The organism is Pseudomonas sp. B20(2017) (assembly GCF_002113125.1).
In the GTDB taxonomy this organism is placed as follows: domain Bacteria; phylum Pseudomonadota; class Gammaproteobacteria; order Pseudomonadales; family Pseudomonadaceae; genus Aquipseudomonas.
Genome location: NZ_NEJP01000003.1, coordinates 346029 through 433752, shown reverse-complemented (window position 1 = coordinate 433752; position 87724 = coordinate 346029). Strand labels below are relative to the sequence as shown.

Here is an 87724-nt window from a genome sequence, read left to right as displayed (position 1 = left end):
GGGGTGGAGAGGTTGGGGGAGGGGGTGGAGATGCCTAGGTTGGTTAGGCCGTGAATGTGAAGGTCGAAGGTAGTTATTTTGTTCTGTCAGGTGGCATAGGATCTTTTGAACTATTGATACACGCACATCCGTACGTGCAAGGAAATAGTGGTTGAGGGCGCTTCTGGCCAGAAGCTGTAATTGATGAACTACAGTTCCCCACTCCAAAACGATTTGTTCTGAAATCGTCTTTCAATTTTTTAAGTCAGGGGGGCGGCTGCTGAGGGGAAACGACACTAGAAGGCAAACTAGTGGTGGAACCTGAAGCGGCAAGTGGAGAAGAAGGAGGAGCGGTAGCTATGTTTATTACGGGCGCAGGAATAGTAGTCGAGGCCATGGCAGGGCTGATCTTTTCGATCAATTCCAACCCAATATTTACACCAAGCGCTCGTAATCGATCGCACGCGGCTATGAGGCTTACCTTGCTGAAAAACGGTATGCCGATGGTTCCGTCGGCATATTTAGATCGCATGATGCCGTAAATTACTGTGTATTCAGAGCGGACGATATTTTTCACCCTGTTGTCAGGTAGTGTGGAGATAAAATTTACTCCGCGAGGCTTTTTTCTTAGTTCTGAGCGTAGCTTTTTCCGAAATTCCGCGTCGGAGACGAATGCTTCTGAACTAACCACTCCTTGTGACCAGAGATGGCTGATTGGTCCAGATGAACCACCGTCCTTTAAATGAATAAAATACTTTTCGTTGGAGTAAAAGTCGCATGGTTCGAGATTTGCGTGGGTCACGTTCTTGGGATTTAACTTTGACCGATCAAGTTTTATTAGGTCGTGGCGGTTTGATTCGATATGAGCGATGAGTTGCTCTTCATTGCTGCAATGTGTCGAGCCAATAATCGAGTAGCGTTTGATGGCGGCGAAGTGATCATCGACTTTGTCCTTAAAAAGTTTCGAGATTCGATACCATGTTCCAGCGAAGAGTACGTAGTGAATCGGCTTGCCACCGTCAGGATTTAGTGAGGCTTCCCAATTGAAACAGTCGTAAGTTTTCCAGGAAGTGTCGAAAGCACTTGTTTTTTGGCTGGTTGACTTGATGCGGTGTTGTTGCTTTATTTCTTCAATGGAGTGATTACAGTTTAGCCTTTCTAATTCTTGAGTGTACTCTGTAATTGATAGTTTATTGAATTCTCTTTTTCGACTTCCAAAGCCATTGAAGTGAAGGGCGTTTCCCTCAACATAGTCGAGAATTTCCGGAGGAGACATGTGAAGAGTACTATCCGTTGCGCCTCTGCGAATACGCTGGATTTCTTCGAATAAAGCATCGTCAAGTTTTACTAGGGTGCTTGGCGAATCTACTATCCTGACATTGTCAAACCATTCGTAATCCTTTCGATACGCCTTTGATTCGTACATTGAGAGAATAACTTCGCACTTATCATGGAACTCGTTGGGTTGGAGGCTATCCACAAGATGGAGCATGTCTTTACCAGCAACGAATTTGCCAAATTCGCGATCTGAAGGTTTGCCTCCTGCGACCCTGGCCAAGTCACGCACAGTATTGATGCCGAACTCACTGATATCCGAAAAATCGCTCGCTTGGACCCTTTTTTGAAACGTGACAGCGTCTGGAGTCGCAGTATCTAAAGTCAGAAGTGAGCCACGAGGTACGGCGTTTAGGGCAACTTTCAACCCAAACTGATGCACAAACACGTCATCACCAAGCGCTATGTGGGCGTAGCCGAAAGTGAGTGCGAACCACCGTGATCTCACCTTCAGGAATAGCACTGCTCCAGCTCCACTCGCACTGAGATTTTCTGGAAGATCATTGGCGTAGGCCGCAAGAATAGCGAGCCATTCGGGTGACTTGTTATAGAGTTGTCCAGAGTAGAGTACCCCTTCGCCATTACCCAACCATTCAGACGCTGAAAGCTGTTTTTCGCCTCCAGGGGCATACTGATCTCGAAATGAGTCTTCAGGATAGCGACCTTTCTTCAGCAGGCGCACGCTCAGAGAACCCACATTACGCGGCATCCCATCCATACCGTCCTCCATACAGTTACGTTTTCCGTAAGGCTCAGGTTAAAGGTATAGCGCATCAATCTAATAAAATCTGTGCCGAGTATTGCTTGAATGTAGATCTCGTGGCTGCGGTGAGTAGGGTGGCTCGATCAGAGGTTGGCGCCCACCTGTTTTGGCTGAAAGCAGGCACCCACGAACGACTACTTATGTTAAGCGTTTATCCGATGTGTCAAAAAAATGAGCCATTCTGGCGGGGCGAAGGAAGTTTGATCGTCCTCATCACCCGATGAGATATAGACTCATGCGCTGATCAATCACCAATAATCGCGGACGGATCTTGCCCCCGGCACCCTTGCCTAGCCCCATATAACAGTTATGCTTCCATTGTGCTATCAATCAGGCTGGCAGGTCCGCTAGGATTGACCGTAATAGAACGGATTCCGACGAATCTGTACCCCCGGTGAGAAGCATCCATTTTCTCCAGCTCTCTGACGTAATTAAAGGACTATGCGGAATTGATCAACTTTCATACCGAACTCCCCGCTGATAAGGACCTTTTTCCCGGCGGTAGCCACGACAAGGTGGCGACAGCGATGCACAGCTACATTATGGCTCCCAATTCCTCTCAGGTGATCGGTCTGGACGGAGAGTTCGGCTCTGGTAAAAGTTCCATATTGACGATGCTTGGGTCAAAGTTGAAGGCTTCCGATGATAGCTATCGTGTTTGGTTGTTTGATTGCGAACAAAATTATCAAGGCTCCACCAAAAGCAATTTCATCGAACTTTTTACCGAGCAGTTGCTGAAAGATGTAGGAACCGGCAGTGTTGAGGCCGAATCTCTGGCCAAAAGTCGAGATGTCGCTCTCGGGCGTGAATTCGAATACACCAAAATTACTACGAGCCATGCGAGTGCTTGGGCGCTAGCACTGCTCGCTAGCTTGTTTTTTTCCACCAGCGCATTTAAAGAGCTTTTCAAACTTGCCAAGCCTTCTGCCGAGACTCTTGTAAAGCCTGTGGTTGAGGTTTCAAGCATATTGATATCGGTAAACTGGGTCGCCTTGTTAAGTCCCGTTTTGGTTTTGTTATTTGCGTGGCTATTCAATCGAAATAAGAAAGTGGGTAAGGCAAACAAGAAATGGAGTTTGCTCAGTCTATTCAGAGGCTCAAGCGAGGACACGATCAATGAAAAAATAGAAACCGCTAAGGAAGTTACTCCGCTTGATTTGAAGCGAACCTTGTCTAATCAACTCACTCTAGTAACTGCTCAGCATTATGTTGTCATCCTGGATAATCTCGATAGATTGCCAAAAGATAACCTTCGTAGCGTATGGAGCGACTTGGAAATCTTTACATCGGTGGCGTCCGCTGAAAATCTGACCGTGGTCGTGCCATTTTGCTCGAATAAGGTTGCCGCCTATCTCGGTGCCGATGCGGATCGCAAGTACGATTCGCGGGACTTTATTGCCAAGAAATTCCCTGTTGTATTCCGAGCCCCGCCTGTAATCACTTCAGGATGGAAGGACGGTTTTAAGAGATTATGGGAGCACACCTTTCAGGATGTGGACGCCCAGTTATCAGAACAGTGTGCGCAGTTGCTTCATCGGCACAGTCCTATGGCCAATGGATTGGTCACTCCTAGGCTGCAGAAGAAGTACATAAACGATATTGCCACTACCGCTTTGGTGGTGGGCGAGCAGATAAATTTAGTATGCATTGCGGCACATATTCTGCTTTGTAGGTACAGCGAAGTTCCCATGGAGGAAATTCTCAGACGAGACGGGATTTCTCAAACGTTTAAAACTGCGAATGAGGTCGATGATGCGACCGCGGCAAAGTATGCTCAGACGCAATCTTTATTAGAAGGATTGTGCGGCGAAGGGATGGAAGAGGGCTGGCAGATACAGCTGCTTCAGATCCACTTCCTGACGACTAGCAAAATTGCGATTGCTGAGCTGATCGATGAGCCTTTGCTGAATGCCATTGAGTCGGGCGATGAAAACAAGTTGTACTCGTTGACCTCGCTCTTTGGTTTTGCCGATGCTTTCAAGCGCTACTTAGCCACCATCCCGACATTGTCAGTTCTACTTCCAGTTGTCAGTGCAGCGCATGCCAAACACGGAGGAGAATGGGCGGCAGATCTCATGAAGTTGCTCAACGCCGAGCGCCTACAAGTGCAGCCAAAACCGAGCAGGGGCAATGCAGCCTTCTATCAGTGCGTTGAGAAATGTATCGAGTTGGGTCTTGATCGCGGGTTGATCTCTACGCATGGGAAGAGTCTTTCAGACTCGATCAATCTACGCATAGGTGAGCCGTATGAAGAGGCGGAATTTGCTGTGCTCAAGGCAGACCTTGTCGAGTACGATTTATACCTGAATGGGGTCGGTGAGACATTCGACGGGATGCTTCTAGATCGAGTCGAATGCGTTATGCATCTGTTGCCGGCCATCGAAGAGATGAAGGTCATTCGGGTCATTGACTTCGAGCCCAGTGAAAAGGCCTATCCGAATGCAAATTTGCAATTGGTGAGTACCGATGATCATGCGCTTATAGCCTCGCCGTTGGACAGCGATCAAGTAGTCCCTGCGCTCGTTTGGGCCTATAAGCATCGCAGTGTGACTGAAGGGGTCGTTGGCGGGATCAGCGCTGCTGAAGTAGCGGAGATCGCAAAACTTTGCGATGGCGGATCGGTAAATGCAGCAGTGGTTTGTTTGGCACTTGCAGAGACGATCGATTCTACCGTGCTGTCGACTTTAGCATCGCTGCTGGCTAGCGACCCTACAGACACCGTCCGTGCAGTCGGGGCAATCGTGTACATGCGAGAATCCGACCCTGCGACACTCGCGTCGATTCCAGTTCTGGATCAAGTCTTTGTCTCCGAGCTGTTCTGGGCACTCGGGAATGCGGCATTGAAATGCACAGATATCTTACCGCTGGTAACCAGCGAAGTAGCCAGTGCCATTGCGCCGTACATTGCCAAACTCATCAAAAAGAAAAAACTTTCGCGGCTGCCGATACCTTGGATGATGAAAAACTTCACTGCGTTGACCGATGCGGTTGGGCCTGAGGGAGTAAGTGTAGATGAGGTCCTGTCGTGGTTCGAAAGCTGGGATCTGCGTACAGAGCAGGGTTTGAAACAGCTCCACGAAGTGGATTTAAACTTACTGGGTCTCGCGCTAGCGACTGAAAGCGTACACTTCAAGAATTTCAAAACGTTTGCCTTCAAGGTGGTTGATGCTCCGAATCGAACAGAGGAACAGTGGTGCGCAATAATCGTGCAGGCACTCCCTCAAATGACCAAAATTTTTCAGGCGATTAAAGCCCAAGGCATGAATCTTTCAGGAGCCTCTACTATCGCCGACAGTGTTGTGGCTTCACTCAGTCAATATGTTGGTGGTGCAGCAAAGTTTGAGCTGGATAGCGCTACGGTTTCTCTTCTACAAGCGATGATCGAGGTCCTAGATCCGCAGTTGAAACATGTTGTCGGTGCACGCCTGCGTTCGCTCTTCTACTCCGATCCACAGCAAATTGATCGCCTAATTGCTGTGCTTCAAAACTTTGCTTCGCTCATTCAGGACATCCAACCTATTAATTCCGACGAAGCATCTCGGTTGATCAGGTTGTTGGACTCAGTGGGCAGGACCTCGGCGTCAACGGATAAGGTGGCGCTGTTCTTGGACACCAAAGCCGATCAAATTGGAGCCTATCGATATTCCAAGGATCTTCGCGAGGCCATGGTCTCGGTGGTAGCCAAGCTGAAAAACCAAGCCCCTAGGTTGTACAAGAAATTTGCATCCAAAAAGTGGTTTGCGTCCTTGTTCAAATCCAGTGTTAACGAGGAGACGACGGGCGAGGTATAAGGCATCGGCTGTCGAGTCCGGGCCTTTAGCCGATTTCAGAAACGAGTGAAAAAGGGGACAAGTATGGAAAAGGGGACTGATTTTTTCCGATTTATTACCAAAAAAATGGATATGAGAATCATCTGGCCAGCCTCCCCACCTCATGGATGTGCCGCTGTAAGGTCTCGATAAACGCCGGCGTTTAAAAAGACATCTCCAGACACTCTCTCAGGCTACATATCCTTGCGCCGTTGCCTACAGCTACGCCAGAATCCGCCGGCTTGTGCGCTTTGTACCTGGTCTTTATCGTCTACGTGTCGCTGGCAACCCAGCGACCGGGTTTAGCGACCCGACCAGGTATAAGTTCAACGACGCTCCCGTTTGTCGCAGATTTTTGCATGACGATATGGTGGCTGTGCGTGGGAGACCTTCGGGTCTGCCGGGTCTTATACCTCTCGGTTCGCTAACCCGCGTACAGCTGCCACCCTTACTTGTTTAGCGACAGGTGTTGGTGGTTCCACCAGGTATAAAAATGGAGCTTCACCATGATCAAACCAACACCCAACCCGCCCGAAACCGACTCGGTTTCCCCCTACGAATCCATCGATTCCAGAAAACTCCACGAAGCCGCCGACCGCGCGCTCGACCATTACCTCTGTCCGCCCGGCTCCACGCCGCCCCCACGCAGAACCCGCGGGATGTATGCCGTGACAGCGGACAACAAAAACGAAGAACTGCTGATTGATGCCAGTGAAACACTCGCTTCGGCCCAAACCATTGCCCAAAACATCGCCAGTCTGGTGCCGGCTTCGCAGCGTCGGGCGTTGGTGGGCATTGCGCAGTTGATCATGCTCGGGGAGTTGGCGGTGAATCGGGCGTTGGATAATTTGCAAATACCGGGGTGAGGCAGACCTCGGGATGATCTGCTGAGTAAACGGGTGTCAATTCTGGCGCCTTCTCGAGCAAGCCCGCTCCCGGGGAAAAGGGGACTGAATTATTTCATTCAGTCCCCTATGTTTCTTAACCCGCGTCGCCGCTATCTGGCTCTGAAGGCGCATCCGGACATTCATCAGCCCATCGCGTTACCGCCACGTCTTTGAGCTGCTCACCCATGGTGTCAACGCGCAAGCAGGCGCCTTTCTTTGAATAGAACAGGATGCAGCGCGAGCTATCAAAAGAGCAGGTATCGAGTTCCAGGAAGTTGTGAGCGGCCAGCTCGCGCTCCACACCACTGTATTCATAGCCATCGCTGGTGTGCATCCGGGTTGGCTTCCATCCCTGTCTGATCAACCTGGATCTAGCGGACATCAAGGGCTCATCGACGGCGATGCCTACTGGCCCGTGCTTGACGTTTGTCGCTTGCGAGCCGCCGGCAAATGCAGAGCTTGTACCCGTGCAATACCTTGCGAGGAGCAGGAGGGTCGTGGTCTTCATTTGATCGTTCCAAAAAAAGAACAGATTTCTGTCCCCTTTGATTTCTGGCTTCAATCCTTTTCAGGGCATTTGAAGTTCCAGGAATAAATCTTCATGTCTTTGACCTCTTCGCCGACAGTTCCTACACCTAAGCAATCTCCGTTCTTGATGTAGTTGAAGCTGCAGTAACGGACGCCTTCCGTGCAAGACTCGATTTCACTGAAGCCTTCTCTTTGGATGACGCTTTCAACTCCGAACTCACCTGAGTAGGTCGGATTCGGCTTCCAGCCATTTTTGATCAAAGCTTTTTGGGCTTTCGAAAATGGCATTCCTTCTTTGATAGGGAGGTCTGCTGCGCTAGAAAATAAGCTGACGCAACCTAGAAGGCTGATGGTTAATATTTTTAGTTTCATTTAACAGTACCGCCAAAGCCTTTATATATTTTTTCTACTTCGTCGTAGTCGGTATAAGTTTGGTCAGAGGGTTATCCATTGATTGGACGATTTGCCAAGCCCGGACCCATAGGCAACGCTTCCCCTTTCTATTCAATCACCTCAGCGTTTCCGCCTCTCTCTGAGGTTTTATTTCGATTCTTATCAATAAATGAGGATCTACTGCTTCGTTAGATCATCCGCAGCATCATGAACGCTCATTATTTGGGCGTAGTGGGGGCGCTGCTTTATCCAGCAATCGCAAAGCAGGCAATAGTTGGCAATGATAGAAAGTGTATCTAGCGCTTCCTTGTAGTCGGGTCTCGGGTTTTTATCGTATTCCTCCATAAGTGCTTGGAAATCAAAATTTTTGGCGAAATCAATATTGTTGGGGTTGGAGGTGAAGATCCAGTCCAGAATATCTATTTGATGCTGTGCATTTCTCCTGAACTCAAGATGGCTAGAAATCCAGGTGCGAGTTTCGATTTCACTAGGGGAGGGAGGCAGAGACTTTGCAAGTTCTTCTAACGTGCTCATTAAAATTTGCAGCTGATTCGATGCTTCATCTGCTGCATTAATATGCTCCTTTACAATTTCACAGGTTTTAATAAAGACCTTTACCTGCTTGTCAGCTGCCGGGCCGTCCTCATGAAGGAACGTGGCCTTGGCTTTTGGCTCGAGAAAATATTGGCGCCATGAAGCGCTGAGATGTTCGATGGAAATGTCGGTCTTGTAGGACATGGTCATCCTCAGGGTAACGGGGGTCAAACCACCATCCGTGAAACTGACCTTGTCTGTAAGGTCCGCGATTTGCGCAGTTAACTTATGAAATATGCGGCTAAAATCAAACGCCTGCTTAATAGAAGCAGCGACATAGTTATCCAGTTGGTGAGTCGAATATGCTAGGGAATGACTTATCTCATCAGTGTAATGGCTCAGTCCAATTTCGACTTCAGATAGGGGCCGTTGAATCCACTCCGGGTTTGACGTGACAAAGTTATGGATATCCGTTGGGAGAGTTTTACGGCACAACTTTTCTGAGCAGCGCAGATTGCAGTCCTGGTATACCTGCGCGACGAACTGTGAACACACGATTCCTTTGTTATCTGAAAATGTCGGTTCATTCCCTATTAAGGCAACTAGTTTGTACTTCTGGCCATAGTAGTAATGTGCTCGTGAAACCAGCTCTTGAGTCGCCAGCGGGTGAGCGGTTCTATGCCTGACCAACAACGAATTGGCGACGTCGTAGGAATGGCTTACCTCATCCCATTGACGCAGGGTTATGCCAATGCCTGGCGTTGCATCCATTATCATGTTCTGCCCGGTAACAATGGCGACATGTGAATAGTTCGATTTTTGTAACCGTATGATTGATTGAATCACCATATTCGGCTTGGTAAACAGGCTCTTTCCTCTCAATAGCAGGATGTCACCAGGTTGAGGGAGGTTGTGATCAAAATCCATGAGGTTCGTACTGATCCAAAAGGTGTCGATAGGACACGGAAAACGGAGGCCTGCATACTTTCAGAAAACTGGCTCTCAGGAAATCGATTAGACAGGCAAATCGCCATTGGTCTTAGTCCTGCGGTCTGCTCAACAACGTCTCAACCCTCGCCAACGCCGGAGTTTCCTGGCTGCGATCAAACACCTGCACACCAACCTTGAGCAAGCGGCCGTTTTCAGCTGCCGAGATGATCTGCTCGCAGCGCAGTATCAACCGCCCCTGATCGCAATCCTGCGTTTTCATGCCCAGCGGCAACTTGCGTTCCAGCCGCAACTCCGCCATCCGACTCTGCGCCGCAATCATCGCAATCGAACGATCCCGCAAAACCCCGCTGCTCTGCGTCATCAACCCCGCCACACGCACAGCGGCGGACATGGCCACGGCGATGATCGCCAGCGCGACGAGTACTTCAATCAGGGTGAATCCGGCTTGCGGGGAGGGGGTGCGCATCGGGGGCTCGGGCAGTCGGGCAGCCCTTGACGCTAACCCCCGTGCTTGACGGCTTGACGACGAAAACACCCGAGGATTTTCAACATCCCTGACATATCTTCTTGCAACACTGCGCGTCGAATCGAATCAAGCCAGGGAATGACGAGATGGATATCGCGCAATTCAAACAGCCCAATCGACCGAGCCGGATGCCCCGTGGGCAGCAGGGTTTCACGCTGATCGAGATCATGGTGGTGGTGGTGATTCTCGGGATTCTGGCGGCGATGGTGGTGCCCAAGGTGCTCGACCGGCCGGATCAGGCGCGGGCGACGGCGGCGAAGCAGGACATTGGCGGGTTGATGCAGGCGCTGAAGCTGTATCGCCTCGATCACGGCACTTACCCGAGCCAGAGCCAGGGTCTGAAGGTGCTGGTGGAGCGGCCGGCCGATGCGAAGAACAGCAACTGGCGTTCGTACCTGGAGCGCCTGCCGAATGACCCGTGGGGTCGTCCTTATCAGTACCTCAATCCCGGTGCCAACGGCGAGATCGACATCTTTTCCCTCGGCGCCGACGGCCAGCCTGACGGCGACGGTGTGAATGCCGACATCGGTTCCTGGCAGTTGTAAGGCCGGTCATGAACAGCCAATCGCACCAGCAGGGGATGGCGATCATCAGTGCGCTGCTGATCGCGGCGGTGGTCGCGGTGATTGCCGCCGGCATGCTGACCCGCCAGAGTGTTTCGACCCGGGCGCTGGAAGCCGAACAACTGCGTGTGCAGGGCCGTTGGGTGTTGCACGGCGGGTTGGAGATCAGCCGGCAATTGTTGTGGGACGCGCGGCAGCGTGATCCGTTGACCCGACTCGATCAACCCTGGGCGCAGCACTTGAACATCCAGGGTTTCGAGGGGCGGCTGGAGGACGAGCAGGGCAAGTTCAACCTGCGCAATCTGGTGGCCAACGAGCGGATCGATGACGCGCAGGTGCAGGCGTTCGAGCGCTTGTGCGAGTTGATTGGTGTGAGCAGCGGCTTGAGTCGGCGCATCAGTCAGCGGGTGATCGGCTCTTATCCGCACTTGTTGAATGCCCAAGGGGTGGACAAGCCTGTGGCGAAAAACACCTTCGACAGTGGGCGCGCGACGTCGCCGTCCGCGTCGCGCAAACCGCAATCGCCGACCTTGCCGATGCTGCGCACGCTTGATGATTTGCGCAGTGTCGACGGGGTTAACGATGCGCTGTTGGCGAAACTCGCGCCGTACCTGACGGTGATTCCGGCGACCACTTGGCTCAACGGCAACACGGCCACTGCGCCGGTGCTGGCGGCTTATGTGCCGGGGCTGTCGCTGGAGCGGGCGCAGGCGTTGATCAATGAGCGTGACGCCGGGCGCTGGTTCATCAATCGCGGGGATTTCGTCAATCGCCTGCGACTGCCGCAACTGGAGATCACCAGCGTCAAGGTCGGCATCACCAGCGACTGGTTTCGGCTGCGCGGGCAGGCGCGGCGCGATCAGCGGCGGGTCAGCCTCGATGCGTTGTTGCATCGCAGTCAGGACCGTTTGCCGCAAGTGATCTGGTCGCGGGTGGGCGTATGAGCCAGTTGCGCGTGAGTTTGCCGCCGCTGGCGGAGCTGAGTCTCGACAGTGAAGTGGATTGTGCGTGGCTGGATCGTCAGGGGCAGGTCACACGCCAGGAGCGCGTGCGACTTGGCGCGCTGCCGAAGCAACCGCTGGTGTGCTTTCTGCACCCGTCGGACAGCCTGTTGGCGAGCATTGATCTGCCGCCGTTGCCCGCGAACAAAACCGCTGCGGCTGTGCAATGCGCAGCGCAGGCGTTGATGCTGGGTGACAGCGCCGAGATGCACATCGCCCACAGCACTCGCAATGAAAGCGGCCAGGTGCAGATTGCCTGGGTAGCACGCAAGGATTTGCAGCACCTCGGGCAATTCGGTTTGAACCTCAAAGGCCTGTACCCGGCGGCTTACAGTTTGCCGGTAATGGCCGGCGGCGTCGGCTGCCTGCACGACGAGCATCTGTTGCTGCGCCACGGCCCGAATGCGGCGCAGGTGCAGCCGATGATCGACGAAACGCGGCTGCTGGAAACCGGCCTGCCGGCGCACTGGATCGGTGACGGCGCACCGGAAGCGGTGCAATCAACATTGCCCGACACACAGCGCAATGCCGGCCCGTTGCCGAACTGGGGCTTGCACGGCGGCCTCCAGCAACCGGGCACCGAACATCGCGGTTGGGGCAGGGCGCTCGGTTGCTGTGCGCTGGCACTGGCAGTGTGGGTGATCGGCTTGAACCTGTACGCCGCCCGCGAGGCCGCGCAGGGCCAGCAGCTCAAGGCGCAGATGGCGCAGCGGGTGAAGCAGGCGTTCCCCGAGTTGCCGGTGATCCTCAATCCGCTGCAACAGGCGCGTCAGCAAATCGCGGCGCGCCAGCAGGGCGCGGTGGATGCGCCGGGTCAAGATTTCACACGGCTGGTGTCGCAGGCCGGCAGTGGCATGCCGTCCATGGCGGGGACGGTGCAGCGGCTGGAGTTTGTCGACGGCGCGTTGCAATTGAGCCTGCTGCCCGAGGCCCGGCGTTCGGGCAATGACAAGGACTGGCAAGGCACGCTGGCCCAGGCCGGTATCAGCATCAGCCCGAATGACGACGGTTGGGTCCTGCGCCCGGCCGGCGAGGCGGCCGCCGCCACTGACACCGACGACAGCAGCGGAGCCGAAGATGAATAGCCCATCGCTTGCGAAATACCGCGCTGGTTGGCAGCGCTTCAATGCTCAGTTGCAGGCCCGTTGGCAGCCGTTGGCGCTGCGAGAAAAACGCATGGTCGGCGGGATGGCGGCGCTGTTGCTGGGGCTGTTTGTGTGGGTGGCGCTGGTTCAGCCGCCGCTGAAGAAGATCGCCGCCTCGCAAGTCGAAACGCCAAAGCTGCGCGCCCAGGCCGAAGCGCTGGAAGTGCTGCTGCGCGAGGTCAGCGTGCGCCCGGAAGGGCAAAACCTGGAGCAGTCGCTGCAGCAGACCTTGCAAGCCAGCGGACTGGGTGGCCATTACCAATTGGCAGCCGCGGCCGCCGGCTGGCAGTTGACCTTCGACGCCGCACCGGCCGACGCCGTGCTCGACTGGCTGCTGAGCCAACCCCGGAATTTTTCACTGCAAGTGGTCGAGGCCCGTCTGCAACGCGCAGACGACGCCGCGACCGATGACACCGCCGGCACTCTGTCGGGCACCGTACGCATGGATCAGGCGCTGGGCGCTAAGGAAGCTTCATGAAGGGGTCAGGGTCCAAACGCATGGCGTTGCCGATGCTGTTGATGGCATTGAGCGCGTGCAGCAACACCACGCCACCGAATCAACCGCCGCTGCTGGTGGACAGCGAACTCGGCCGGCCGCTGGCCAACACCCAGCGCAGCGGCGACGCGGTGCTCGACCGCGAGCGTGCGCAGGCTCAGGTAAAACCGTCGCCGAAGCAATTGCACAACATCACCGAACGCGCTCGCAGTGGCGGTTCGGCGCGGGGCACGACGTTGCCGGCCAATCCGTTGGGCGATCAACCGGTGACGCTGAATTTTGTCGACGCGGATATTCAAGCGGTGGTGCGGGCGTTGTCTCGTTCCACCGGCCAGCAGTTTCTGGTCGATCCTCGGGTCAAGGGCAACCTGACGCTGGTGTCTGAAGGCCAGGTGCCGGCGCATCAGGCTTACGACATGTTGCTGGCGGCGCTGCGCATGCAGGGTTTCAGCGTGGTGGACGTGGGCGGCGTGGCGCAAGTGGTGCCGGAGGCTGACGCCAAACTACTCGGCGGGCCGATTTACAGCGCCGACAAACCGGCCGGCAACGGCATGCTCACTCGCACGTTCCGCCTGCAATACGAGAACGCGGTGAACCTGATCCCGGTGCTGCGCCCGATCGTGTCGCCGAACAACCCGATCAACGCCTATCCGGGTAACAACACCATCGTCGTCACCGATTACGCCGAGAACCTGACGCGGGTCGCGCAGCTGATTGAGGACATCGACACCCCGAGTGCCATCGACACCGACGTGGTGCAGATCCAGAACGGCATTGCCGCCGACATCGCGCCGATGGTCGCTGACCTGCTCGACGCGCCGGGCAATGATCCAACCCAGAAAATCGCAGTGATCGGCGACTCGCGCTCCAACACCATCATCATCCGCGCCGGCAGCCCCGAGCGCACGGAGCTGGCGCGCAACCTGATCTACAAACTCGACAACGCCCAGAGCAATCCGAGCAACCTGCACGTGGTGTATCTGCGCAACGCTCAGGCCGGCAAACTGGCGCAAGCGCTGCGCGGATTGCTGACCGGCGAGAGCGACAGCGGCACCAGCGACAATGCGCGCTCGGTGCTTAGCAACATGGGCAGCTCCACCAATTCAGGCGGCGGGCAGAACGGCCAGAGCGGCACGCAAACCAACGGCTCCACTTCGACCACCAACAGCGGCAGCACCGGCGGCAGCTACGCCCAGGGCAGCAGCACTGGCAGTGGCAGCAGCAACGCGCAAAGCAGCGAGCAGAATGTGGCCTTCAGCGCCGGCGGCGTGACCATTCAGGCGGACGCGACCACCAACACCCTGCTGATTTCCGCGCCGGAGCCGCTGTACCGCAACCTGCGCGAAGTCATCGACCTGCTCGACCAGCGCCGCGCGCAAGTGGTGATCGAAAGCCTGATCGTCGAAGTCGGCGAGGACGACGCCAGCGAATTCGGCGTGCAATGGCAGACCGGCAACCTCGGCGGCAAAGGCGTGATCGGCGGCGCCAACCTCGGCGGTTCGGGGATCAACGTCAACGGCAAGACCAGCCTCGATGTGCTGCCACAAGGCCTGAACCTCGGCTACGTTAACGGCACCGTCGACATCCCCGGCATCGGCAAGATCCTCGATTTGAAAGTGCTGGCCCGCGCGCTGAAGAGCAAGGGCGGCACCAACGTGCTGTCGACGCCGAACCTGCTGACCCTGGACAACGAAGCCGCGAGTATTTTCGTCGGCCAGACCATTCCGTTTGTCAGCGGCAGTTACGTCACCGGCGGCGGGGGCACCAGCAACAACCCGTTCCAGACCGTGACCCGTGAAGAGGTGGGTTTGAAGCTCAACGTGCGGCCGCAGATTTCCGAGGGCGGTACGGTGAAGCTCGACATTTATCAGGAAGTCAGCAGCATCGACGAACGCGCTTCGGCGGCAGCCAATTCGGCGGGAATCGTCACCAGCAAACGCGCGCTCGACACCAGCATCCTGCTCGACGACGGGCAGATCATGGTGCTCGGCGGTCTGCTGCAGGATGGCTACAGCCAGAGCAATGACGCGGTGCCATGGTTGTCGAGTATTCCGGGGCTGGGCGCGCTGTTTCGTAACGAACGCCGCTCGATCACCAAGACCAACCTGATGGTGTTTCTGCGCCCGTACATCATTCGCGACAGCGCGGCGGGGCGCAGCATCACGCTGAACCGCTACGACTTCATGCGCCGTGCACAGGGCGGTCTGCAACCGGAACGCAGCTGGGCGATGCCGGACATGCAGGCGCCGCAATTGCCGGCCACTGCCCAAGGCGTGCCGGCCCCGGTGTCCGGCCCGCGCGCGACCATCAAAGCGGTGCCGCTGCAATGAGCGCATTGCCTTACGCCTGGGCCAAGGCGCAGCGGATTCTGCTGCGCGACGGCGTGCTGACGGTGTGCCCGTCGACGCCGGGCTGGTCGATCAGCGAGGTGCGCCGGCAGTTCGGCGCGGCGAAGCTTGAGCGGGTGCGCGATGACGAACTCGACGGCCTGCTCGCTGCTGCTTACGCCGATACCGGGAGCGCGGCGGCGGTGGTCGGTGCGGCGGAAAACGAAGTCGACCTCGACCGCCTGATGCAGGACATGCCGGAAATCACCGACCTGCTCGACACCCAGGACGGCGCGCCGGTGATCCGCATGATCAACGCCTTGCTCACGCAAGCGGCGCGGGACGAGGCCAGCGACATTCACATCGAACCGTTCGAAACCCATTCGGTGGTGCGCTACCGGGTCGACGGCACGCTGCGCGATGTGGTCTCGCCGCGCAAGGCGCTGCACGGCGCGCTGGTGTCGCGGATCAAGATCATGGCGCAGCTCGACATCGCCGAAAAACGCTTGCCGCAGGACGGTCGTATTGCGTTGCGCGTCGCGGGGCGGCCGATTGATATTCGTGTTTCCACCGTGCCCACCGGCCATGGCGAGCGGGTGGTGATGCGTCTGCTCGACAAACAAGTCGGGCGCCTGCATCTGGAAACCCTGGGCATGGACGCGCAGGTGCTGGCGAAACTCGATCACCTGATCCGGCAGCCCCACGGCATTGTGCTGGTCACCGGCCCGACCGGTAGCGGCAAGACGACGAGTTTGTATGCGGCGCTGGCGCGACTGGATGCGAGCACCAGCAACATCCTCACCGTGGAAGACCCGGTGGAATACGACTTGCCGGGCATCAGCCAGATTCAGGTCAACGCCAAGATCGACATGACCTTCGCCCTCGCGCTGCGGGCGATTCTGCGGCAAGACCCGGACATCATCATGATCGGCGAGATCCGCGACCTCGAAACCGCGCAGATCGCGGTGCAGGCTTCGCTGACCGGTCACCTTGTACTCGCAACGTTGCACACCAACGACGCGGTGTCGGCGGTTAACCGCTTGATCGACATGGGCGTCGAGCCGTTTCTGCTGGCGTCGTCGATGTTGGGAGTTTTGGCCCAGCGCCTGGTGCGGCGGCTGTGCAATCAGTGCAAACAGGAAGACCCGGCCACCCCCGGCACCTGGCGCCCGATCGGTTGTGCGGCGTGCAATCACACCGGTTACAGCGGCCGGACCGGCATTCACGAATTGTTCTGCATCGATGACGACATCCGCACCCTGATTCACCAAGGGGCAGGGGAGCAGGCGTTGCGTGCAGCGGCGAGCAAGGCCGGGATGTTCAGCCTGCGCGAGGACGGCGAACGCTGGATTCGCTGCGGAGCCACGGCGCCGGAAGAAATCCTTCGTGTGACACGGGACGCCTGATGAATCGCTATCGTTTTGAAGCCGCCGATGCCAGCGGCAAGATCGAATCCGGGCATCTGGAGGCGGACAGTCAGGGTGCCGCATTTGGTGTGCTGCGCGGTCGAGGTTTGACGGCGTTGTCGGTGGAGAAGGAAAGCAACGTCTCCCAGCACGGCGGCGGTGGAATGTTCAGCGCCAGGCTGTCGGACAACGATCTGGCCTGGGCCACGCGGCAACTGTCGAGCCTGCTCGGCGCCAGTCTGCCGCTGGAAGCTGCACTGAGCGCCACGGTCGAACAGGCCGAGAAAAAACACATCGCTCACACCCTCAGCGCCGTTCGCGCCGACGTGCGCAGCGGCATGCGCCTGGCCGAAGCGCTGGCGGCGCGGCCACGGGACTTTCCGGAGATTTACCGGGCGCTGATCGCGGCGGGCGAAGAGTCCGGGGATCTGGCGCAGGTGATGGAACGGCTGGCGGATTACATCGAAGAACGCAACAACCTGCGGGGCAAGATTCTCACTGCGTTCATCTATCCGGGCGTGGTCGGGCTGGTGTCGATCGGCATTGTGATTTTCCTGCTGAGTTATGTGGTGCCGCAGGTAGTCAGCGCGTTTTCCCAGGCGCGGCAGGATCTGCCGGGGCTGACGCTGGCGATGCTCAATGCCAGTGATTTCATTCGTGCCTGGGGCTGGTTGTGCGCCGGGGTCATGGCTGGCGCGTTCTGGAGCTGGCGCCTGTATCTGCGCAACCCGGCGGCGCGGTTGAGTTGGCATCATCGGGTGCTGAAGTTGCCGCTGATCGGGCGTTTCGTACTGGGACTGAACACTGCACGGTTCGCTTCGACGCTGGCGATTCTCGGCGGCGCCGGGGTGCCGTTGTTGCGGGCACTGGAGGCGGCACGACAGACCTTGTCGAATGACCGTTTGAGCCTGAGCGTCAATGAAGCCACCGCCAAGGTGCGCGAGGGCGTCAACCTGGCGGCAGCGCTGAAAGTGGAAAACGTGTTCCCGCCGGTGCTGATTCACCTGATCGCCAGCGGCGAGAAAACCGGTGCGCTGCCACCGATGCTTGAACGCGCTGCGCAAACCTTGTCCCGCGATATCGAGCGCCGGGCGATGGGCATGACTGCGCTGCTTGAGCCGCTGATGATCGTAGTGATGGGCGGGGTGGTGTTGGTGATCGTGATGGCGGTGCTGTTGCCGATCATTGAGATCAATCAGTTGGTGCAGTAGGGGGTGTGTCTGTTGGTTTGATGTTGTCTGTGCTGGCCTCTTCGCGAGCAAGCTCGCTCCCACAGTTTTTGCGAGCGCCACAAAACAGTGTGGGAGCGAGCTTGCTCGCGAAGAGGCCGGTCAGAGCAATAAATAATTCAGGTTTTTTTCAGCGGCCTCAGCATCACCCGACCCTCATTCCCCCCATCCTCGGGTTCTCCTTTCTGTCATCTGCAACGGCCCTTCAAGGGCTGTGGCCGATTCCCCCGAAATGCCCGCTGCAGACACTCCGCATAACCCTCAGAACACCCGAGAAAATCCCTCGAAAATCACCTCGCACCTCCCGAGCTTTTTTCCTTTATCTGTCACCGGAAACTGCGAATTTCTCAGTGCGACTTAACCACGGACCCCGCTTGCGAAGGTCGGCGGTGAGTCTTCCCAGTGTCATGCAAGACCCCTGAAAACCTGTGTTCACACCCAACGTTGAAAAGGAGATTCTTCATGTTCAAGCGCACTCTGATCGCAGCTTCCCTGACCGTCGCTGCCCTGGCTTCCGCCCAGGCCATGGCTGCCAACGTAACCGGTGGTGGCGCGACTCTGCCTGCCGCTCTGTACAAAGGCTCTAGCAACAGCATCCTGCCAGCCAACTTCAGCTACCTGGGTACCGGTAGCGGCACCGGCAAGACCGCTTTCCTGACCAACAACTCGGCACTGTTCAACACCACCGGTTCGGTTCACTTCGCCGGTAGCGACTCGATCCTCAGCGCTTCGGAAATCAGCACCTACAACACCAACTTCGGTGCTTCGTACGGCCCGCTGATCCAACTGCCTTCGGTGGCCACTTCGGTTGCCATTCCGTACAAAAAATCCGGTCAGACCGCTCTTAACCTGACCAGCGCTCAGCTGTGCGACGTGTTCTCCGGCACTGCCAAGACCTGGGGTCAACTGCTGGGCAACTCCGATGCCACCCCGGTTCGTGTGGTTTATCGCACCACTTCCAGCGGCACCTCGGAAATCCTCACCCGTCACCTGAACAACGTCTGCTCGACCAAGTTCTCGGTCAACTCGACCTTCGCCAACTCGCTGCTGCCAGCCGGCACCACATTGCCATCGAGCTTCGTCGGTGTTGCCAACACGGCTGACGTCGCTGTTGCGGTGAACGCGGTTGACGGTTCCATCGGTTATGTCGGTCCGGACGGCGTGAACGCCAGCAGCAACGCCGTGGTGTCCCGCGTCAACGGCGTGCAGCCGACCCCGGCCAACGTGACTACCGCGCTGTCTTCGGTTGCACTGCCAACCACTCCGTCGAACCCTGCCCAGTGGGCACCGGTTGTCGCCAACCCATCCAGCGGTTACCCGATCGCTGCCTACACCAACCTGATCTTCGGCCAGTGCTACAAGGATGCAACCGTGGCCGCTGACATCAAATCCTTCCTGACCACTCACTACAGCGTGCCGGGCAACGCTGCAGCGACCATCAACCACGGCTTCAGCGTTGTTCCGACCAACTGGAAAAACGCCGTCACCGCCAACTTCATCACCAACACCAGCGGCAACAATCTGGACATCAACAACGCCAGCGTGTGCAACGCCATCGGTCGTCCTTTGTAAGCTTCGCGTTAGTCCGCAACACGAATGGCAGCCCTTCGGGGCTGCCATTTTTTTTGCTCGTCACGGATGGCCGGGGCGGGCAGTTACACCTCATTCATGAAGTTTGTGTGACATCGGTTCGGTCGCGTCCCTCGCCAACCGCCTATGTCGTAAGAGCAGGTTGTCGCCGACCTGCGGCAATCAAAAGGACTCGTAGTGATGCTTGCTCGCCCATCCCGTCGCCGTACCCGCGTTCAGTCGTTAAAACGTGATGCCATAGACCCGGCGCTGTGGCTGCTCAAGCCATTGGCCCAGGCCGTGGCGTTGTGTCTGGTGGCAGGCGGTGCGCAGGCGCAGACGGCGTTCAGTTCGAATTGGTTCGCCGCCAAGGGCGCTGCGCAGCAAGCGGCGGCGGCCCGCCCGAGCAGCGGTGGTTTGCCGGGCATGACCCCGCCGCTGGCGCAGCAGCAACGGGCCAACCAACAGCTACAGCGTTCGATACAGACCTTGAACAACACGGTCGCGGCGATTGCCGCGCAACAGGCTGCGCAGGCGGCCGGGCGCGCAGCGGCGCTGGGTTCGGTGCAGGTGGTGCCGGACGGTCTGGGCGCCGGCGGTCTGCAGGTCGATAACAGCCTTGCGCAAGGCTGGCAGAACGCCAAAGGCCCTCAGCAGACCCAGGCCGACGGCAAGACCAACGTGCGCATCGAGCAGACCGCCGACAAGGCGATTCTCAATTGGGAAACCTTCAACGTCGGGCGCAACACCACTGTGGAATTCGCCCAGCAGGCCAATTGGGCGGTGCTCAACCGGGTCAACGATCCGGCCGCGCGCCCGAGCCAGATCCAGGGCCAGATCAAGGGCGACGGCACGGTGATGCTGATCAACCGCAACGGCATCGTGTTCAGCGGCAGCAGCCAGGTCAACGTGCGCAACCTGGTGGCCGCCGCGGCGAACATCACCGACATTCAGTTCCGTGACCGCGGACTGTATTTTGACAGCAGTGGCAGCCAGCCGACCTTCACCGACGCTGCCGGCAAGGTGCTGGTCGAGCGCGGCGCATCGATCCAGACCGCCGGCCCCGCGACGTCCACCGATGCCGGCGGCTATGCGCTATTGCTCGGCAGCGAAGTGCAGAACGACGGCAGCATCAGCACCGCCAAGGGCCAGACCGTGCTCGGTGCCGGTGACCGCTTCTACATCCGCAAAGGCTCGGGCACCGAAGGCAACGGGTTTTCCACGACCTTCGGCAGCGAAGTGATTCCTGGCTTCAAAAGTGGCAGCAGTGCCGGCAAGGTCAGCAACAACGGCTTGATCCAGGCCGCCACCGGCGACATCACCCTGACCGGCCACGAAGTCGTGCAGAACGGCGTGCTGCTGGCCAGTACTTCGGTGGCCACGCGCGGTACCCTTCACCTGCTCAACCCGGCGACCGATACCAGCGGCAGTGTCACGCTGGGGCAGGGCAGTGCCACGGCGATCATGCTCGACAGCAGTGATCTGACCGCACTCGACAGCCAACAAAAAGCCGCGCTGACCGGCGTCGGCCCCAACAACAAGGTGCGCAGCGACCAGTCGCGCATCGAGATTCAGAGCGGTGGCAGTGTCGAGTTCCAGAATGGCTCGATCACCCTCGCCACCGGCGGCCAGGTGGCCGTGGCGGCAGGGCGGCGCAGTCTGGTGCGCGACGGGGCGCTGATCGATGTGTCCGGGGCCATCGGCGTGAAAGTCGCGATGGAAGCCAACAACATCAAAATCAACGTCCAGGGCAATGAGCAGCGCGACGCGTCGGTCAACCGCGAAAAAGGTGCGCTCAACAGCAATGACGTGTGGGTCGATGTGCGTGAGCTGGTGTATGTGCCGGCGGGCACCAACGGCTATGCGACGGATCGCTGGTACACCGCCGGTGGCTTGCTTGAGGTCGGCGGCTATCTCGGCACTCAGGGCCACAGCATCGGCGAATGGATGGCCCAGGGGGGCGCGGTGAGTTTTGCCGGCAACGATGTGGTCACCGAGAAAGGCTCGTTGATCAATCTGTCTGGCGGCACGCTCGATGTGCAGAGCGGCGAGATCCGCCAGAGCTGGCTGCGTGGCGCCGACGGGCGCTTGTACGAAGTCTCGCGGGCACCGGGGGACATGCTCTACAGCGGCCTGTACAAAGGTTATGAGGACAGCAGCGAACGCTGGGGCCAGACCCGTTATTACTACAGCTCGTTGATTGCCCCGCGATCGCGCCAGGAGTCCGGCTACACCGTGGGCCGCGATGCCGGGCAACTGGTGATCGGCACGACCAATGCGGTGCTCGACGGGCAGTTGCTCGGCGAGGTGTATCAGGGTGAGCGCCAGACCCAGGCGCCGCGCGCGCCTCTGGACGGTTATGCACAGAGCCAGACCGCGCTGGCGCGTCGGGCCCAACTGATCGTCGGCAGCTATGATCCGGCCTATGTGGCGGCGGCCGGCGGCTTGCTGTACGGGCTGAATCCTTTGCTCGATCAGGTGCAGATCGGTGGCGAACAGAAGCTCGCGGGCGCTGACCGGGATCTGCTGACGGCAGTCTCCGACGCGCGCAAGGGCAAACTGTTCCTCGACGCCGGGCAGCTGAACGGCTTCAGGCTCGGGGCGTTGAAGGTCGCGGCCAAGGATCGCATTACTCTGGACGCCGCGTTGCAGGTCGATGCCGGTGGCGAGATCACCCTGTACGGGCCGGATGTCCAGGTCAATGCCGACCTGAGTGCCCGTGGCGGCAGTATTCGTCTGGGCAACGTGCTCAATCAGTTGCAGACCAGCAGCGTCACCGACACCCGAATCACCCCGGCCGCTGGCCATCCGGAACGGGTCACTGTGGCCCAGGGCGTGCAACTCGATACTCGCGGGCTGTGGACCAATCAACGCACCAACTCCGACGACGCGGCCAGTCTGGCCTGGCTGGACGGAGGGTCGATTTCGATCCGCAGCAGCGGCGATATCGATGTCCAGAGCGGCAGCCTGCTCGATGTGTCTTCCGGCGCGGCGATCCTGGCCAACGGCAAGACCCGTGGCGCCAAGGGCGGCAGCGTCACGCTGGAGTCGGCAGCCAACAGTGCCGCCGGCACTTCGCAACTCACCTTGGATGGCGAGCTGCGCGGTTACGGCGTGACAGGCGGCGGTACGTTGTTGGTGCAAGCCAACAAGGTGATGATCGGCGCGGCTGATGAAGCGCGGGCGAAGTCGACGCTGCAACTGGCGCCGAGCCTGTTCAGTAAAGGTTTTTCGGCCTACAGCGTGATTGGCTTGAATGGCCTCGAAGTGGCCCGTGAAACGCAGATTGATGTGACCACGCCGGTCTACCGTTTTACCGACGATGCTGCGAACCAGGTCAGTGGCGGCGATCCGCGCACGGCGCTGGAGTTATGGACACCGACGTTATTCCAAGAGAACCCGACCAAAGCGCTGTTGACCCAACGTGCCGGCGCCAGCCTGTCGCTGCAGGCCGGTCCAAGCCTCGTGGGGCTGATCGATCCCGGCAACGCCACGCTGACCCTCGGCACGGGTTCACGCCTGAGCGTCGATCCCGGGCAACGTATCAACCTGCGCGGGGCAGGGCAGATCACTGTTGACGGTACGCTGCAGGCCTGGGGCGGCACAATTGATATCCGCCAGCAGCAGTTCGGCAGCATTGACCCGGCTCAGAGCCAGCAGGAAGCGCCGATACAGGCGCACAACCGCTCAATCTGGATCGGTGAGCACGCGGTGCTCGATGTGGCGGGGCGCGCCGCCACGGCGGTCGATGCCTTGGGTAGGGTGTACGGCCAGGTCGGCAAGGGCGGCAGCATCATCATTGGCGGTGAAATCGATTCGAAGAAAGCCACGGCAACTTCGGCCGACGCTTATGTGATCGTGCGCCAGGGCGCGCGGCTTGACGCTTCGGGCACCCAGGCGGTGCTGGACATTGCCGGGCAGGGCCCGACCACGGTTGCCACCGACGGCGGGCGTATTTCCCTGAGTTCCTACAACGGCCTGTTCATCGACGGCGACCTGCGTGCCGCAGCCGGTGGTGCCGGCGCTGGCGGCGGGCGGCTGGACATCGCCCTGGAAACGCCGCTGTACCGCCTCAACACCGCCAGCAACGAGGTCCGTCGACCACGGGAAATCATCATCGGCCAGGGTGCCGGCAAGACCACCCTGGCGGCCGGCCTTGAGCCAGGCGAAGCCGCGCCCATGCTGACTTACGGCAGTGCCCGGCTGAGCGCCGATGCCTTGATGGCCGGCGGCTTCGATCATCTGGGGCTGCTGAGCAATGGCCTGGTTTCGTTCGATGGCGACGTCAACCTGCATCTGAATCAGAGCCTGAGCCTGTATGCCGGCGCGATTTCCCTGGCCGAAGGTTCGAGCGGTAATGCACAGATCAATCTGTCTGCGCCTTACCTGCGGTTGCTGGGTCCGGGCGCGTATTACGACTCCAGCGCCTTTATCCGGCCTCGGGTCATGCACGCGCCGACGCCCGATATCTCGGCGGCGCAGTTCACCGCCAGCGCCAACCTGCTGGATATCGGTAACAGCCTGTCGTTCGGCACCAAGGGCAATATCCTGCAACTCAATGCGCCGGTCCTTGAGGTCGGTCGCCGCAGCTTCGCCGACGTCACGCTGGCCAGTCAGGGCGACCTGCGGTTCATCGGCTCTACCACGCAAACCTATGCCGACCTGTGGACGGCGGGTGACTTGAATCTTGGCGCCGCGCAGATTTATCCAGTGAGCGGGATCCACGCCCGGGTGCGCGCCGGCTTCCAGCAGCAGACCGATCCGGGCGACGGCACCTTGCGCATTTTCGCTCAGGGCGGCGCGCCGACGGCATTGCCTTACTCGGTGTTCGGCGAGTTGATCCTCGCCGCCAGCCACATTGAGCAAGGCGGGGTGGTGCGGGCACCGCTCGGCCTGATCACTCTGGGTGAGAGCAGCAAGTCGGTGCAGACCCGCGAGGTTGCGTTGTTGCCCGGCAGTCTCACGTCAGTCAGCGCCGCCGGACTGGTCATGCCTTACGGCGGCACGACTGACGGCATCGACTACCGCTATAACGGCAGTCCGGTGCTGTTGAGGGGCATCGTCGGCGCCACGACCGGGGTGGCCGTGCAGTCGCAGTATCTGGATGTCGCGCAAGGCGCGGTGATTGACCTGTCGGGCGGGGGCGATTTGCGCGGCGCCGGTTTCATCTCCGGGCGTGGCGGCTCCACCGATGCCCGCTACAACCCGCTGGTGCGCAATGCCGCTGACGGCACGTTCAGCCTGCCGGGCCTTGCGAGCAATCCGGTCTACGCAATCTTGCCGGGCAATCAGAGTGTCTATGCCCCGTTGGTCGCCGAGGCTGGCGCGGTCGATCCGCACATCGGTCAACAGGTCACGATCGGTGCGGGCGTGCCGGGTTTGCCAGCCGGCACCTATACCTTGCTGCCTTCGACGTTTGCCTTGCTGCCTGGGGCGTTCCGGGTCGAGGTCAACGGCCAGGCGGCGCCGGCGGCCATGGGTGGCGCGCTGCAAATGCGCAATGGTTCATGGGCCAGCAGCGGTCGGATGTCGATTGCCAATACCGGTGTGCGTGACAGTCTGCCGAGCACGCTGACGCTGACGTCAGCCGATGTACTGCGCCGCTATTCGCAATACAACGAAACGAGCTACAGCCAGTTCATCACCAGCGACGCGGTGCGGCGGGGAGTACCACGCGCACTGGCACCGATGGATGGCAAAACCCTCGAGCTGAACCTGCAACATGGTGAAGAACATGCCATTGCCCTGGATTTCAACGGCCAGGTGCTGTTCAAGCCCGCCGAGGGCGGCGTGACGGGCACGGCCGTTGTGCGCGATCCGTCTTCGGGCATTCTCGAAGTGCTGGGCGCCGGCCATGAGCCGACGCCGGGTTTTCGTGGTGTCTCACTTTACGCCGACAGCCTCAATCGGCTGAATGCCGGACGTCTGGCCATCGGCGCTGCGCCGACCGTGGACTACGGCGCCGGCGGTAATATCGTGACCTTCACCAGTGGCGGCTCGGGCAACGACATCTTCTTGCGTGAGGGGGCGATCCTCTCGGCGCCGGAAGTGCTGCTGCGCACCCATAACATCGGTGGCGGCATCACCGTCGAGGCGGGGGCAGGGATCAACACTCTGGGGCGCGGCGAGGTCTCGTTCGACTCCACCGACGGCTTTGTCTATCAGCCGGGACAGGCCAGTCTGTTGCTGGTTTCCAATGGCTGGAACAATGTGCTGGCACCAGAGAAAGCCGTCGACCGTACCGGTGCCGGCAGTATCCATATCGGCACTTGCACGCTGGCGCCGTGCAGCAACCCGGCGATCCTGTATTCCAACGGCAGTATCAGCGCCGCCACCGACAACCACTTTGAACTCGATGAGGCGGTGCGTTTCGGCACCCGCCATCTGACCCTGGCGGTCGGCGCGGTCAATGTCGGCAATACACAGGCCCTGAGCGATGCGGCGGGCCGGGTGCCAGTCGGTCTGACCCTGAGCCAGAACGTGCTCAACCGTTTGCTGCAGGGCGACACCCGGTTCGGGGCACCCGCCCTGGAGTCGCTGAACCTGACCGCTCGCGACTCGTTCAACTTCTTTGGCACCACCACACTCGACACGCTGGATCCGCAAACCGGCCAGAGCAAACTGCAGAATCTGATCCTGACGACCCCGGCGATCTACGGCCAGGGCGGCAGCGACGACGTAGCCACCTTGCGTACTGCCAACCTGATCTGGAACGGTGCCACCCAGGCGCCGGGAGCATTGGTCAGCGGTGGCGCGGGCACCGGACGCGGCACCCTGCAGATCGAGGCGCAGCGCATCGAATTCGGCTACGGGCCGAATCCGCAGCCCAGCGGCCTGGATCAGAATGACCGTCTGGCGCTGGGTTTTGCCAACGTCAACCTCAGCGCCAGCGAGCACATCACCGCCAACCACAAGGGCCGTCTTGCGGTGTATCAGGAGCAGGGCGTGTACGACCCGGTGAAGGGTTACGCCTACAGCGGCGGCAACCTCACGCTGCGCACGCCGTTGCTGACCGGTGAAGCCGCCTCGGTCAACGCACTCAAGGCGGGCAATAACCTGACCCTGACCGGCAGCGCTACCGGCGCGGCAGCCGATGCGCTGGGCGCGGAACTGACCCTTGATGCCCGCAATGTCGTCCTCGACAGCCGGATCGCGCTGGCCAGCGGCAAACTGGTGGTCAAGGCCGAGAACGACCTGAGCCTGACCGGCAATTCCCGGCTGGATCTGGCGGGGCGTACCTTGCCGTTCAACGACGTCAACAAATACAGCTGGGGCGGCGACGTGTCGCTCTTCAGCAACAGCGGCAATATCCGTCAGGCGGCCGGCTCGCGCATCGACCTGTCGGCGCAGAACAATCAGGCCGGCAATCTCAGCGCAGTGGCGCTGGCGGCGGGCGCCGGGGTGGTCGATCTGCAAGGCCGGATCCTCGGCGCCAGCAGCGGTCATTACGATGCCGGCGGCACTTGGGTGCCGTACAAGGCCGGGGGCGTGGAGATTCGTGCGCAGCAACTGGGTGGTGATCTGAATCAACAATTCGCCGCACTCAACCAGCGCCTGAACGACGGCCAGGTGTTCGGCAGCCGCAGTTTCCAGTTCAAACAGGGCGATCTGTTGATCGGCGATGGCCTGCGCGCCGGCGAGGTCAATGTCTCGCTCGACAATGGTCACCTGAGCGTGGCCGGCACCATCGACGCCAGTGGCGAGCGGGTCGGCAGCATTCGTCTGTCCGGCAAAAACGGTTTGACCCTGGGCGGCAGTTCGGTGCTCGACGCTCACGGTCGTGTGCTGCGGGTCGACAGCTACGGCAAGATCATCGATGCGCCGAACCGGGCGATGGTCGAGCTCGATTCCGGGGCCGGGGTGCTGACGCTGGCCTCCGGCGCGAGGATCGATCTGCGCCACGGCACCGATGCCGCGTTGGGCAGTCTGCCCGGACAAAACGATGGTCGCGCACGGGGCACCCTGGAGCTGAACGCGCCGCGTCTGGGCGCCGGTGATATTGCGATCGATACAAATGGCGCACTGAGTATTCAAGGCGCGCGCTCCATTGGCCTCAACGCCGTGCGCCGCTACACGGATGCCCGCGACGGCGTTGATCCGGCAGCGAGCGGCCGGCCGTATCAGGTGATCGATCAGGCGCTGTTCGATCGGATTCATGGCGACAGCGACGCCTTCATCAACGCGGCACTGGGCAACAGTGACCTGCTGCAACGCAAACTGGCGGGGTTGAACAACGCGACCTACCGCGATGCCTTCCATCTGCGCCCGGGCGTGGAAATCGCCAGCAAGACCGCCGACGGCGATCTGCTGGTCGAAGGCGATATCGACCTGTCGCGCTATCGCTACGCGAGCCTCAACCCGCACACGCAGAAAACTGCGTTGTATGGCTCCGGTGAGTCGGCAAGTCTGGTGATGCGTGCCGGCGGCAACCTCGATATCTACGGCAGTATCAACGACGGTTTCGCGCCGCCGCCGGAAACCGTGGATGACGCCGGCTGGAAACTGCTGCCGGGCGTGCAGCCGTTCGGTGGCGATCTGATCGTGCCGGGCAGCGGCGTGACGCTGGCCGAGGGGACGCTGTTCCCGAGCGGCACGACCTTGAACTACGACTTGCCGATCCAGGCGGCCACCTTCGCCAGCGGCACGTTGTTGCCAACCCAGGCGGTGCTGGCCGGTGAATACACCTTGAATGCCGGCAGCGTATTGTCCGCCGCCATCCACGATTCGGCGGGCAATTTGCTGTACGCCGCCGGTACGCTGCTCACACAGAACGTGACCTTGCCGATCGGCAGTCGCCTGGGCGCCGGAACCCGTCTGGAGACTGCCACCGCGCTGCAGGCCATGAGCTGGCCCAAAGGCGTGCCGCTGCCGGGCACGCTCGGTGCGGATAACGTGATTGTAGGGGTCAAGTTGAGCAGTGCGCTGGCGCTGCTGCGCGGTTCGCTGATCCCCTCGATGACGGACGTGGTGCTGGCCGACGGTACGGCTTTCATTGAACTGCGCGGTTACACCAACACCACTCAGCAGGGTCGTAACTGGGCCGTGGCGAGCATGTTGCCGGCGGGCAGTACGTCGTGGTCGATGCGTCTGGTGGCCGGCTCCGATCTGGATGCCGCTGACAGCCGTGCGCTGAAACCGCTGACCAGCGACGGCAACCTGCGCCTGGCCGATACCCACTACGGCTTGAAAGTGACCGAGAAAAAACTCGACACGACCTGGGTCGACGGCAACCCGATGGGTTATCCGGAAGGCACGGTGGTCAGCGATGATGAACTGTATCTGTGTGACGTGTTCCCCGGCGCCTGCCTGGCGCCGGCCAAATTCCTCTGGGCTGAGGGCAACATTGCCGGGATGCCGGCGGGCACTCCGGTGCTCGACGCCGACCTGTGGTGGTGTGATGCGGACCCGTTTTCCTGTGCGCCGAACAAGGGCGGGATCAGCACCACGACCCACTCGCAGATGTTCAGCGTGTTGCGCACCGGCACCGGCGATCTCGACCTGTTGGCAGCCGGCAACCTGAGCATGGATTCGGCATTCGGGGTCTACACCGCCGGCACCCAATCGAACGACGTCGATCCGCGCTACAACCTGCGCCGTGGCACCTTGACCGACAACGGTTCGGTGCTGGGGAGCCAGGGCGCCGATTACGAAAAATGGGTCAATGGCGGTAGCGACAGCCTGTATCAGGCCTGGTATCCGCAGGGAGGCGGCAACCTGACGATCAATGCCGGCGGCTCGGTGTCCGGCGACGCCGTGGGTCGTCGAGGCCTCAACCCCCTGGCCAAGCTTCGCGAGCAAGTTGCCAGCGTCTCGGTGGGCAACTGGCTCTGGCGCCAGGGCACCGGCAACAGTGATGTGCCGGCCGCCTGGTGGATCAACTTTGGCAGCTATGCAACCCAACCCCTGCCGGATCAAGGCACCGACAGCGGCCCTTATCTGGTCGGCTTCACCGGTTTTGGTGCGTTGGGCGGCGGCAACGTCAGCCTGCGCGCCGGCGGCGACGGCGGCATGCTTCGGCCATTGGGCGACAGCGGGTTGAACCCGCGCAGCCAGGGCTTGATCGTCGCGGTCGGCAGCACCGGACGGGTTGGCAGCGACGGCAGCCTGCAATTGACCGGCGGTGGCGACATGGACATCCGCATCGGTGGCTCGCTCAACCCGTCGCTGCAAGCGAGCGTCGGGCGCAGTGGCAACGCCTCACCGAACCATGACTTGCAGGGCGCCTTGATCAACCTGCGCGGCGCGGCGCAGTTGTCGGGCGGGGCGCTCGGCGCAATCAATCTGCAATACGGTGCGGCACCGGCGTTGCAGGATGCGCGCGAAACCCGGGCCTTCGATCCGTTCACCTCGACCCTGGGCATTGCCTCCGGTGGTCTGGTCTTGATCCCCGGTGACTCTGGCATGCGTCTGAGCACGCGTGGCGATCTGGTGCTCGGTGGCGCGGCGGACCCGGGGCGCGTGCGTCTGCAAAACAGCACGCCGTTCACCGATGCCGCTGGCGTCGTGCATGGCGGTGGCGGGCTGGCGGGCTTCTCGCTGTGGACCGATCACACCGCTATCGATCTGTTTTCAGCCGGGGGCAATCTGACCCCAAGCACCCAATTGGCCGAGACCAGCACGGCAGGGCCGTTGACGAATCGCAACAGCTCGCCGAGTGACTTGCGCTTTGTCTATCCGTCAATCTTGCGTGCCGTGGCCGCTCAGGGTTCGATCTATGCCGGCACGTCAGCGGCGTCTGTCACCAGCGCGTTTCCTGCTGCACCGGCTTATTCGCTGGTGCTGGCACCTTCAGCCGCTGGCCAACTGGAAATGCTCGCCGGCGACTCGATTTACGCCGGCGGCTATGCCATCGATCAGTCCGGCGCAAGCCGGGCAGCCATCGCCACGCCGTTCGCGCCGGCGTTCAGCGGTTATGCACAATACGGCAGCAGCAAGTCGCTCCTGAGCAATTACAGCGTTGATGGCGTGGCACCGAGTCAGAACCTGCGTTATCCGTTGTTTGCGTTCGGCGCCGACACGTATTCGGGCACCAGCGGTGTGCAGGCACCGGCACGTTTTTACGCATTGACCGGCGATCTGGTCGGCGTACGCAGCGGTGAAACCTTGCGCTTCAGCAACTCACTGCGCACCTGGTATGTCGCGGCTGCCCCGGTGTGGATGCTGGCCGGGCGCGATATCGTCGCGGCCGGCACCGACCTCGGCAAACCGACTGCTGCGCCGTCGGAACTGGGCTGGAGCTCCGATACCATTGCCTCTTCGGGCAACCTGTTTGTCCATAACGGTGCGCGTGATGTTTCGCGGGTCTCGGCGGGGCGCGACATTCTCTACAGCAGCTTCGACATTGCCGGTCCCGGCCTGCTCGACGTCAATGCCGGGCGCAATATCCTTATGGAAGATCGCGCGAGCATCACCAGCCTCGGGCCGATTGTGCAGGGCGATGGTCGGACCGGTGCCAGCGTGGTGTTGCAGGCTGGCATCGGTGCACAAGGTGCGGATTACGGACGTTTCATCGCCCGCTATCTGAACCGGGACAATCTCGCTGACGCGAATCTGTCCCTTGCCGCACAACCGGGCAAAGTGGTGAAAAACTACCTCGACGAGTTGCAGAGCTGGCTGACCCTCGGCTACGGCTTCAGCGGCAACGCCGAACAGGCGCAAACCTTCTTCGCCGCGTTGCCAAGTGTTGAGCAAGCGATCTTCGCCCGTCAGGTGTACTTCGCCGAATTGCGTGCCGGTGGCCTGGAATACAACGATGTCGATGGTCCACGCAAAGGCAGTTACTTGCGCGGTCGTAATGCTATCGCTGCGCTTTTTCCGACCACCGATGTGGCCGGCAACCCGATCCGTTATGACGGCGACATCACTCTTTACGGAGGCGCCGGGGTCAAGACGCTGTTCGGCGGCGATATCCAGATGCTCACACCCGGCGGTGGCCAGGTGTTCGGCATCGAAGGCGCGGCGCCGCCCTCGACGGCGGGGATCATCACCCAGGGTTCGGGCAACATTCAGCTCTATTCCCAAGGCAGCATTCTGCTGGGGCAGAGCCGGATCATGACCACCTTCGGTGGTTCGATTCTCGGCTGGTCCGCCGAGGGCGACATCAACGCCGGTCGTGGCTCGAAAACCACCGTGGTCTACACCCCGCCGAAACGCGTGTACGACACCTGGGGCAACGTGACGCTGTCGCCATCGGTGCCGAGCACCGGTGCCGGTATCGCTACGCTCAACCCGATTGCCGAAGTGGCGCCGGGGGACATCGACCTGATCGCGCCGCTAGGCACCATCGATGCGGGCGAGGCGGGGATTCGCGTCTCGGGCAACGTCAACATCGCCGCGCTGACGGTGGTCAACGCCGCCAACATTTCGGTGCAGGGCAAGGCGACCGGCGTGCCGGTGGTCTCGGCGGTCAACACCGGGGCGATCACCTCCGCCAGTTCCGCTGCTTCGTCGGCCACCCAGGCGGCGGAAGACGTCGCCCGTCAGCAGCAAGCCGCGACGCGCCAGAACCAGGCCTCGGTGTTCACTGTGCAGGTACTCAGCTTCGGCAACGAACAACTGGCCCCGACCCGCGACGGCGCCAGCCGCACACCGACACCGGGCTACAACCCCAACAGCCCGGTGCAGGTGCTGGGTGCCGGGGCGCTGGATGAACAGGCGAAACAGCAGCTGACCGAAGAGGAGCGGGGGCAGCTGACGTTGTAAAGGACTCTCGTGTAGTACGCTTCGGGCGGCCGTTTGGCCGCCCTTTTTTTATGGTGATGAGGTTCGTGGGTATTGTCGTCGGGTGTGGACTAACGTCAGTATTTTGATGCGCCCGTTCACTCGATAGACCAGCAGATAGTTTGGATTGACCACCATTTCCCGAGTGCCTGGCGCTCGACCGGATCGGTAACCGTAGGGAATTGATGAAAGCCTTTGCGTTGCTACACCCACCTTGTGCTGCAGAGCCGTTGAAGCGTTTGAGTTGTATTGTTCAATGTAATCGATAATGTCAGCCAGATCGTCCAGAGCTTGATCGCTCCATTCAAGCGGCAGCGCGTCGATTCTTGCGTCTCTCTTCTAATAGCTGATCGAGCCGCACCATGGCTTCCTTGTGGGGAATGCCCGGGCGAGGGTCATCCAGTACAGCCTGCACCTTAGCGCGAAACCAGCGATCGTAGCTCTCGGCCTCTTCTTCGGATTCGAAGTCAGAGTAATACGGGGAAAGTAATAAGCTCATAGTGATCTCCGTGATCAATCTCGGCAGTTTAAGGGGGAATGGCCCATTGTCGTCACTGGCAGACGATGAACCCCATCAGCTCTCGAAGAACTATGGGATAACGAAGCCCAGTATCTGCAAGCCCCCCCGTTAAATCTGCCGGACGTTTCCCTCCGTTGTCCGGCAATCTCGACCGCCGCTGTAGGCCTATTCCCACCCTCTGTTTTTCAGGTTCTCAGCCTACAAATCCGCGCACGCTTTCCTACAAATGCACTCAGAACGCATACGGAATACTCACCTTCGCCCACAGCATTTCCCCCTCGGGCCGGTTCTCCACGTCGAATTCCTTGGCCCAGCGAATCTCGGCGCTGGCGTACTTGAGGAAGGTGAAGTGCAGCGCCGGGCCGATGGCGAAGACCTTGCCGCGCACCCCGTCGTTCACGTCCTCGCCGGCGAACTGCACGGTGTGGCCGAACTGTTTGTCGTCGGTGGTCTGCTTGAGGTAGTAGCCGTTGATGCCGAGCATCAGGTCGTCGGTGATCTTGTAGCTGGCCGAGTAATCGAAGTGGAAGATCTGCCCGGACTTGTAGTCGGTGTCCTTGTTCTTCTCGTTGAAGCTGTAGGTGGTCTTCATCGAGACTTCGGTCTTGTCCGTCGGCAGCCAGGTGAAGGAGAACAATGGCTTGTAGGTGTAGAAGTTGTTGCTGGTGTTGGCCAGCCGGTCGACGCTGTACTCGCCGGTGGGCACGGTGATTTCCACGGCGGCGCCGAGAGTCAGGTTCTTGCCCATGTCCCACAGGATGATTGGCGCGATGGTGGTATCGCCCATGCCTTCGCGAGTGTCGCTCAGGCCGAACACCGACACTTCCTGCTTGAGCCAGGGCTGGGCGATGTAACCGGCCAGGCGCCCGCCGAAGATCCGCACCGGGCTCAGGTAGTCGAGACGCGGGATGACGGCGGTGGATTCGATTTCGACATTCGGCACCTTGCCGCCGAACGAGCTGATGTTGAGCTTCCGCGCCTTGTAGTGGTTGTAGTAGAGGTTGAAGGCGACCATGTTCTCCGGAAGGCTGTCGACTTCCATCGGCAGCATGAAGAAGCCGTCGGTGCCGGGGCCGATGTTGTCGACGCCGGCTTCGGTGGCCAGCGCCGGCAGGGTCGCGGCGCAGCCGAGCAGGCTCAGCGCCAGTCGCACAGGGAATGTCGCGCGGTTCGGGGTCATGTCCGTCCTCATCATTATTGTGTTTGGGCGCAACGCCGGCACGCAGGGCGCCCGGCCACTATAGAAATAAGCCCTTGGCGCACGACAGGGCAGGGTATTGGCGGACACGTAAGGGGGCTTCTGCGGACAGCCCGCCAACCCTGTGCTAACTTCCTTCGACATAACCGGTTACAAAAATAACAATTCAGCGTGATCCGGAATGTCAGCCTCCATGAACGTAAAAATCCAAGACCCGACCTTCGAACTGGCGCTGGTATCGCCATTTCTCCTGCAAACCCTGGCCGAAGTCGTCGCCGGCAAGGGCATTGAACCGCAGAGCCTGTGCCGTGGCCTGGGTTTTGATTTCGAAGACTTGCAGGATCCGGCGCAGCGGATTTCCTATCGCCAGGCCGTAGCGATGATCCAGCGTGCGCTTAAAGCGTTGCCCAATCAGGGGCTGGGTCTGTGGGTCGGTGCGCAAAACGTGCTCGGCACGTTGGGGCTGCTCGGGCATGTGCTGTCGCTGTGCAAGACCTTGCGCGACGCGTTCGAAATCGGGGTCCGGCATCAGCACACGTCCGGCGGGATCGTGGTTTCCAGTGTCGATGTGGTGGGCGATCAGGTGTACGTCGACGTCGAATGCCGGCTGCCATTCGCCGAAGTGCAGGTTTTTGCCGTTGAAGAGTTTTTCGCCAGCCTGCTGGTCTACGGCCGGGCGCTGGTGGGCGAGACGTTCAAGCCGATTGCGGTGGAGTTCATGCACGCCGCGCCGGATTACGTTGATGAATACCGGCGGCTGCTGGGGCCTGAGGTGCGCTTCGGGTGCCTGCACAACCGCATGCTGATCGACGTGCAATGGCTGGATGTGAACCTGCCCAACCATCATTCGCTGGCGCTGCGTCAGGCGGTCAAGTTGCTGGAACTGGAAGCAGCACAGGTTCACCAGAAACTCGATCTGATTCAGGCCGTGGAGCGGGCGATTGCCCGGGACCTGAGCCGGGGCAGCCACATCGAAAAGATTGCTGGTGACTTGAACATGAGCAGCCGGACTTTGCGTCGGCGGTTGACTGAACATTCGCTGACGTTTGAGGCGCTGCTGGAGCAGGTGCGGCAGGCGCGAACCATGAGTTTGCTGGCCAATCCTGAGATGCCGATCGAGCGGATTACCGAGGAAGTCGGTTACAGCGACGTGCGCAGTTTTCGCCGGGCGTTCAAGCGCTGGACCGGCAAGAGCCCGAGTGCGTGGCGCAGCGAGTGCGTCATCTGATCCCACACAAATCCTCCGGCTACAGTTAAACTCCGCGCTCTTTCCAAGGAGTCGACATGAGTTACTACCAGCCGGGCATCCTCGCCACCCCAGTTCCGCCGCAAGCACGTCACCTGTTTTTCGCCCTCGAATCGGTTGAAGCGCTGCCGCAGGCGATCGACAACCTGCTGAACCTGGTGGACGGCAAGTCGGCGGTAGTCGGTTTCGGTGAATCCCTGGCCAAGGCCCTGAATGTGAACATCGACGGCCTGCGCAGCTTCCCGGCGCTGACCGGTGTCGGCGTGGAAAACCCGTCGACCCAGCACGCCCTGTGGGTCTGGCTGCACGGCGTCGACCGTGGCGAGCTGCTCAACCGCAGCACCGCACTTGAGGCCGCGCTGGCCCCGGCGCTGCGTCTGGTGCAGATGCAGGAAGCCTTCCGCCACAAGGACGGCCATGACCTCACCGGTTATGAAGACGGCACTGAAAACCCGCATGACGAAGCCGCTATCGCCGCCGCACTGCAAAGTGAAGGCGCGGACGGTCTGGTCGGTTGCAGCTTCGCCGCGATCCAGCAATGGCAGCACGACCTCAAGGGTTTCCATGCGCTGTCCGCCGAAGACAAGGACAACATCATGGGTCGTCGCCTGAGCGACAACGAAGAGATCGACGACGCCCCGGTGTCCGCCCACGTCAAGCGCACCGCCCAGGAAAGCTTCGCCCCGGAAGCGTTCGTCGTGCGTCGTTCGATGCCGTGGATCGAAGGCGATCGCGCCGGCCTGATGTTCCTCGCGTTCGGTTTCTCCCTCGATGCCTTCGAAGCGCAACTGCGCCGCATGAGCGGTCTGGAAGACGGCATCACCGACGGTCTGTACCGCATCAGCCGGCCGATCACCGGCGGCTACTACTGGTGCCCGCCGCTGCAAAACGGGCACCTCGATCTGCGCGCACTGCGCATCGGCTGAGGCACAAGAATGAACGTGGTGCGCTGGGGCATGATCGGTTGCGGCAGCGTCGCTGAACGCAAGAGCGGGCCGGCCTTCTACAAGGCGCCCGGCTCGGCGTTGGTGGCGGTGATGGGCCGACGCCTCGAAGCGGTGACCGATTACGCCGCGCGCCACCGCATCGCCCGGACGTACACCGACGTCGATGCCTTGATCAACGACCCCGAGGTGGACGCGGTGTACATCGCCACGCCACCCGACAGTCACCACGCCTACAGCCTGAAAGTCGCCGCCGCCGGCAAGCATTGCTGCGTGGAAAAACCCATGGCCCTCAACGCCGGGCAAAGCCGCGAGATGCAGCAAGTGTTTGCCGATGCCGGTTTGCACTTGTTCGTCTCCTATTACCGGCGTTCGCTGCCGCGCTTCCAGCAGGTTCGGCAATGGCTGGAGCAGGGGCGCATCGGCGAAGTGCGGCATTTGAGCTGGACGCTGACCAAGGCGCCATCGCCCAAGGATCTGGACGGCAGCGCCAACTGGCGCACCGATCCGGCGGTGGCCGGTGGCGGGTATTTCGCGGATCTGGCCAGCCATGGGTTTGATCTGTTCCAGTACCTGCTCGGCGACATCGTTGAAGTCGCCGGCTTCACCGCGCGTCAGGCCGGGTTGTATGCGGCGGAGGATGCGGTCAGCGCCAGTTGGCGATTCGCCTCGGGCGCGTTGGGCATGGGCTGCTGGAGTTTTGTCGCGGACCGGCGTGAGGATCGGGTCGAGATCATCGGCAGCCAAGGGCGGATCGGGTTTTCGGTGTTCGACGAGCATCCGGTCGAGCTGCACGCCGATGAGGGTATCAGCCTGGAAATCCCCCATCACGAGCATATCCAGTGGCATCACGTGTTGGGCATGAACGCGCAGATTCGCGGTGAGTCCAGGCACCCGGCAATCGCCGCCGAAGCCCTGAAGACCGATTGGGTCATGGATCAGATCCTCAAACGAACCTGACCAAAATCCCCTGTGGGAGCGAGCTTGCTCGCGATAGCGTCCTGTCAGTCAATAACTTTGGTGACTGATACACCTCTATCGCGAGCAAGCTCGCTCCCACAGGGGATGGTGTTGCGCATCTAACCTTATGCTCATTCGGTATTTCTCAAGCTTGTCATAACGTCTCTAAGATCACGTCATAACTCGTTATAACAAGTGATCCCGTGATGACCGATAACGTTCTTTCCCTTGGCAGCGTTCCTCTGCACACCCAACTGCGCGACGTGCTGCGCGCCAGGATTCTCGACGGCGAATACCCGCAAGACAGCCAGATGCCATCCGAAAGTGAGCTCGGCACGCTGTTCAAGGTCAGCCGCATCACCGTGCGCCAGGCCTTGGGCGATCTGCAGAAAGAAGGGCTGATCTTCAAGATCCACGGCAAAGGCACCTTCGTCGCCAAACCCAAGACCTTTCAAAACGTCAGCACACTGCAAGGCCTCGCTGAGTCGATGACCGGCCGTGGCTACGAGGTAATCAACCGCCTGCGCAGCTTCAAATTCATCGCCGCCGACAAACTGGTCGCCGAGCGTTTGCAGATTGCCGAAGGCGAAATCGTCGCGCAGATCAAACGCGTACGGCTGATCAACCGTGAGCCGATTTCGCTGGAAATCACCTACCTGCCCAAAGCCGTCGGCGAACGATTGGAGAAGGCTGATCTGGTGACCCGCGACATCTTCCTGATCCTCGAAAACGACTGCGGCATCGCCCTCGGCCACGCCGATCTGGCCATCGACGCGGTGCTGGCCGACAGCGACCTGACCCAGGCGCTGAACGTCGAAGCTGGCTCGCCGATCATGCGCATCGAACGTCTGACCCATGACGCCAACGGCCAGCCGCTGGACTTCGAACACCTTTACTACCGTGGCGATGCGTTCCAGTACCGCCTGCGGATCGACCGGCAAAAAGGGGCCTGAACATGACCCGCAATACTCTCGAACAGGAATACGACATCGTCGTGATCGGCGGCGGCACCGCTGGCCCGATGGCCGCAATCAAAGCCAAGGAAAAGAACAAAGAGCTGCGCGTGCTGCTGGTCGACAAGGCCAACGTCAAACGCAGCGGCGCGATCAGCATGGGCATGGACGGCCTGAACAACGCGATCATTCCCGGCCATTCGACGCCGGAGCAGTACACCAAGGAAATCACCATCGCCAACGACGGCATCGTTAATCAGGCGGCGGTCTATGCCTACGCGACGCACAGTTTCGAAACCATCGAGCAGCTCGACCGCTGGGGCGTGAAGTTCGAGAAGGACGAAACCGGCGATTACGCGGTGAAGAAAGTCCACCACATGGGCGCCTACGTGCTGCCGATGCCGGAAGGGCACGACATCAAGAAAGTCCTGTATCGCCAGTTGAAGCGCGCACGGGTGAGCATCACCAACCGACTGGTCTGCACGCGTTTGCTGACCGACGAGGAGGGCGCCGTCAACGGTGTGATGGGGTTCGACTGCCGCACCGCCGACTTCCATGTGATCAAGGCCAAGGCAGTGATTCTTGCTTGCGGCGCGGCCGGGCGACTGGGTCTGCCGTCCTCGGGTTACCTGATGGGCACCTACGAAAACCCGACCAACGCCGGCGACGGTTACGCCATGGCGTATCACGCCGGGGCCGAACTGGCGAACCTCGAGTGCTTCCAGATCAACCCGCTGATCAAGGATTACAACGGCCCGGCCTGCGCCTACGTCACCGGCCCGCTCGGTGGCTACACCGCCAACAACAAGGGCGAACGCTTCATCGAGTGCGACTACTGGAGCGGGCAGATGATGTGGGAGTTCCACCAGGAACTGGAAAGCGGTAACGGCCCGGTGTTCCTCAAACTCGATCACCTGGCCGAGGAAACCATCCAGAACATCGAGGAAATCCTGCACAGCAACGAACGCCCGAGTCGCGGCCAGTTCCACGCCAATCGCGGCACCGATTACCGCACGCAAATGGTCGAGATGCACATCTCGGAAATCGGCTTTTGCAGCGGCCATTCGGCGTCCGGCGTATGGGTCAACGAGCGTGCCGAAACGTCGGTGAAAGGTTTGTACTCGGCCGGCGACATGGCTGCCGTGCCGCACAACTACATGCTCGGCGCGTTCACCTACGGCTGGTTCGCAGGTAATAACGCGGCGGAATTTGTCGCCGGGCGCGAGTTCTCTGCGCTGGATGCCGAGCAGATCGAGAAGGAAAAGGCCCGGGTCTACGCTCCGCTGGATCGCGAACACGGTCTGCCGCCGGCGCAGGTCGAGTACAAGCTGCGGCGCTTCGTCAACGACTACCTGCAACCGCCGAAAGTGACGAAGAAGATGGAAATCGGCCTGCAACGCTTCAGCGACATCGAACGCGATCTCAACGAAATGAAGGCCAACAACGCCCACGAGCTGATGCGCGCCATGGAAACCAGCGTGATCCGCGACTGCGCCGAAATGGCCGCGCGCGCCTCGCTGTTCCGCGCCGAAAGCCGCTGGGGTCTGTACCACTACCGCGTCGATCACCCGCAACGGGACGACCGCGAGTGGTTCTGCCACTGCCACCTGAAGAAGGGTGAAGACGGGCGCATGACCAGTTTCAAGAAAGCCGTCGAGCCTTACATCATCCCCCTCGATGCCGAGGAAATGCAGGCCTACGACCGCTTGCGGGTCGGCGCTTTCGCCGCTTGATGCATCACTAGAGAGAGTCCGGACCATGGCCTATCAAGCCCAGGAAATCTTCTTCCGCTCCAACGCCCCCGTCACCGTGGACGAGGACAAATGCATCGCCGAAAAGGGCTGCACCGTGTGCGTCGACGTCTGCCCGATGGACTTGCTGGCGATCAACCCGGCCACGCAAAAGGCCTACATGGCGTTCGACGAATGCTGGTACTGCATGCCTTGCGAAAAGGACTGCCCGACTGGTGCCGTCAAAGTCGAAATTCCATATTTACTGCGTTGACCGATAGTCCGCTTTCGCGAGCAAGCTCGCTCCCACAGTGGATAGAAGCCAGCCGCAAATAATGAGTAAACCGACGATCATGTGGGAGCGAGCTTGCTCGCGAAGATGCCCGCACAGACAGTCCCAAAGCCATCCGTAAACCCCGGACGCTGGATTCACCAAACACCCCTCGTTTCCCACCGCGCCCTGATCGCGGCGGAGACGAACATCCTGGAAATGATTCGAGGGGATTCAACCATGTTGCGTGCAGCAATCGCCGGTCTGGTACTGGCATCGTTCACCTTGTCGGCCTCGGCCGAAACCATCCGCATTGCCATCGGCACCCAGGACACCACCATCAACTGCGCCGCCGGCGGTCTGTTGATTCGCGAGCTGGGCCTGCTCGACAAATACCTGCCTCACGACGGCGCCTATAAAGATGCCAAGTACGACGTGCAGTGGAAGAACTTCACCAGCGGCGCACCGCTGACCAATGAAATGGTCGCCAGCAAACTCGACTTCGGCGCCATGGCCGATTTCCCCGGTGCGTTCAACGGTGTGGCATTTGAAACCGCCGGCAAACACAGCCTGTTCATCAGCGTGCTGTCGGGCAGCATCAAGGGCAGCGGCAACGGGATCGTGGTGCCGAGCGCGTCGGGCGTGCAGTCGTTGAGCGAACTCAAGGGCAAGACCATTTCGGTACCGTTCGCGTCCACCGCCCACGGCATGTTGCTGCGCGCCGTGGCAGAGCAGGGCTGGGATCCGCTGAAGGATGTGAACATCATCGCGCAGCCGCCAGAGGTCGCAGGTTCGGCGTTGCAGGCCGGCAAGATCGACGCCCACGCCGACTTCGTACCGTTCGCCGAACTGTTCCCGAGCCGTGGCTTCGCCCGCAAGATCTACGACGGCGCCCAGGCCAATGCGCCGACTTTCCACGGTGCGCTGGTCGATCAGGCCTACGCCAAAAAGTACCCGGAAATTGTCGTCGCTTACCTGCGCGCAAGCATCGAAGCCAACCAACTGCTGGCCGCCGAACCGGAGAAATACAGCGAGCTGATCGCCAAGGTCACCGGCGTCGATGCCGAGGTCAATTACCTGTTCCACGGCCCGCTCGGTGTACAGACCCGTGACCTGAGCTGGAAACCTGAATACCGCCAGGCTGTCGGCACGGCCATCGACACGCTGAAGCTGCTGAAGAAGGCCGATCGCGGGCTCGATCTGAATACCTTTATCGACGATCAGTACATCCGTGCAGCGTTCAAGGCCTCGAATCTGGACTACACCGCGCAACTGGCCAACTACGCGCAGACGCCATTGAAGTCTGTCGATGCGGTGACCGGGAAAGCGATTTCGGACTTCAGTCACGTCGCGGAAATCTGGGTGCGGGGTGAGGACAAGGTTCGGCGGTACGCCTCGGCTGAAGAGGCGTTCACCGCGTTGGCCGGCCTGAAGTCGGAAGGCAAGAACATCCGGGCGGTGTATGCCCAGGCGAGTGACAGCGGGATCAAGTTGCTGGCGGAGCAGGCGTGGTTTGCCAGTGATGCGAAGGGACGCCTCAGTGCGTTTTTGTTGAAGGGGCAGGCGCAGCAATACGCTTCGGCCCAAGGCGGCAAAGTCTTCGACTTCACCGATGCAACCGCGCAGGCCGTGGCCAGTCGTTAACCCGATAACAACTCGGTCAACTGTGGGAGCGAGCTTGCTCGCGAAGGCGTCCGGTCAGCCGGTGCAACTGTGCCTGACCTATCCGAATCGCGAGCAAGCTCGCTCCCACATAGAGTCGGGGTGAGAGGAATTATTGTGTTCAGACCCTATCGACGCTGGATCCCCCGAGCCGCCTCACTGCTGCTCTGCCTGCTCTTCTGGCAACTCGCCGCGAGCCACCACTGGAACCTCGGCCTCGTTACCTTCGCCAACGTCCCGACCCCGCTGGCCGTCATCGAAGCCGCCCTCGGCCTCGGTGACTCCGGCAAGCTCCTCCAGCACCTGACCGCCAGCCTCGGTCGGATCTTCGCCGGCTACCTCGCCGCACTGGTGATCGGTATCGCCCTGGGCCTGGCCATCGGCCGTTCAAAGTGGGCCGAAGACCTGCTGCTGCCACCACTGGAAGTGCTGCGCCCAATCCCCGCCGTCGCCTGGATTCCACTGGCAATCCTGATGTTCCCGTCGTCGGAGCTGTCGATGGTCTTCATCACCTTCACCGGCGCGCTGTTCCCGATCCTGCTCAACACCGTACACGGCGTCGAAGGCGTCGACCCGCGCCTGATTGCCTCAGCCAAAAGCCTCGGGGCCGGGCGCCGGGCGATCCTGCTGGAAGTGATCCTGCCGGGCGCCGCACCGAGCATCATCACGGGACTTGCGATCGGCATGGGCACCTCGTGGTTCTGTCTGGTGACTGCCGAAATGATCTCCGGTCAGTTCGGCATCGGTTACTACACCTGGGAGTCCTACACCATTCAGAACTACGCCGACATCGTGGTCGGCATGTTGCTGATCGGCGTGTTGGGCATGGGCAGCAGCCTGCTGATCAAACGCCTGGGCGGGCTGTTCACGCCCTGGCACCGACCACGAGGAAAAGCCTGATGAGCGTGATGCAAACCCCGGAAGGGCGGATCGACATCCACCAGTTGTCCATTGTCCTTGGCGAAGGCCGGCAAGCGTTCGAAGCGGTGCAGGGGCTGGATTGCCAGGTCGAGCCCGGCCAGTTCGTGTGCATTCTTGGCCCGTCCGGTTGCGGTAAATCGACCTTGCTCGGCGCGCTGGCCGGGCATCTGCAGCCCCATGGCGGGCAGTTGAAAGTCGATGGCGCCGAAGTGTCCGGCCCGTCACCGCAGCGCGGCATGGTGTTCCAGCATCACACCTTGTTCCCGTGGCGCACGGTGCGCGACAACGTTGCCTTCGGCCTGAAGATGCGCGGCATCGGCAAGGCCGAGCGCCATCGCGCCGCCGACGACATCCTCAAACTGGTCGGCCTCGAAGGCTTCGCCGAGCGCTGGCCCGATCAACTTTCCGGCGGCATGCAGCAACGGGTGGAAATTGCCCGGGTGCTGGTCAATCGCCCACGGTTATTGCTGATGGATGAACCCTTTGGCGCACTGGACGCGCTGACCCGCCTGAACATGCAGGAACTGCTGCTGGATATCTGGACGCGGATTCGCACCACCGTGGTGTTCGTCACCCATGACATCGACGAAGCGCTGTTCCTCGCCGATCGCTTGCTGGTGATGAGCGCACGGCCGGGGCGGATCATCGAAGACCTGCGTCTGGATTTCCACCGGCCACGTACCACCGGACTGGTGACCAGCCACGAGTTTTCGCGCCTCAAGCGCCATTGTCTCGACCTGCTGCGCCACGACAACGACCGACCGCTGCCGCGCCTCAATCCGCTCGGTTTGCCTCCTGAAAACGCCTTGCCGAGATTTGCCCTGTGACCTCATTTTTTGCTGTGACCGATAACGACGACATTCTCGCCCTGCAACCGCGCCTGACCGCCGAAGACGCCGGTGTGCGGCGGATTGCCCTGATCGATCTGGCCGACCTCGAAGAGCCGGACGGTCTGCTCTGGCTGGTCGAGCGCCTGGCTGAAGACCCCGCCGAAGAAGTGCGTGCCGAAGCGGCGCGTCTGTTGGAAGCCTGGGAAGACGAACCGGTGGTAGAAGCGCTGTGCCAGGCGCTGACCGATCCGTCGCCGGCGGTGCAAGCCGCAGCGGCGCAGAGCCTGAGCCTGCTCAAGACTGAAGCGGCGGGCAGGGTGATTCTGCCGTGGACCGCCCATGCCGAAACCGGCGTGCGGATTGCCGCGTTCCGGGCCTTGCGCGAGTTGCGTTTCCCCGGCGCTGCGCCGGCCGCGACTCAGGCGCTGAACGATGCCGACGCCAGTGTCCGCCGCGAAGCCGTCGGCGTGCTCGGCTGGCTCAAGCAACTCGACGCATTGCCGGCACTGTCCCGCTTGGCGAGTGATGACCCGGACACCGAAGTGCGCCGCGCCGCCACCGGTGCTTTGGGCCTGGCCAGTGATGCCGAGGTGCTGCCCGCGTTGCGTCAGGCCCTGCAGGATCAGGCCTGGCAAGTGCGCGAAGAAGCCGCGACCACCCTCGGCAAGGTCGGCCACACCGACGCGGGCCCGGCGCTGATCGAAGCCTTGGCCGACGACTATTGGCAAGTGCGCCTGCGTGCGACCCGCAGCCTCGGGCGCCTCAAGTACGTCGCAGCCCTCGACGCCCTGATCGACACCCTCGGTCATCGCATCAGCAACCTGCGCAAGGAAGCCGCGCTGGCCCTCGGCGAATTGAATGATCGCGGGGCAGTGGCGGCGTTGCAGGCCGCGCAGGACGACGGCGATCCGGAGGTGCGCAAAGCCGTGCGGATCGCCTTGAGTCAGCTGCAATGAATCCGCTGTCGGTCGGTAATTCTCAAACTGAACACCGGTTACGGCTGAGCTGGCCGGATGGCCGCGAGCAGTTGCTCGACCATGCCGAACTGCGCCGCCAATGCCCGTGCTCGCAGTGCCGGGCGTTTCGCCTGCGGGGCTCGCCGCCAATGGTTGACCCGCGTGTGCGGGTCATCGAATTGAACGCTCAGGGCTACGGCCTGCAACTGGTGTTCAGTGATGGCCACCAGCGCGGGATTTACCCGTGGCAATACCTGGCGCAGCTCACCTCCTGAATTCGCCACAAAACCAAAAGTGGGAGCCAGCTTGCTGGCGAATAGCGGTGTGACAATCAAGATCGATATTGACTGACAGATTGCTATCGCCAGCAGGCCCACAGTGGCTTGTGATATCTGGTGGGCTATTGCGAGGCCGTCATGGAAGGCCGGCAGCCATGGAAAATATCCAGCCCCGGCTGATACAGCGACGTCCTGACTTCGAACAACCCGAGCACTGAATGGAACAGGTTGTCGTGGCTCAGATCCGGCTGGCCGCTTTTGCCTTGCAGGCAACCACGGTCGATGCCGAGTTGCGAGAGGGTGTTGTTGCCGAACCACATCACCATCGGCACATGGGTCTGCGCTTCCGGCGCCAGCGCATAAGGCGCGGCGTGCAGGTACAGGCCATTTTCTCCAAGCGATTCGCCATGGTCGGACACGTACAGCATCGACGTATCGAGGTGATCCTGATTGCGCTTGAGCAGCTCGATCACCTTGGCCAGGAAATGGTCGGTGTAGAGGATCGTGTTGTCGTAGACGTTGACCAGTTCGTCACGGCTGCAACTGCCTAGCTGGTTGGTGTGGCAGATCGGTTTGAAGTGCTCCATGTCCTTCGGATAGCGCTCGTAGTATTCCGGGCCGTGGCTGCCGTCGGCGTGCAGGACGATGATCGCGTTGCCCTTGAGGCTGTCGATGTAGCCTTGCAGGTCGGCCAGTAGTGCTTCGTCGAGGCAGTTGTTGCCGTCGCAGAACGGCCCCGGCTGGTTCTTCGCGATGTCGCGGTTCGGCACGCGCAGGCAGGTGCCTTTGCAGTCGCTGTTGTTGTCCAGCCACAGCACCTGCACGCCGGCTCGTTGCAGGATGTCCAGCAGGCCTTCGTAGGTTTTGCCTTTCTTGTCGCTGTAGTCCTCGCGCGGGAACATCGAGAACATGCACGGCACCGACACCGCCGTCGAGGTGCCGCAGGAATGCACGTTGGTAAAGTTGAGGATGTCGAGTTTGCTCAGCTCGGGGTTGGTCTCGCGTTCATAACCGTTGAGCGAGAAATGGTCGGCCCGGGCGGTTTCACCGACCACGAACACCATCAGTGATTTCTTCTCGCGACTGGCCGCTTTGGCGCTCATCACCGCGTCCTCGCCGATGGCTTGCACCACGAAATGCTTTTTGATCCCCAGCCGCTGCTTGGTGTATTTGCTGATCGCGTAGATGTAGTTGGTCGGGTTGATGAAGTGGGTGAGCTTGTCTTCCTCGCGAAAGATCGGCGCGTAGGTCGAATAGAACGCGCCCACCGAAGCGCCGATCACCAACACGCAAGCCGCGATCACCAGCACCTTGTTCAGCAAGCCCCGAAAGAACGGCCGATACACCACCGGCCAGCGCCAGATCAGCACGGCCGGCAACACGCCGAGCAACAGCACGTAAGCCAGCAGTTTGCCGCTGAACAGTGCCGTGGCTTCCCCGGGATTGGTTTCGAACACGTTCTGGATCATCACCGTGTCGATGGTGATTCCGTATTCGTTCATGAAATACGCCGCGCAGGACGAGAGCAGGGCCACCAGCGTCAGCGCCGGTTTCAGCGTCCAGCGAAACGACACCAGGGTCAGCAGCAGCGTGATCGCCGCCCAGAGAAACAGCCCGAAGGATGCGAAAAACGCCAGTTTGTGCGCGCCTTGCAGGGTGATCAGCGTTCCCAGCGCCTTCCAGGTCGCCAGGTTGTACAGCGCCACCAGTGCCAGCGAAAACAGCAGGACCAGGCGGGTCGGAGTGATGGACGGTAAACGCAGTCCTTTGCCCAAAGCCATTTCGATACTTTCCTCTACGTCAGTCGAAACCCATGCGGTTACGGGCGTAACTGTAGAAGGGCATTGGTAAAAATTCCGTAAACATCCGGTAACAAAATCACGGTAAGTGCAAAAAAATGTGGGCGCCAGCAGGCCAGCTCCCACGGGAAATTTGCGGCGGGTCAGAAGGACTTGCTGACGCTGGCGACGACTGTCGCCGTGCACACGTCCTTGAAGCCCCAACTGCTCAGGCACTGGCTCTGCGAGAGATCGGTGTCGATGTAGCTCAGACCCAGCACCACGCCGGCCAGGTTGTGGGTCAGTTTGACTTCCCACTCCCGATAGGACTCTTCGCTGTGACCGGACGCCGAATACATATGCGGGTCCTTGAAGTCCATGTTGCCGTAGCGCAGCTTTAGCCCGGAATTCAACGGCAATTCGGTTTCATAGCCGATGTAGCTGTAGAGCGAACTCTGTTTGCTGTCGATGCCCGGCGCGTCACTGGAGTAATACGCCGCGAGTTTCACGCCGTAAGCGCTGAGTATCGAGTACACCTCGCTTTGGTTGAACTGGCTCTCTTTGGGATACGCGTACTTGATGTAGCCCAGATCCAGGCTCACAGCCTCGGTCGCCTGCCACAGCCAGCCGGCGTAGTAATCGACTTCCTGACGGGTTTTCAGGCCGCCGCCGAAATCGACATTCGAACTCCACGCGCCGAGGTACAGGCCGCTGCTGTGGGCCAGGGTCAGACCGGCCTGCACCGCCGAATCGTTCTGTGTCTGGGAGATGCCGCGGGTGCGGTAGTCGCTGGCCAGGGTCAGGTCGACCAGCACCGCGAAATCATCGTTCAGGGGAATCGCGTGGCTGCTCAAAGGCAGCAGGCTCAAAGAAGTGAGGGCGAGCAGGGGCAAGGCTTTCATGTGAAGTCCCGTTGTTGTGGTTGTTATGGGGCAGAAAGAGAAAACTTGTGGGAGCGAGCTTGCTCGCGATAGCGGTGTATCAGTCGACATCATTTTTAATGGTCATACCGCTATCGCGAGCAAGCTCGCTCCCACAGGGGAATAGTTGTTGTCATTGGGCGGCGGTATAGACCTGACGGCCGGCGAACCAGGTTTGCAGCACCTGGGTGTCATGCAGGGCTTTGTCGTCGACGCTGAACACGTCGCGATCGAGCACGATGAAATCGGCCTGTTTGCCGGGGCTCAGCGAGCCGATCTGTTGTTCCAGGCCGATGGTCCGCGCGGCGTTGGCGGTGTAGGCGTAGAACATGGTTTCGCGGTCCAGGCGTTCGTCGGCGTTAAGCACGCCCAACGGCCCGGTGCGGGTGATGGCCTGGGCCATGGCGTTCCACGGGTTTGGCGAAGACACCGGCCAGTCGCTGGCGCCGGCAATCGTCGCGCCCTGTTTGAGCAGCGAATGCGCCGGGTATTGATAGCGGAAAGCGAGGGCGCTGACGTAAGGCTTGATCATGTCGGTGGTGTAGTCGTCGGCGCTGGCCCACAGCAATTGCATCGAGGCAATCACGTTCAGCGGCTTGAAGCGGGCGAATTCCTTGGGATTGACCATTTGCAGGTGGGTGATCGAGTGCGTCACGCCGCTCTGCCGGTCCTTGCGTGCCTGGGCGATGCCGTTCAGTGATTCGCGCACCGCGCGGTCGCCGATGGCGTGGATGTGCACCAGCCAGCCGCGCTGGTCGATGGCGCTGACCAGTTCGCCGAAATGCTGTGGATCGATCAGCAGCTCGCCCTGTTTGTGCGAGTTGCTGTAGGGATCGATCATCGCCGCGCTCTGGGCCGGGTATTCGATCACACCGTCGGCGAAGATTTTTATGCCCGGCAGCGTCAGGTTGGGAATGCCCTGAAATTGCCGGCGAACCTTGTCGAGGGTGTCGAGATCGGCCGGAACGCTTTTCGGATTGGCCACCAGCAGCGCGGCGACGTGGGCGGTCATGCCGCCGCTGTCCGACAGGGCTTTATAAGCTGGCAACACGCCGACGGTTTTCTCGGTGGGCTTGAGCGCGAACACCGGCTCGCCCGGCGCGGCGTTGGCGGCGGGGTCCATCCACGCGGTGATGCCGAGGCTGTTGTTGAAACGCACCGCCGATTGCGCGGCCTTGAGCATATCGGCGGGGCTCGGCACCGGCATTTTCGAGGCGACGCGATCCCAACCGGCGTCGACCACAAAGCCGTTTGGCTCACCGTTGGGCAGTTTGCCGATGGTGTCTTTTTCCGCGTCCGGCAGGGTTTTCAACAGTGCGGTGTCGATGCCCGCCCGTTTGAGCATCACGTTGTTGGCCCATGCGGTGTGGTGATCGCTGCCGGTGAACACCACCGGCACGTCGGCCCATTCGCCGTTATTGAAGATTTTGCCCAGCGCTTCAGCCTTGGCCCAATACGCCGAACTCATGCCGGTCACGCTCAACACATCGCCATGCCGGGCCTTGCCGTCGTCACGCCAGCCGCGCAGGCGTTTTTCCAGTTCATCCAGACCGACCACGTCGTCTTCCATGTTCGCCGAGACCATTTCCAGCCCGCCGAAAATCGCGTGGGAATGGCTGTCGATCAGGCCGGGCATCATGGCCTTGCCTTGAAGGTCGATCACTTGGGTGTCGGGTTCGATCAAAGTTTTGATCTGCGCATCGCTGCCCACTTTCAGCACCTTGCCGTTCTCCACGGCCAGCGCCTGAACCTTCGGTTGAGCGCGGTCGGCGGTGAAAATCTTGCCATTGAGCAGCACCAGATCGGTGGCAGCCATGGCTTCCATCGAGGCAAAACTCACAGCGGCGATCAGCACATTTTTTGTGAAATGCGGTATGAATCTTTTCATTGAACATTTCCTTGTTATTGCGTCTGATGGCCAGATTAGTGGCTGCCAACGCCCGACAGAACGCCTCCCTCACGAAAAACGTTTTTGCCTGAATGGAAAAAGCATGGACAAGCTGGGTGCACTGAAAATGTTCGTCGTCACCGCGCAGCTCGGCAGTTTCAGCCGCGCTGCCGAGCAACTGGGCAAGACCCCGTCGGCCCTGACCAAGGCGGTCAATCATCTGGAATCCGAACTCGGCGCGCGGCTGTTCGAGCGCAGCACGCGGCGGATTCTGCTGACCGAAATCGGCCGGCTCTATCTGGAAACCGCACGCCAGGTGCTGCAACGGCTGGACGAGGCCAGCGAAGAAATCGAGCAGTTGCAGCACGGCCTGCGCGGCAGCCTGAAAATCACTGCGCCGCTGGCTTACGGGCGGGCGTTTCTCGATCAGGTGTGTGACGGCTTTTTGCAGCAATACCCGCAGATCAGCCTGCAAGTGGATTTGTGCGACGAATTTGTCAATCTGCTGGAAAGCGGCTACGACCTGGCGCTGCGCGAAGGGCACGATGACCTACCGGGACTGATTGCGCGGGTGGTCGGCAGCAATCGCCTGGCGCTGTGTGGCAGCCCCGAATACCTGGCGCGCAAGGGCTTGCCGGTGACGCCGCAAACCCTCGATCAGCATGAATGGCTGCTGTACCGGCATCCGTTGCTCAGCCGCGAATTCTGGTGGGCCGAGCGCGACGGCCAGCGTTTGAGCCTGGCGCAACCGGCGACACCGTTGTTGCGCAGTGACAATTACGATTTGCTGCTGGCCAGCGCTTTGGCCGGACGTGGCTTGCTGCACACGCCGCTGTGGAGCGCCGCGCCATATATCGCCGACGGGCGACTGGTGCGGGTCATGGCCGACTACGACATCGATCCGGACAGCTTCGGCCCGCATATCCTGGCGGTGTACCCGAGCCATCGGCGGGCGACGGCCAAGGTTGTGGCGTTTATCGACTACATCGCAGGCTTTCTCGCCGAACGCGGTTTGAGCTGACGGAGAGATCGTTCCCACGTCGAGGCGCCAAACCGTCCGCGTTGATCGTTCCCACGCTCCGCGTGGGAATGCCTCTAGGGACGCTCTGCGTCCAGTGACGCGGAGCGTCACGGGCTTCATTCCTGCACAGAGCGTGGGAACGATCAGTCATAGGGTTTGAGCTGACTGGCGGTGCTTGTCAGGAAAATCCCACAAGAGTACAAATGTACTCCATGACGACTCTGACTCCCCGCCGTACCGCCATCCTGACCTTTATCCGCGAACGCATCGCCGAACACGGTCAGCCCCCGAGCCTCGCTGAAATCAGCGAGGCTTTTGGTTTTGCCTCCCGCAGCGTGGCGCGCAAGCATGTGCTGGCGCTCACCGAAGCCGGGTTCATCGAGGTCAATCCGCATCAGGCCCGGGGCATTCGCCTGCTCGGGCAGCCGGCGCGACCGGAACTGCTCGAAGTCCCGGTGCTCGGCCGGGTCGCTGCCGGTGCCCCCATCGGCGCCGATGCCGACCTGCACAATCGGCTGATGCTCGACCCCGCGCTGTTCTCCCGCACGCCCGACTACATGCTGCGAGTGCAGGGCGACTCGATGATCGAGGACGGGATTCTCGACGGCGATCTGGTCGGCGTGCGGCGCAACCCCGAAGCGCTCAACGGCCAGATCGTGGTGGCGCGACTCGACGGCGAGGTCACCATCAAACGCTTCGAACGGATCGGCGATGAGGTTCGCCTGTTGCCGCGCAACCCGGCGTATCAGCCGATTGTGGTGCGTGACGATCAGGACCTGGCCATCGAAGGCGTGTTCTGCGGTCTGGTGAGGCAAGGCTGATGGGTGCCGTCGTTGCGCTGGATACGCTGTTCAATGGCGGCCAGGTCTGGAAGGGCCGGCCTGCGCCACCCACCGCCAGCCCGCAACCCACCGGGCACGCGGCGCTGGACGCCGCTTTGCCCAGTGGCGGCTGGCCGGAAGCGGCGTTGAGCGAAATCCTGCTGGCCGGGCCCGGTGTCGGCGAATTGCAACTGGTGTGGCCGACGTTGGCGCGGCTGTCGGCGGCGGGCGAGCGCATCGTGCTGGTGGCGCCGCCGTTTGTGCCATACCCGCAGGCCTGGGCCAATGCCGGGGTCGATTTGCGTCAGTTGTCGGTGATCCAGGCCAGCGAGCGCGATGCCTTGTGGGCAGCAGAACAATGCCTGCGCTCGGGCAGTTGCGGCGCGGTGCTGTGCTGGCCGCACAAGGTCGATGACCGCGCCTTGCGCCGTTTGCAGGTGGCGGCGGAAACCGGCCAGACCCTGGCGTTCGCGTGGCGCCCGTTGAGCGAAGCGGTCAACCCGTCGCCGGCCGCGCTGCGCATTGCCATCGATGCGCGCCCGGCGCAGTTGCGCGTGCTCAAGTGCCGGGGTGGTCTGGCGCGCAGCGCACCGATCGCCTTCGCCGTGGGGCATTGAGGTCGCCATGCGCTGGGTTTGCATTCTGTTCCCGCAATTGGCCCTCGACGCCGTGCTGCGTCAGCGCCCCGATCCCGAACAACCCCTGGCGTTGCTCAGCGGCCCGGCCCAGCGCCGGGTGCTGCAAGCGGTCAACCCGGCGGCGCGGGCGCTGGGCTTGCGTCCGGGGCAGTCGATGACCGCCGCGCAGGCCATGAGCAAAGGATTCGCCACCGTCGATTACGATTCGGCCGAGGTCGAGCACTGGCAGCAGTTTCTCGCCGCCTGGGCCTATCGTTTCAGCGCCCAGGTCAGCGTGCATTACCCGCGCACTGTGGTATTCGAGATCGAATCGAGCCTCGGGCTGTTCGGTTCCTGGGCGCAGTTCGAAGCACGGTTGCGCACGGAACTGTCCGAGCTGGGCTTTCGTCACCGCATCGTCGCCGCGCCCAACCCGGTAGCGGCGCGAATACTGGCCAACGCCTACGACGGATTGGTGGTGCCCGACGGTGAAGCCCTGCGCCACCACCTCGGGCAATTGCCGGTCGACCGCATCGGCCTTGAGCCGAGCGTGGCCACGGCGTTGTCGCGCATGGGCCTGCGCAACCTTCATCAGGTGCAGAACCTGCCGCGTCAGGCCCTGGCCCGGCGTTTCGAGGCGCCGATGCTCAAGCATCTGGACACGCTGTTCGGCGCACGGCCGCTGGCGCTGGCTTTCTATCTGCCGCCGGACCGTTTCGACGTGCGGATCGAACTCAATTTCGACGTGCAGTCCCATCAGGCGCTGCTGTTTCCATTGCGCCGCCTGACGTCCGATCTGGCGGCGTTTTTGTGCGGGCGCGACAGCGGCGTGCAGCGCTTCTATCTGCATCTGGAACATGCGGGGCTGCCGGATACGTTGATCAAGGTCGGCCTGCTCAGCGCCGAGCGCGATCCGGCGATGCTCTTTGAACTGGCCCGTGGTCGACTGGAGCAGGTGCAGGTCGAAGCCCCGGTGCGCGGTTTTCGTCTGCGCGCCGAGGATCTGCCGAGTTTCGTGCCACAGTTTCAGGAACTGTTCGACGACCGCCCGCAGCAGACCTTGCCCTGGGAGCAACTGCGCGACCGCCTGCGCGCGCGACTGGGGGATGAGGCGGTCCAGGGCCTGCGCTTTCAGGCCGATCACCGCCCGGAGTGCGCGTGGCAGAACGCCGACGATAAACAGCGTTGCCCTGCATTGCCGGGCGTGCAGCGTCCGGGCTGGTTGTTGGGTGAGCCGCAGTCCGTGCCCGAAGGTTCGGCGCGCATTCTCATGGGCCCGGAACGGATCGAGTCCGGCTGGTGGGACGGTGATGACGTGCGCCGTGATTATTACCTGATCCAGAACCGCGCCGGCCAGCAAGGCTGGGCGTACCGGACAGTGGGTGAGGGCGGCCTGTTGTGGCTGCAAGGCTGGTTCGCGTGAATCAGGGTTATGCCGAGCTGCACTGCCTGTCGAACTTCAGTTTCCAGCGCGGTGCGTCCAGTGCGCTGGAGCTGTTTCAGCGTGCAAAAAAACATGGCTATCAGGCGCTGGCGATCACCGATGAATGCACCCTCGCCGGGATCGTCCGCGCATGGCAGGCGGCCAAGTCCGTGGAGCTGCCGCTGATCATCGGCAGCGAAATCCGTATCGAGAACGGCCCGAAACTGGTGTTGCTGGTCGAGAACATCGAGGGTTATCAGGCGCTGTGCGGCTTGATCACCCAGGCTCGGCGGCGCACCCAGAAAGGCCAGTATCAAATACTGCGCGAGGATTTCAGCGAGCCGTTGCCGGGATTGCTGGTGCTGTGGGTGCCGGATGCGGTCGATGACGTGGAAGAGGGCCGCTGGTTGAAACAGACCTTCGGCGAGCGCCTGTGGCTGACGGTGCAGTTGCATCGCGGGCAGAACGATCAGCAACGGCTGGCCGCACTGCTGAGTCTGGCGGATGAACTGCAAATTCCAGCCGTGGCCAGCGGCGATGTGCACATGCACGCCCGTGGCCGGCGGGCCTTGCAGGACACCATGACTGCGATCCGCCATCACGTCCCGGTGGCCGAGGCTGGATTACGACTGCACCCCAATGGCGAGCGGCATTTGCGCAGCCTCGATGTGTTGCGCGAGTTGTATCCGCAGGCCTTGCTGGACGAGTCCGTGAAACTGGCCCGGCGCTGCACCTTCGATCTGGGCGAGTTGCGTTATCAATATCCGAAAGAACTGGTGCCCGAGGAACACAGCGCCAGTTCCTGGCTACGGCATCTGACCGAAAAGGGCATCGCCTGGCGCTGGCCGAAAGGCGCGCAACCCAAGGTGCTCAAGCAGATCGACGATGAGCTGAAGCTGATCGCCGAACTCGGCTACGAAAGTTACTTCCTCACCGTGCACGATGTGGTGCGCTACGCCCGGGAGCAGAAAATCCTCTGTCAGGGTCGCGGTTCAGCGGCCAACTCGGCGGTGTGTTTTGCCTTGGGCATCACCGAGATCGACCCGGATCGCACCACGCTGCTGTTCGAGCGTTTCATGTCGAGAGAGCGCAACGAGCCGCCGGACATCGACGTGGATTTCGAGCACGAACGCCGCGAAGAAGTCCTGCAATATGTGTTTCGTCGTTATGGTCGCCGTCGTGCGGCGCTGACGGCGGTGGTCAGCACTTACCACGCCAGCGGCGCGATCCGCGATGTGGCCAAGGCGCTGGGCTTGCCGCCGGACCAGATCAATGCGCTGGCCGACTGCTGCGGCCACTGGAGCGATGAAACGCCGCCCGTGGAGCGTCTGCGCGAAGGCGGTTTCGACCCCGAAAGCCCGCTGCTGCACCGGGTGCTGAGCCTGACCGGGCAACTGATCGGCTTCCCCCGGCACCTGTCGCAGCACCCCGGTGGTTTCGTGATATCCGAGCAACCGCTGGACACGCTGGTGCCGGTGGAAAACGCCGCCATGGCCGACCGCACGATCATCCAGTGGGACAAGGACGATCTCGACGCGGTCGGGCTGCTCAAGGTGGATATCCTCGCCCTCGGCATGCTCAGCGCGATCCGCCGCTGTTTCGATCTGCTGCGCCGTCATCGTCATAAGGATCTGAGCCTGGCGACCATCCCGGCTGACGACCGCCCGACCTACGACATGATCAGCCGCGCCGACACCATCGGCGTGTTCCAGATCGAATCCCGGGCGCAGATGTCGATGCTGCCGCGCCTGCGCCCGCAAACCTTCTACGATCTGGTGATCGAAGTAGCCATCGTCCGGCCCGGGCCGATTCAGGGCGGGATGGTCCATCCGTATCTGCGCCGGCGGAACAAGGAAGAAGAGGAAACCTATCCGTCGCCGGAACTGGAAGTGGTGCTCAAACGCACCCTCGGCGTGCCGCTGTTTCAGGAACAGGTGATGCAGATCGCGATTGTCGCCGCCGATTACAGCCCCGGCGAGGCCGACCAGTTGCGCCGCTCCATGGCGGCGTGGAAACGCCACGGCGGACTGGAACCGCACAAGGAGCGGCTGGCCGCCGGCATGAAGAAAAACGGCTACAGCCCGGAATTCGCCGCGCAGATCTTCGAGCAGATCAAGGGCTTCGGCAGTTACGGTTTTCCCGAGTCCCACGCCGCCAGTTTTGCCTTGCTGACCTATGCCAGTTGCTGGCTCAAGTGCCACGAACCGGCGGCGTTCGCCTGTGCGCTGATCAACAGTTGGCCGATGGGTTTCTACAGTCCGGATCAGATTCTCCAGGACGCGCGCCGGCATCATTTGCAGATCCGCCCGGTGGACGTGCGCGCCAGTGACTGGGATTGCAGCCTGGAGCCGATCACCGGCGAGCAACCGGCCATTCGCATGGGCCTGCGGATGATCAAGGGTTTTCGCGAGGAGGATGCGCGGAGCATTGAAAACGCTCGGGCGAGGGGCGCGTTTGCCGATGTCGCCGACCTGGGTGAACGGGCCGGGCTCGACAGTCGGGCCCAGGCGCTGCTGGCGGATGCCGGGGCGTTACGCGGCCTGGCCGGTCACCGCCATCGGGCACGCTGGGAAGTGGCCGGGGTGCAGAAACAGCTCGGGCTGTTTGCCGGATTGCCGAGTCAGGAAGAGCCCGATGTGGCACTGCCGACGCCGAGTGTCAGCGAAGATTTGTTCACCGATTACGCAACGCTGGGCACCACGCTGGGGCCGCACCCGCTGACGCTATTGCGCGACGAGTTGCGGGCGCGGCGCTGTCGCAGTTCCCGGGAGTTGCTGGAGGTCGAGCATGGCCGGCCGGTCAGCGTGGCGGGGCTGGTGACCGGGCGCCAGCGGCCGGGCACTGCCAGTGGCGTGACGTTCGTGACCCTGGAAGACGAGTTCGGCAACGTCAACGTGGTGGTCTGGCGCGATCTGGCCGAGCGCCAGCGGCAGGTGCTGGTCGGCTCGCAACTGCTCAAGGTCGATGGCCGCTGGGAGCGCGAAGGCGAGGTGCGGCATCTGATCGCCGGACGCTTGAGCGATCTCAGTCCGCTGCTCAACGGGATTCGGGTGCAAAGCCGCGATTTCCACTGACGGCAACTGGTTGATTAGTGATCGTTCCCACGCTCTGCGTGGGAACGCCGCCATGGACGCTCCGCGTCCACTGTGACGCAGAGCGTCACGGTATGCATTCCCACGCGGAGCGTGGGAACGATCGGTAGCTGACGGCAGCTGATCGCTTCAAAAGCCAATTTGCTGACGTCAAAAAAAACCTGTCCTCACTGATGGCACTTTGGCATAATGCCGCCCCTTTTCCGATCCCCCACGATTTTTGCCGTGCCGGGACACATCGATTTTCAGAAGGAATGCACAGTGAGAATGATCTCCCGGATGTTGGTCTCGGGCATTGCGATTGCCGTCCTCGGCACCCTGGCCGGCTCGCTTTCCGGTTGCGCCACCGAAAGCTCCCGCGCATTGCCGGTGGCCAAGGTGGAAAGCGCCTCCCAGGCCTGGGCCGGTGTGCGTATCCCGATGGCCGTGGGCAAGTTCGACAACCGCTCAAGCTACATGCGCGGGATCTTCTCCGACGGCGTCGACCGCCTCGGCGGCCAGGCCAAGACCATCCTGATCACTCACTTGCAGCAGACCAACCGTTTCTCGGTGCTTGATCGCGACAACATGGGCGAGATCCAGCAGGAAGCGGCGATCAAGGGTCAGGCCCAGCGTCTGAAAGGCGCCGATTACGTGGTCACCGGTGACGTCACCGAATTCGGCCGCAAAGAGACCGGCGACCATCAACTGTTCGGCATCCTCGGCCGTGGCAAGACCCAGGTCGCCTACGCCAAGGTCAACCTGAACATCGTCAATATCAGCACGTCCGAAGTGGTGTATTCGACCCAGGGCGCCGGCGAATACGCCTTGTCCAACCGCGAAATCATCGGCTTCGGCGGCACCGCTGCCTACGACTCCACCCTCAACGGCAAAGTCCTCGATCTGGCCATGCGCGAGGCGATCAATCGCCTGGTCGATGGCATGAACGCCGGTGCCTGGAAACCGGGCAACTGATAGACGCCCATCGCAAGGAGCAACACACCATGAATCTGACACTGTCTCGGCCATTGATGGCCCTGATGCTGGCTGCCTGCGCCTCGCTGGCCGGTTGCAGCAGCCCGCAAACCCTGTATCAGTGGGAAGGCTACCAGCCACAAGTCTACGAATACTTCAAAAGCGAAACGCCGAAAGAAGCCCAGGCCGAAGCGCTGGAAGCCGATCTGCAAAAGATCCGCGCCAGTGGCAAGCCCGTTCCGCCGGGTTACCACGCCCACCTCGGTCTGCTGTACCTGAGCATGGGCAAGGATGATCAGATGGTGCAGCAATTGCGCACCGAGAAGACTCTGTTCCCCGAGTCCGGCACCTACATGGATTTTCTGCTCAAGAACGCCAAGACCGGAGACGCCAAATGATCTCGCGTGCCTTGAAACTGCTGGCCGCAGGCCTGGCGCTGACCGTTCTGGGTGGCTGCGTCGCACCGAAAACCGTGGACTATTCGGCGTACAAGCAAGCGCGTCCGAAGTCCATTCTGGTGCTGCCGCCGCTGAACACCTCGCCGGACGTCAAGGCGTCCTACAGCCTGTTGTCGCAAGTGACGTTCCCGCTGGCCGAAGCCGGTTACTACGTGCTGCCGATCACGCTGGTCGACGAAACGTTCCGCCAGAACGGTCTGACCACACCGGATGACATCCATGCGGCGCCGGCCAACAAGTTGCAGGAAATCTTCGGTGCCGATGCGGCGCTGTACATCACCGTCAGTGAGTACGGCACGCGTTACATGGTGATCAGCAGCGAAACCGCCGTGACCGCCAGCGCCAAATTGGTCGACCTGAAAACCGGCGTCACCCTGTGGACCGGTGCGGCCCGGGCGTCGAGTGAAGAAGGTGGCAACAACAGTGGCGGCGGCCTGATCGGCGCGCTGATCACTGCTGCCGTGAAGCAGATCATCAACAGCTCCACCGATGCCGGCTACCCGATTGCCGGTGTGGCCAGCAATCGACTGCTGTCGGCCGGTCATCCGGCAGGCCTGCTGTACGGGCCTCGGTCGCCGAAGTACGGCACTGACTGAGCAAACGATGTAAATCCCTGTGGGAGCGGGCTTGCTCGCGAAGGCGGCGTATCAGACAAATAATCTTTGACTGACAAACCGCATTCGCGAGCAAGCCCGCTCCCACAGGGGTAATGCGTTGCTCTGTTGATTTATTTGGCTGCCGGCCAAAACCGCTCGCCACCCCCCGGTGCCTCCGTCCACGCTTGCAACGAGCGGGTCGGCAAATCGAAGTAATCCCGGGTCCGCGCATAACCATGGCCGCCCATGCGTCCGATCGCATCCAGCCCCAATTGATCGATGTACAGGGTTTTCGGGTCGATCAACTCGTCGCGCACATGCGCCATCAACACCTCGCCAAAAATGATCTCCCGCGACTGGCCGATGTTCAGCGCCATCATCCGCCGACATTCCAGCGCCACCGGTGCTTCGCCGATTCGCGGGCATTTGACCGAGGTGCCGGGGATGGCTGTCAGGCCGGCTGCGGTCAGTTCATCGAAGCCCGGCGCGAAAGGCACCGCGCAGACGTTCATGGCTTCTACCAAAGCATCGCTGACAATGTTGACGGTGAATTCCTGATTCATCTGGATATTGCGCGTGGTGTCCTTCGGGCTCTGGTCGCCGTAGTTCTCGACGCCGAGCGCGAGAATGGGCGGATCCGCCGACAGCGCATTGAAGAAGCTGAACGGTGCGGCATTGACCCGACCTTCGGCATCGATGGTGGTGACCAGTGCAATCGGACGCGGCACCACGCTGCCGATCAGAATCTTGTATTTTTCCCGTGGGCTCAGTTGGCTGAAATCGAAGCTGTGCATGGCAGTGTTCTCTAAAGAAGTGGATCGGTGGCGCTCAATGGCGCCTCGGCGCTGTAGTCGTCGGCAAACGGAATGGCTGGCCGGAACAGGGTTTTCCAGTCCGGTCGGCCAAAAGCCCGGTCGCTGTGGCTGCGCATCAATTTTTCGTATTGGCGTTGGGCCTGACGTTGCAGGGCCGGGTAGTCGACGCCGTTGACCTGACCGTCGTGCATCACGCAGCGACCGTCGATGTAACTGGCGATGCAGTCGTCGCCGCGTCCAGCCAGCAGCAGATTTTTCAGCGGATCGAATAACGGGCCCAGGTGCAGGCCGCGCAGGCTGAACACAGTGATATCGGCCTTGGCGCCGGGTGCCAGGCGACCGAGGTCGTCACGGCCTAATGCCTTGGCGCCGCCGAGGGTGGCGGCGTTGTACAGATCGAGGCTGCTGGTCAGCGCGGGCCCGCCCTCCATCAAGCGGGCGATGTTCAGACCGTGGCGCATGTTTTCCAGCAGGTCCGCCGGCCAGGTGTCGGTGCCGAGGGCGACATTGATGCCTTTGGCGCGATAGCGGCCAAACGAATTCAGTGCCTCGCCGTCACGGGCGAACACCAGCGGGCAGTGCACCAGGCTGGCGCCGCCGTCGATGACCCGTTGCAGATCGTCATCCCCTGAGGTGTAGATGCCGTGGGGCAACAGGCTGCGCGGGGTGAGCAGGTCGAGTCGCTGCAACCAGCCCAGCGGCGAGGTGCCGCGCAACTGTTCGACCATCGCGACCTCGCCGAGGGCCTGACAACAATGCAGGCGCATCGGTGCGTTCAGCTCATGGCTGAGGGCCGCCGTGCGTAACAGCAACGCAGGGGTGCAGGTCTGGATGCGATCCGGCAGCAGCGCACCGCGAATCAACCCGGCGTGCGCACCATCGAAATCCTTGAAAAACCGTTCAGCGGCATCGAGTCCGGCCAGGCCTCGGGCTTCATCCCAGTGATGTGCGAGACTGCCATTGCTGCGCCAGTAACTCATGCCGCTCATGTAGCAGGGGCCGAGATAGGTGCGCAGTCCCAGTTCGCCCGCCACGTCGGCGACAGCGGCGAACTCGTCGTAGGTCTCCGCCCATTCGCGGTAGTACATCGAGGTGATCGGCATCGCAGTGGTGATGCCGTTGCGGATCAACTGGGTGAAGGCGTAGCGGTATTTGAAGACTTCTTCTTCCGGGCTGAACGACTCATGCGGGCCCGCCGCCAGATACTCCGCCGACCACATCCGGCCCATGGCGCGTTCGTCGCCGTTGTCCAGGGTCAGTACGGTGGAGTCGAGATCGCCGAGGGCATCCAGATCGATGAAGCCGGGGCCGATCAGTGCATTGCCGTAGTCGATCCACTGATCCACCAGCCCTTGGTAACCACGCCCGACAAACTCGATTCGCGAGCCGTCAAACACCACTTCGCCGTCGCGCCACAGCACATGCTGCGTGCCGTCGTAACCGACCACGCAACCGGCCTTCAGGCCGATCCGTTTCACAGACGGCTGCCCAGCAAGCGACCGCCGCTGGCGATCAGTTCACCGCCGCGATAGACCTGGCGCACCGGCCGCGCGACGACAGCCTCGCCGAGGGTTTCGACCGGCATCAGCAGAAAGTCCGCAGGCTTGCCGATGGCGAAGCCGTAACCCTCGATCCCCAATGCGCGGGCACCGTTCACGGTCGCCGCGTCGAATGCCGCCGCCAGTTCATCGTCCTTGCCCAGGTCGAAACGGAACGCCAGCAACATCGCCCGTTCCAGCATGTCGCCATTGCCCATCGGCGACCACGCATCGCGGATGCCATCGGAGCCCAGGCAAACGTTGACCCCGGTCTCACGCAGCGCCAGGAATGGCGGAACAGCACAATCGGCCGGTGCCGAACTCATCAGCGAAATGCCCAGCGCGGCGAGGCGTTCGGCAACGGGTTTGACCTGACTCCAAGGCAACATGCCCAGGCAATAGGCATGGCTGATCATCACCCGGTTTTGCAGGTTGAAGCGCTCGGTGTAATCGGCGATCCGCGCGATTTGCCACAGACCCAGTTCGCCTTTGTCGTGCAGGTGAATGTCGACGCCACGCTGAAAGTCGCCGGCCAGGCTGAACACGAAATCCAGTTGCGCAATCGGGTCGTTATCGATGCCGCACGGGTCGAGCCCGCCGACGTTCTCCACGCCCAGGGCCATGGCTTCGCGCATCAGTTCGGCGGTGCCGGGACGGCTGATCAGGCCGGTTTGCGGGAACACCACCAGTTGCAGGTCGATCAGGTCGTTGTAGGTTTTGCGCAGTTGGTGCATGGCCTCGACGTGACGCAGGCCGAATTCCGGGTCGATGTCGACGTGGCAACGCATGGTCAGCGAACCCCGGGCGATGCAGTTTTCCAGCAGGGCACCGGCGCGTTCGGCGATCGGTGCTTTGACTTCACGCAGGACGCGGCGCTCGTTGCTGATGTAATCATTGAGCGTCGGGCCGGCGCTGTTCGGGCGCCAGGGTTGGCCGTACAGGGTCTTGTCGAGGTGGACGTGGCTTTCCACCAACGGGGCGGTGAGTAGCTGGTTCTGGCCGTCGATGTCGGTGGCGGCCAATGGAGCATTGGAGGCCGGACGGCGTTGGGTGAACTTGCCGTTTTCGATCAGCAGGTCTTCGGCAGGGGCACCGTAGGGGCGGATGTTTCTGAGCCAGCGGGGGTGGGACATTTCATACCTCTGTTTCTGTGTTGTCTGGGCGGGCCTCATCGGTGGCAAGCCAGCTCCCACAGGAATCTGTGTTGCCTGCAAATACCGGGCATTCCACAAAACCTGTGGGAGCGAGCTTGCTCGCGATGGCCGCAACTGGGTCTTGAGTCAGGCAATCAACCCTTGAGCTTCGACCAGATCCGATCCTGCAGCTCCCGCGCCTTGTTGCTGCATTCCTTCTCCGGCCGCAGCCGCGAGGCGTATTCCTCGGGCATGTTGATCGCGTCCATGACCTTCCATTTCGCATCCAGCAACTGATCGCTCTGGATGCCGTTGGCATAGGCAATCGCGTTGGACACGGCCGCCGCGTTCTCCGGTTTCATCATCCAGTCGATAAAGATTTTGGCGTTGCCCGGATGCGGCGCGCTTTTCGGTACGGCGAAGTTGTCCTGGAACATCGCCAGGCCTTCTTTCGGGTACACGTACTTGATGGTGCTCTTCTGCAACGTGGCGCGGGCCGTCGAGCCGTTCCAGTTCTGCATCATGATCACTTCGCCCGAGGCCATGCGGTCGACGGTGTTGTCGGAGCTGTACATCTTCAAAAACGGTTTCTGCTTTTGCAGCAGCTCGAGGATGCGCTTGGCGTCTTGCGGGTTTTCCGTGCATTCGTCGACGTTCAGGTAATGGCTGGCGGCGTTGATCACGCTACTGGAAGTGTCGAGGGCGGCGAGCTGGCCTTGCAGCTCCTTGCGCGGTTCGAAGAACTCTTTCCACGAGTCGTCGAGCTTGCCGCCCGGCACCCGGGCGCTGTCATAGGAGAAACCGGTGGTGCCCCACAGATACGGCGCCGAGAATTTGCGGCCCGGATCGAAGCTCGGGTCGCGGAACGGGCCTTTGACGTACTGGAAGTTGTTCAGGGTCGGGGCGTCGATTTCCAGCAGCAGATCCTGCTTGATCAGCGTCTGCATGATCGACTGCGACGGCACGATCACGTCATACGCTGCGCCGCCGGCCTGTAACTTGGCGAGCAGGGTTTCGTTGCTGTCGTAGCCGTCCATGGTGACCTTGATCCCGGTCTCTTTTTCGAACTTGGCCAGCAGATCGACCGGGTAGTAATCGGTCCAGTTGTAGAAGAACAATTCCTTAGGCTCGGCGGCGTGGGCGCTGAACGCGGTGAAACAACTCAGGGCCAGACCGGATACTGCCAGACGCATGTTTTTCAATTTCATGAGAGCGCTCCAGGTTTATTGTTGTTTGCCGCGTTGGCCGAGCCAGAAGGCCAGCACCACGAGCACGATGGAAATCACCAGCATCAGGGTTGAAATCGCGTTGATCTCCGGCGTCACGCCAGCCTTGATTGCCGAGAAGATGTACACCGGCAACGTGGTCGAACCGGGCCCGGCGACGAAGAAGGTCATGATGAAATCGTCGAGGCTGACCACGAACGCCAGCACCGAACCGGACAACACCGCCGGCCACAGCAGTGGCAAGGTCACGCGGCGAAAGACCTGCCACGGATTGGCGTACAGATCGTTGGCGGCCTCCAGCAGGCTCTTGTCCAGATCGTTCAGGCGTGCGCGAATTGGCAGGTAGGCGAACGGAATGCAGAAGCCGATGTGTGCGACGATCACGGTCATCAGCCCGAGCTTGATCCCCAGCGCCATGAACAGCAGCAGGGTAGCCACGGCGGTGACGATCTCCGGCAGGATCAGCGGCAGGTTGATCCCGCCCTCGACCATTTTCTGTCCGTAGAACGGCCGGTAAGTCGCCAGCGCCGCGAGCAGCGCAATCGCCGTGGCGCACACGGTGGCGATGGTGGCGACGATGATCGAGTTCAGCGCCGCCGTCTGGATCGACGGGTTGGCCAGGATCCGTCCGTACCAGGCGAACGAGAACTCGGTCCACACCGTCGCCGAGCGGTTGGCGTTGAAGCTGTAGGCGATCAACACCAGGATCGGCACGTACAGATAGGCGAGGATCAGCAGGCTGATTTCCCGGGTCGCCGGGAGTTTTTTCAGGTGCAGAGAAATCATGCTTTCGCTCCCCGGTTCAGGGTTTTCGCCGCGCTGCGGCTGTAGAGGGCGTAGAGCACCAGCGACAACAGCAGAATCCCCAGCAACAGGAACGACAACGAACTGCCCAGTGGCCAGTTGCGCGCGGTGCCGAATTGCTGCTGGATCAGGTTGCCGATCATCAGGGTCTTGCCGCCGCCGAGGATCGCCGGAGTGATGAAGGCGCCGAGGCTTGGCACGAACACCAGCAACGCGCCGGCAATCACGCCGGGCATCGACAGCGGCAGGATGATCCGGCGCAGTGCGTGCCAGCGGTTGGCGCCCAGGTCATAGGCGGCCTCCACCAGACGCCAGTCGAGTTTTTCCAGGGTCGAGTAGATCGGCAAAATCATGAACGGCAGGAAGCTGTAGACCAGACCGACGCTGACCGCGAAGTCGTTGTAGAGCAGGGTGATGCCGCCGGCACTCGGGAACAGTGCGTTGAGACTCTGGGCGACCCAGCCCTGTTCGCGCAGGATGATCAGCCACGCGTAGTTGCGGATCAGCAGGTTGGTCCAGAACGGAATGGTGATGAGCAACACCATCAGGTTGCGCCGGCGCGGGGTCAGGCTCGACATCCACAACGCCACCGGAAAGCCGAACAGGAAGCACAACACCGTGGTGCCACCGGCCTGGAACACCGAACGCAACAGCGCTTGGGCGTAGACCCAGTTCAGTTCCAGTTCGCCGTCGAAACCTTCCTGAAAAAACAGCTGCACGTAACTCTGCAATTGCCATTGGGCCTGCCAGTCGACGCCGCCGTAGGTGTTGCGCGGCAGCAGGCTGATGTAACCCATGATCCCCAGCGGAATGGCGATCAGGGCGAGCAGGGTCAACACCACGGGGCTGAGCAACAGCGCGCGGTTGAGGGAGGGGGAAGTGCTGCTGACGCTCATCTCAGGCCTCCATCAACAGGCAGGCTTGGGGCGGCAGGTGCACTGCCACGCGCTCGCCGACTGCACGACCACGGTTCAAGCCTTCGTTGTTTTCCCGCAGCATGACTTTGATGTCGTTGTTCAAACGGCACTGGTACAGCGTCGCGGTGCCGACATACAGCACGGCTTCGATCACCCCGCGCAAATGATGCGGCTGGTCCGCCGCGACCAGTTGCGAGCGCTCGGGCCGAAACGCCAGTTGTACGCTGCTGCCATTGACGCCTTGCGGCGGACAGGGGATTTCCACCGGCATGCCGTTGGGCACAAAAATGTTTTCGTTGTGTTCGCCGCGCTTGAGCTGGCCGGGGAGGAAATTGATGTCGCCGATGAACTGGGCGACGAAGCGGTGCTGCGGGCGCTCATAGATGTCGGTCGGGGTGCCGATCTGCAGGATCTTGCCGGCGGACATCACCGCGATCCGGTCGGACAGGGTCAGGGCTTCTTCCTGATCGTGGGTGACGAAAATGAAAGTGATGCCGGCTTCCTGCTGCACGCGCTTGAGTTCGACCTGCATTTCCTTGCGCAGCTTCAGGTCCAGCGCCGATAGCGGCTCATCCAGCAACAATACTTTCGGCTCTGGCGCCAGGGCCCGGGCCAGAGCCACGCGCTGCTGCTGGCCGCCAGACAGTTCTGCCGGTTTGCGCCCGGCCAGGTGCTCCATCTGCACCAGCGCGAGCATCTCGTCGACCCGTCCCGGAATCGTCTTGCGATCAAGACCCTGCATCTCGAGGCCGAAGGCGATATTCTGCGCGACACTCATGTGCGGAAACAGCGCGTAACTCTGAAACACCGTGTTGACCCGACGCTTGAACGGCGGCAGGTGATTGACCGTTTCGCCCGCCAGACGGATCTCGCCGTCGCTGACGTGTTCGAAACCGGCGATGGTGCGCAGCAAAGTGGTTTTGCCGCAGCCCGAGGGGCCGAGGAGGGTGAAGAACTCGTTGTCGGCGATGTTCACCGACACGTTGTCGAGGGCTGGCGCCAGGCCAGGGTCATCAGAATACCGCTTGGATACGTTACGCACTTCAATGGCTATTGGCTGACCCATAATGGTGCAATCCTCTAATTATTGTATGCAATATCTGAATGCAATTTAGAAATACCCGGATTAATCTGCTGGCGCAACCCCCATTTCCCTGACTGAGTCGTTCGTCGGGCAGCGTTGCCAGCATTGAAGGAGTTTTTGAATGACCGAGAAGAAAACGGAAACCACGGTCGACCGCGTCTACCAAGGGGTTTACGAGGCGATCAGCAAGCGTTCGCTGCGTCCGGGGATGAAGCTGGGCGAGGCGTCGCTGGCGGAATTGTTCAATGTCAGCCGCACGTCGGTTCGTGCTGCGCTCAAGCAACTGGAGGCCGACGGACTGGTCACCACCGAGCCCAATAAAGGTGCGTCGGTGTCGCTGCCCAGCGATGAGGAAATCCGTTCGCTGTTCGAAACTCGGCGCCTGATCGAGATCGGCATCGTCACTGAACTGTGCCGGCGCAAGGACACGGCGGCGATGCAGGATCTGCGTGATCACTTGCTGCTGGAAGATGAAGCCCACCAGGCCGGAGATCATGAGCGTCTGATCCACCTGCTCGGCGAGTTCCACATCAAACTGGCCCGCAGCCTGAACAACCCGGTGCTGCTCGACTGGTTCCAGAAGCTGATTTCCCGCGCCTCGCTGTACGCCGCCGCGCTGGATGACGACAGCCATGAAGCCTGCCGCGACGATGAGCACTTGCGGCTGATTGAATACATCGAGGCGGGCAATCAGAGCGCGGCGATCGAGCTGACCTGCATGCATCTGGACGGTATCCAGAAGGCGATCCTCGACGTCGCTGCCAAGCTCAAGGGCGGTTATCACCCGCTCAAACACCTGATTGAGGTTTGACGACCGCCCGCGAATGAAATCGGCTATACCTCAAATGAAACCATTGGCGTAGCCAGGGCTCGAAACAGACGGGTGCGGCGTGACTGGGCGCGGCGATAGGTCGGAATAATCCATAAGGCGTTGGTTCAATCGATGCAGTTTTTATCCGATAGCCACGGGTGCGACGGCTGGAAAGGCGAAATGGCCGGGCGTATCCGTGCGTTCGACTGGGAAGGGACCGATCTGGGCCCGCTCGCCACCTGGCCCGCCAGTCTGTGCAGCACGGTGCAACTGATGCTCGCTTCGCCGTTGCCGATGGTCATGCTCTGGGGCCAGCCCGGCTACATGATCTACAACGACGCTTATTCCAGATTTGCCGGCGGACGTCATCCGTATTTGCTCGGCGTGCCGGTCGAGCTGGGCTGGCCGGAGGTCGCCGAATTCAATCGGCATGTGGTCGACACCTGCCTGGCAGGCGGCACGTTGTCCTATCGCAACAAAGAGCTGGTCTTGCTACGCGACGGCAATCCTGAAAATGTCTGGATGGATCTTTATTACAGCCCGGTCGCCAACGACGCCGGAGCGCCCGCCGGCGTGATGGCGATGGTGGTCGAAACCACTGAGCTGGTGTTGTCCGAGCGGTTTCGCCAGGCTGCCGAAGACGCTTACCGCGCCGACAACGAGCGGGTTCGACTGGCACTGAATGCCGGGGCACTGCTCGGATCCTTCGTGTGGGATGTGAAGAACAATGTGCTGTCAGCCGACGAGCGATTTGCCCGCACGTTTTCCTTTCCGCCGGATCAGGACCTGACCAACCTGCCGCAGCACATCACCGAAGCGCACATTCATCCCGATGACCGCAGCTGGGTGCAGGAATGCGTCGATAACTCGGTGCGCACCGGCGAGCCGTACAACGCCGAATACCGCGTGATACGCGCCGATGGCAGCTTTCTCTGGGTGCTGGCCAGCGGTTGCTGCGAGTTCGACGAGCAAGGCCAGCCGTTTCGTTTTCCCGGCGTGCTGATTGACATCCATGAACGCAAGACCGCTGAAGAGTCCCTGCTCAAATTCACCCGCAATCTCGAACAGCGCGTGGCCGATGAGGTCGAGGCACGCCTGAGTGCCGAAGAGCAACTGCGTCAGTCGCAGAAGCTCGAAGCCATCGGTGGCCTCACTGGCGGCGTGGCCCACGACTTCAACAACCTGCTGCAAGTGATCGCCGGCAACCTGCACCTGCTGGCCCGCCATGAACCGGACAATGCCAACGTCCAGCGCCGGGTTGGCGCGTCGCTGGCGGCGGTCGAGCGCGGCGCCAAGCTGTCCTCGCAACTGCTCGCGTTTGCCCGTCGCCAGCCGCTGTCGCCGGCGGTGTGCAATCCGCGGCAGATCTTCGACGGCGTCGGCGAGTTGCTGCAACGTGCGCTGGGCGAAACCATTCAGATCGACGTGCAGGTGCCGGATGAACCGTGGCACATCAATGTCGATCGTAATCAATTGGAAAACGCCATTCTCAATCTGGCCATCAATGCCCGGGATGCGATGAAGGGCGAGGGCACTATTGTGCTCGGTGCCGCCAATACTTCGCTCGACCGGGCTTTTTGCGCCGGCAAGGGCATCGTGCCGGGGGATTTCGTCCGGGTGTCGGTCGGTGACAGCGGCGTCGGCATTGCCCCGCACATGCTTGAGCAGGTATTCGAGCCATTCTTCACCACCAAGGCCGACGGCCATGGCACCGGCCTCGGCTTGAGCATGGTGTTCGGATTCGTGAAACAGAGCGGCGGCCATGTCGAGATCGACAGCCGGATCGGCGAAGGCACACGGGTGCAGTTGTTCTTCCCGCGCAGCCTGCGGCCGTTGGGGGTTGTCGTGCCAACGCTGGAAAAACATCAGGCCGGTGGTCACGAGACGATCCTGGTTGTCGAAGACAACGAAGCGGTGCGCACCTCGGCTGTCGAGCTGTTGCGCGAAGAAGGCTATCGCGTGCTGATCGCCGGCAATGGCGACGCGGCCATGCAAATGTTGATGGAAGGCGCCCGGGTCGACCTGATCTTCACCGACGTGGTCATGCCCGGCCTGATCAAGAGCTCCGATCTGGCGGCATGGGCCAAGGTGCAAATGCCACCGGTGGCCGTGCTGTTCACCTCGGGGCACACTCGCGACATCATCTCGCGCAACCACCAGCTCAGCCCCGACACCCATTTGCTCGGCAAGCCCTATAGCCCCGAAGCATTGCTGCAGATGATCCGTTCCGTGCTCAGCACCTGAGCTCCAAATCCCCTGACCAAGGCTGGCCGATGACTTCCAGACGCAATTCCAGTTCTGCCGCCGGCATGGTTCGCGTGCGCGGTGCCCGTGAACACAATCTGAAGAACGTGGACGTCGACATTCCTCGCGATGCACTGGTGGTGTTCACCGGGGTGTCGGGTTCGGGCAAGTCGTCGCTGGCGTTTTCAACGCTGTATGCCGAAGCCCAGCGGCGCTATTTCGAATCGGTGGCGCCTTATGCGCGGCGTCTGATCGATCAGGTCGGTGTGCCGGATGTCGACTCCATCGACGGCCTGCCGCCGGCCGTGGCCCTGCAGCAACAGCGCGGCACGCCGAGCACGCGCTCGTCGGTGGGCAGCGTCACCACGCTCTCGAGCCTGATCCGAATGCTGTACTCGCGCGCCGGCAGCTATCCGCCGGGTCAGCCAATGCTGTATGCCGAGGATTTTTCACCGAACACGCCGCAAGGCGCCTGCCCGCAATGCCATGGACTGGGTCGGGTCTACGAGGTCACCGAGGCGTTGATGGTGCCGGATCCGAATCTGACCATCCGCCAGCGTGCCGTGGCTTCCTGGCCGTTGGCGTGGCAGGGACAGAACCTGCGCGACATCCTGGTGACCATGGGCATCGATGTCGACATTCCCTGGCGCAAGCTGCCGAAAAAACAGCGTGACTGGATCCTCTTTACCGAGGAAACCCCGACGGTTCCGGTGTACGCGGGGCTGACGCCGGAGGAAACCCGGGTCGCGCTCAAGCGCAAGATGGAGCCGAGTTATCAAGGCACCTTCACCGGCGCCCGGCGCTACATCCTGCACACCTTTACGCATTCTCAAAGTGCGTTGATGAAGAAGCGTGTTTCGCAATTCATGCTCGGCAGCCCATGTCCGCTGTGCGATGGCAAACGACTCAAGCGCGAGGCGTTGTCGGTGACTTTCGCAGGCTATGACATTGGCGAGCTGGCGCAGATGCCGTTGCTCAAACTGGCCGAGATATTGAAACCGGTGGCCGCTGCGAGCTGGCTGGAACACCCCGAGGAAACCGGTGAAACCCTGAGCCACGCCCAGACCCGCGACGCCCGTCAGCAACGGGTGGCTCACGGCGCCAGTGGCCACGCCAAGGCCCCGGACGTGCGCCACACGCCGAACCTGTCGCTGGAAAAACGTCTGGCGGCACAACGCATTGCCGAAGATCTGCTGGAGCGGGTCAGCACCCTGACCGACCTGGGTCTTGGCTATCTGGCACTGGAGCGCAGCACGCCAACCCTGTCGTCCGGCGAGTTGCAGCGTTTGCGGCTGGCCACGCAATTGGGCTCGCAGTTGTTCGGTGTCATTTACGTACTCGACGAGCCCTCCGCCGGTTTGCATCCGGCTGACGGCGAAGCACTGTTCGATGCCTTGCAGCGGCTCAAGGCCGACGGCAACAGCGTGTTTGTGGTCGAACATGACCTGGACACCATGCGCCGTGCCGACTGGCTGATCGACGTCGGCCCGGCGGCGGGTGAAAAGGGTGGGCAGATTCTCTACAGCGGCCCGCCGCCGGGGCTGGCCACCATTGAACATTCGCAAACCCGCGCCTATCTGTTTTCCGAACACCAACGGCCAACGCGACATGCGCGCAAACCCTCGGGGTGGCTGAAGCTCGAGGGCATCACGCGCAATAATCTGCACAACCTCAGCGCTGAATTTCCGTTGGGTTGCTTTACTTCGGTGACCGGCGTGTCGGGTTCGGGCAAGTCGAGTCTGGTCAGTCAGGCACTGCTGGAACTGGTGGGCGCGCGGCTGGGGCGCAGCGTCAGCGATGCGGAACCTGAAGAGCTGAACCTGGAAGACGACACCCCGCAGGCCAGCACGGGTCAGGTCGTGGCCGGGCTGGAGTCGATCAAGCGCCTTGTGCAAGTCGATCAGAAGCCCATCGGCCGCACGCCGCGTTCGAACCTGGCGACCTACACCGGGCTGTTCGACAACGTGCGCAAACTGTTCGCCGCGACGGCCGACGCCAAGGCTGCCGGTTACGACGCGGGGCAGTTCTCCTTCAACGTCGCCAAGGGTCGCTGCGAGACTTGCGAAGGGGAAGGGTTCGTCAGTGTCGAGTTGCTGTTCATGCCCAGCGTCTATGCGCCATGCCCGACCTGTCATGGTGCGCGATACAACCCCGAGACACTGGCGATCCTCTGGCAAGACCTGAGCATTGCCCAGGTGCTGCAATTGACCGTGGACGACGCGGTGACGGTATTTGCCGAACAACCGGGCATTCGCCGTTCGCTGGAGGTGTTGCGCGATATTGGCCTGGGTTACCTGCGACTCGGGCAGCCGGCCACCGAGTTGTCCGGTGGCGAAGCGCAGCGGATCAAGCTTGCGACCGAACTGCAACGCAACCAGCGTGGCGCCACTTTGTATGTGCTGGATGAGCCCACCACCGGCCTGCATCCAAGGGATGTCGATCGGTTACTGGAGCAGTTGGATACGCTGGTGACGGCGGGGCATACGGTGATTGTGGTCGAGCATGAAATGCGTGTGGTGGCGCGGAGTGACTGGGTGATTGATATCGGACCGGGCGCAGGGGATCAGGGCGGCAAGATTGTCGTGGCGGGGACGCCGCAGAAGGTCGCCGCGAGCAAGAAGAGTCGGACTGCGCCGTTTCTGGCGCGAGCCTTGAGCCGCTAACTGCGTCGCATGGACCGGCCTCATCGCGGGCAAGCCCGCTCCCACAGAGTCTGATGTGTTCACGAATTTGTGTACGGCACATAAAACTGTGGGAGCGGGCTTGCCCGCGATGGCGGTGTATCAGGCGCCGTCGAGCGTACGCCGCACCTTGTCCAGCAACTCACTGATCTGGAACGGCTTGATCAGCATTTCCATGCCCGGGCCTAGGAACACCTGGCGATTGATCGCGGTTTCCGCGTAGCCGGTCATGAACAGGATTGGCAGTCCCTCACGCCAGCCACGGGCAACGTCTGCCAGTTCACGGCCGGTCATGCGTGGCAGGCCGACGTCGGTCAGTAGCAGGTTGATCGACGGGTCATTCTGCAAACGCTCCAGCGCGGTTTCGATATCGGCCGCCTGGGTGCAGCGATAACCGGCGTCTTCCAGCACTTCAGTGACGAACATCCGGACTGAAGGCATGTCCTCGACGATCAACACATGTTCGGTGCCCCGTGGGTCAATCGCCTCCGGTTTCACATCGACAGACGTCGGATCAGTGGTGGCCGGCAACATGATCGTCACCTCGGTGCCACGCCGGGCGACGCTGCGAATGTGCGCATCGCCACCGGACTGACGGGCGAAACCGTAAATCGTCGATAACCCCAGCCCGGTGCCCTGGCCCAGCGGTTTGGTGGTGAAGAACGGGTCGAACACCTTGTCGATCACACTGTGCTCGATGCCGGTGCCATCGTCGCGTACCGACAGCGCTACGTAGGAGCCGTCAGTCAGGTTCGGGTCGCCATGGGAATAGGCCGCGTAGGTGCTGACCCAGATATTGCCGCCCTGCGGCAGCGCATCGCGGGCATTGATCACCAGGTTGAGCACGGCGCTTTCCAGTTGAATCGGATCGACCAGGGCGATGGCCGGTTTGGTCGTCAATTCCAGCTTCAGCGCTATGCGTTCGCCGATGGTGCGCACCAGCAGTTCTTCCAGCGAACGCACGTGGTCATTGATGTCCACCGGCCGGGTGTCGAGCGGTTGCTGGCGGGCAAAGGCCAGCAGGCGGTGGGTAAGGGACGCTGCACTCGTTGCCGAGTTGAGCGCCGCGTCGGTGTAGAACTGAACTTTGTCCAGACGGGCATCGGCGACGCGTTTCTGGATCAGTTCGAGGCTGGTGATGATTCCGGTCAGCAGGTTGTTGAAGTCATGGGCGATACCGCCGGTGAGTTTGCCTAGCGCATCCATTTTCTGCACTTGCAGCAGCTGCGATTCGGCGCGGACCCGGTCGGCGACTTCCTTGGCCAGTTGCGTGGTGGTGTCGTCCAGCCGCGCCAGATGCGAGCGCTCGCGATGGCGATGTTCGGTGACGTCCTCGACGAACACCAGGCTCAGTCCCGGTGTGCGGTAGGGAGAAATCTGCCACTCGGTTTCGCGGATCTCGCCTTGCACTCTCATGTTCAGCGTACCTTTCCAGCGCTCGCCGTCCACCAGTCGCAGGCGCAGTTCGTTGAGGATCGCGCTCTGATCCTCGGCGAAGCATTCGCTGAGGGTCTGCGGGTCGCGGTTGTCCTGGATCAGTTGAGAGAAGGCGTGATTGCACTCGTGGACTTTCAGGTCGGCGTCGAGCACCGCGATGGGCGCGGAAACGTTGACGAAAATCTCGCGGAAACGCGCCTCGCTTTCGCGCAACGCGTTCTCCGTGTCGCGCACCCGCAGCAAGGTGCGCAACGTTGCCAGCAGCACATCGGGGTCGACCGGGTGAATCAGGTAGGCATCGGCCCCGGCATCGAGGCCGGTGATGATGTCGCCGGTCTGGATCGACGCCGCCGACACGTGGATCACCGGGAGCAGAGCGGTGCCCGGGTCGGCGCGCAGTTCACGCACGATGTCGAATCCGCTCATGTCCGGCAGGTTGACGTCGAGAATCAGCGCATCGAGCGTTTCGCTGGCGATCAGGGCCAGGCCTTCACCGCCGGTGCCGGCCTCGAACACTTCGTAGCCGTGGCGCTCCAGCCGTCGGCGCAAGGCGTAACGGGTGGCGACGTTGTCATCGACGATCAACAGACGGATGTCATGTTTCATCGATGTTCTCCTGGGCAATCGCCAACGGAATGATCACGAAAAAGCTCGAGCCCACGCCCGGCGTACTCTCGACACCGACCTCGCCACCGAGCAACTCGGCGAAGCGCTTGCACAGGGACAAGCCGAGCCCTGTACCCCGCAGGCGCTTTTGCAACGGCGAGTCGACCTGGGAAAAGTCTTCGAACAGTTTGCCGTGCAATTCAGGCGCGATGCCGATGCCTGTGTCGCTGACAGCGAAGCGAACCCTGTCTGCACCGTCCAGTCGCGCCGAGACCCGGACTTCGCCACGGGTGGTGAACTTCAGCGAGTTGGAAATGAAGTTGCGCAGGATCTGCGCGAGTTTCTTGTCGTCGGTGTAAAGGCGCGGCAGGCCCACCGGCTCTTCGAAAATCAGGTCCACGGCCGTGGCGTCGACAATCGGCCGGAACATCCCGCGCAGTGCGGCGAACAGATCGAACATGTCGAACCACGCCGGGGAAATGGTGATGCGCCCGGCCTCGATCTTGGCGAGATCCAGCAGGTCATCGACCATGTCGCTGAGTTCACGGGCAGCGCTGCTGACAAATGCAACCTGCTTGTGCTGCTCGGGGCTGAGCGGGCCGTCGAGTTCGTCCGCCAGCAGGCTGTTGATGCTCAGGATCGAGCCCAGCGGCGTACGGAATTCGTGGCTCATGTACGACAGGAAGCGACTTTTCAGATCCGAGGCCTGACGCAGTTGTTCGGCCTGGGTGTCGAGTTCCGCGTACAGGGCCAGCACGCCCTGATTGGTCTCGTCGAGCTCTTCGCGCAGCGCGGCACTTTCGGCCTGCAATTGCGCGATCAGTGCCGATTGTTCAGCGCTGCTCAACGTCGGGGACTCAGCCATGGGCGGCCTCCAGGGCAACGACCAGCACCGTTACATCGTCGCGCCCGCGGCAGAAGTCGCGGTGCAGGAGAGTGGCTATCACGGCTGGATGGCGGTGCACCAGACCGGGGTAGTCCTGGAGATTCCAACGGGACTGCAAGCCGTCGCTGTACATGATCAATAGATGTCCGTTCACGTGAGCATAGTCAAAGGGGCGGGCCTTTCGGTATTGCGCGCCAACGATTCCCGGATGCGAGGCCATCCCCCGGGATTTGTCGGCAGCAATCAGGCTGGCGCCGATATTGCCGACGCCAGCAAAGGTCAACTGGTCGCGTTCGCCATTGAACTGCGCAAACGCCACTGCGCCACCACGGGTGCCGATCATGTCCCGGTGCAGATCTTCCATCAGCTCGACAGGGTCGGTGAATGGCGCCCGGGCGAAGGCCTGCTCGCCGGCGCGGGCGGCACGTTCGGCTTCTTCACCGTGGCCAAGACCGTCGATCAACAACGCACTGATATGGCTGCGGTCATACGTCAGGTGCCAGACGTCCCCACAGGCCGGATCATTGTGCAGTGAGTGCTGACTGACCCCGTAACGCAGGTCCGGCTGGCGATCATCGCTTCGATACAGGCGAGCGAGCAGCACCGCGCCACGGCTGTCGGCAAAGACGTCGAACACCTCGGCCTGACGTGAAATGGCGCCCAGTCCGATCCCTTGGGTGCCACCCGTGGAGTAACCGTCGGCGAGGCAGTCGTCCAGGACAAAACCTTGCGCCCGGTCTACGGCGAGCATTTCGATGCCGAACCCGGACAGCCGGGGGATGAGCCGCAGGTGAATCTCACCGCGACCGGCGTGCTTGAGCACATTGCTCGCCAGCTCTGTGGCCACCAGCGCCACGCGCCCGGCGTCGCGCTCGTCGAAACCGTGGCGTTCGGCGAGCTGTTGCGCAGTGCGACGGGCATGGCCGATCTGACTGCTGTCTTCCATCAGCAGCACCTGGGTCAGGCTTCCTGCGATATTCATGCCCATCGGGTGATCGTTATGCGAGTGCCTTTTCCGGGAGCGGTGTCCAGTTCGAACTCGTCCACCAGCCGTTTGGCGCCGGTCAGGCCCAGGCCCAGGCCGCTGCCTGACGTCCAGCCATCGGTCATCGCCAGTTTGATGTCGGCAATGCCCGGCCCCTCGTCGCGAAAGGTCAGGCGCAGGCCAATCTTGTGATTTTCATCGAGAATCTGCCAGTCCATGTCGCCGCCACCGCCGTAGACCATGGTGTTGCGCGCCAGCTCGCTGACGGCGGTCACCAGTTTGGTCAGGTCGATCAGGCGCATGCCGCACTCGGTGGCCAGTTTGCGCGCCTGTTGCCGGGCCAGTACCACGTCCTGCTCGATGTTGATCGGTTGGGTACCACTGCTGCGCACGGTCATTGCTGGCGTACTCGTTCCTGCAGCAGTTTCATGCCGCGCTCGACGTTCAGCGCGGTGCTGACGCCCGGCAGGTTCAGGCCGAGCTCGACCAGCGTGATCGCCACCGCCGGTTGCATGCCGACGAGCATGGTTTCGGCGTCCATGATTTTCGACAGCCCGGAGATGGTGCCGATCATGCGGCCGATGAACGAATCGACCATGTCCAGCGCCGAGATGTCGATCAACACCCCGCGCGCCGAGGTCTTGCTGATGCGCTCGGACAGGTCGTCCTGCAAGGTGAGGGCGAGCTGGTCATGCATGTCGACCTGGATGGTCACCAGCAGGAAATCACCCATTTGAAGAATCGGGATACGTTCCATTGGTTAAACCGTCTTGGCGAGAGTGATACCCAAGCGGGTCAGGGCCAGTTTCAACGCATCGGCCAGGTTGGCCTTGGTCACCACGCCTTGCAGGTCGAGGCCGAGGTGGACAATGGTCTGGGCGATCTGCGGACGCACGCCGCTGATGATGCAATCGGCGCCCATCAGGCGGATCGCGGTCACGGTTTTCAGCAGGTGCTGGGCCACCAGGGTGTCGACGGTCGGCACGCCGGTGATGTCGATGATGGCGATTTCCGAACCGGTGTCGACGATGCGTTGCAGCAGCGATTCCATCACCACCTGGGTGCGTTGCGAGTCGAGGGTGCCGATCATTGGCAGGGCCAGCACGCCGTCCCACAGCTTGACCACCGGCGTGGACAATTCCAGCAGTTCTTCCTGCTGACGCTTGATCACCGCTTCACGGGATTTCTGGAACGTGCGGATGGTGTGCATCCCGAAGGCGTCGAGCAGTTCGGAGATTTCCCAGAGCTGTTCGGCCAGCAGCGCCGGCTGTTCCCGGTAATGACTTTGCAGCAAGGCGAACAGCGGGCCTTTGAGGGCGAAGATGAAATTGGCGGTCTGCTGCGAATCCTGGCCGAGCAGGGCACGGCTGTGGGAGAGCTTTTCGAGGAACTGGCGGGTAGCCTCCCAGCCCGGCGCGGCGATGTTGGTGCTGTTGTCGTTTTCCAGCCCGGAGACCACCAGTTGCAGAAACTCGCTGGTCTGTTGCTGTACATCGAGTTCCTTGAGATTGCGGGTGGCACCGCTATCGACCAGCCCTTGAATCCATTCACCCAGCAGTTGTGCCTGTTTGTTTTTCATCGCATCGAGTGTGCTGTTCTGCAGTGCTGCCATGTGCCTGTTGCTCCGTCTCGAAAGGGGGGCCGGTGCGAGGAAAATGACCGGCGCGAAGTCAATGACATTTGCCGTTTGAAATAGTTGTTCGTTCCCGCGAGGATATTTTTGATTTATCGCAAGAATCGCACCGGTAACTCTAGTCGGTATGGCCGTGAGTGCTGTTCTTTCGCCAACCAGCCCCCCTAATGAAAAGAGGCCGCGTCCCATGGGAGGCGGCCTCTTTGTGTCTCTGTTTTTATTTGCTCGGATGTTTGGCCTGTAGTTCCTTGGCGTGGGCCAGATGTTTTTCCAGTGCCGGCAGCATTTTCTGCGCGAAAGCCTTGAGCTCGGTGGCGCCCTTGACCTTGTCGTCGGTCACGGTGTTGGCTTCTTTCTTGAACAACTCGATGGTTTCTTCGTGAGCCTTGACCTGGTTGTTGGCGTAGGCGGCATCGAAGGATTCATCTCGCCAATCGAGAATTTTCTCCTTGGCCTGTTTGACCAGGGTCGTGGTGTCCGGCACTTCGATGTCGTTGGCCTTGGCAATGGTTGCCAGCTCGTCGTTGGCTTTGCCGTGGTCGGTGATCATTTGTTCGGCGAAGGCCTTGATGTCGGCCGACTGGCTCTTTTCCAGGGCCAGACGGCTGGTTTCTATCTCGGCGATACCCCCGGCAGCGGCGTTGTCCACAAAATCGTTGTCGGTGGCGGCGAAGGCGCTGCCCATGCCGGTGCTCAAGGCGACAGCCAGAGCCAGATGACGCAGGTTGAATCCGTCCATTGGTGTTTCTCCACGCGGTTTTTTGTGAGCGTTAATCAATGGAGGGAACGGCGCGGAGAAAGGTTTTATCGCATTTGCGAAAGGGCGACGAACGGGCACCGCTGGTCTGACAGGTGGTCGACAGAACCGGTCAACCGAGGCCATTCTGATACCTGGCCAGCGCAATCGGTCGCGTTGGCTGCCGATCAACTGACGGAGGTGTTCCATGCCGGTGACCCATGATCTGTTACAGGACTTGAAACTAACAAAGGAAGAGATCCAGCAACGACGCACCGCGGATCCACATCTGGATGCACTGATCAACAAGTATTCCCAGGCGGACGCCGAAGTCGTCAAGGCCGAGACAGCGACCTCGGATGCGCCGAGCGACGACACCCTGAAGAAACTCAAAGAGAAACGCCTGCAGGTCAAAGACAAGATCGTCGAGCAGTTGCAGACCCGAACCTGACCGTCAGTCGCGCCACCGGCTTTCGGTGGTGAAACGACTGGAACGACAACCCCGACCGGCACCTCGAATGTTCAGAGTCTTCACATAGCGACTCTCAGCGAGGTGCCTTATGAACAAGCCAAAATTCCCCAGTGAAGAGCAGGGGGCGTTCGACCCCGTTCCCACGCATCCCGAGCCGAACAGTCCGGCGCACACCGTCCGTAATCCTGAAGAGGAACGCAAGCGCGAGGACGTGCCGGAGGATGAAGACCCGGACAAGTTCGATCGGTCCAGCAACTGACAATCCGCTATCGCCAGCAGGCTGGCTCCCACATCTGGAATGCAATCCCACGGTGGGAGCCAGCCTGCTGGCGATAGGGCCATTCGAATCACTACAGAAACCCGAGTCTCACTTTAACGCTGCCTCCAACGGCATCCGCGCCATGTGCGTGGCCTTCAGCGAGCCGAAATACAGCCAGTCGCCATACTCGCGCGCCGTGGTGATCGGCGAGTAATTGCCGGCGCTGGCGTCCTGCAGATTGGCAATCACCTTGCCCTCCAGATCCAGCCCCAGCACGAACCCGCGCTTCTCCACCGGTTTGGGCACGACGGTCATCGCCCGCACGATCATCTTGCGCACGAAAGGGTGCGGCGCGGTGCGGTCGAGCAGCGGATTACGCGGTGTGTACAGCGCCACCCAGAAGCGATCCCGACCATTGAACGCGAGGTTGTCCGGCAGCCCCGGCAGGTTATCGATGAACAGATCGTGGGTGCCGGCCTTGGGCCCGGTCAGCCAATAACGGCTGATGCGGTAGGCGCCGGTTTCGTTGACCAGCACATAGGCGTCTTCCGGGCCGAGGGTCACGCCGTTGGCGAACTCCAGCTTGTCCAGCAATACGCTGGTTTTTCCGGTCTGGAAGTCGTAACGCAGCAGGCGCCCGTCGCCGCCATGCTCGATGATCGCTTCGCCATCGTGGCCGTAACCCCATCGACTCGAGGCGTCGCTGAAGTAGGCGTAGTGTCCGGACTTGTCGATCGCCACGTCATCCGCGAAGCCGAACGGCAGGCCATTGGCTTCGGTGGTCAACGCCACCAGCCGACCCTGGGCATCGAGGGACAGCAAACCCTTGACCCCGTCGGCGATCACCAGCAAACCGTTGGGATGCCGCGCCAACCCCAGCGGCCGGCCGCCGGTATCGGCCAGCACCTTGCGCTGTTGGCCGTCGAGGCTGGTGCGCAGCAGGCGACCGTCGTGCAGGCCGGTGATCAGAAAATCGTTTTCCAGCAGCAGCGCTTCCGGACCTTCGATATTGCTCGGCCCGACCTGTGCCACACCCTTGAGCCGCTGGTTGTCAGCGTACTGGCCTTCGCTCAGCGAGGGCGCTGGTTGCGGCGTCCATGCCACGGGCTCGACCTTGGTCGGCATGAGCAGCAGGAACGCCACAACGACGACAATCAGCAACAACGCCAGATAGCGCCACTTCACACGTGAGCTCCTGCAAGGGCCAGGTGCCGGGTGGCCATGTCGCGCAGGGCCAGCATCGAAGTCGCCGATTCGCGCTCGATGCGACGCTTGAGCAGCAGATGGTTGGCGATGCGCAGGCCGATACCTTCGAACTGGTAGTCGAGAGTGCGCACGAACCGCGTGGCACCGTCGTGCGCCGAGCATTCATAGGTCAGCAGCAATGACAGACCCTGATCACCCTGAGCCCGGGCACACCAGCGCCGACCGGGCAGGTATTCGGTCACCTCCCAACGCAAATGCCCCGCGCGGCCTCCTGCGTGGATGTCTTCGTCGAATCGTGCGCCGGCATGCAAAGAGCCGTTCGGGCCGTCGATCTTCAATGAGGACGGGTGCCACTCCGGCCAGCGACTGACAGTGGCGGCGTAGGCGAGGACGGCGATCGGATCACCGGCGATGTCGACTGTGTGCTGCATGCGGGTCATGGGCGTTCTCGAATCGGTCAGAGGGGCAGTTTCCGGCTCCCAGTAGAGGGTGCCGAACAGGTAGTCCATCAGCGGGAAAACGATATTGAAGTTGCGCTCCTGCATGCGTTCACGACGGTGATGCAGCTCGTGCAGACGGCGCATCTGGCGGATCCATGGCAGGCGGGTCAGCGGGTTCTGCGGCGGCAGATGCTCGCAGGCGTGAAACACTTCATAGGTCAGGTAACCGAACACCATGCAGCCGCCGAACAGACCGGCGACGTTGCTGTTGACCTGCGCGAACAGCCACCACAGCGGAAGGGTGATCGCCAGTGTGTGCAGCACGATCAGCCAGGCGGGAAACAGGATCACCCGCCAGTCGCGGGCGCCATCGTAGGTCATGTGGCCGGGGGTGAAGAAGCTGTGATGATCGCCGGCATGCCGGGCGTAGAACATCCGGGCGAAGCTCTTTTTGTGGTGGCCGAGGTGGCGGTGCACCATGTACACGCCGAAATTGAAAAACAGCAGGGTCAGCGGCACGGTCAGCCATTCCAGTGGTTGCACCTGGTGCACGCTGCTCCAGAACGCGCCGATGGCCAGCACACCGAACAGCAGCACGAACGCGCCGTGCAGCCACGGGTTGTATCGGGGATGGATCGCCGCACGGTAGCGGCTACGAAATGCCTCGGTGGTCTGCCTCACTGCGGTCACCTGCGGATATTGTTGTTATCCGGGCAGATTAGCCGATCCCGCCGGTTGTGCAGGGGCAACCTTCAGGTCACAAGTGCCATGCTCCGGTGCATAGCGGCCGTCAGCTCAACGGGTTCCAGCGCTGCGACCAGTCGTCATCGGCCTTGATCACTTCGCGCAGCAGATCGAACGCCTGTTGCAGGATCGCCGAGTCGCGGTCGCGGGAGTAGACGAGGTAGGTCGGATAGCCGAATTCCGGGGCTTTGGTCACCGGTTCCAGCGCGCCGCTTTCCAGATAAGTGCGCACCACCCGGGTACGGAAATAGCCGCTGCCGCCGTTCTCCAGAATGTATTGCAGGGCCAGCGGGCCGAGGTTGAAACTCAGGGCGGCCTTGGCCTTTTCCGGCAGGGCCGCGTCGTGCTGGCGGCGGAAGTCCGGGCCCCAGTCGATGTACACGTAGGGCGCGGGGCGGCCGGGCGTGGTCACCAGAATCAGTTTCTCCTCCAGCACCTGCTCGACCTGCAGCCCCGGCCAGTATTCCGGTTGATAGACCAGCGCCGCATCGAGCACCCCCAGTTCGAGCTGGCGCAGCAGATTTTCGCCGTCGCGGATCTCCATACGCAGGGCGTGACCGGGGATTTTTTCCCGCAGTCCAGCGGCCCAACTGAGCATCAGCGGATTGCACAGGCTGACCTCGCCGCCGATGTGCAGCACGTTGTGATAGCCCTCGGGCAAGGGCAGGTCGCGGCGCGCCGCTTCCCAGGTCTGCACCAGTTGATTGGCGTAGACCACGAAGGCCTCGCCGTTGGCGGTCAGGCGCGCACCGGCACGGTTGCGCACGAACAGCGTGCTGCCCAGTTGGCTTTCGAGTTTCTGCACTCGGGCGGTGATTGCCGTCTGGGTGACGAACAGCTTTTCAGCCGCCGCGGCGAGGCTGCCGTGGCGGACAATTTCCAGAAAGGTACGGGCGAGGTCGATGTCCATGGGCGGGCCGGTGTCTGAGGTGCGCGCATTGTAGATCCACGCCTGATACCGCGTCATCGTTCAATCGCGAGCAGGCTCGCTCCCACGGTTCATGTGAGTTTCGAGGCATCACTGACCGTGGGAGCGAGCCTGCTCGCGATGGCGCTCTGGACTGCGCCGCTGATCAGTTGGTCAACTCGGCCTCCTGCACTCGAGCCCAATCCTCCACCAAGCGCGCCGGTGTGCAGCAGGTCTTGCGCTTGTAGACGAAGTTGCGGCACTTCTCGGCAAACTGATTGCGGTTGTACAACATGTCTTCCTGCATCTGTTGCAGTTCGGCCTCGCGGCATTGGCGGATCAGTACGTGATCGACCCGCAGCTTGCGTTCTCGCACCGGCGCATAAGTCGGATCGCTCAGCACACTGTTGGCCCGTTGCAGCAGCCACAGCGAGAACTCGTCCGGGCAGCGCGGGCCGATTTCCTGGACCATGCCCAGTTGCAGCGCCTGCGCAGCGCTGACCGGCAGACAAGCCTGGGTCAATTGTTCGGCCATGGCAGGGCCGACGGCGCGAGGCAAGCTGTAAGTCCAGTATTCCGAGCCATACAGCCCCATGCTCTTGTAATGCGGATTGAGCACGATATCGGCGCGGGCAAACACGATGTCAGCCGCCAGTGCGAGCATCACACCACCGGCGCCAGCATTGCCGGTGACCCCACTGACCACCAGTTGCCGTGCGCTGAGCAATTCTTCGCACACATCATCGATGGCCTGGATATTGGCCCAGGCTTCGGCGCCCGGATCCTCGGCGGCCTGAATCACGTTCAAATGCACGCCGTTGGAAAAACTGCCGCGTCCACCCTTGATCAACAGTACTTGAGTGTCGCGGGATTTGGCCCAGCGCAGCGCCTCGACCATGCGCCGGCATTGCTCGGTGCTCATGGCGCCGTTGTAGAACTCCAGCGTCAGCTCGCCGACTTGGCCGGACTCGCGATAACGGATTGGCTGATAAGGCTCGTCGCTGAATGGCGCATTGGCAATCGACCAGTCCAGCACCGGCACGCCAGACAACTGCCCGGCCAGCACATGCCGCGCCGGACGCTTGAAGGTTTCTTCGCCCGGTTTCGGTTTGCGTCGCAGCGAGCCGATCCACAGGCTGTGATCACCGGTCGCCACCAGCACCGCGTCGTCGTGCACCGCGAGGATCTCGCCGGGCATGCCGGTACGCTGATCGAGGTGCGCGTCGTACACGTAATATTGCCCGCCGGCGAGGCTGGCGAGTACGCCGGGCTGGCCGTCCGCCGCATCGATGCAGCGCTTGATGAAGCGCGAGCAGTCGTGCCAACTGAAGGTGCGGTCGTCCTGTTTCATGTTCGGCTGCAAACGCCCGCGCACTGTCGGATCGTTGTAATCCAGCGCCACCGGCACGAAGCCGTCGATGAATTTCTCGACCACTTCACGAATGCAACGGATTGCCGCGTCGCTGACCCGGCCGTTGTACAGCTCGGATTTGCGCAGGCCCGTTGGCAGGTTGAATTCGCAAGTCGCCCAGACCGGGCCGGCGTCCATTTCTTCCACCGCTTGCAGGGCGGTCACGCCCCAGGACGGCAGTTCGCGCATGATCGCCCAGTCCAGTGCGCTGGCACCGCGATCGCCGACGATGCCGGGATGAATGATGACGACCGGACGCTGCGGATTGCTCCACAGCGCGTAGGGAACGCGATCCTTGAGGAACGGGCAGATCACCAGATCAGCGCCGCTGTTTTCGATCTGCTCGCACACGGCGGTTTCGTCAGTGAACAGCACCACGCTGGGTGAGTGACCGGCCTGACGCAGCTCCAGCCAGGCACGCTGGGTCAGGCCGTTGAACGCCGACGACAGAAGAATGATGTTGAGTGATCGCATGATTGCTCGTCCTTGAAAGGTCAGCCGCAGGCTCCCGGTGAGCCGTCCGTGGCTATCGATGGAGGCGCAAGGTTAAAGACTGGCTTGGCCGGCGCCACTGATCGAGATCAACGTTGTGTCAGCCAATGTTGCCGCGGCGACGACGTGCCTTATTCTCAAATGTTTGATGATCCTGATTTTTTATTACTTCAAATGTCTCAAGCGCTATTGCACAGTCGCACCCCTGTTCACCGCCGGAAGATCCCGGCGTATCCATGGATTTTCGCAGCGGGTGGAGCCCGTTTTCAGGGAGTAAGGCATGGGGAGTCACAACCCGCATTACCAGCTCATCGGGCAAATGTTCCAAAAGGACTACCGATGGCTGTGTGCAGCGGTCAGCCGTACCCTCGGCTGTCCGCACAGCGCCCAGGACATTGCTTCGGAAACTTTTCTTAGGGTCCTGGCGCTGCCCGATCCGCTGGCGATTCGCGAACCTCGCGCGCTGTTGACCACGATTGCCCGGCGGCTGGTTTATGAAGGCTGGCGCCGGCAGGATCTGGAGCGCGCCTATCTGCAAAGCCTTGCCTTGGCGCCGGAGCTGGTGCATCCGTCGCCCGAGGAACGGGAATTGGTGATCGAAACGCTGCTGGCGGTGGATCGCTTGCTCAATGGCTTGTCGGCCAAGGCCAAGGCCGCGTTTCTCTATCACCAGCTCGACGGTCTGACTTACAGCGAAATCGGCGAACGCCTCGGCGTGTCCACCAGCCGCGTGCAGCAATACATGGTCGAGGCGTTCAAGCGTTGCTATCAGGCGATGCAGGCATGAGGCCGGACGAAACGCTGATCGACGAAGCCGCGCAATGGATGGCGCTGCTGCAATCGGGGCACGTCAGCTTGCAGGAGCGCGCAGCCTTCGACGCTTGGCGCACGGCGGATCCACGGCATCAGCAGATCATTGAGCAAATGGGTGGCGGGCTGAATCTGCTGCGCCATTCGAACCTGCGCGGGTTGCCGCGCGAGAGTGTGCTGCACAGCCTGAATGCACCATCCAGTCGCCGTCGATTCCTCAGTGGCAGTTTGAGTGTGCTCGGTATCGCGGTGCTGGCCGGTTTGATCGGTCGACGTTATGGCTGGCTGCCGGAGGCCGGCGAGTTGTCGACCGGTACCGGCGAGCGTCGGGAATTCACGCTGGAGGATGGCAGCGCCCTGACCCTCAATGCCCGCAGCCGCGTGGTGCCGCGCTTCAACAATCTCGAACGATTGCTGGACTTGCGCAGCGGTGAGCTTCTGATCGATGTCGCGAAAAATCTGGCCCGGCCGTTCGTGGTCGAAACCGAGCATGGGCGGATGCGCGCGCTTGGGACCAAATTCCTGGTGCAGCGCGGCGAAGATTCAACGCGGCTGGTGATGCTGCATTCGCAGGTCGAAGTGGTCACCGCCAGTGGCGCGCGGCAAGTGGTGGAGGCGGGCGAAAGTCTGCTGTTCAACAGGCAGGAAATTCTCGCGCTGGAACGCAGCAAAGGGCAGGAAAGTGCCTGGGTGCAAGGGCGGCTTGAAGTGCGTGATCGCCCCTTGCGCGAAGTCATCGACAGCCTGCGCAGCTACCGTCGCGGCATCCTGCACCTGAGCCCGGCGGTCGCCAGTTTGCGTCTCAGCGGTCTCTATCCGCTGGACGACAGCGATCGCACCCTGCAACTGCTGGAGCGTTCGCTGCCGATCCGTGTCACCTGGCACAACCCGTACTGGGTCAGCATCGAAGCACGGTTATAAATCCATAACTTCCCGGTCTATCCGTGCCCCTATAAAAAGCGCCGGCCCGCTGCTCATTCCCTGCAGACGCCTTCAACAGGGAAGCCCCTCGATGTTCTCATTCAAACAACAACAATTGTCCCGCCTGACACTGGCCATCGTGCTGGCAACGGGCATTGTCCCCGCCACCGTTCTGGCACAAGACGCCGCCACTCAGGTCTATACCTTCGACATTGCCGCCGGGGCCCTCGACGAGGTGCTGCTGGACATCTCGCGTCAGACCGGCGTGCCGATTTCCTTCAGTCAGAATCTGGTTCAGGGCAAGCGCAGCAGTGCCGTGCGCGGCGCATTGGGTGGCCGTCAGGCGGTAGAGAAGGCCCTGATCGGCAGCGGTCTGCAAGTCGAGCAGGGCACCCAGGGTCTGAGCATTCGTCAGGCCGATGCGCCGAGCGCCGCGCCGGTCAAGGCGGCTGCCGTGGTGCCCGCCAGCAGCGCCGATTACCGCATGGAGAAGGTCACCGTCACCGGCTCGCGCATCGCCCGTGCCCAGAGCGATGGTGCAACGCCGGTCAACGTCATCACCCACGAAGAAATGGAAGCGCGTGGCTACAAGAACGTCTACGACGCCCTCGCCACGCAAACCCAGAACACCGGCATGACCCAGGGCGAAGACTATGGCAACACCTGGCAACCGGCGGCCAGCGCCCTCAACCTGCGCGGACTTGGCCCCAATCACACGCTGGTGCTGATCAATGGCCGGCGGGTCGCCGATTACCCGACGCCGTACGACGGCAAGGTCAACTTCACGAACCTGGCGAACATTCCGTCGGCGATCATCGACCGCATCGAAGTGCTCAGCAGCGGCGCGTCGGCGATCTACGGTTCGGATGCGATTGCCGGGGTGGTGAACATTATCCTCAAGGACAAAATGAACGGCGTCGACGTCAATCTCAAGGGCGGCACCAGCGAGCGCGGCGGTGGTGACAACCAGCGCTTGCAGATCAGTGGCGGCGGCAGTTGGGGCGACTTCGACGGTTTGTTCGGACTTGAACTGACCAACCGCGACCCGATCTGGGCCGATGATCGCGGCTTCATGCAGAGCGGGCCGCTGGCGGATGTCGGCTACCGTCGCGACCTGACCAACAACCGCTATCTGGGACCCGGTTGCGGTGCGTATCAAGGTACGTTCGACAACAAACTGTTCAACAGCGGCGGGCGTTGCCGCACCGACCAGATGTACAACGATTACTGGACGGTGCAGACCCAGAAGGAAAACTACGACGGCTACACCCGTGGCACCTGGCATTTCAGCGACAGTGGCCAGGTCTTCGCGGACTTGATGTATGGCCTGGATCACATCCAGAACAACACACGCGGCCCGAGTTTCACCTCGCCGGACTTCATCAATCAGAACAGCGGCAATCTGGAGCGCTGGTATCGGCGTTTCGGTGAAGAGGAAATCGGCGGGCGCACCAGCAATAACAGCAAGTGGCGCGATACCTCATGGACCGGCACCCTGGGCCTCTCGGACAAGATCGCCGAGACCGGGTGGAACTATGAGCTGGCGGCCAACCGATCCGAATACAAAAGCGTGCGCACCACGCGTTACACGCCACTGTCGTCGATCCAGGATTTCTACCTCGGCCCGCAACTCGGCACCCGTGGCGGCTATCCGGTGTTCGCGCCGGATGCCACGCGCCTCGACCGGCCATTGACGCCACAGGAATGGGAGCAGTTTCGCGGTAACCTGACGCAGAGCAGCAAGTCGGTGTCGACCAGTTACAACGCGTCGGTCAACGGCGATTTGTTTGATCTGCCGGCCGGCCCGGTGGGATTCGCCGGCGTGCTTGAGGCAGGCAAACAGGAATATCGCATCGATCCGGATGACAGCCTCAACGACGGCAGTTTCTACGGCGTGACTCCGGCGCAAAGCTCCGGTGGCTCGCGCAAGCGTTACGCGGCCGGCGGCGAATTCAGCATTCCGGTCACTGACACGGTGCTGGCGACAGCCGCTGGGCGCTGGGACCAATACAAATTCAGCGGCCGCACCGAACAACAGAAGACCTACAACCTCGGCCTGGAATGGCGGCCGGTGAACAGCCTTTTGGTGCGCGGCAGCTACGGCACCAGTTTCCGCGCTCCGGACCTGAACTACATCTATCAGTCCGACAGCAACGGTTACTACCCGGCGCAGATCGACTATTACGGTTGCAGCCAGGGCGTGGAGGGCGCCTGTGATCGCGGGCGGGTGGATTACACCCAGAGCGGCACGGCGGATCTGGAATCCGAGCGCGGTAAATCCTGGACCTACGGTTTCGTCTGGTCGCCTTCACGCAACTTCGATTTCTC

At 61.2% G+C, this 87724-nt stretch carries 67 protein-coding genes (1 of these 67 running past the window's edge); 38 read left to right on the top strand and 29 right to left on the bottom strand.

Annotated elements, in window-relative coordinates; translation table 11 throughout:
- Positions 1-244 precede the first annotated feature (244 nt).
- Positions 245-2032, bottom strand: coding sequence for a DUF6119 family protein (locus tag CAF63_RS07025; RefSeq protein WP_256574491.1), 1788 nt, complete (start codon positions 2030-2032; stop codon positions 245-247).
- Positions 2033-2526: 494 nt separating this feature from the next.
- On the opposite strand from CAF63_RS07025, the gene CAF63_RS07020 reads away from it, so the two are divergent.
- A complete protein-coding gene (locus CAF63_RS07020) occupies positions 2527-5868 on the top strand; it encodes a P-loop NTPase fold protein (protein WP_085683954.1) in 3342 nt (1113 codons plus the stop codon).
- A 524-nt stretch (positions 5869-6392) separates the two neighbouring features.
- Positions 6393-6752: a DUF6124 family protein gene (locus CAF63_RS07015; RefSeq protein ID WP_085683953.1), complete on the top strand. Its 360-nt coding sequence runs from the start codon at positions 6393-6395 to the stop codon at positions 6750-6752.
- Between the two features lie 115 nt (positions 6753-6867).
- Here the strand turns inward: CAF63_RS07015 and CAF63_RS28945 are convergent, their stop codons facing one another.
- The 4 genes from CAF63_RS28945 to gspI form a co-directional block, all read right to left on the bottom strand.
- Positions 6868-7107, bottom strand: a complete 240-nt coding sequence (locus CAF63_RS28945) for a hypothetical protein (RefSeq protein ID WP_256574490.1) — start codon at positions 7105-7107, stop codon at positions 6868-6870.
- Between the two features lie 224 nt (positions 7108-7331).
- Positions 7332-7673: a hypothetical protein gene (locus CAF63_RS07005; RefSeq protein WP_256574489.1), complete on the bottom strand. Its 342-nt coding sequence runs from the start codon at positions 7671-7673 to the stop codon at positions 7332-7334.
- Positions 7674-7871: 198 nt separating this feature from the next.
- A complete protein-coding gene (locus tag CAF63_RS07000; protein WP_085683950.1) occupies positions 7872-9155 on the bottom strand; it encodes a hypothetical protein in 1284 nt (427 codons plus the stop codon).
- A 112-nt stretch (positions 9156-9267) separates the two neighbouring features.
- Positions 9268-9645, bottom strand: coding sequence for a type II secretion system minor pseudopilin GspI (gene gspI, locus CAF63_RS06995; protein ID WP_085683949.1), 378 nt, complete (start codon positions 9643-9645; stop codon positions 9268-9270).
- A 146-nt stretch (positions 9646-9791) separates the two neighbouring features.
- Between gspI and gspG the strand changes: the two genes are divergently transcribed.
- The 9 genes from gspG (at position 9792) to CAF63_RS06950 (ending at position 32143) form a co-directional block, all read left to right on the top strand.
- Positions 9792-10250, top strand: coding sequence for a type II secretion system major pseudopilin GspG (gspG, locus tag CAF63_RS06990; RefSeq protein ID WP_025109838.1), 459 nt, complete (start codon positions 9792-9794; stop codon positions 10248-10250).
- Positions 10251-10258: 8 nt separating this feature from the next.
- Positions 10259-11212 carry a type II secretion system minor pseudopilin GspK gene (gspK, locus tag CAF63_RS06985; protein WP_085683948.1) on the top strand — a complete coding sequence of 318 codons (954 nt, stop codon included), beginning with the start codon at positions 10259-10261 and terminating at the stop codon, positions 11210-11212.
- A complete protein-coding gene (gspL, locus tag CAF63_RS06980; RefSeq protein WP_085683947.1) occupies positions 11209-12354 on the top strand; it encodes a type II secretion system protein GspL in 1146 nt (381 codons plus the stop codon). The genes gspK and gspL overlap by 4 nt, the downstream gene beginning before the upstream one ends.
- Entirely contained in the window at positions 12347-12892 is a 546-nt protein-coding gene (gene gspM, locus CAF63_RS06975; RefSeq protein WP_085683946.1) for a type II secretion system protein GspM, read from the top strand. The genes gspL and gspM overlap by 8 nt, the downstream gene beginning before the upstream one ends.
- Positions 12889-15240, top strand: coding sequence for a type II secretion system secretin GspD (gene gspD, locus CAF63_RS06970; protein WP_085683945.1), 2352 nt, complete (start codon positions 12889-12891; stop codon positions 15238-15240). Before gspM ends, gspD begins: the two co-directional genes overlap by 4 nt.
- A complete protein-coding gene (gene gspE / locus CAF63_RS06965) occupies positions 15237-16643 on the top strand; it encodes a type II secretion system ATPase GspE (protein WP_085683944.1) in 1407 nt (468 codons plus the stop codon). The genes gspD and gspE overlap by 4 nt, the downstream gene beginning before the upstream one ends.
- Positions 16643-17854 (top strand): type II secretion system inner membrane protein GspF, encoded by a 1212-nt coding sequence (gene gspF, locus CAF63_RS06960; protein ID WP_085603127.1) that lies wholly within the window; start codon positions 16643-16645, stop codon positions 17852-17854. The genes gspE and gspF overlap by 1 nt, the downstream gene beginning before the upstream one ends.
- A gap of 480 nt (positions 17855-18334) precedes the next feature.
- Positions 18335-19444, top strand: a complete 1110-nt coding sequence (locus CAF63_RS06955; RefSeq protein ID WP_085683943.1) for a substrate-binding domain-containing protein — start codon at positions 18335-18337, stop codon at positions 19442-19444.
- A gap of 198 nt (positions 19445-19642) precedes the next feature.
- Positions 19643-32143: a filamentous hemagglutinin family protein gene (locus tag CAF63_RS06950; protein ID WP_085683942.1), complete on the top strand. Its 12501-nt coding sequence runs from the start codon at positions 19643-19645 to the stop codon at positions 32141-32143.
- A gap of 48 nt (positions 32144-32191) precedes the next feature.
- Here the strand turns inward: CAF63_RS06950 and CAF63_RS06945 are convergent, their stop codons facing one another.
- The 3 genes from CAF63_RS06945 to CAF63_RS06935 form a co-directional block, all read right to left on the bottom strand.
- Positions 32192-32419, bottom strand: a complete 228-nt coding sequence (locus CAF63_RS06945; protein ID WP_256574495.1) for a type II toxin-antitoxin system RelE/ParE family toxin — start codon at positions 32417-32419, stop codon at positions 32192-32194.
- A 46-nt stretch (positions 32420-32465) separates the two neighbouring features.
- Positions 32466-32660 carry a stability determinant gene (locus CAF63_RS06940; RefSeq protein ID WP_085683940.1) on the bottom strand — a complete coding sequence of 65 codons (195 nt, stop codon included), beginning with the start codon at positions 32658-32660 and terminating at the stop codon, positions 32466-32468.
- Between the two features lie 253 nt (positions 32661-32913).
- Positions 32914-33861 carry a transporter gene (locus CAF63_RS06935; RefSeq protein ID WP_085683939.1) on the bottom strand — a complete coding sequence of 316 codons (948 nt, stop codon included), beginning with the start codon at positions 33859-33861 and terminating at the stop codon, positions 32914-32916.
- Positions 33862-34072: 211 nt separating this feature from the next.
- Between CAF63_RS06935 and CAF63_RS06930 the strand changes: the two genes are divergently transcribed.
- From CAF63_RS06930 to CAF63_RS06880, 11 genes are all read left to right on the top strand, one after another.
- Positions 34073-35107: an AraC family transcriptional regulator gene (locus CAF63_RS06930; RefSeq protein ID WP_085683938.1), complete on the top strand. Its 1035-nt coding sequence runs from the start codon at positions 34073-34075 to the stop codon at positions 35105-35107.
- Positions 35108-35163: 56 nt separating this feature from the next.
- Positions 35164-36051 carry a Dyp-type peroxidase gene (locus tag CAF63_RS06925; protein ID WP_085683937.1) on the top strand — a complete coding sequence of 296 codons (888 nt, stop codon included), beginning with the start codon at positions 35164-35166 and terminating at the stop codon, positions 36049-36051.
- 9 nt (positions 36052-36060) lie between these two features.
- Complete coding sequence (locus tag CAF63_RS06920) at positions 36061-37029, top strand: Gfo/Idh/MocA family protein (RefSeq protein WP_085683936.1); 969 nt, start codon at positions 36061-36063, stop codon at positions 37027-37029.
- A 206-nt stretch (positions 37030-37235) separates the two neighbouring features.
- Entirely contained in the window at positions 37236-37982 is a 747-nt protein-coding gene (locus CAF63_RS06915) for a GntR family transcriptional regulator (protein ID WP_085683935.1), read from the top strand.
- Positions 37983-37984: 2 nt separating this feature from the next.
- Positions 37985-39715, top strand: coding sequence for a fumarate reductase/succinate dehydrogenase flavoprotein subunit (locus CAF63_RS06910; RefSeq protein ID WP_085683934.1), 1731 nt, complete (start codon positions 37985-37987; stop codon positions 39713-39715).
- Between the two features lie 25 nt (positions 39716-39740).
- Positions 39741-39986, top strand: a complete 246-nt coding sequence (locus CAF63_RS06905) for a ferredoxin family protein (RefSeq protein ID WP_007959413.1) — start codon at positions 39741-39743, stop codon at positions 39984-39986.
- A gap of 237 nt (positions 39987-40223) precedes the next feature.
- Positions 40224-41627, top strand: coding sequence for an ABC transporter substrate-binding protein (locus CAF63_RS06900; RefSeq protein WP_085683933.1), 1404 nt, complete (start codon positions 40224-40226; stop codon positions 41625-41627).
- A gap of 135 nt (positions 41628-41762) precedes the next feature.
- Positions 41763-42545, top strand: a complete 783-nt coding sequence (locus CAF63_RS06895) for an ABC transporter permease (protein WP_085683932.1) — start codon at positions 41763-41765, stop codon at positions 42543-42545.
- Entirely contained in the window at positions 42545-43393 is an 849-nt protein-coding gene (locus CAF63_RS06890) for an ABC transporter ATP-binding protein (RefSeq protein WP_085683931.1), read from the top strand. Before CAF63_RS06895 ends, CAF63_RS06890 begins: the two co-directional genes overlap by 1 nt.
- Entirely contained in the window at positions 43390-44352 is a 963-nt protein-coding gene (locus CAF63_RS06885; RefSeq protein WP_085683930.1) for a HEAT repeat domain-containing protein, read from the top strand. The genes CAF63_RS06890 and CAF63_RS06885 overlap by 4 nt, the downstream gene beginning before the upstream one ends.
- A complete protein-coding gene (locus tag CAF63_RS06880; protein ID WP_085683929.1) occupies positions 44349-44627 on the top strand; it encodes a DUF971 domain-containing protein in 279 nt (92 codons plus the stop codon). Before CAF63_RS06885 ends, CAF63_RS06880 begins: the two co-directional genes overlap by 4 nt.
- A gap of 125 nt (positions 44628-44752) precedes the next feature.
- Here the strand turns inward: CAF63_RS06880 and CAF63_RS06875 are convergent, their stop codons facing one another.
- The 3 genes from CAF63_RS06875 to CAF63_RS06865 all read right to left on the bottom strand — a co-directional run bounded on the left by CAF63_RS06875 (position 44753) and on the right by CAF63_RS06865 (position 49216).
- Complete coding sequence (locus CAF63_RS06875) at positions 44753-46411, bottom strand: phosphoethanolamine transferase (protein WP_085683928.1); 1659 nt, start codon at positions 46409-46411, stop codon at positions 44753-44755.
- A 161-nt stretch (positions 46412-46572) separates the two neighbouring features.
- A complete protein-coding gene (locus CAF63_RS06870) occupies positions 46573-47310 on the bottom strand; it encodes a TorF family putative porin (protein WP_085683927.1) in 738 nt (245 codons plus the stop codon).
- A gap of 151 nt (positions 47311-47461) precedes the next feature.
- A complete protein-coding gene (locus tag CAF63_RS06865) occupies positions 47462-49216 on the bottom strand; it encodes an amidohydrolase (protein WP_085683926.1) in 1755 nt (584 codons plus the stop codon).
- A 103-nt stretch (positions 49217-49319) separates the two neighbouring features.
- On the opposite strand from CAF63_RS06865, the gene CAF63_RS06860 reads away from it, so the two are divergent.
- From CAF63_RS06860 to CAF63_RS06825, 8 genes are all read left to right on the top strand, one after another.
- Positions 49320-50237: a LysR family transcriptional regulator gene (locus tag CAF63_RS06860; protein WP_085683925.1), complete on the top strand. Its 918-nt coding sequence runs from the start codon at positions 49320-49322 to the stop codon at positions 50235-50237.
- 203 nt (positions 50238-50440) lie between these two features.
- Positions 50441-51058, top strand: a complete 618-nt coding sequence (gene lexA, locus CAF63_RS06855; RefSeq protein WP_085683924.1) for a transcriptional repressor LexA — start codon at positions 50441-50443, stop codon at positions 51056-51058.
- Positions 51058-51675, top strand: a complete 618-nt coding sequence (gene imuA, locus CAF63_RS06850) for a translesion DNA synthesis-associated protein ImuA (RefSeq protein ID WP_085683923.1) — start codon at positions 51058-51060, stop codon at positions 51673-51675. Before lexA ends, imuA begins: the two co-directional genes overlap by 1 nt.
- A gap of 7 nt (positions 51676-51682) precedes the next feature.
- Positions 51683-53098 (top strand): DNA polymerase Y family protein, encoded by a 1416-nt coding sequence (locus CAF63_RS06845; RefSeq protein ID WP_085683922.1) that lies wholly within the window; start codon positions 51683-51685, stop codon positions 53096-53098.
- Positions 53074-56172: an error-prone DNA polymerase gene (locus tag CAF63_RS06840; RefSeq protein WP_218191759.1), complete on the top strand. Its 3099-nt coding sequence runs from the start codon at positions 53074-53076 to the stop codon at positions 56170-56172. Before CAF63_RS06845 ends, CAF63_RS06840 begins: the two co-directional genes overlap by 25 nt.
- Before the next feature lie 285 nt (positions 56173-56457).
- Positions 56458-57144, top strand: a complete 687-nt coding sequence (locus CAF63_RS06835; RefSeq protein WP_178081274.1) for a CsgG/HfaB family protein — start codon at positions 56458-56460, stop codon at positions 57142-57144.
- A 29-nt stretch (positions 57145-57173) separates the two neighbouring features.
- Complete coding sequence (locus CAF63_RS06830) at positions 57174-57542, top strand: DUF4810 domain-containing protein (RefSeq protein WP_085683919.1); 369 nt, start codon at positions 57174-57176, stop codon at positions 57540-57542.
- Entirely contained in the window at positions 57539-58198 is a 660-nt protein-coding gene (locus tag CAF63_RS06825; RefSeq protein WP_085683918.1) for a DUF799 domain-containing protein, read from the top strand. Before CAF63_RS06830 ends, CAF63_RS06825 begins: the two co-directional genes overlap by 4 nt.
- A gap of 131 nt (positions 58199-58329) precedes the next feature.
- Here the strand turns inward: CAF63_RS06825 and CAF63_RS06820 are convergent, their stop codons facing one another.
- The 7 genes from CAF63_RS06820 to CAF63_RS06790 form a co-directional block, all read right to left on the bottom strand.
- Positions 58330-58992 carry a flavin reductase family protein gene (locus CAF63_RS06820; RefSeq protein WP_085603179.1) on the bottom strand — a complete coding sequence of 221 codons (663 nt, stop codon included), beginning with the start codon at positions 58990-58992 and terminating at the stop codon, positions 58330-58332.
- Positions 58993-59003: 11 nt separating this feature from the next.
- Positions 59004-60491 carry an amidohydrolase family protein gene (locus CAF63_RS06815; RefSeq protein WP_085683917.1) on the bottom strand — a complete coding sequence of 496 codons (1488 nt, stop codon included), beginning with the start codon at positions 60489-60491 and terminating at the stop codon, positions 59004-59006.
- Positions 60488-61684, bottom strand: a complete 1197-nt coding sequence (locus CAF63_RS06810) for an amidohydrolase family protein (RefSeq protein ID WP_085683916.1) — start codon at positions 61682-61684, stop codon at positions 60488-60490. Before CAF63_RS06810 ends, CAF63_RS06815 begins: the two co-directional genes overlap by 4 nt.
- A 155-nt stretch (positions 61685-61839) precedes the next feature.
- Complete coding sequence (locus CAF63_RS06805; RefSeq protein WP_085683915.1) at positions 61840-62892, bottom strand: extracellular solute-binding protein; 1053 nt, start codon at positions 62890-62892, stop codon at positions 61840-61842.
- 15 nt (positions 62893-62907) lie between these two features.
- The gene (locus CAF63_RS06800; protein WP_064597101.1) at positions 62908-63696 is read right to left on the bottom strand and encodes an ABC transporter permease; all 789 of its coding nucleotides are present in this window, start codon (positions 63694-63696) and stop codon (positions 62908-62910) included.
- Positions 63693-64610, bottom strand: coding sequence for an ABC transporter permease (locus CAF63_RS06795; protein ID WP_007959454.1), 918 nt, complete (start codon positions 64608-64610; stop codon positions 63693-63695). The genes CAF63_RS06800 and CAF63_RS06795 overlap by 4 nt, the downstream gene beginning before the upstream one ends.
- 1 nt (position 64611) lies before the next feature.
- On the bottom strand, positions 64612-65697 hold the full coding sequence (locus CAF63_RS06790) for an ABC transporter ATP-binding protein (protein WP_085683914.1): 1086 nt from the start codon (positions 65695-65697) through the stop codon (positions 64612-64614).
- A 139-nt stretch (positions 65698-65836) separates the two neighbouring features.
- On the opposite strand from CAF63_RS06790, the gene CAF63_RS06785 reads away from it, so the two are divergent.
- The 3 genes from CAF63_RS06785 to CAF63_RS06775 all read left to right on the top strand — a co-directional run bounded on the left by CAF63_RS06785 (position 65837) and on the right by CAF63_RS06775 (position 71433).
- The gene (locus CAF63_RS06785; RefSeq protein ID WP_085683913.1) at positions 65837-66526 is read left to right on the top strand and encodes a GntR family transcriptional regulator; all 690 of its coding nucleotides are present in this window, start codon (positions 65837-65839) and stop codon (positions 66524-66526) included.
- 132 nt (positions 66527-66658) lie between these two features.
- The gene (locus CAF63_RS06780; RefSeq protein ID WP_085683912.1) at positions 66659-68770 is read left to right on the top strand and encodes a PAS domain-containing sensor histidine kinase; all 2112 of its coding nucleotides are present in this window, start codon (positions 66659-66661) and stop codon (positions 68768-68770) included.
- Positions 68771-68799: 29 nt separating this feature from the next.
- Positions 68800-71433, top strand: coding sequence for an excinuclease ABC subunit UvrA (locus tag CAF63_RS06775; protein WP_085683911.1), 2634 nt, complete (start codon positions 68800-68802; stop codon positions 71431-71433).
- Between the two features lie 120 nt (positions 71434-71553).
- Here CAF63_RS06775 and CAF63_RS06770 read toward each other — a convergent pair whose 3' ends face one another.
- From CAF63_RS06770 to CAF63_RS06740, 7 genes are all read right to left on the bottom strand, one after another.
- Positions 71554-73494: a response regulator gene (locus tag CAF63_RS06770; RefSeq protein WP_085683910.1), complete on the bottom strand. Its 1941-nt coding sequence runs from the start codon at positions 73492-73494 to the stop codon at positions 71554-71556.
- On the bottom strand, positions 73484-74359 hold the full coding sequence (locus tag CAF63_RS06765) for a sensor histidine kinase KdpD (protein ID WP_085683909.1): 876 nt from the start codon (positions 74357-74359) through the stop codon (positions 73484-73486). The genes CAF63_RS06770 and CAF63_RS06765 overlap by 11 nt, the downstream gene beginning before the upstream one ends.
- On the bottom strand, positions 74352-75362 hold the full coding sequence (locus tag CAF63_RS06760) for an ATP-binding protein (RefSeq protein ID WP_085683971.1): 1011 nt from the start codon (positions 75360-75362) through the stop codon (positions 74352-74354). Before CAF63_RS06760 ends, CAF63_RS06765 begins: the two co-directional genes overlap by 8 nt.
- Positions 75359-75763 carry an anti-sigma regulatory factor gene (locus tag CAF63_RS06755; protein ID WP_085683908.1) on the bottom strand — a complete coding sequence of 135 codons (405 nt, stop codon included), beginning with the start codon at positions 75761-75763 and terminating at the stop codon, positions 75359-75361. Before CAF63_RS06755 ends, CAF63_RS06760 begins: the two co-directional genes overlap by 4 nt.
- The gene (locus tag CAF63_RS06750; RefSeq protein WP_007959463.1) at positions 75760-76122 is read right to left on the bottom strand and encodes an STAS domain-containing protein; all 363 of its coding nucleotides are present in this window, start codon (positions 76120-76122) and stop codon (positions 75760-75762) included. The genes CAF63_RS06755 and CAF63_RS06750 overlap by 4 nt, the downstream gene beginning before the upstream one ends.
- A 3-nt stretch (positions 76123-76125) precedes the next feature.
- Positions 76126-76977 (bottom strand): STAS domain-containing protein, encoded by an 852-nt coding sequence (locus CAF63_RS06745; protein ID WP_085683907.1) that lies wholly within the window; start codon positions 76975-76977, stop codon positions 76126-76128.
- Positions 76978-77215: 238 nt separating this feature from the next.
- Entirely contained in the window at positions 77216-77737 is a 522-nt protein-coding gene (locus tag CAF63_RS06740; protein WP_085683906.1) for a DUF4142 domain-containing protein, read from the bottom strand.
- A gap of 205 nt (positions 77738-77942) precedes the next feature.
- On the opposite strand from CAF63_RS06740, the gene CAF63_RS06735 reads away from it, so the two are divergent.
- Both CAF63_RS06735 and CAF63_RS28805 read left to right on the top strand, forming a co-directional pair.
- Positions 77943-78185, top strand: a complete 243-nt coding sequence (locus CAF63_RS06735; RefSeq protein WP_085683905.1) for a YdcH family protein — start codon at positions 77943-77945, stop codon at positions 78183-78185.
- Positions 78186-78294: 109 nt separating this feature from the next.
- The gene (locus CAF63_RS28805; RefSeq protein ID WP_178081267.1) at positions 78295-78465 is read left to right on the top strand and encodes a hypothetical protein; all 171 of its coding nucleotides are present in this window, start codon (positions 78295-78297) and stop codon (positions 78463-78465) included.
- Positions 78466-78573: 108 nt separating this feature from the next.
- Here CAF63_RS28805 and CAF63_RS06730 read toward each other — a convergent pair whose 3' ends face one another.
- From CAF63_RS06730 to CAF63_RS06715, 4 genes are all read right to left on the bottom strand, one after another.
- On the bottom strand, positions 78574-79650 hold the full coding sequence (locus CAF63_RS06730; RefSeq protein ID WP_085683904.1) for an SMP-30/gluconolactonase/LRE family protein: 1077 nt from the start codon (positions 79648-79650) through the stop codon (positions 78574-78576).
- On the bottom strand, positions 79647-80792 hold the full coding sequence (locus CAF63_RS06725) for a sterol desaturase family protein (RefSeq protein WP_085683903.1): 1146 nt from the start codon (positions 80790-80792) through the stop codon (positions 79647-79649). The genes CAF63_RS06730 and CAF63_RS06725 overlap by 4 nt, the downstream gene beginning before the upstream one ends.
- Positions 80793-80901: 109 nt before the next feature.
- Entirely contained in the window at positions 80902-81765 is an 864-nt protein-coding gene (locus CAF63_RS06720; protein WP_085683970.1) for a LysR family transcriptional regulator, read from the bottom strand.
- A 163-nt stretch (positions 81766-81928) separates the two neighbouring features.
- The gene (locus tag CAF63_RS06715) at positions 81929-83647 is read right to left on the bottom strand and encodes a hydrogenase maturation protein (protein WP_085683902.1); all 1719 of its coding nucleotides are present in this window, start codon (positions 83645-83647) and stop codon (positions 81929-81931) included.
- 298 nt (positions 83648-83945) lie between these two features.
- Here CAF63_RS06715 and CAF63_RS06710 point away from each other — a divergent pair, with 298 nt between their 5' ends.
- The 3 genes from CAF63_RS06710 to CAF63_RS06700 all read left to right on the top strand — a co-directional run.
- Entirely contained in the window at positions 83946-84452 is a 507-nt protein-coding gene (locus CAF63_RS06710; protein ID WP_085683901.1) for a sigma-70 family RNA polymerase sigma factor, read from the top strand.
- On the top strand, positions 84449-85396 hold the full coding sequence (locus tag CAF63_RS06705; protein WP_085683900.1) for a FecR domain-containing protein: 948 nt from the start codon (positions 84449-84451) through the stop codon (positions 85394-85396). Before CAF63_RS06710 ends, CAF63_RS06705 begins: the two co-directional genes overlap by 4 nt.
- Positions 85397-85487: 91 nt before the next feature.
- A protein-coding gene (locus tag CAF63_RS06700; protein ID WP_085683899.1) for a TonB-dependent receptor crosses the window boundary here: on the top strand, positions 85488-87724 show its 5' portion. The gene runs 688 nt beyond the window's last position; only the first 2237 of its 2925 coding nucleotides appear in the window; its start codon is at positions 85488-85490; the stop codon falls past the right edge of the window.

Bases quoted from the DNA above. Each gene is read 5' to 3' on its own strand.
- CAF63_RS07025 (WP_256574491.1), bottom strand. From the start codon at position 2,032: ATGGATGGGATGCCGCGTAATGTGGGTTCTCTGAGCGTGCGCCTGCTG.
- CAF63_RS07015 (WP_085683953.1), top strand. From the start codon at position 6,393: ATGATCAAACCAACACCCAACCCGCCCGAAACCGACTCGGTTTCCCCC.
- CAF63_RS28945 (WP_256574490.1), bottom strand. From the start codon at position 7,107: ATGCACACCAGCGATGGCTATGAATACAGTGGTGTGGAGCGCGAGCTG.
- CAF63_RS07005 (WP_256574489.1), bottom strand. From the start codon at position 7,673: ATGAAACTAAAAATATTAACCATCAGCCTTCTAGGTTGCGTCAGCTTA.
- CAF63_RS07000 (WP_085683950.1), bottom strand. From the start codon at position 9,155: ATGGATTTTGATCACAACCTCCCTCAACCTGGTGACATCCTGCTATTG.
- gspI (WP_085683949.1), bottom strand. From the start codon at position 9,645: ATGCGCACCCCCTCCCCGCAAGCCGGATTCACCCTGATTGAAGTACTC.
- gspG (WP_025109838.1), top strand. From the start codon at position 9,792: ATGGATATCGCGCAATTCAAACAGCCCAATCGACCGAGCCGGATGCCC.
- gspK (WP_085683948.1), top strand. From the start codon at position 10,259: ATGAACAGCCAATCGCACCAGCAGGGGATGGCGATCATCAGTGCGCTG.
- gspL (WP_085683947.1), top strand. From the start codon at position 11,209: ATGAGCCAGTTGCGCGTGAGTTTGCCGCCGCTGGCGGAGCTGAGTCTC.
- gspM (WP_085683946.1), top strand. From the start codon at position 12,347: ATGAATAGCCCATCGCTTGCGAAATACCGCGCTGGTTGGCAGCGCTTC.
- gspD (WP_085683945.1), top strand. From the start codon at position 12,889: ATGAAGGGGTCAGGGTCCAAACGCATGGCGTTGCCGATGCTGTTGATG.
- gspE (WP_085683944.1), top strand. From the start codon at position 15,237: ATGAGCGCATTGCCTTACGCCTGGGCCAAGGCGCAGCGGATTCTGCTG.
- gspF (WP_085603127.1), top strand. From the start codon at position 16,643: ATGAATCGCTATCGTTTTGAAGCCGCCGATGCCAGCGGCAAGATCGAA.
- CAF63_RS06955 (WP_085683943.1), top strand. From the start codon at position 18,335: ATGTTCAAGCGCACTCTGATCGCAGCTTCCCTGACCGTCGCTGCCCTG.
- CAF63_RS06950 (WP_085683942.1), top strand. From the start codon at position 19,643: ATGCTTGCTCGCCCATCCCGTCGCCGTACCCGCGTTCAGTCGTTAAAA.
- CAF63_RS06940 (WP_085683940.1), bottom strand. From the start codon at position 32,660: ATGAGCTTATTACTTTCCCCGTATTACTCTGACTTCGAATCCGAAGAA.
- CAF63_RS06935 (WP_085683939.1), bottom strand. From the start codon at position 33,861: ATGACCCCGAACCGCGCGACATTCCCTGTGCGACTGGCGCTGAGCCTG.
- CAF63_RS06930 (WP_085683938.1), top strand. From the start codon at position 34,073: ATGAACGTAAAAATCCAAGACCCGACCTTCGAACTGGCGCTGGTATCG.
- CAF63_RS06925 (WP_085683937.1), top strand. From the start codon at position 35,164: ATGAGTTACTACCAGCCGGGCATCCTCGCCACCCCAGTTCCGCCGCAA.
- CAF63_RS06920 (WP_085683936.1), top strand. From the start codon at position 36,061: ATGAACGTGGTGCGCTGGGGCATGATCGGTTGCGGCAGCGTCGCTGAA.
- CAF63_RS06915 (WP_085683935.1), top strand. From the start codon at position 37,236: ATGACCGATAACGTTCTTTCCCTTGGCAGCGTTCCTCTGCACACCCAA.
- CAF63_RS06910 (WP_085683934.1), top strand. From the start codon at position 37,985: ATGACCCGCAATACTCTCGAACAGGAATACGACATCGTCGTGATCGGC.
- CAF63_RS06905 (WP_007959413.1), top strand. From the start codon at position 39,741: ATGGCCTATCAAGCCCAGGAAATCTTCTTCCGCTCCAACGCCCCCGTC.
- CAF63_RS06900 (WP_085683933.1), top strand. From the start codon at position 40,224: ATGTTGCGTGCAGCAATCGCCGGTCTGGTACTGGCATCGTTCACCTTG.
- CAF63_RS06890 (WP_085683931.1), top strand. From the start codon at position 42,545: ATGAGCGTGATGCAAACCCCGGAAGGGCGGATCGACATCCACCAGTTG.
- CAF63_RS06880 (WP_085683929.1), top strand. From the start codon at position 44,349: ATGAATCCGCTGTCGGTCGGTAATTCTCAAACTGAACACCGGTTACGG.
- CAF63_RS06875 (WP_085683928.1), bottom strand. From the start codon at position 46,411: ATGGCTTTGGGCAAAGGACTGCGTTTACCGTCCATCACTCCGACCCGC.
- CAF63_RS06870 (WP_085683927.1), bottom strand. From the start codon at position 47,310: ATGAAAGCCTTGCCCCTGCTCGCCCTCACTTCTTTGAGCCTGCTGCCT.
- CAF63_RS06865 (WP_085683926.1), bottom strand. From the start codon at position 49,216: ATGAAAAGATTCATACCGCATTTCACAAAAAATGTGCTGATCGCCGCT.
- CAF63_RS06860 (WP_085683925.1), top strand. From the start codon at position 49,320: ATGGACAAGCTGGGTGCACTGAAAATGTTCGTCGTCACCGCGCAGCTC.
- lexA (WP_085683924.1), top strand. From the start codon at position 50,441: ATGTACTCCATGACGACTCTGACTCCCCGCCGTACCGCCATCCTGACC.
- imuA (WP_085683923.1), top strand. From the start codon at position 51,058: ATGGGTGCCGTCGTTGCGCTGGATACGCTGTTCAATGGCGGCCAGGTC.
- CAF63_RS06845 (WP_085683922.1), top strand. From the start codon at position 51,683: ATGCGCTGGGTTTGCATTCTGTTCCCGCAATTGGCCCTCGACGCCGTG.
- CAF63_RS06835 (WP_178081274.1), top strand. From the start codon at position 56,458: ATGATCTCCCGGATGTTGGTCTCGGGCATTGCGATTGCCGTCCTCGGC.
- CAF63_RS06830 (WP_085683919.1), top strand. From the start codon at position 57,174: ATGAATCTGACACTGTCTCGGCCATTGATGGCCCTGATGCTGGCTGCC.
- CAF63_RS06825 (WP_085683918.1), top strand. From the start codon at position 57,539: ATGATCTCGCGTGCCTTGAAACTGCTGGCCGCAGGCCTGGCGCTGACC.
- CAF63_RS06820 (WP_085603179.1), bottom strand. From the start codon at position 58,992: ATGCACAGCTTCGATTTCAGCCAACTGAGCCCACGGGAAAAATACAAG.
- CAF63_RS06810 (WP_085683916.1), bottom strand. From the start codon at position 61,684: ATGTCCCACCCCCGCTGGCTCAGAAACATCCGCCCCTACGGTGCCCCT.
- CAF63_RS06805 (WP_085683915.1), bottom strand. From the start codon at position 62,892: ATGAAATTGAAAAACATGCGTCTGGCAGTATCCGGTCTGGCCCTGAGT.
- CAF63_RS06800 (WP_064597101.1), bottom strand. From the start codon at position 63,696: ATGATTTCTCTGCACCTGAAAAAACTCCCGGCGACCCGGGAAATCAGC.
- CAF63_RS06795 (WP_007959454.1), bottom strand. From the start codon at position 64,610: ATGAGCGTCAGCAGCACTTCCCCCTCCCTCAACCGCGCGCTGTTGCTC.
- CAF63_RS06790 (WP_085683914.1), bottom strand. From the start codon at position 65,697: ATGGGTCAGCCAATAGCCATTGAAGTGCGTAACGTATCCAAGCGGTAT.
- CAF63_RS06785 (WP_085683913.1), top strand. From the start codon at position 65,837: ATGACCGAGAAGAAAACGGAAACCACGGTCGACCGCGTCTACCAAGGG.
- CAF63_RS06780 (WP_085683912.1), top strand. From the start codon at position 66,659: ATGCAGTTTTTATCCGATAGCCACGGGTGCGACGGCTGGAAAGGCGAA.
- CAF63_RS06775 (WP_085683911.1), top strand. From the start codon at position 68,800: ATGACTTCCAGACGCAATTCCAGTTCTGCCGCCGGCATGGTTCGCGTG.
- CAF63_RS06770 (WP_085683910.1), bottom strand. From the start codon at position 73,494: ATGAAACATGACATCCGTCTGTTGATCGTCGATGACAACGTCGCCACC.
- CAF63_RS06765 (WP_085683909.1), bottom strand. From the start codon at position 74,359: ATGGCTGAGTCCCCGACGTTGAGCAGCGCTGAACAATCGGCACTGATC.
- CAF63_RS06760 (WP_085683971.1), bottom strand. From the start codon at position 75,362: ATGAATATCGCAGGAAGCCTGACCCAGGTGCTGCTGATGGAAGACAGC.
- CAF63_RS06755 (WP_085683908.1), bottom strand. From the start codon at position 75,763: ATGACCGTGCGCAGCAGTGGTACCCAACCGATCAACATCGAGCAGGAC.
- CAF63_RS06750 (WP_007959463.1), bottom strand. From the start codon at position 76,122: ATGGAACGTATCCCGATTCTTCAAATGGGTGATTTCCTGCTGGTGACC.
- CAF63_RS06745 (WP_085683907.1), bottom strand. From the start codon at position 76,977: ATGGCAGCACTGCAGAACAGCACACTCGATGCGATGAAAAACAAACAG.
- CAF63_RS06740 (WP_085683906.1), bottom strand. From the start codon at position 77,737: ATGGACGGATTCAACCTGCGTCATCTGGCTCTGGCTGTCGCCTTGAGC.
- CAF63_RS06735 (WP_085683905.1), top strand. From the start codon at position 77,943: ATGCCGGTGACCCATGATCTGTTACAGGACTTGAAACTAACAAAGGAA.
- CAF63_RS28805 (WP_178081267.1), top strand. From the start codon at position 78,295: ATGAACAAGCCAAAATTCCCCAGTGAAGAGCAGGGGGCGTTCGACCCC.
- CAF63_RS06720 (WP_085683970.1), bottom strand. From the start codon at position 81,765: ATGGACATCGACCTCGCCCGTACCTTTCTGGAAATTGTCCGCCACGGC.
- CAF63_RS06715 (WP_085683902.1), bottom strand. From the start codon at position 83,647: ATGCGATCACTCAACATCATTCTTCTGTCGTCGGCGTTCAACGGCCTG.
- CAF63_RS06710 (WP_085683901.1), top strand. From the start codon at position 83,946: ATGGGGAGTCACAACCCGCATTACCAGCTCATCGGGCAAATGTTCCAA.
- CAF63_RS06705 (WP_085683900.1), top strand. From the start codon at position 84,449: ATGAGGCCGGACGAAACGCTGATCGACGAAGCCGCGCAATGGATGGCG.